The organism is Neomoorella sulfitireducens (assembly GCF_024733845.1).
In the GTDB taxonomy this organism is placed as follows: domain Bacteria; phylum Bacillota; class DSM-521; order Neomoorellales; family Neomoorellaceae; genus Neomoorella; species Neomoorella sulfitireducens.
Genome location: NZ_JANRHG010000002.1, coordinates 170,904 through 286,246 on the forward strand (window position 1 = coordinate 170,904; position 115,343 = coordinate 286,246).

115 protein-coding genes, 2 pseudogenes and 2 riboswitches (2 of these 119 cut by a window edge) are annotated in these 115,343 nt (G+C 52.8%); of the genes and pseudogenes, 14 read left to right on the forward strand and 103 right to left on the reverse strand.

The features are described from left to right. Window positions 1-155, reverse strand: the 5' portion of a protein-coding gene (locus NWF31_RS03705) for an aminotransferase class V-fold PLP-dependent enzyme (RefSeq protein ID WP_258359161.1). It extends 994 nt beyond the left edge of the window; only the first 155 of its 1,149 coding nucleotides appear in the window; its start codon is at window positions 153-155; the stop codon falls past the left edge of the window. A gap of 247 nt (window positions 156-402) precedes the next feature. On the opposite strand from NWF31_RS03705, the gene NWF31_RS03710 reads away from it, so the two are divergent. The 3 genes from NWF31_RS03710 to NWF31_RS03720 all read left to right on the forward strand — a co-directional run bounded on the left by NWF31_RS03710 (window position 403) and on the right by NWF31_RS03720 (window position 4,518). Beyond that, entirely contained in the window at window positions 403-933 is a 531-nt protein-coding gene (locus NWF31_RS03710) for an NADH-quinone oxidoreductase subunit NuoE family protein (protein WP_258359162.1), read from the forward strand. Continuing rightward, window positions 875-2,587 (forward strand): NADH-quinone oxidoreductase subunit NuoF, encoded by a 1,713-nt coding sequence (gene nuoF, locus NWF31_RS03715; protein WP_277998780.1) that lies wholly within the window; start codon window positions 875-877, stop codon window positions 2,585-2,587. Before NWF31_RS03710 ends, nuoF begins: the two co-directional genes overlap by 59 nt. A gap of 83 nt (window positions 2,588-2,670) precedes the next feature. Next, window positions 2,671-4,518 (forward strand): NADH-dependent [FeFe] hydrogenase, group A6, encoded by a 1,848-nt coding sequence (locus NWF31_RS03720; protein ID WP_258359163.1) that lies wholly within the window; start codon window positions 2,671-2,673, stop codon window positions 4,516-4,518. Window positions 4,519-4,667: 149 nt separating this feature from the next. Here the strand turns inward: NWF31_RS03720 and NWF31_RS03725 are convergent, their stop codons facing one another. After that, window positions 4,668-5,501: a copper amine oxidase N-terminal domain-containing protein gene (locus tag NWF31_RS03725; RefSeq protein WP_258359164.1), complete on the reverse strand. Its 834-nt coding sequence runs from the start codon at window positions 5,499-5,501 to the stop codon at window positions 4,668-4,670. Window positions 5,502-5,585: 84 nt separating this feature from the next. Continuing rightward, a riboswitch (cyclic di-GMP riboswitch) is annotated at window positions 5,586-5,673 on the reverse strand. Between the two features lie 251 nt (window positions 5,674-5,924). Here NWF31_RS03725 and NWF31_RS03730 point away from each other — a divergent pair. Further along, window positions 5,925-6,623, forward strand: coding sequence for a GGDEF domain-containing protein (locus tag NWF31_RS03730; protein WP_258359165.1), 699 nt, complete (start codon window positions 5,925-5,927; stop codon window positions 6,621-6,623). A gap of 189 nt (window positions 6,624-6,812) precedes the next feature. Here NWF31_RS03730 and NWF31_RS03735 read toward each other — a convergent pair whose 3' ends face one another. The 8 genes from NWF31_RS03735 to NWF31_RS03770 form a co-directional block, all read right to left on the reverse strand. Next, window positions 6,813-7,817: an ABC transporter permease gene (locus tag NWF31_RS03735; RefSeq protein WP_258359166.1), complete on the reverse strand. Its 1,005-nt coding sequence runs from the start codon at window positions 7,815-7,817 to the stop codon at window positions 6,813-6,815. Continuing rightward, complete coding sequence (locus NWF31_RS03740) at window positions 7,798-8,802, reverse strand: ABC transporter ATP-binding protein (RefSeq protein ID WP_258359167.1); 1,005 nt, start codon at window positions 8,800-8,802, stop codon at window positions 7,798-7,800. Before NWF31_RS03740 ends, NWF31_RS03735 begins: the two co-directional genes overlap by 20 nt. Continuing rightward, on the reverse strand, window positions 8,772-9,941 hold the full coding sequence (locus NWF31_RS03745) for a COG1470 family protein (RefSeq protein WP_258359168.1): 1,170 nt from the start codon (window positions 9,939-9,941) through the stop codon (window positions 8,772-8,774). Before NWF31_RS03745 ends, NWF31_RS03740 begins: the two co-directional genes overlap by 31 nt. Before the next feature lie 92 nt (window positions 9,942-10,033). Further along, window positions 10,034-10,645 (reverse strand): hypothetical protein, encoded by a 612-nt coding sequence (locus NWF31_RS03750; RefSeq protein WP_258359169.1) that lies wholly within the window; start codon window positions 10,643-10,645, stop codon window positions 10,034-10,036. Beyond that, window positions 10,638-11,195 (reverse strand): sigma-70 family RNA polymerase sigma factor, encoded by a 558-nt coding sequence (locus NWF31_RS03755; RefSeq protein WP_258359170.1) that lies wholly within the window; start codon window positions 11,193-11,195, stop codon window positions 10,638-10,640. Before NWF31_RS03755 ends, NWF31_RS03750 begins: the two co-directional genes overlap by 8 nt. Window positions 11,196-11,316: 121 nt before the next feature. Further along, window positions 11,317-11,760, reverse strand: coding sequence for an OsmC family protein (locus tag NWF31_RS03760; protein ID WP_258359171.1), 444 nt, complete (start codon window positions 11,758-11,760; stop codon window positions 11,317-11,319). A gap of 82 nt (window positions 11,761-11,842) precedes the next feature. After that, complete coding sequence (locus NWF31_RS03765; protein WP_258359172.1) at window positions 11,843-12,709, reverse strand: SWIM zinc finger family protein; 867 nt, start codon at window positions 12,707-12,709, stop codon at window positions 11,843-11,845. Window positions 12,710-12,847: 138 nt separating this feature from the next. Continuing rightward, window positions 12,848-16,126 (reverse strand): DEAD/DEAH box helicase, encoded by a 3,279-nt coding sequence (locus NWF31_RS03770; protein WP_258359173.1) that lies wholly within the window; start codon window positions 16,124-16,126, stop codon window positions 12,848-12,850. A 140-nt stretch (window positions 16,127-16,266) separates the two neighbouring features. On the opposite strand from NWF31_RS03770, the gene NWF31_RS03775 reads away from it, so the two are divergent. Both NWF31_RS03775 and NWF31_RS03780 read left to right on the forward strand, forming a co-directional pair. Further along, a complete protein-coding gene (locus NWF31_RS03775; protein WP_258359174.1) occupies window positions 16,267-16,830 on the forward strand; it encodes a Chromate resistance protein ChrB in 564 nt (187 codons plus the stop codon). A 3-nt stretch (window positions 16,831-16,833) separates the two neighbouring features. Further along, complete coding sequence (locus NWF31_RS03780) at window positions 16,834-19,395, forward strand: cation-translocating P-type ATPase (protein ID WP_258359175.1); 2,562 nt, start codon at window positions 16,834-16,836, stop codon at window positions 19,393-19,395. Window positions 19,396-19,438: 43 nt separating this feature from the next. Here NWF31_RS03780 and NWF31_RS03785 read toward each other — a convergent pair whose 3' ends face one another. Continuing rightward, window positions 19,439-20,629, reverse strand: coding sequence for a pyridoxal phosphate-dependent aminotransferase (locus tag NWF31_RS03785; RefSeq protein WP_258359176.1), 1,191 nt, complete (start codon window positions 20,627-20,629; stop codon window positions 19,439-19,441). Window positions 20,630-20,786: 157 nt separating this feature from the next. After that, entirely contained in the window at window positions 20,787-21,560 is a 774-nt protein-coding gene (locus NWF31_RS03790; RefSeq protein ID WP_258359177.1) for a fumarylacetoacetate hydrolase family protein, read from the reverse strand. Between the two features lie 174 nt (window positions 21,561-21,734). On the opposite strand from NWF31_RS03790, the gene NWF31_RS03795 reads away from it, so the two are divergent. Further along, a complete protein-coding gene (locus tag NWF31_RS03795) occupies window positions 21,735-21,944 on the forward strand; it encodes a dodecin family protein (protein WP_106004782.1) in 210 nt (69 codons plus the stop codon). Between the two features lie 36 nt (window positions 21,945-21,980). Here NWF31_RS03795 and hepT read toward each other — a convergent pair whose 3' ends face one another. The 7 genes from hepT to NWF31_RS03830 form a co-directional block, all read right to left on the reverse strand. After that, window positions 21,981-22,403 carry a type VII toxin-antitoxin system HepT family RNase toxin gene (gene hepT, locus NWF31_RS03800; protein ID WP_258359178.1) on the reverse strand — a complete coding sequence of 141 codons (423 nt, stop codon included), beginning with the start codon at window positions 22,401-22,403 and terminating at the stop codon, window positions 21,981-21,983. Then, on the reverse strand, window positions 22,396-22,842 hold the full coding sequence (mntA, locus tag NWF31_RS03805) for a type VII toxin-antitoxin system MntA family adenylyltransferase antitoxin (protein WP_258359179.1): 447 nt from the start codon (window positions 22,840-22,842) through the stop codon (window positions 22,396-22,398). The genes hepT and mntA overlap by 8 nt, the downstream gene beginning before the upstream one ends. Window positions 22,843-22,929: 87 nt before the next feature. Next, on the reverse strand, window positions 22,930-23,325 hold the full coding sequence (locus NWF31_RS03810; RefSeq protein ID WP_258359180.1) for a secondary thiamine-phosphate synthase enzyme YjbQ: 396 nt from the start codon (window positions 23,323-23,325) through the stop codon (window positions 22,930-22,932). Between the two features lie 104 nt (window positions 23,326-23,429). After that, a complete protein-coding gene (locus NWF31_RS03815; protein WP_258359181.1) occupies window positions 23,430-24,110 on the reverse strand; it encodes a helix-turn-helix transcriptional regulator in 681 nt (226 codons plus the stop codon). A gap of 112 nt (window positions 24,111-24,222) precedes the next feature. Then, window positions 24,223-25,437 (reverse strand): dicarboxylate/amino acid:cation symporter, encoded by a 1,215-nt coding sequence (locus NWF31_RS03820; protein WP_258359182.1) that lies wholly within the window; start codon window positions 25,435-25,437, stop codon window positions 24,223-24,225. 138 nt (window positions 25,438-25,575) lie between these two features. Further along, the gene (locus NWF31_RS03825) at window positions 25,576-26,775 is read right to left on the reverse strand and encodes a threonine synthase (protein WP_258359183.1); all 1,200 of its coding nucleotides are present in this window, start codon (window positions 26,773-26,775) and stop codon (window positions 25,576-25,578) included. A gap of 23 nt (window positions 26,776-26,798) precedes the next feature. Continuing rightward, entirely contained in the window at window positions 26,799-27,194 is a 396-nt protein-coding gene (locus NWF31_RS03830; RefSeq protein ID WP_258359184.1) for a RidA family protein, read from the reverse strand. Window positions 27,195-27,442: 248 nt separating this feature from the next. On the opposite strand from NWF31_RS03830, the gene NWF31_RS03835 reads away from it, so the two are divergent. Together NWF31_RS03835 and NWF31_RS03840 are read left to right on the forward strand one after the other, a co-directional pair. Further along, window positions 27,443-27,721, forward strand: coding sequence for a UxaA family hydrolase (locus NWF31_RS03835; protein WP_258359185.1), 279 nt, complete (start codon window positions 27,443-27,445; stop codon window positions 27,719-27,721). 2 nt (window positions 27,722-27,723) lie between these two features. Then, window positions 27,724-28,884, forward strand: coding sequence for a UxaA family hydrolase (locus NWF31_RS03840; RefSeq protein WP_258359186.1), 1,161 nt, complete (start codon window positions 27,724-27,726; stop codon window positions 28,882-28,884). Between the two features lie 175 nt (window positions 28,885-29,059). Here NWF31_RS03840 and sigF read toward each other — a convergent pair whose 3' ends face one another. From sigF to NWF31_RS03925, 17 genes are all read right to left on the reverse strand, one after another. Next, the gene (sigF, locus tag NWF31_RS03845; RefSeq protein WP_277998807.1) at window positions 29,060-29,851 is read right to left on the reverse strand and encodes an RNA polymerase sporulation sigma factor SigF; all 792 of its coding nucleotides are present in this window, start codon (window positions 29,849-29,851) and stop codon (window positions 29,060-29,062) included. Between the two features lie 33 nt (window positions 29,852-29,884). Beyond that, window positions 29,885-30,331: an anti-sigma F factor gene (spoIIAB, locus tag NWF31_RS03850; RefSeq protein WP_258359188.1), complete on the reverse strand. Its 447-nt coding sequence runs from the start codon at window positions 30,329-30,331 to the stop codon at window positions 29,885-29,887. Then, window positions 30,315-30,668, reverse strand: coding sequence for an STAS domain-containing protein (locus tag NWF31_RS03855; RefSeq protein ID WP_258359189.1), 354 nt, complete (start codon window positions 30,666-30,668; stop codon window positions 30,315-30,317). The genes spoIIAB and NWF31_RS03855 overlap by 17 nt, the downstream gene beginning before the upstream one ends. Window positions 30,669-30,748: 80 nt before the next feature. Continuing rightward, window positions 30,749-31,972: a D-alanyl-D-alanine carboxypeptidase family protein gene (locus tag NWF31_RS03860; protein WP_258359190.1), complete on the reverse strand. Its 1,224-nt coding sequence runs from the start codon at window positions 31,970-31,972 to the stop codon at window positions 30,749-30,751. A 69-nt stretch (window positions 31,973-32,041) separates the two neighbouring features. After that, entirely contained in the window at window positions 32,042-33,211 is a 1,170-nt protein-coding gene (locus NWF31_RS03865; RefSeq protein ID WP_258359191.1) for a phosphopentomutase, read from the reverse strand. A gap of 25 nt (window positions 33,212-33,236) precedes the next feature. Next, entirely contained in the window at window positions 33,237-34,124 is an 888-nt protein-coding gene (gene xerD / locus NWF31_RS03870) for a site-specific tyrosine recombinase XerD (protein ID WP_258359192.1), read from the reverse strand. A 134-nt stretch (window positions 34,125-34,258) separates the two neighbouring features. Then, window positions 34,259-34,498: a hypothetical protein gene (locus tag NWF31_RS03875; RefSeq protein ID WP_258359193.1), complete on the reverse strand. Its 240-nt coding sequence runs from the start codon at window positions 34,496-34,498 to the stop codon at window positions 34,259-34,261. Between the two features lie 17 nt (window positions 34,499-34,515). Then, window positions 34,516-35,130, reverse strand: a complete 615-nt coding sequence (spoIIM, locus tag NWF31_RS03880; RefSeq protein WP_258359194.1) for a stage II sporulation protein M — start codon at window positions 35,128-35,130, stop codon at window positions 34,516-34,518. Between the two features lie 66 nt (window positions 35,131-35,196). Continuing rightward, entirely contained in the window at window positions 35,197-35,733 is a 537-nt protein-coding gene (locus tag NWF31_RS03885) for an NUDIX domain-containing protein (protein WP_258359195.1), read from the reverse strand. A gap of 63 nt (window positions 35,734-35,796) precedes the next feature. Continuing rightward, window positions 35,797-36,570: a sporulation transcription factor Spo0A gene (spo0A, locus tag NWF31_RS03890; protein WP_258359196.1), complete on the reverse strand. Its 774-nt coding sequence runs from the start codon at window positions 36,568-36,570 to the stop codon at window positions 35,797-35,799. A 127-nt stretch (window positions 36,571-36,697) separates the two neighbouring features. Continuing rightward, on the reverse strand, window positions 36,698-37,990 hold the full coding sequence (gene spoIVB, locus NWF31_RS03895) for a SpoIVB peptidase (RefSeq protein ID WP_258359197.1): 1,293 nt from the start codon (window positions 37,988-37,990) through the stop codon (window positions 36,698-36,700). 168 nt (window positions 37,991-38,158) lie between these two features. Next, the gene (gene recN / locus NWF31_RS03900) at window positions 38,159-39,835 is read right to left on the reverse strand and encodes a DNA repair protein RecN (protein ID WP_258359198.1); all 1,677 of its coding nucleotides are present in this window, start codon (window positions 39,833-39,835) and stop codon (window positions 38,159-38,161) included. A gap of 4 nt (window positions 39,836-39,839) precedes the next feature. Further along, window positions 39,840-40,298: an arginine repressor gene (gene argR, locus NWF31_RS03905; protein WP_258359199.1), complete on the reverse strand. Its 459-nt coding sequence runs from the start codon at window positions 40,296-40,298 to the stop codon at window positions 39,840-39,842. After that, window positions 40,195-41,154 (reverse strand): NAD(+)/NADH kinase, encoded by a 960-nt coding sequence (locus tag NWF31_RS03910; protein ID WP_258359200.1) that lies wholly within the window; start codon window positions 41,152-41,154, stop codon window positions 40,195-40,197. Before NWF31_RS03910 ends, argR begins: the two co-directional genes overlap by 104 nt. Window positions 41,155-41,174: 20 nt before the next feature. After that, window positions 41,175-41,984, reverse strand: coding sequence for a TlyA family RNA methyltransferase (locus NWF31_RS03915; protein ID WP_258359201.1), 810 nt, complete (start codon window positions 41,982-41,984; stop codon window positions 41,175-41,177). Continuing rightward, window positions 41,977-43,899 carry a 1-deoxy-D-xylulose-5-phosphate synthase gene (gene dxs / locus NWF31_RS03920; protein ID WP_258359202.1) on the reverse strand — a complete coding sequence of 641 codons (1,923 nt, stop codon included), beginning with the start codon at window positions 43,897-43,899 and terminating at the stop codon, window positions 41,977-41,979. The genes NWF31_RS03915 and dxs overlap by 8 nt, the downstream gene beginning before the upstream one ends. Then, window positions 43,896-44,483, reverse strand: a complete 588-nt coding sequence (locus NWF31_RS03925) for a hypothetical protein (protein ID WP_258359203.1) — start codon at window positions 44,481-44,483, stop codon at window positions 43,896-43,898. The genes dxs and NWF31_RS03925 overlap by 4 nt, the downstream gene beginning before the upstream one ends. On the opposite strand from NWF31_RS03925, the gene NWF31_RS03930 reads away from it, so the two are divergent. Beyond that, entirely contained in the window at window positions 44,471-44,671 is a 201-nt protein-coding gene (locus tag NWF31_RS03930; RefSeq protein WP_258359204.1) for a hypothetical protein, read from the forward strand. The genes NWF31_RS03925 and NWF31_RS03930 overlap by 13 nt on opposite strands. 624 nt (window positions 44,672-45,295) lie before the next feature. Here the strand turns inward: NWF31_RS03930 and NWF31_RS03935 are convergent. From NWF31_RS03935 to NWF31_RS03960, 6 genes are all read right to left on the reverse strand, one after another. Continuing rightward, window positions 45,296-46,189, reverse strand: coding sequence for a polyprenyl synthetase family protein (locus NWF31_RS03935; RefSeq protein WP_258359205.1), 894 nt, complete (start codon window positions 46,187-46,189; stop codon window positions 45,296-45,298). Continuing rightward, window positions 46,170-46,421 carry an exodeoxyribonuclease VII small subunit gene (xseB, locus tag NWF31_RS03940; protein WP_258359206.1) on the reverse strand — a complete coding sequence of 84 codons (252 nt, stop codon included), beginning with the start codon at window positions 46,419-46,421 and terminating at the stop codon, window positions 46,170-46,172. Before xseB ends, NWF31_RS03935 begins: the two co-directional genes overlap by 20 nt. Window positions 46,422-46,446: 25 nt before the next feature. After that, window positions 46,447-47,655 carry an exodeoxyribonuclease VII large subunit gene (gene xseA / locus NWF31_RS03945; protein ID WP_258359207.1) on the reverse strand — a complete coding sequence of 403 codons (1,209 nt, stop codon included), beginning with the start codon at window positions 47,653-47,655 and terminating at the stop codon, window positions 46,447-46,449. Then, the gene (gene folD / locus NWF31_RS03950) at window positions 47,655-48,497 is read right to left on the reverse strand and encodes a bifunctional methylenetetrahydrofolate dehydrogenase/methenyltetrahydrofolate cyclohydrolase FolD (protein WP_258359208.1); all 843 of its coding nucleotides are present in this window, start codon (window positions 48,495-48,497) and stop codon (window positions 47,655-47,657) included. Before folD ends, xseA begins: the two co-directional genes overlap by 1 nt. A gap of 152 nt (window positions 48,498-48,649) precedes the next feature. Further along, window positions 48,650-50,041, reverse strand: a complete 1,392-nt coding sequence (gene gltA / locus NWF31_RS03955) for an NADPH-dependent glutamate synthase (protein WP_258359209.1) — start codon at window positions 50,039-50,041, stop codon at window positions 48,650-48,652. Then, a complete protein-coding gene (locus NWF31_RS03960; protein ID WP_258359210.1) occupies window positions 50,032-50,871 on the reverse strand; it encodes a sulfide/dihydroorotate dehydrogenase-like FAD/NAD-binding protein in 840 nt (279 codons plus the stop codon). The genes gltA and NWF31_RS03960 overlap by 10 nt, the downstream gene beginning before the upstream one ends. 150 nt (window positions 50,872-51,021) lie before the next feature. On the opposite strand from NWF31_RS03960, the gene NWF31_RS03965 reads away from it, so the two are divergent. Continuing rightward, window positions 51,022-52,197: an MFS transporter gene (locus NWF31_RS03965; protein WP_258359211.1), complete on the forward strand. Its 1,176-nt coding sequence runs from the start codon at window positions 51,022-51,024 to the stop codon at window positions 52,195-52,197. Here the strand turns inward: NWF31_RS03965 and NWF31_RS03970 are convergent. The 8 genes from NWF31_RS03970 to NWF31_RS04005 all read right to left on the reverse strand — a co-directional run bounded on the left by NWF31_RS03970 (window position 52,194) and on the right by NWF31_RS04005 (window position 59,312). Continuing rightward, a complete protein-coding gene (locus NWF31_RS03970) occupies window positions 52,194-53,147 on the reverse strand; it encodes a Kae1-like domain-containing protein (RefSeq protein WP_258359212.1) in 954 nt (317 codons plus the stop codon). The genes NWF31_RS03965 and NWF31_RS03970 overlap by 4 nt on opposite strands. Window positions 53,148-53,150: 3 nt before the next feature. Continuing rightward, the gene (nusB, locus tag NWF31_RS03975) at window positions 53,151-53,555 is read right to left on the reverse strand and encodes a transcription antitermination factor NusB (RefSeq protein WP_258359213.1); all 405 of its coding nucleotides are present in this window, start codon (window positions 53,553-53,555) and stop codon (window positions 53,151-53,153) included. 15 nt (window positions 53,556-53,570) lie between these two features. Further along, window positions 53,571-53,798: a DUF2273 domain-containing protein gene (locus NWF31_RS03980; RefSeq protein ID WP_258359214.1), complete on the reverse strand. Its 228-nt coding sequence runs from the start codon at window positions 53,796-53,798 to the stop codon at window positions 53,571-53,573. 13 nt (window positions 53,799-53,811) lie between these two features. Next, complete coding sequence (gene amaP / locus NWF31_RS03985; RefSeq protein ID WP_258359300.1) at window positions 53,812-54,348, reverse strand: alkaline shock response membrane anchor protein AmaP; 537 nt, start codon at window positions 54,346-54,348, stop codon at window positions 53,812-53,814. 18 nt (window positions 54,349-54,366) lie between these two features. After that, a complete protein-coding gene (locus NWF31_RS03990) occupies window positions 54,367-54,765 on the reverse strand; it encodes an Asp23/Gls24 family envelope stress response protein (RefSeq protein WP_258359215.1) in 399 nt (132 codons plus the stop codon). Window positions 54,766-54,827: 62 nt separating this feature from the next. Next, the gene (accC, locus tag NWF31_RS03995; protein WP_258359216.1) at window positions 54,828-56,174 is read right to left on the reverse strand and encodes an acetyl-CoA carboxylase biotin carboxylase subunit; all 1,347 of its coding nucleotides are present in this window, start codon (window positions 56,172-56,174) and stop codon (window positions 54,828-54,830) included. A gap of 59 nt (window positions 56,175-56,233) precedes the next feature. Next, window positions 56,234-58,081 (reverse strand): acetyl-CoA carboxylase biotin carboxyl carrier protein, encoded by a 1,848-nt coding sequence (accB, locus tag NWF31_RS04000; protein ID WP_258359217.1) that lies wholly within the window; start codon window positions 58,079-58,081, stop codon window positions 56,234-56,236. A gap of 307 nt (window positions 58,082-58,388) precedes the next feature. Beyond that, window positions 58,389-59,312, reverse strand: a complete 924-nt coding sequence (locus NWF31_RS04005) for a C40 family peptidase (protein ID WP_258359218.1) — start codon at window positions 59,310-59,312, stop codon at window positions 58,389-58,391. Between the two features lie 188 nt (window positions 59,313-59,500). On the opposite strand from NWF31_RS04005, the gene NWF31_RS04010 reads away from it, so the two are divergent. Next, window positions 59,501-59,878 carry a cyclophilin-like fold protein gene (locus tag NWF31_RS04010; protein ID WP_258359219.1) on the forward strand — a complete coding sequence of 126 codons (378 nt, stop codon included), beginning with the start codon at window positions 59,501-59,503 and terminating at the stop codon, window positions 59,876-59,878. Window positions 59,879-59,929: 51 nt separating this feature from the next. Here the strand turns inward: NWF31_RS04010 and NWF31_RS04015 are convergent, their stop codons facing one another. From NWF31_RS04015 to NWF31_RS04085, 15 genes are all read right to left on the reverse strand, one after another. Continuing rightward, window positions 59,930-60,334, reverse strand: coding sequence for a HEPN domain-containing protein (locus tag NWF31_RS04015; protein ID WP_258359220.1), 405 nt, complete (start codon window positions 60,332-60,334; stop codon window positions 59,930-59,932). Beyond that, entirely contained in the window at window positions 60,331-60,816 is a 486-nt protein-coding gene (locus tag NWF31_RS04020; protein WP_258359221.1) for a nucleotidyltransferase family protein, read from the reverse strand. The genes NWF31_RS04015 and NWF31_RS04020 overlap by 4 nt, the downstream gene beginning before the upstream one ends. Before the next feature lie 229 nt (window positions 60,817-61,045). After that, window positions 61,046-62,560 carry a UxaA family hydrolase gene (locus NWF31_RS04025; RefSeq protein ID WP_258359222.1) on the reverse strand — a complete coding sequence of 505 codons (1,515 nt, stop codon included), beginning with the start codon at window positions 62,558-62,560 and terminating at the stop codon, window positions 61,046-61,048. Then, on the reverse strand, window positions 62,557-64,095 hold the full coding sequence (locus tag NWF31_RS04030) for a tagaturonate reductase (protein ID WP_258359223.1): 1,539 nt from the start codon (window positions 64,093-64,095) through the stop codon (window positions 62,557-62,559). Before NWF31_RS04030 ends, NWF31_RS04025 begins: the two co-directional genes overlap by 4 nt. A gap of 119 nt (window positions 64,096-64,214) precedes the next feature. Then, window positions 64,215-65,030, reverse strand: coding sequence for a sugar phosphate isomerase/epimerase family protein (locus NWF31_RS04035; RefSeq protein ID WP_258359224.1), 816 nt, complete (start codon window positions 65,028-65,030; stop codon window positions 64,215-64,217). 73 nt (window positions 65,031-65,103) lie between these two features. Then, window positions 65,104-66,117, reverse strand: coding sequence for an inositol 2-dehydrogenase (gene iolG, locus NWF31_RS04040; protein ID WP_258359225.1), 1,014 nt, complete (start codon window positions 66,115-66,117; stop codon window positions 65,104-65,106). Between the two features lie 168 nt (window positions 66,118-66,285). Then, a complete protein-coding gene (iolN, locus tag NWF31_RS04045) occupies window positions 66,286-67,407 on the reverse strand; it encodes a 3-dehydro-scyllo-inosose hydrolase (protein ID WP_258359226.1) in 1,122 nt (373 codons plus the stop codon). A gap of 60 nt (window positions 67,408-67,467) precedes the next feature. Continuing rightward, entirely contained in the window at window positions 67,468-68,685 is a 1,218-nt protein-coding gene (gene iolM, locus NWF31_RS04050) for a scyllo-inosose 3-dehydrogenase (protein WP_258359227.1), read from the reverse strand. A gap of 100 nt (window positions 68,686-68,785) precedes the next feature. Then, window positions 68,786-70,393: a Na/Pi cotransporter family protein gene (locus NWF31_RS04055; RefSeq protein WP_258359228.1), complete on the reverse strand. Its 1,608-nt coding sequence runs from the start codon at window positions 70,391-70,393 to the stop codon at window positions 68,786-68,788. Window positions 70,394-70,431: 38 nt separating this feature from the next. After that, window positions 70,432-71,700, reverse strand: coding sequence for a PHP domain-containing protein (locus tag NWF31_RS04060; protein WP_258359229.1), 1,269 nt, complete (start codon window positions 71,698-71,700; stop codon window positions 70,432-70,434). Window positions 71,701-71,972: 272 nt separating this feature from the next. Further along, the gene (locus NWF31_RS04065) at window positions 71,973-73,223 is read right to left on the reverse strand and encodes a 6-phosphofructokinase (protein WP_258359230.1); all 1,251 of its coding nucleotides are present in this window, start codon (window positions 73,221-73,223) and stop codon (window positions 71,973-71,975) included. 64 nt (window positions 73,224-73,287) lie between these two features. Continuing rightward, a complete protein-coding gene (locus tag NWF31_RS04070; protein WP_258359231.1) occupies window positions 73,288-74,355 on the reverse strand; it encodes a ComEC/Rec2 family competence protein in 1,068 nt (355 codons plus the stop codon). 3 nt (window positions 74,356-74,358) lie between these two features. Continuing rightward, window positions 74,359-75,447 carry an ABC transporter ATP-binding protein gene (locus NWF31_RS04075; RefSeq protein WP_258359232.1) on the reverse strand — a complete coding sequence of 363 codons (1,089 nt, stop codon included), beginning with the start codon at window positions 75,445-75,447 and terminating at the stop codon, window positions 74,359-74,361. 17 nt (window positions 75,448-75,464) lie between these two features. After that, window positions 75,465-77,108, reverse strand: coding sequence for an ABC transporter permease (locus tag NWF31_RS04080; protein ID WP_258359233.1), 1,644 nt, complete (start codon window positions 77,106-77,108; stop codon window positions 75,465-75,467). Between the two features lie 115 nt (window positions 77,109-77,223). Further along, a complete protein-coding gene (locus tag NWF31_RS04085; protein ID WP_258359234.1) occupies window positions 77,224-78,306 on the reverse strand; it encodes an ABC transporter substrate-binding protein in 1,083 nt (360 codons plus the stop codon). Window positions 78,307-78,968: 662 nt separating this feature from the next. Here NWF31_RS04085 and NWF31_RS04090 point away from each other — a divergent pair. After that, window positions 78,969-80,213 (forward strand): annotated as a pseudogene (locus NWF31_RS04090) (IS4 family transposase). 177 nt (window positions 80,214-80,390) lie between these two features. Here NWF31_RS04090 and NWF31_RS04095 read toward each other — a convergent pair. The 36 genes from NWF31_RS04095 to NWF31_RS04270 all read right to left on the reverse strand — a co-directional run bounded on the left by NWF31_RS04095 (window position 80,391) and on the right by NWF31_RS04270 (window position 112,805). Then, window positions 80,391-81,086 (reverse strand): GntR family transcriptional regulator, encoded by a 696-nt coding sequence (locus tag NWF31_RS04095; RefSeq protein ID WP_258359235.1) that lies wholly within the window; start codon window positions 81,084-81,086, stop codon window positions 80,391-80,393. A gap of 101 nt (window positions 81,087-81,187) precedes the next feature. After that, entirely contained in the window at window positions 81,188-82,018 is an 831-nt protein-coding gene (locus NWF31_RS04100; RefSeq protein WP_258359236.1) for a sugar phosphate isomerase/epimerase family protein, read from the reverse strand. 596 nt (window positions 82,019-82,614) lie between these two features. Beyond that, window positions 82,615-83,226, reverse strand: coding sequence for a SpoIIIAH-like family protein (locus NWF31_RS04105; RefSeq protein WP_258359237.1), 612 nt, complete (start codon window positions 83,224-83,226; stop codon window positions 82,615-82,617). Between the two features lie 52 nt (window positions 83,227-83,278). Continuing rightward, window positions 83,279-83,902 (reverse strand): hypothetical protein, encoded by a 624-nt coding sequence (locus NWF31_RS04110; RefSeq protein WP_258359238.1) that lies wholly within the window; start codon window positions 83,900-83,902, stop codon window positions 83,279-83,281. 95 nt (window positions 83,903-83,997) lie between these two features. Next, on the reverse strand, window positions 83,998-84,726 hold the full coding sequence (locus NWF31_RS04115; RefSeq protein WP_258359239.1) for a stage III sporulation protein AF: 729 nt from the start codon (window positions 84,724-84,726) through the stop codon (window positions 83,998-84,000). Between the two features lie 6 nt (window positions 84,727-84,732). Continuing rightward, window positions 84,733-85,974, reverse strand: coding sequence for a stage III sporulation protein AE (spoIIIAE, locus tag NWF31_RS04120; protein ID WP_258359240.1), 1,242 nt, complete (start codon window positions 85,972-85,974; stop codon window positions 84,733-84,735). Between the two features lie 41 nt (window positions 85,975-86,015). Beyond that, on the reverse strand, window positions 86,016-86,405 hold the full coding sequence (gene spoIIIAD / locus NWF31_RS04125) for a stage III sporulation protein AD (RefSeq protein WP_258359241.1): 390 nt from the start codon (window positions 86,403-86,405) through the stop codon (window positions 86,016-86,018). Window positions 86,406-86,421: 16 nt separating this feature from the next. Then, entirely contained in the window at window positions 86,422-86,628 is a 207-nt protein-coding gene (spoIIIAC, locus tag NWF31_RS04130; RefSeq protein WP_258359242.1) for a stage III sporulation protein AC, read from the reverse strand. A gap of 21 nt (window positions 86,629-86,649) precedes the next feature. Next, on the reverse strand, window positions 86,650-87,168 hold the full coding sequence (locus NWF31_RS04135; RefSeq protein ID WP_258359243.1) for a hypothetical protein: 519 nt from the start codon (window positions 87,166-87,168) through the stop codon (window positions 86,650-86,652). Next, entirely contained in the window at window positions 87,162-88,214 is a 1,053-nt protein-coding gene (gene spoIIIAA, locus NWF31_RS04140; RefSeq protein ID WP_258359244.1) for a stage III sporulation protein AA, read from the reverse strand. The genes NWF31_RS04135 and spoIIIAA overlap by 7 nt, the downstream gene beginning before the upstream one ends. A gap of 109 nt (window positions 88,215-88,323) precedes the next feature. After that, a complete protein-coding gene (locus tag NWF31_RS04145) occupies window positions 88,324-88,815 on the reverse strand; it encodes a CD1247 N-terminal domain-containing protein (RefSeq protein WP_258359245.1) in 492 nt (163 codons plus the stop codon). A 58-nt stretch (window positions 88,816-88,873) separates the two neighbouring features. Beyond that, window positions 88,874-89,431: an elongation factor P gene (gene efp, locus NWF31_RS04150; RefSeq protein WP_258359246.1), complete on the reverse strand. Its 558-nt coding sequence runs from the start codon at window positions 89,429-89,431 to the stop codon at window positions 88,874-88,876. 65 nt (window positions 89,432-89,496) lie between these two features. Further along, complete coding sequence (locus tag NWF31_RS04155) at window positions 89,497-90,576, reverse strand: M24 family metallopeptidase (RefSeq protein WP_258359247.1); 1,080 nt, start codon at window positions 90,574-90,576, stop codon at window positions 89,497-89,499. A gap of 14 nt (window positions 90,577-90,590) precedes the next feature. Next, window positions 90,591-91,049 carry a type II 3-dehydroquinate dehydratase gene (gene aroQ, locus NWF31_RS04160; protein ID WP_258359248.1) on the reverse strand — a complete coding sequence of 153 codons (459 nt, stop codon included), beginning with the start codon at window positions 91,047-91,049 and terminating at the stop codon, window positions 90,591-90,593. A 44-nt stretch (window positions 91,050-91,093) separates the two neighbouring features. Beyond that, on the reverse strand, window positions 91,094-92,446 hold the full coding sequence (locus NWF31_RS04165; RefSeq protein WP_258359249.1) for a TldD/PmbA family protein: 1,353 nt from the start codon (window positions 92,444-92,446) through the stop codon (window positions 91,094-91,096). Further along, window positions 92,446-93,849 carry a TldD/PmbA family protein gene (locus tag NWF31_RS04170; RefSeq protein WP_258359250.1) on the reverse strand — a complete coding sequence of 468 codons (1,404 nt, stop codon included), beginning with the start codon at window positions 93,847-93,849 and terminating at the stop codon, window positions 92,446-92,448. The genes NWF31_RS04165 and NWF31_RS04170 overlap by 1 nt, the downstream gene beginning before the upstream one ends. Before the next feature lie 62 nt (window positions 93,850-93,911). Beyond that, entirely contained in the window at window positions 93,912-95,228 is a 1,317-nt protein-coding gene (locus NWF31_RS04175; protein WP_258359251.1) for an NPCBM/NEW2 domain-containing protein, read from the reverse strand. Window positions 95,229-95,257: 29 nt separating this feature from the next. After that, entirely contained in the window at window positions 95,258-95,860 is a 603-nt protein-coding gene (locus tag NWF31_RS04180) for a PilN domain-containing protein (protein WP_258359252.1), read from the reverse strand. Window positions 95,861-95,867: 7 nt separating this feature from the next. Next, window positions 95,868-96,770 (reverse strand): type IV pilus biogenesis protein PilM, encoded by a 903-nt coding sequence (pilM, locus tag NWF31_RS04185; RefSeq protein WP_258359253.1) that lies wholly within the window; start codon window positions 96,768-96,770, stop codon window positions 95,868-95,870. 54 nt (window positions 96,771-96,824) lie between these two features. Beyond that, a complete protein-coding gene (locus NWF31_RS04190) occupies window positions 96,825-98,144 on the reverse strand; it encodes a hypothetical protein (RefSeq protein ID WP_258359254.1) in 1,320 nt (439 codons plus the stop codon). A gap of 17 nt (window positions 98,145-98,161) precedes the next feature. Next, window positions 98,162-98,668, reverse strand: coding sequence for a hypothetical protein (locus tag NWF31_RS04195; protein WP_258359255.1), 507 nt, complete (start codon window positions 98,666-98,668; stop codon window positions 98,162-98,164). Then, entirely contained in the window at window positions 98,665-99,063 is a 399-nt protein-coding gene (locus NWF31_RS04200; RefSeq protein ID WP_258359256.1) for a type IV pilus modification PilV family protein, read from the reverse strand. Before NWF31_RS04200 ends, NWF31_RS04195 begins: the two co-directional genes overlap by 4 nt. Continuing rightward, window positions 99,060-99,569: a type II secretion system protein gene (locus tag NWF31_RS04205; protein WP_258359257.1), complete on the reverse strand. Its 510-nt coding sequence runs from the start codon at window positions 99,567-99,569 to the stop codon at window positions 99,060-99,062. The genes NWF31_RS04200 and NWF31_RS04205 overlap by 4 nt, the downstream gene beginning before the upstream one ends. Window positions 99,570-99,585: 16 nt before the next feature. Beyond that, window positions 99,586-100,329: a prepilin peptidase gene (locus NWF31_RS04210; protein WP_258359258.1), complete on the reverse strand. Its 744-nt coding sequence runs from the start codon at window positions 100,327-100,329 to the stop codon at window positions 99,586-99,588. A 129-nt stretch (window positions 100,330-100,458) separates the two neighbouring features. Next, window positions 100,459-101,070, reverse strand: coding sequence for a type II secretion system protein (locus tag NWF31_RS04215; RefSeq protein ID WP_258359259.1), 612 nt, complete (start codon window positions 101,068-101,070; stop codon window positions 100,459-100,461). Window positions 101,071-101,228: 158 nt separating this feature from the next. After that, the gene (locus NWF31_RS04220) at window positions 101,229-102,437 is read right to left on the reverse strand and encodes a type II secretion system F family protein (RefSeq protein WP_258359260.1); all 1,209 of its coding nucleotides are present in this window, start codon (window positions 102,435-102,437) and stop codon (window positions 101,229-101,231) included. Window positions 102,438-102,496: 59 nt separating this feature from the next. After that, window positions 102,497-102,579, reverse strand: a riboswitch (cyclic di-GMP riboswitch). 56 nt (window positions 102,580-102,635) lie between these two features. Next, the gene (locus NWF31_RS04225) at window positions 102,636-103,655 is read right to left on the reverse strand and encodes a type IV pilus twitching motility protein PilT (RefSeq protein ID WP_258359261.1); all 1,020 of its coding nucleotides are present in this window, start codon (window positions 103,653-103,655) and stop codon (window positions 102,636-102,638) included. 66 nt (window positions 103,656-103,721) lie between these two features. After that, complete coding sequence (locus NWF31_RS04230; RefSeq protein WP_258359262.1) at window positions 103,722-105,377, reverse strand: GspE/PulE family protein; 1,656 nt, start codon at window positions 105,375-105,377, stop codon at window positions 103,722-103,724. A 62-nt stretch (window positions 105,378-105,439) separates the two neighbouring features. After that, window positions 105,440-106,513, reverse strand: coding sequence for a 3-dehydroquinate synthase (gene aroB, locus NWF31_RS04235; RefSeq protein ID WP_258359263.1), 1,074 nt, complete (start codon window positions 106,511-106,513; stop codon window positions 105,440-105,442). Beyond that, window positions 106,492-107,013, reverse strand: a complete 522-nt coding sequence (locus NWF31_RS04240; protein WP_258359264.1) for a shikimate kinase — start codon at window positions 107,011-107,013, stop codon at window positions 106,492-106,494. The genes aroB and NWF31_RS04240 overlap by 22 nt, the downstream gene beginning before the upstream one ends. A 4-nt stretch (window positions 107,014-107,017) precedes the next feature. Beyond that, entirely contained in the window at window positions 107,018-108,220 is a 1,203-nt protein-coding gene (gene aroC / locus NWF31_RS04245; RefSeq protein WP_258359265.1) for a chorismate synthase, read from the reverse strand. Between the two features lie 54 nt (window positions 108,221-108,274). Then, on the reverse strand, window positions 108,275-109,138 hold the full coding sequence (locus NWF31_RS04250; protein ID WP_258359266.1) for a shikimate dehydrogenase: 864 nt from the start codon (window positions 109,136-109,138) through the stop codon (window positions 108,275-108,277). Window positions 109,139-109,191: 53 nt separating this feature from the next. After that, window positions 109,192-109,701, reverse strand: coding sequence for a YqeG family HAD IIIA-type phosphatase (locus NWF31_RS04255; protein ID WP_258359267.1), 510 nt, complete (start codon window positions 109,699-109,701; stop codon window positions 109,192-109,194). Between the two features lie 191 nt (window positions 109,702-109,892). Then, complete coding sequence (locus NWF31_RS04260) at window positions 109,893-111,074, reverse strand: class I SAM-dependent rRNA methyltransferase (RefSeq protein WP_258359268.1); 1,182 nt, start codon at window positions 111,072-111,074, stop codon at window positions 109,893-109,895. A gap of 171 nt (window positions 111,075-111,245) precedes the next feature. Then, window positions 111,246-111,953, reverse strand: a complete 708-nt coding sequence (gene sigK, locus NWF31_RS04265) for an RNA polymerase sporulation sigma factor SigK (RefSeq protein WP_258359269.1) — start codon at window positions 111,951-111,953, stop codon at window positions 111,246-111,248. An 81-nt stretch (window positions 111,954-112,034) separates the two neighbouring features. Then, window positions 112,035-112,805, reverse strand: a complete 771-nt coding sequence (locus NWF31_RS04270) for an IclR family transcriptional regulator (RefSeq protein ID WP_258359270.1) — start codon at window positions 112,803-112,805, stop codon at window positions 112,035-112,037. A 181-nt stretch (window positions 112,806-112,986) separates the two neighbouring features. Here NWF31_RS04270 and NWF31_RS04275 point away from each other — a divergent pair, with 181 nt between their 5' ends. Continuing rightward, window positions 112,987-113,430 carry a hypothetical protein gene (locus NWF31_RS04275; protein ID WP_258359271.1) on the forward strand — a complete coding sequence of 148 codons (444 nt, stop codon included), beginning with the start codon at window positions 112,987-112,989 and terminating at the stop codon, window positions 113,428-113,430. A 132-nt stretch (window positions 113,431-113,562) separates the two neighbouring features. Here NWF31_RS04275 and uxuA read toward each other — a convergent pair. Continuing rightward, window positions 113,563-114,330: pseudogene (uxuA, locus tag NWF31_RS04280) on the reverse strand (mannonate dehydratase); the annotation flags it as partial. Between the two features lie 82 nt (window positions 114,331-114,412). Beyond that, window positions 114,413-115,343, reverse strand: the 3' portion of a protein-coding gene (locus tag NWF31_RS04285; RefSeq protein ID WP_258359272.1) for an oxidoreductase. Its footprint extends 419 nt past the window's final position; the window shows 931 of its 1,350 coding nt (coding positions 420-1,350); its start codon lies beyond the right edge, outside the window — the gene reads right to left on this strand; it ends in the stop codon at window positions 114,413-114,415.

Below are 115,343 nucleotides of genomic sequence, written 5' to 3' on the forward strand. Positions count from 1 at the left end.
TCCCTGGTTTCCAGGACGGCCATGGCGGCATCAAGGGACCCTCTATTGATCCCGCGGTTAACGCTGCCCACCAGCTGGCGCAAAGAGGTGTCAGCCTTCTGATAGACGCCCTCCGGCTTGGGCCAGGAAGTGGCGGCATTGTTCAGGTAAATCATAAGCTATTTTTGACGCTCCTCCTCCCGGCCGTAAAGGCCGGGTTATTTCCGGCTATACTACCTGCTGTCATATAATAATATTCTTTTTTTCCCGCGGATACCCTGTATACATAATATAACTTTTTCTTATAAGTTTTTTTCAGTAAGGCGGCTCGGAGATAATCCCGGGGGATGGCTCACTTCAAGACGGGTAGGGACTGGTATAAAAAAACTCTCTTGCTTCAAACTAAGCCCGGGGGTAAATTACATGCTGGACAAATACGGCCGTCTTGAAAAGGTCATTAAAGTTTACAGCCGCCAGCCCGGGCAGCTTATCCGCATTCTCCAACAAGCCCAGGAGATCTTTGGTTATATCTCGTCCGAAGTCCAGGCCTACCTGGCAGCCAGGCTTAATATTCCCCTGGCGGAGATTGCCGGCGTAGTATCCTTTTATTCCCTCTTTAACTCCGAACCCAAGGGTAAGTACACCATCAGCATCTGCCTTGGTACGGCCTGCTATGTCAAGGGCTCCCAGGAAATTTTCCAGGCCTTTAAAAACGAACTGGAACTTGACGACGACGATACCACCCCGGACGGGTTATTCACCCTGCGGTCCACCCGTTGCATGGGAGCCTGTGGCCTGGCGCCGGTGGTGGCCGTCAATGATGACATCTATGGCCAGGTTAAAACCGGCGATGTAACCGGCGTTATATCTCGCTACCGGGAAAAGGAGCCAGCAGATGATTACGAGCGCCAGCGACCTTTTGCACATCCGGCAACAGCACCTTCCCCTCATTGAGGCCCGCCTGGGCAGGGAAGAAGCTGCCGGGGAGCATCAAATACTGGTCTGCGCCGGTACCGGCTGCAGCTCTTCCGGAAGCCACGGCCTGCGCGAGGAGTTAAAAAAGCAGGTGGAGGCCCACCAGCTCCAAGAAAAAGTAAAAATTATCAAGACCGGCTGCTTTGGTTTTTGCAAACTGGGCCCCATTGCCGTAGTCTACCCGGAAGGCATCTTTTACTGCCGGGTCCGGAAGGAGGACGCCGCCGACCTGGTCAAGGGTTTGGCTTCCGGCCAGGTAATTACTCGCCTCCTTTATCGTGACCCGGCCACCGGGCAACATGCCCGGCGCATGAAGGAAATCCATTTCTTCCAGGCCCAGCACCGCATCGCCTTACGCAACTGCGGCCTCATCAACCCGGAGGATATAAACGAGTACATTGCCCGCGACGGTTACCAGGCCCTGGCTGAAGCCCTGTCGCGCCAGCCAGAAGAGATCATCGCCGCCATCAGCGCCTCGGGTTTACGGGGGCGCGGCGGGGCCGGGTTTCCTACGGGTCGCAAGTGGGAGCTGACGGCCGCGGCCCCGGCCCGGCCCAGGTATGTGGTCTGCAACGCCGACGAGGGGGATCCCGGTGCTTTCATGGACCGCAGCATCCTGGAGGGCGATCCCCACAGTGTCCTGGAAGGGATGGCTATCGCCGGCTACGCTACCGGTGCCCGGCAGGGCTATGTCTATGTCCGGGCCGAGTATCCTATCGCCGTCGACCGCCTGGAAAGGGCCATCCGCCAGGCGCGCCGCGCCGGCCTCCTGGGGGATAACATTCTCGGTACAGGGTTTTCTTTTAACATTGAGATCCGCCTGGGAGCCGGGGCCTTCGTGTGTGGCGAAGAAACGGCACTCCTTCGCTCCATCGAGGGTCGCCGGGGTGAACCGCGGCCACGGCCGCCCTACCCGGCCCAGGCCGGCCTCTGGGGCAAGCCTACCGTGGTCAATAACGTCGAAACCCTGGCCAACGTACCGGTGATTATCCGTAAAGGTGCGGAATGGCACGCCTCCTTCGGCACCAAAGGCAGCAAAGGCACCAAGGTCTTCTCCCTGGCCGGCAGTATCAACAACACCGGCCTCATCGAAGTGCCCATGGGCACCACCCTGCGGGAGATAATTTTTGGCATCGGCGGTGGTATTCCTGGCGGGAAAAAGTTTAAAGCCGTGCAGACGGGCGGTCCTTCCGGGGGTTGCCTCCCGGAGGAGATGCTGGATACACCTGTTGACTATGAAGCCCTAACTGCTGCCGGCTCTATTATGGGCTCCGGCGGGCTTATCATCATGGATGAAAGCGACTGCATGGTAGATATTGCCCGCTTTTACCTGGAGTTTTCCCAGGACGAGTCCTGCGGCCGCTGCACTCCCTGCCGCGTGGGAACTAAACGCCTCCTGGAGATCTTAAAGCGCATTACTTCCGGAGAGGGCACCATGGATGATCTCAAACTACTGGAAGACTTGAGCCACGACGTTAAAGAGGCCTCCCTCTGCGGCCTGGGCCAGACGGCGCCCAACCCCATCCTTTCTACCCTGCGGTATTTCCGCCACGAGTACGAGGCCCACGTCCGGGATAAATACTGCCCGGCCGGGGTGTGCCGCAATTTAACGCGTCGACCAGTTCTTCACTAAACCCGTGCCCGAGAGTAAGCCCCAGATCGCTTCGTGAGGATTTTGTGCGAGCGCAAACCAAGCCATGGTAAAGGAGCAATCTTATGCCTGCTGACAAATTCACCTTCGAACCAGTTTCCCCCGTTGGCCGGGAGGAAGACGCCACCCGCCCCGTCGCAAGGAAAAAGGTACGCTTCTGGATTGACGGCCGGGAAGTCGTGGCTGAGGAAGGTATTTCTGTCCTGGAGGCCGCCCACCGGGTGGGGATTGAGATTCCCAGCCTCTGTTACCTGAAAAACATCAATGAGATCGGCGCCTGCCGGGTGTGCATGGTGGAAATAGAGGGTTCCAAAAACCTCCAGGCGGCCTGCGTGTACCCTGTCTCTGCCGGCCTCAAAGTCCGTACCAGCACGCCCCGGGTCCTCCGGGCCCGCCGCACCGTGGTGGAACTCCTGCTCTCCGACCACCACCGGGAGTGCACTAACTGCATCCGCAACCTCAACTGCGAGTTGCAGCACCTTGCCGATACCCTGGGCATCCGCAACATTCGCTTTACCGGCGAAATCTCCAACTATCCAATTTTCAATAAGAACCCTTTTATCGTCCGCGATTATAATAAATGTATTAAATGCCGGCGCTGTGAGGCCATCTGCAGCAAGGTCCAGGAAGTTCATGTCTATTCGGCCCAGAACCGGGGATTTAACACCGTCATTGCCCCATCCTTTATGAAAGACCTTGCCGAAGTCGCCTGTATCACCTGCGGCCAGTGCGTTATCGCCTGCCCCACGGCTTCCCTGGTGGAAAAGGAGTGCATTGATGAAGTCTGGCAGGCCCTGGCAGACCCGGACAAATATGTGGTCGTCCAGACTGCTCCTTCCATCCAGGTTACCCTGGGAGAAGTATTTGGCCTGCCGGTGGGCACTGTAGTTACGGGTAAACTGGTAGCCAGCTTACGACGGCTGGGCTTTGACCGGGTTTTTGCCACCGATTTTACGGCTGATCTGACCATTATGGAAGAGGCCCATGAACTCCTGGAACGGCTGGAAGGCCGCGGCGGGCCCCTCCCTCTCCTCTCCTCCTGCAGCCCGGGGTGGATTAAGTTCTGTGAGCATTTCTACCCGGAATTCATCCCCAACCTGTCTACCTGCAAGTCACCCCATGAAATGTTTGGGGCCATTACCAAGACATATTTCGCTCAGAAAGAAGGCCTGGACCCGAAAAAAATTGTGGTTGTAGCCGTCATGCCCTGCACGGCCAAAAAGTTTGAAGCCAGCCGCCCGGAAATGGGCAGCGGTGAATGGAAGGATGTCGACTTTGTACTGACTACCAGGGAGCTGGCGCGGATGATCCGCCAGGCCGGCCTCAACTTCCGCCAGCTACCGGATGAAGAATACGACACGCCCTTAGGGATAGCCAGCGGCGCCGGCACCATTTTTGGCGCCACCGGCGGCGTTGTTGAAGCAGCCGTCAGGACGGCCTATGCCCTCACCCATGGCCGCGAAATGGGGGTAATCGACTTTGAAGAATTCCGGGGTATCAGCGGCGTCAAAGAAGCCTGGGTGGAATTAAAGAATAGAAAGATCAAGGTGGCCATCGCCCACGGCACCGGCAACGCCCGCAAAATCCTCGATCGCATGAAGGCCGGTGAGCAGTTCGATTACGTCGAAATCATGGCCTGTCCGGGCGGCTGTGTCGGCGGCGGCGGGCAGCCCATCTTTGGCAGCCGGGACCACAAGGAGATCTCCCTGGACTACCGCCACAACCGTGCCGATGCCCTCTACCGCATTGATTACTCCCGCCGCATCCGCCTGTCCCATGAAAACCCAGCGGTGCAGAAAATATACGCCGAGTTTCTGGGCGCGCCCTTGAGCGAGACTGCGAATAAGCTTTTGCATACCCACTACACACCGCGGGGGCCTTTGCCGGGGTATGCGGTAAATCCAGTCCAGTAAATTACGCAATCAGGCAAAGATGCCACGAGCCGGCAAAAAGCCCTGCCACAAAGGCAGGGCTTTTTGCTGCCGCCCCAGGCGGCAGGTACAGAGGAGGTCGTAGTTGCTGGCGCCAGGATGGAAGGAAGAACTGTCGCCCCGGTGTTACTTTATGTAGTCGCCGGGGTAGAGCTGGTACCGGTACTTGTGCCGGCAGGGGCTTCTGGCGTTGTCGGCGTGGTGCTGACCGGCGTTTCAGGTGTTGTGGTGCTGTTACTTTCTTCAATTTCGATGTCGCCACTGCCTTCATCATAATTTACTTCATCTTTAAAGACCTCGCCCAGGAACCTCAAGGGCACAAAAGTACGGTTGCTAATTAATAGAGCCGGAACATCTAAATTTATTTTTGTGCCATTAACGGTTACTTCCGTGCTGCCAGGGATTAGTACTACGGTAATTCCATTTTTGGTTATAGTCACGGCATTTGCCGCCTCATCCCAGTTAACAGCTGCGCCCAGGCCTTCCGTAACCGCCCTGACAGGGATAAGGGTCCGGCCGTCTTTAATCACCGGCGGTACATCAAACTTAATCTCCTTCTTCTTAACCCGGATGCGGCCCTGGAATTTTTCCAATCCGGCGTTTTGGACTTCTTCCCTTACCTGGATTTCTTCCCTTTGCCGCACTTCTTTTTCCAGTTGTTGCTCAGACTGTTGAGAATCATTTTCCTGGGATTCTCCCTGGGCTTCCCGTTCCTGTTCGTTTAACTCATTTTCTTCTTCAATTTTTGCTTCTTCTTGTTCTTCCCTTTCCTGTTCCTGATCTTTCAACTCATCTTCTAGTTTACTATCTTCTTCATGATCATTCCCCGTTCCCAACGCCATCATATACTTATACTTACCGGCCCCATGGTCACTGTTACCATTGCCCGGGCGGGCATAAGCTATCCCGGCTGGCAGGAGTAGGCTGGCTATGGCCAGCATACTGATTAATTTTTTGTACTTCATCCTGCATACCCCCCTATAAAATTTTAGGACAACCCGCAAAAACCGGAGTTGCCCCTGATCGCCAGCAACTTTCCAATTGGCCTATCCGGCAACCCGGCTGCCATGGCCTGTTAAGGCTTTAGGCCCGTGGCTTTGCGCCCCCGCCTTTCGGTCGGGTTCGCCTTTTGCGGTTCTCTAAAATATTCATCGGTACCTTTATTAATTTTTTGACTGTCAGTTGGCAGATTAATTGTAAATAAGCCAGCAAGGTCAACGGTTAACATATTATAACTTACCTAAAATTAATTATAAAACTCCATGGGCAAATCTAGTAAAAAGGGGTATAATTATAATATGTGTTTTGGGGAAGGAAGAGATATCTTTATTTGACACTCCAGGAAACGTCCCGCTCGCCGGAACCACAGCGTAAAGCCGACATCACCTATGACCCGCAAAGTAATTACTGTACCGCCAACAGCCTGCCTCACAGAAGCGCAAAAATTAATGGCAAAATATAAAATTGAGCGTCTGGTGGTTACCAGGGAAAGTAATATTATTGGCATCGTTACCTACGCCCAAATTATGTCTGAATTGGCTAAATATACCGATAGCCTTACCGGGTTAAATAAAGCCGAAATCTTTTACGAAAAGGCCCTGGAGGTATTAAAAGAAGGCCGGGAGATTGCGGTAATCTTCCTGGACTTAGATAACTTCGGCTTCATTAATAAAGAGTACGGCCATATTTACGGCGACAATGTCCTGCGCCAGACTGCTTTAATCTTAAATGGCTTAATCGACAGTAATAAGGAAACTTTATGTCGCTATACCGGGGACGAATTTGCCGCTGTTACTACCAGGCCCCTGGCCGAAGCCGAAAAACTTGCCCGGCAAATGGTCCTGACCCTTGCCAATGAAAACTGGCCCGGGAAAATAAAGGTCGCTATTTCTGCCGGCGTAGCCGGCGGCAGCTGTTCAGAACTACACAGTTCTGCTGAAGACAGTAGTTACATCGTCAAATACCTGGTCAATACGGCCAGCCTAGCTTCAGCCAGAGCCAAAAAACTGAAAAAACCGGTAGTAGCCGTGAAAGCAATTGAGCCAGCTGCCAGACCCGCGCATCTGGGAACTGCGAGCCGGGGGTAAAGGCCTTTAATAAGCCCCAACCGGGCAAAAATTTTACCCGGACTGTCATTTTTCCTTAACCCGGCCCGGGAAGGAGTTTGACCACGTGACGGCTTACCTGGCGCTCCTGGGCTTACAGGTCGACCACCTCGGGTAGTGAAAAGAAAAAACCGGTGAAGATTTATCACCGGCAGAAAAAGATATTTTAGCCTAGCCGGCCCGTATTTCCTGGCGCATAAAGAAGTAATAGGCCAGGGCAAAAATCAGCATGGTGGCAGCGATAAGTCCTACCAGGTGCGGCCAGATGAGGAGCAGGCTCTGGCCCAGGGGCAAGCTTCCCGCTACAGCTCCCTCCAGCTGTTCCACCAATACAGGCCCTAGGGTCCTCACGTCCGGATTAAGGAGAGTTATTGTAGCTTCATCGTAAAGAGTTGTCGTTGAAAGGCGGCCGAGATTTTGTTTTAAGGCAGCGTTGTGCAGGATCCTGGCCGGCGGGGCTTCCTCACTTACCGGGAAGAGGCCGTCGGCAATGAGCCCTGCCAGCATCCCGGCAAAGAGGGCGAAAAAGAGCCATACGGCAATGCCCGCCAGGGCCGAGGTAGCCGTCTGGCGGAACAATAAAGAAAAGAGGAGGGAGACGCTCAACCAGAAGGCAACATAAATAATGGTGATCAGGAGGTAGACAAACAGCCGCCCGATTTCTTCACCGGTGGGAGGAACGCCTAATAACAGCAGTCCCAGCCCGGCAACTAAGAATCCCAGGGCCACTATTACCATAGCGAGGACAGCCAGGCCGGCCAGGAATTTACCGTTGATCACGTCGTCGCGGTAAATTGGCTGGGCAAGGAGACGGCTCAGGGTACGTTTATTATGCTCACCGTTGATGGCATCAAAGCCAAGGGCTAGCCCCAGCAGGGGTCCCAAAAAAGATATAAAAGTAATAAAGGGCGGCAGGGACCCGCCGCTGGTGGTAAAAAGGCGCAGGAAGACAAATTGGGGATCTGCCTCGCCTGCCACCTGGCGGATGTTCTGGGCGGCAACATAAAATGCGCCTATACCGGCCACGGCCACCAGGGATACCAGGATGGTAAACCGGGTACTGCTCAGGTTGTCTGCCAGCTCCTTCTGGAAGACGGTTTTCAGGCCACCGCTGGACCATTGCTGCTGGCGGAACCATGCCAACCAGTCTTTTATACTAGCCTGCCAGCGTTTCATGATATCCCTCCCCCTGGAAGTACTGGCGGTAAATATCATCCAAATCATATCCCCGGGCTCTTAAATACAGGAGGTTATATCCTTTACTTGCAAGGTCGGACGTGAGTTGCGGGCGGATGTCGCAGCCCGCAGCGCAGCATACCCGGATAAATGCACCGCGGCGCTCGGCGGCAGTAACACCCGGGAGGGATCGGAGAACGGAAATCAACTGCTCATTATCTGGCTCAACCTGGAGTTCAATCTCCATGGGCTTGCCGGCCATAACCTGCTGCCCTAGGAGAGCCACAGGCCCTACCGCCAGGAGGCGGCCGCCGACAAAAATCCCCACCCGGTCGCAGATTTGCTGTACCTGGTGCAGGAGATGGGAGGAAAGGAGGACTGTTTTCCCGCCTTCCCTGGCCAGCCTGACAATGAGGGCCAGCAGTTCCCGGACACCCTCGGGATCGATACCCAGGGTAGGCTCATCGAGGATAATAATTGCCGGGTCCTTGACCATGACATCGGCTATGCCCAGCCGCTGGCGCATCCCGCGTGAAAACTCTTTTACTTTACGGCCGGCGTGGCTGCTTAAACCCACATGTTCCAGGCTTAAGATTACGCGCTTCTCAGCTTCTACCGGCGGTATACGGTTAAGCCGAGCAGTATAGAGGAGGTTTTCCCGCGCCGTAAGGTCGTCGTAGAACCCGACATTATCAGGTAAATAGCCAACTACCCGCTTAACCTCAAGGGGTTGGCGGGTGGCGTCAAGCCCCTTCACCAGGGCCTGACCGGACGTCGGCTCGGTCAATCCCAGGAGCATTAATATCGTTGTCGTCTTACCGGCACCATTAGGCCCCAGGAGTCCGAAAATCTCTCCCTCCCTGATTTCCAGGTTGAGGTCCTGGACGGCAGTAATGGAGCCATAGAGCTTGGTAAGGTTGCGGGTGATTATAACTGCTTCCTGTCCTGCCATGGCTATCGCCGCCCGTACTTCCGGAAAGTCCACGCCACAGCACCAACAACGATGAGGACCAGGATTACCCCCACTGCACCCCAAAGGGTCGAGGTTCGCACGCTGACCCGGAAATCGGCATTGGCGCTGGTTTCCTGGGAATCGGCCGAAATGCTCACCACATAATCCCCGGCAATGGCCTTCGAGGACGGTTTGATAAAGGCCGTTACCTGCTGGCTGGAACCTGCAGGCAGCAGGTCGATTTTTTCCGGTTTAAAGGTGACCGCCCAACCGCTGGCTGCAGCGGCAGCAAAGGTGATATTGGCCATATCGGCGCTGCCCGTATTTTTGACTACCAGGGTTACCGGGCTCTCCCTCCCGGCAACAGCGTCGGCGTTCAGGCGCCCCGTGGGAGTTGTCAGTTCCAGGGTGTAGGTGCCGGTGATATTAACCTTGAGGACAACGCCGGCTTTACTGTTCCCCGCCGAGGCCTGGATAGGAATATCGTAAGTGCCGGCCTTGACGTTCTGGGGTGGCTTTACGGTTACATCCAGGCCCTGGCTGTTGCCGGGCTTTAGCGTCAAACTGGCTATCTGCTTGCTGTCATAGGCCGGGCTGAAGGTTACCTGCCAGCCTGGAGGCGCCTGGGCGTCCAGGCTGTAAGAGCGCTCCTGGGCACCGTTGTTGGTCAGATCAACGCGGAACCTGAAGGTGGTGCTGCTGGTCCCGCTTAAAACCGGGTAGTCGGTGGTCATCTTATCACTTCCGGAAGCCACTTCTTTAATGACCACCTGCAACTCAAGGCGGGAGGAGGCGCTGGGCCCGCTGGCCTGGACTACTAAACTGTAGTTCCCGGGTTGAACATCGGCCGGTACTTCGACCTGGAAATCAATGTTGGCCGGTGTATCAGTTCTGGCAAAAGCCTGGCTGACAATCATGCCGCCGCCTTTAAAAAGGGCCTGCCACCCTTTGGGGGCGGAAACAACCTTCAAATCAACTTTCTGGGGTACGCCACTATTGCGTAACTCCAGGGGAAAGATGATGGTTTCTCCCGGTTGGGTTTCAATGCCCGGGAAGGCTGTGGCTAAAAGCAGTCCGTTATCCGCCCCGGCAGAACCTGTAAAGGGGCTAAAGGCCAGGGCAAAGAAAAATAAAAGGGTCGTCAGGACTACATACTGGCGCTGGCGAAACAAAATAATTCCCTCCATCACCGATATTTAATTTATATCTATCATATAGACGAGCGGCCGGGCCGGGAGGTTACAACCAAAAAAATCAGGGCTTCCTAGCGCCCTGCTCCTGTAAATTTATATTGTTCACGATATGGTATTACCCTGTCGCCGTCGAATTCCAGGATTAAATAGCGGTATTCCGGCCCCCTTTGGTCCCTATAGGTAATCAGTATTAAGGCACTCCTGCTGGTATCCGAACTTATTACCTGAACCGGTAAGACCAGATATGCGTCAAGGGGTTGCGTGTAGATAAGCTGCCAGCCGGCAGGCTGCCGCCGCTTGCTAATGGAAGCCATGAGTTGATCGGAACCTTCCACCTGGCCTATGCTCACCAGGGCTTCGGGTTCCGGCCCGTTTAAGCTAACCACGCGGTACTGAAGGGGTGTAACTTTAAACCCTACCGGCAGCCCGTGGTTTTTGGCCGGCCCCTGCCGCCAGGCCAGGAAGATAAAAAGCAACGCCAGGGCCACAGCACCGGCCAGGGGCCATTTCCGCCGCCGCTCCAGGGAAGGTATCTCAGGTACTTCTCCCGGCGATAAAAGGGCCACCCTCTTCCGGACCATTTGCCGCATGGCAGCTGTAAAATGCCAGCCGGCCAGGGATGGCGGGACTTTCCCCGGTAATCCGGCCAGCAACTCATCAAGGCGGTTCCGGTGTTCAGGCATTACCATCACCCACCTTTAAAACTTGCTGCAGGTGCTGGCGGGCACGGTAAAGACGGATTTTTACAGCCGGCAGGGAAATACCAAGGATTTTAGCGATATCCTTCAGGCCCAGTTGTTCGTAATAATAAAACCATATTACTTCCCGGTAAATCAACGGCAAGTTTAAAACGGCACGCCATAATTCCTGTTGTTGCAATTTTTCCAGAACCCGGTCCTCAACCCCGGTAATGGCTTGCTCTTGATAATTTACAGGTTCCTGTTCACGGCGGCGGCTCAGTGCCCGCAACTGGTCGCGACAGAGGTTGACGGTTATATGGTAAATCCAGGTATAAATGGAGCTGCGCCCCTCGAATTTATCCAGATGGGTGTACACCCTGATGAAAACCTCCTGGGCAACATCTTCGGCCCAATAACGGTCATGGAGGTAGGAGTAGGCCAGGTAAAGGACTTTATCGCCGAAGCGCCGCATCAAGTATTCCAGGTGTTGCTGGCGATTATCCAGATCTGGTGAAGCCATTTCCGGCTGGAGAAAGGGCTCAGATATGCCCAAATCCGTTTCCCTCCCCGGGAAGCTGCCTGAAAAATATTTTAGCATTTATTCATTTAAAAGGCCAGGGGTACTCCCTGGCCGTGTTTGTTACCGGCAGCACTCGCCATAAAACATCTTTGCCCTAAGGGGCGGGTGTTACCGGGCTGCGATTACCGTTGATCTCATAACAGTAACTGATGGGCATGGCTTTCTTCAGCGTATTGACCATGCCACAGTATTTGCTTAAAGATAACTCGATGGCGTGCTTGACCTGGTCTTCAGGGAGGTCGGGTCCGGCAAGGCGGTAAACCAGGGTAGCAGCGGTAAAGACTTTAGGATGCTCTGGAGCCCGTTCAGCCTCGACGTCAATGGCAAAGGAAGTCAGGGACAGGCGTTTTTTCTTAAGGATGCTCAGGACATCCAGGGCCGTGCACCCGGCCATACCCATGAGCAGGACCTCTGAAGGCCTGGCTCCCAGGTTCTGGCCGCCGTGCTCGGGGGCGGCGTCCATGGTTACCGGCTGGCCGGAGGGCCCCAGGCCCTTTAAACACATGTGTTCCCCTTCCCAGGTTACGGTTACTTTCATCCTTTTCCCTCCTGGTGCTATTTTTTGCTATTATACACCAGGGGCGAAGCAGAAGCAATTTAGGGAAACCTGTCACACCTGCCTAACGGCCATTAGCATAACTGGAATTGGCTGCGTCGCCATCTCCTGCATCATAGGCCAGCTCATAAGCCCGGCGGGAGATTTCCCGGTAATAGCTATTTAAAAGCTGGTAAAAATCCCGGGCATAGCGTCCTAAAGGAGGAGGACCCAGGCGCTTTAAAACCCCCTGGGGCACAGCAGGTGGGTGCATCTTAACCTGAAAGGCAGTCAACCCCTCCCCTGCCTGCCAGAACTCAACCGGGTTGACCGGCAACTCTGGTGGGAACCTGTTTTCTTCTGCAACCGGCTCCTTCTTTTCTGCTTCTTTAACCGGCAGGGATGGGCCACCGCCGGCAAGGGCTGCGCGCTTCTCCCTAAGACCCCTAATTATTGCTTCTTTTTCCCGCCCGCGCAAGAGGAAAAGTAAGAAAGGGTCGCTATCAAACTTCTCCCCCAGCAAGTAATAGACGGCGGCGATATGCTTGCAGGGGTTGGCCCAGTCGGGACAGGAGCAGCTGGTGACGATATCCCCGGCAGCGCGGGGGAAGAGGGACAGGCTCACCCCGGTAAAGGCCGTCTCAATATCCTCCGGCATCTCGCCGGCCAGCAAGCGGGCAGCAAAAGCTGCCTGGCTGGCCAGGGCCTCGATTACCCGGTTCCATTCCCCGTCTGACAGGGGCTTAATTTTAATTTTAACGCTGTAGGGCCCGGGCCTGGTCCCCTGGACTTTAGCATTGACCACCCCCGGGGCGAGATCAATACTTAAGACGTTGCCCTGCCGGGCATAAGTCCGGCCCCGCTGCAGGCGGCTGGCCCAGCCAAAGGACTCCAGCACATCCAGCCAGCGCCTGGCCCACCAGTTGCTGCCGAAGTTGCGTCGTGAAGCCATTCTTTAACCTCCAAAAAAGCCTGCCTTTAGTGGCTTTTTTTTCGTTCCCACCAAAGCCTTCGCGAAGTGGCCTGAGGCTCAACCGTGAGGCTTAAGGTGAGGTTCCGCCCGGCGCAGGCAAAGGCCCGGTCACTACGCTTAAAGATCTATCCCTTTTTCCTTTAACGCCAGCAGTTCCCGCAACTCTCCTATTGACAATTCCGTAAGCCAGCCTTCGCCGGTACCAATAATTTGCTGTGCCAGGGCGCGTTTTTCCTCGATCAGGGCATCAATTCTTTCTTCCAGGGTCCCGGCACAGATAAATTTATAAACCTGGACATTTTTCTTCTGGCCAATGCGGAAGGCGCGATCGGTGGCCTGGTCTTCTACAGCCGGGTTCCACCAGCGGTCAAAGTGAAACACATGGTTGGCACGGGTGAGGTTCAGTCCCACCCCGCCGGCCTTGAGGGAAAGGATGAAGAGGGGCGGTCCATTGTTTTCTTCCTCCTGGAAACGCCGGATTAGCTCCTCCCGCCTGGCCCTGGCCAGGCCCCCGTGCAGGAAAAGGACTTCCCAGCCAAAGGTGGCCGCTAAATATTCCTGGAGCATTTGACCCATGACGGCAAACTGGGTAAAGATGAGGGCCCGTTCCCCTGCAGCCAGGACCTCTTCCAGCATCTCCTGGAGCCGGGTCAGTTTCCCAGACCGGCCGTCCAGGAGGCTGCCGTCACCCAGGAACTGGGCCGGGTGGTTGCAGATTTGTTTTAGTTTTGCCAGGGTAGCCAGGACCAGGCCTTTGCGTTCGATGCCGGTGGCGGCTTCTATCTTTTGCAGCATGTCCTGGACCACAGCTTCGTAGAGAGTAGCCTGCTCCCGGGTCAAGTGGCAAAAGACCTTGATCTCCTGCTTTTCCGGCAGGTCCTGGATGATCGACGGGTCAGTCTTGACCCGGCGCAGGATAAAAGGTTGGACCAGGCGCTGCAACCTGCCCGCCCGTTCCCGGTCCCGGTAACGTTCGATGGGGATTATAAAACGGCTGCGAAAATCGGCCTGGCTGCCCAGGTAACCTGGGTTTAAAAATTCCATGATGGACCAGAGTTCTCCCAGGTGGTTTTCCACCGGTGTACCGGTAAGGGCGATCCTGAAGCCGGCCCTTAAGCGGCGTATGCTCCGGGTTTGCTTAGCTTCTGCATTTTTAATATTCTGGGCCTCGTCCAGCACCACCCCATCCCAGTCCACGGCCACCAGGTCCCTTTCATCCCGGTGAACCAGGGTATAGGTGCTGATTACCAGGTCCTGCCAGGCCACTTCCCGGGTAAAAGCGTCACCGGCGAGGCGTTCACTGCCGTGGTGGAGGAGGACCCGCAAGGAGGGGGCAAAACGTGCTACTTCCCGCTGCCAGTTACCGGCCACTGAGGTGGGACAGATAAGGAGAACCGGGCCGGTTGCCATTCCCTGTTCCTTGCGGTGGAGCAGTAAAGCCAGGAGCTGGATAGTCTTGCCCAGGCCCATATCGTCGGCCAGGCAGGCCCCCAGGCCCAGTTCCGTAATAAACTTAAGCCAGGAAAAACCCCGCACCTGGTAAGGGCGGAGGCTACCGCGGAACCCGGATGGCTGGGGCAGGAGGGCAATTTTCAGGTTGTCGTGTACCTTTTCTAGAAGGGAAGCAAGGTAACCCTCGGCTTCAATACCCAGTAGCGGGAGACTGGCTGGGGCTATTTCGCCATCAGGTATCCCCTCACCTTGCTCTAGAGTTACCCCGCCCAGCAGGCTAACACGTAAAGCCTCGCCCAGGCTCATGGTCCCCGGGCCCGGTTGCTTTTTCCAGAACCTGTCCAGGGCCGCCAGTTCCTCTGGCCGGAGCTCCACCCACTGGCCCCGCACCTGGACCAGGGGGACCTTTAAAGCAGCCAGCCTGGCAAATTCCTTCCTGTCGATCACGGTATCCCCCAGGGCCACTTCCCAGTCATAATCAACCAGGGCTGCAGAGCCCAGCCTCCCGGGTGCAGCCGGCCTGGTCGTCCGGGAAGCGTTTTTGCCCCGCTCGCTGGCCTTCAGCTTTAAGCGCAGCCCCAGGCGGGATTTATGCTGCCCCCACCAGGAAGGTACCAGTACGCCAAAGCCGCTTTCGGCCAGGAGGCCAGCCGCTTCCCGCAAGAAAGTATAAGCTTCTGCCACAGTCAAGAGACAGCTTTCCGGGGATGGGTCTTTCAGGCTTCTTTCCAGGGGCGGGAATAACCGTGCCGCCCGGCCCAGGTCGGCCAGGAGCCTTTCCTGGGGATTGGCGAAGCGCCGGTTCAGGAACTCCAGCACGCTGCCCCTTTCGCGCCAGACCTCCCCGGCGGGCACCAGGAGGCTGGGATCATCGCTGGCCTGGAGTAAAAATTGCAGCTGCCAGGAAGGCGGGCCTTCTTCTCCCATCCTTTCCGGGGGTTCCAGGCGGAAGCAGGTGCGAAAGGCTACGGTCCCCGGCTGGCTGAACAGGGTCTTCGTCCAGCTATGGATTTGCTCTTTCAGGTCTTTCATTTCCAGCAACGGCCCGCTAAAGGTGGCTTTTTCTGCCGCCAGGGCCGCAGCCCACCTGACCGGGGTATTATCGTCGCCGAGCCCCTTGGTCCTCCCCTCCAGGGGCGAAGTCATTAACCAGTACCGGGCCATGGCATCGACGGCGCGGTGCAGGAAATCTTCCACCAGGAGGCGAGGATGCGGGAGCGGGGTACTCGCCTGGGCCCGGCAGGCGGGCGGCATGCCGGCCGCCAGCAAGTCTACCCGGCGGGCATCTTCTGGCTGGTCTAACAGGGCCCGCCAGGCTGCCCTTAATTCCTGCCTCAGCGGAGTTTTAGCCCCGGCCCTCTTCCCCGCCGGCGCTTTTACCTCCTCCAGCACCGCCGGGACGATGCGTTCCCGGACCAGGAGTTCCAGGGCCAGCTTGGCTGCCAGGCTCCAGAACAGGAAATCGGGGGCTAAAATATTACCTTTAATTTGCCCGGGACTTCCTTCCCCCAGCCGGGTCAGGACATTGATAACCCATACCGGTGATACTGCCAGGCCTTTGACCTCCCAGGGGGTTAAGGCCGGGGAGCTTTCCCGTAAAGATTGACCCCTCCGGGCAATCTCGCCGCTACCGGGCAGGTACCTTAGTTGCGGCGAAGGCAGGGGTCCAAGATTGGTTGAGGGGAGTAACAACTGGATTTTATCCAGGCCCGGCGGAATAAGGGGTATGCTTTTATAAAGGCCCGCGCTTAAATTTAGCAGGACGGTGATAAGTTCCTGGTCGGAAGCCTGAAAAGGATGAAGGGGCACTTTATTCTTAGCCGGCCTGGGCAGGTAGAGTTCCTTCTGCTGCCGGGCGGCGGCCAGGGATTCCCCCCAGACAAAAAAGCGGCCATTTACTTCTTTAATGCTATCTTTAACCCAGGTCCCATGGACGACAATCATTGCCAGTATGCTCCTGCTGAAATATATCCTGCAATTATTCGCTGCGAGGATTAATTTTTCCTGCCGTTCCCCCCTTTAACCTTGACTTTCAATGCAACATCTGTTACATTGTAACCAATGTTACATCATGGGTGAGAATAATGAACCAGGACATTACCAGCCCCGGCAACAAATGGCACCTGTTCATCTATAAAGTACCCGGCGAACCCTCGAGCAAGCGCATTTACCTCTGGCGGGAACTCAACAGGCTGGGAGCCCTCTACCTGCAGCAAGCCGCCTGCCTGCTCCCGGCACGCCCCGGACTGCTGGAAAAACTGGAACAACTAAAGACACGGGTAGAAGAATTCGCAGGCACTGCCTATCTCTTCCGCAATATCAACCTTGATCCCGGGCAAGAAGCACAGGTAATAGAGCAGTTCAGGGAAATGCGCAATAAAGAATACCAGGAAATAATTAAAGAGATTAACAAATACCTGGCGGAACTGGAAAAGGAAGTGCGTATCCAGAACTTTTCTCCAGCGGAAATAGAAGAGGAGGAAGCCGAACTGGAAAAAATCGAACGCTGGTACCAGCGGGCCCGGGAGCGCGACTGGTATAATGCCCCCCTGGCTGAACAGGTCGCCTCCCTTATAGACGAAGCCCGGGTAGCCCTGACGAGGTTTACCACTCTTACCTATGGAGCCTTAAAAGAAAGGGAGGGTTAATTGATGCCGGCCCCTTGCCCCTGGAGCCAGGCGCCGGAAGATGTTCTGGCCTGGCAGCAGGTAGACCCGGAGCAGGGTCTAAGTACCGCTGAAGCCCAGAGGCGCCTGAAAATTTACGGTCCCAACCGCACGCTGGTCCGTCCCGTCCTATCCTTCTGGAATATCTTTGCCGAAGAAATCCGCGAGCCCATGATCCTTTTACTCCTGGCGGTGGCTGCCGCCTATTTCCTCCTGGGCGAACTGGGGGAAGCCCTGGCCGTAACGGCCATTATCCTGGGTATCGTCTTCATTGAGGTAGGCACCGAGTTTCGCGCCAAGAAGGCCATTGCCGCCCTCCAGGACCTGAACGCCCCCACTACCCCGGTCCTGCGCCAGGGCAAAGTAGAGGCCGTCAATACTGAAGACGTTGTCCCCGGCGATATCCTGGTGCTCCAGCCCGGTAACCGCGTGCCGGCCGACGCCCGCCTCCTGGTGAGCGCCGGACTGGCCGTCGATGAGTCCCCCCTTACCGGTGAATCCCTGCCGGTGGAAAAACACACCCGGCCCCTGGACCCGGCGACCCCCCTGCCCGACCGTCACAATATGGTTTATCAGGGTACGGTAATATCCCGGGGTGAAGGCCTGGCCTGCGTGGTAGCCACAGGTCTGGAGACCGAACTGGGGCGGATTGTTGGCCTTACGCGCCGGGCCCGTGAGCCCCGCACCCCCCTGCAGCAGTTCATGCGGGAACTGAGCCGGGTCCTGGCGCTAGTTGCCCTGGCTTTTGCCGTGCTTATCCCTTTCCTCCAGTTCCTGGTGGCCAGGGAACCCTGGCCCCGGGCGGTCCTCACTGGCCTGAGCCTGGCCTTTGCCACCATACCCGAAGAACTCCCCATCCTGGTGACCATGGTCCTGGGCCTGGGGTCTCTAAAGCTCGCCCGGGAAAAGGCCCTGGTCCGGCGCCTGCGAGCCGCTGAAACCCTGGGGCACATCACCACCGTGGTCACCGACAAGACGGGTACCCTGACGGCCAACCGCCTCACCCTGGAAGCCCTCTGGCTGCCGGGGGAAGGAGAACTCCTGTCCCCTGCCCTGGCCCGGCAGGATAACGCGGCCGGGGAATTACTCCTGGCCGCCCTCCTGACCCAGAGCCCGGTTACTGCCGTTGAAGCCCATAACCCCCTGGAAAAGGCCCTGGCCGAAGGGGGAGGGCACCTGGACCTGCCCCGGGAAGAGTTGCTGGCCTTTTACCCTTTAAACCAGGATCAACGCTGGGTAGGGGCCCTGCGCGCTAACCAGGCCGGGGCTACACTATACGTCAAGGGAGCGGCGGAAGAAGTGCTGGCCATGTGTACCGATCCCTCTACCCGGGAGGCTGCCGCCGCCACCCTGGCGCAACTTGCCGGCGAAGGCAAGCGGGTCCTGGCAGTAGCCAGGCGCTTTTTCTCCAGCCAGGACCTGCCGGCAGAGGCTGCTACAGCCGGCCAGGACCTCACTTTCCTGGGATTTTTAATCTTTGCCGACTCCTTACGCCCTGAGGCTGCCGCGGCAGTGGCCGCCGTGCAGCGGGCCGGGATCAAGGTCTACCTGGCCACCGGCGACCACCCCGAGGCAGCCCGCAGTATTGCCCGCCAGGTAGGTATCCCGGCAGAGAAATTGCTGGCCGGCACCGAACTGGAGCAATTAAACCCGGAGGATTGGGATCCCTTTCTCCAGGAAACCTGTGTCCTGGCGCGCATAACGCCGGAGCAGAAACTCCAGTTAGTCCAGGCCCTGCAGGCTAAAGGGGAAATAGTCGCCATGATCGGCGATGGTATTAATGATGCCCCGGCCCTGGCCGTGGCCCACGTGGGCCTGGCCATGGGCCGCCAGGGAACCGATGTCGCCCGGGAGGCCGCCGGCGTGGTTTTAAGCGACGACTGCTTTTCTACCCTGGCCACGGCCATCCGCCAGGGGCGGGGCCTCCTGGCCAACCTGCAAAAGTCGGTGCGCTATTACCTGGCAGTGAAGGTAGCCCTCATCGCCACCATGCTGGTACCTGCCGCCCTGGGGCAACCGGCTCCCTTTTCGCCCCTGATGATTATTCTCCTGGAACTGTTCATGGACCTGGCGGCCTCAACTGCCTTTGTCATCGAGCCCCCGGAGGAGCCTCTCATGGAGCGCCCCCCGCGCCGGCCCAGCCGGCCCTTCCTGGACCGGCCCATGGTCCAGGTGATCTTTGCCGGAGGCCTGCTCCTGGCCCTGGCAGTAGGGCTGGCCTACCAGGGCCTCGAACTCTGGTGGGGACCGGCCCCTGTACCTATAAGGCAAACTGCCGCCTTTGCCACCTGGATGCTGGGGCATGTTCTCCTTGCCTATTCCCTGCGGACCCAGAGCCTGCCCCCTTACCGCCAGGGGTTCTTTGCCAACGGTGTCCTTAACCTCTGGGCCCTGGGAGCGGCAGCAGTAACCCTGATGGCCGTCTACCTGACGCCCCTGCAGGCTATCCTGGGTACCGGCACCCTGCCCACAGGGGCGTGGGGGCTGGTGGCCGGGGCCGCCCTGCTGCCCGGCCTGGTGATGCTGCTCTACCGTCCCGACCATTAAAAGTTTAAGCCCGGGATTAACCCCGGGCTTAAGAGTGGCTGTTTTATTGCAATTCCCCGACAAAGGCTTTGAACCGCTCCAGGCCCGCTTCGATCTGGGCCATGGAGGTGGCATAGGAGAGGCGCAGGTATGGGTCGGCGCCAAAGGCGATGCCAGGGACCACGGCTACCTGGTATTCATTGAGGAGGACCGTGGCCACGTCGGTAGAACTGGCCAGCACCTGGCCGCGGAAGCGGCGGCCAAATAGCTTGCCGATGTACGGGAAAACATAGAAGGCACCGCCGGGCTGGTTGCACATCACACCCGGCAGTTCCCTTAATCCTGCCAAGATGCGGTTGCGGCGCTGTTCAAACTCGCAGCGCATTGCTTCCACCGGTTCCTGGCTGCCGGTCAGGGCGGCCGCAGCCGCCTTCTGGGCTATAGAAGTAGGATTGGAAGTCGAGTGGCTCTGGAGGTCAGTCATGGCCGTAGCAATGGACCGGGGAGAGGCGGCGTAGCCGATACGCCAGCCGGTCATGGCATAGGTCTTGGACACGCCGTCGATGACGATGGTCCGCTCTTTTATTTCCGGCCCCAGGGCGGCGATGCTGGTATGGGTGAGGCCGTCGTAAAGCAGGGCGGCGTATATCTCATCGGAAATAACCATTAAGTCATGGGACAGGACCACTTCCGCCAGGGCTTCTAATTCACTCCGGCTATATACCACCCCGGTGGGATTGCAGGGCGAATTGAGGATTAAAAGTTTGGTCCGGGGAGTAATGGCTGCCTTCAGGGCCTCCGGGGTTAACTTGAAATCCGTAGTAGCATCGGTATTTACTACTACCGGCACCCCGCCGGCCAGTTTAACCTGCTCGTAATAACTTACCCAGTAGGGCGCGCTGAGGATTACTTCATCCCCTTCGTTAAGTATGATCTGCATGGCGTTGTAAAGAGAGTGTTTGGCGCCGCACGAAACAACTATGTCGGCAGGCTCGTAGCTTAAACCCCGGGCCTTGAGACTGTCGCAGACCGCCTGGCGCAGTTCCGGGATCCCGGCCACAGGCGTATAGCGGGTAAAGCCGGCCTTTAAGGCGTCAATGGCTGCTTGCTTGATATGTTCGGGGGTGTCGAAATCAGGCTCACCGGCACTGAAATTGATTACCTGAATACCTTTAGCCTTCATGGCTTTGGCCTGGGCATCTATAGCCAGGGTGGGAGATGGGCTGATGCCGGCAGCCCGCCGGGCAAGTTCCACTATTAATCCCTCCAGCTTTGATGATGTTTTTATTATTTATCTTGCTATTAACTTTGTAAAGGCTTTTTTCCATAAAGATCGTTAATTTACCTTGTCGAGGAACTTGTTTCCTGGTGCAAGGACGATATCTTTACCTGCACGAAACAGCATAAAATCGTCAAGCCGGTTTAACGATCCTGTTAACCAAACTCCCCAGTTTTTCCACCCTTATTTCAATAATATCACCCACCTGCATAGGACCAACCCCTTCCGGCGTGCCGGTTAAAATTACATCCCCGGGTAATAAGGTCATTACCCGGGAGATAAAACTCACCAGAAAAGGCACGGAAAAGATGAGCTGGGAAGTACGGCCGTCCTGCTTCAGTTCACCGTTTAAATAAGACTGGACGCGGAGGTCCGAGACGTCTATCCCCCGCACAATAAAAGGCCCCAGGGGTAAAAAAGTGTCGAAGCTCTTGGCCCTTGTCCACTGGCCGTCTTTCAGCTGGAGGTCCCGGGCCGTAACGTCATTGCCAACGGTATAACCGAAGATGTACTCCTCAGCCTCTTCTTCTTCAACATTACGGGCTTCGCGGCCGATAACCACGGCCAGCTCGGCTTCGTAATCTAGGCGTTTGACCATGGGCCAGTAAATTATATTTTCATTCGGGCCAATGACACAGGTTGACGGCTTGATAAAGATGACCGGGTCTTCCGGCACTTTCTCGGCCATTTCTTTTATATGATTGCTATAATTCAGCCCTACACATACAGCCTTGCTGGGCCGGCAGGGAGCCAAAAGCCGTACTTCGTTTAAACTGAAGCGCCGGCCGTTTTCGCGGTACGCCCCGAAAATATCGCCTTCCATGGCGATAATCTTCTCTCCATCCAGGCGGCCGCAAAAGGTTTCTTCTCCGGTGGTAAAGCGTACAAATTTCTCTACTTTCACCATAACTTTTGCCTCCTTTGATCATTAAAATTATTTATTTCAAAATCCGAAGGTAAAATCCTCCCGAATAAAAAAATATTATCTTTTAAAACTCCCGAATCATATCCCTTCAGGTAAAGGGATTTATTTCATCTGACGGGGGAATAATAAAATAAAACAAAGAAAGGGGGTTTTTCTTTGCACGTCAAAGTAGTGGAGCTGGTGGGCGAATCGCCCCATAATTGGAAGGATGCTGTCCAGCAGGCAGTGGCTGAAGCCAGCCGGGAGGTAAAAAACATCTCCGGTGTCGAGGTTTATAACCTGACTGCCAATGTCAAAGACGGCAAGTTAACCGAATTCAAGGCCAATGTGAAAATCGCTTATGCCGATCACAGCGCTGATCTATAAATGTAAGCCCCGGTAATTGCCGGGGCTTAATATCAACTAAAAACTCCAACCGAGGTAATTAACAATGTAGCGGGTAAATTGACGAAAATCATCAAGGTGGTAGTTCATGACATCGGCCACTTTTTCCAGATCTACCGTGCCATATTCATGGACCAGAATATTTCTAAAGCCTGCCATCCCGGATATATCCCGGGCGAACTTTTCGGGTAAAACCCCTAGTCCGGCAAGTTCATCAAAAATATTGCTGTATTCATCTACTATAATCCCTTCCTCAGCCAGGATATGGGTACCTATATCCAGTACAACCTGGATGCTGAGTTGCAAACCGTGTTCTACGATCCAGGCTAATTCTATATTTTTTTCGAGGTCAGGAGCCTTAATATGTTTATACTTCTCAAGTTGAGTTAGATAACTTTCCAGCTGTTGCAATTTTCGATTGATAACGGCCGCATCAACCATCCCTTGCACCCCCAAAGCGTCCTTCGGCCAATCTCTTACGCAGGTACTGCTCCTGAATTTTCTGCACGGGCCGGAAATCAAGATAATCCCGCATGGTTTTTTCGTGGAAAGTTATCCGAACCCGGGTATCGCGGCATAATAGGAGTTTTCCATCCCGCAGGACACGAAAACGCAGGGGTAAAGGTGCTTCATTAAGGATAACAAAATCCAGCGGTTCCCGCAGCTCCTGCCTCATAAAAACAAGCAGCTCACTTTTATAGCCATAATGACCTACCGGCGGTAAACGGCGTTCATCCAGAAAAACGGCCACGTCTACATCGCTAAGTTTATGTGCCGTTCCCCGGGCATGGGAGCCGAAGAGATAAGCAAACATTATTTCTTTTCTCGTTAGCAGGGCCTTCCGCAAGCGTTCTTCCAGCAAAAGGTTAGTTTTTTCCATTTAGTTCACCACTGTGTCTCTGTTATTATCTTGCGTTGCAGGTATATTATACCATCGGCTTGCTATAATGTCGAGCAGTCTTCATCCCTATTCCTGGTATACCTTGATATGCACCTTACGCCGGCGGGGGCCGTCGAATTCACAGAAATATATACCTTGCCAGGTACCAAGTACCAGTTTGCCCTCGTGGATAATCACCGTCTGGTTGCTGCCCATAAGCGAGGCTTTGATATGGGCCAGCGAATTGCCTTCCCCGTGGCGGTAACCTCCCGCCGGGACCATCCTGGCCAGGGCCGCCAGGATGTCGGCCACCACATCCGGGTCGGCATTTTCATTTATGGTTACGCCGGCCGTAGTATGGGGAACGTAGACCAGGCAGAGGCCTTCCTTTACACCCGCCTCCTGTACTGCCCTGGCTGCCAGGTGAGTTATATCGAGCATAGCTTCTTTACCTGGCGTATGGAGATCGAAAGTAAAAAACATTCTCTCCTGCCTCCGGAAAATTACCTCTGAAAAACTTGCAGATTATTATTCTTGCGGGCCTTATTTCCAGTTGCCGGCATTATAACTAGCCCGGTTTCTCTCCTTTATAGTACGGCCCGCCGGTTACCTTTAAGGGCCCGCGCTTCTTCCAAGTAGTTATAAACAGTGTACTTGGAAACTGCCAGGGCCTGGGCTACCACATCCACTGCTCCCTTGACCAGGAAAATCCCCCGGTCATCGAGCATTTCCACGGCCTTAACCTTTTCTTCCTTGGTCATGACAGGCACCGGTTTGCCCAGTTCCTGCAACACGCTTTCCACTACATTGTCAACCACTTCGTTGATGTCCCGGGCAAATTGCTCCTGGGTACGTTCAAAACCTGCTTCCGCCAGGTCCTTCAGCTGGCAGAAGTCTTCTAAAATATTTTTCGCCACCTGGAACTCGGTAAGATCAAAGTTGATGCAGAGGCAACCAATAATCTTGCCGCCGTCGTCGCGGATAAAGATAGTCGAGGATTTCAAAACTTTGCCGTCCTTGGTACGGTTAAGATAGCCGATTAAATCTTCGGTAGTGTCACCGTAACGCTGTAAGGCTTCCAGCACCAGGTTGGTAACCGGGGCGCCGATTTCTCTATTAGTAACCGAACCCGCTTTGAAGATAAGGGACCTGGAGGGCTCGCTGAGATCATGGAGAACTACTTCGCAATTCTTGCCAAAGGTTGCCGCTATGCCTCGAGCTAGAGGTTTCATCGCCTCCAGGGCCGGGTGGATTTTGGCATCTCTCATGGTTAACCCCCTTGTTAGTGTTAAGGTTATTAACCCTTTGTTTAGTATTATACAAAAAGAGAAAAAGAAAGGCCAGCTGAGCCGGCCCCAGAATTAATATTAAATATTATTTCTAGACTGCCATATCTGTTTCCGATTTTACTAGTTCTCCTTCAGATTTAGCTACTACCAAGGCACCGGTTGCATCCCCTAAAATATTCAATGGTGTCCTGGCCATATCTAAAATGCGATCAACTCCTGCTACGAGGGCAATACCCTCTATAGGCAGGCCTACAGCTTGAAAGACCATGGTCATGACAATCAGAGCAGCGCCCGGCACTCCTACGGAACCAATCGATGCTAAGATGGCCATGAGAATTATAGTCAACTGCTGGTTCAGGCCAAGTGGCATACCAAACACTTCAGAAATAAAGACGGCAGCAATCCCTAGATAAATAGCCGCTCCATCCATATTAATGGTATTTCCGAGGGGGATAGTAAAACTGCTGATTGACTTGGGCACACCCAATCTTTCTACCGAACGCATATTTAGAGGTAAAGCAGCAGCACTTGAGCAGGTTGTAAACGCCACAAGGAGTGGTTCAGCTACAACTCTAAAGAAAGTCCCCGGCCACATTTTGCCGGCTAACGTAATAAATGGAGTATACACAATTAAAATATGGAGCAAAGCGACTACATACATTACGATTATCAATTTAATCAGTGGTAATAAGACCCCTATTCCGTATACACCAACCGTAACAGTAATCAAAGCAAAAATACCAAAAGGAGCATATTCCATTACATAACCTGTAACTTTAATCATGACATTCATAACAATTTCAAAGAACTTTAAGACCGGTTGCCCGGCCTCACCGAGTGAACTTAAAGCGAAGCCAAATATTATAGCAAAGAAGATCATTGGCAGCAGATCGCCTTTGGCCATAGACTCTACGGGATTTATAGGAACAATATTGAGTAATGTTTGAACCATTGAAGGAGGCGTTACGTTTTGGGCCTTTAATCCGGTTGTACTTAGGTTAACGCCAAGGCCCGGGTGGACAATATTTGCTACGATTAAACCCAGGGTTACAGCAACTGCGGTAGTAAAAAAGTAATAAACAAGAATTTTAACTGCAACTCGTCCGAACTTAGTAGCGTCGCTCATACCGGCCGCGCCTGCAATCAAGGAAGATACTACTAACGGAACTACGACCATCCGGATTAAACGGATAAAGAGATCACCAAAAGGCTGCAATACTTTGGCATTCCACCCGGCAAACTGAAAAATTAATCCAGCAACAATACCAAGGATAAAGCCAATAGCCAGCTTTTGCGGTAGTTTCACGCTTCTCACCTCTCATTTTAATTTTTAATTTAGATTTTAAGGGTTTAGATTGGGAAAACAATCACTAAATGAGGTTCATCGCCCCCTCCTTCTATCTCCCCCTATTATCCCTCCCTTTTTATGATCGATTTTTTTACTTTAAATCTCCGCTTCCTTCTCCAGTACCGGCAGGTCCAGTTCCACCAGCTCCGGATACTTCAAGCCGCTGCCGGTATTTAAAATAACCACCTTTTCTTCAGGTTTCAGGAAACCGCCGGCCAGGAGTTTTTGGGCGGCGGCCACGGCGGCAGCGCCCTCGGGGCAGATTAACATGCCTTCGGTTCTGGCGACCACTTTTACCGCCTCGAGGATCTCCTCATCGCTAACACTTACTGCCGTTCCACCACTTTCATAAACCGCCTCTAACACCAAGAAATCCCCCAATGCCTTGGGTACGCGAATCCCGCCGGCTATAGTTTGCGCCCCATGGAAAAACTCCGATTCTTTTTTGCCTTCTCGGAAAGCCTTAACAATAGGAGAACAACCCTCCGCCTGCACCGCTATCATTTTGGGCATCGGTCCCTTAATCCAGCCGATTGCCTGGAGTTCTTGCAGGGCCTTCCAGATACCTATAATTCCCACCCCGCCGCCGGTAGGATAGAGAACGGCATCAGGCAGTTCCCAGTTAAATTGCTCGGCAATTTCCAATCCCATGGTCTTCTTGCCTTCGATGCGGTATGGTTCTTTTAAAGTCGACGCCTCAAACCAGCCGTATTTTTTCACCCCCTGGGCGATAATCTTTCCGGCATCGGAGATTAAACCTTTCACCAGATAAGTGCGGGCGCCGGTCGCAACACACTCTTTTTTAGCCAGATCGGGGGCATCAACTGGCATGGCGATAATCATTTCCATCCCTGCTTTGGCGCCATAGGACGACCAGGCGCCCCCGGCGTTGCCAGCGGTGGGCATGGCAATGGTTTTAATTCCTAGTTCCTTGGCTTTAGAAACGCCGACAGCCGCGCCGCGGGCTTTAAAGGTACCCGTGGGATTTAATCCTTCATCTTTGATATAAAGATGCTTAAACCCCAGTTCGCGTCCTAAGTTGTCAGTATTAAAGATAGGGGTAAAGCCTTCTCCCAGGGATACGATGTTTTCTTCATGTTCCAGAGGCAAAAACTCCCAGTAACGCCAGAGATCGGCCCGCCGGCCTTTTAAGTCTTCCTTTTTTACGGACCGGCCCAATCGTTCCAGATCATAACGCACCAGGAGAGGAGAACCGCACTGGCAGAGATTATGGACCTCAGTTGCTTTATAGGTGCTGTGGCATTTCGGGCATTCCAATTTACGAACAAAACTCATTACGTTTACCCTCCCCTTAGTCTCTAATTACCATCGTTGACAACAGCGACGGCTTCTATCTCCACAAGTACATCTTTGGGTAGCCGCGCCACTTCCACGCAGGAACGCGCCGGTGGTTCTTTGGTGAAGTAACGGCCGTATATTTCATTAATAGTACTGAAATCATTCATGTCCTTAATATACAGGGTTGTTTTTACAACGTCATCCAGGCCGGCTCCGGCGGCAGCCAGCACGGCCTGCAAATTGGCCATGACCCTGGCCACTTGAGCGGCCAGCCCGCCTTCTACAACCTGCCCGCTTACCGGATCGATGGGGATCTGCCCGGAGGTAAAAATAATATTGCCAAATTTAATGGCCTGGGAATAGGGTCCGATAGCTGCCGGTGCATCTTCGGTTGCGATTACATTTTTGAACGCCAACTAACCATCATCCTTTCAACTTTGGCTCTTCAACTTGTTAATTATTATTCTACATAGCCGCAAATATTCCTGCTGTTATATTAAAATATTTTTGTAGCATTTACTATTTATTTGTAAGTCAAGTTACTATTAAATTTTACCTTGACACTTTTAATGGTAAATCGTACAATAGAAGTGGTCCTACCACCGACCTCATACTTTATATTAAATTAAGGCTTATTTACATTTCCAGAGAGGGGGAACCTGCAGTGGAAAAATTCTTTGTCCATGACAAGCGGGATACCGTTGGCGTGGCCGTTACCGACATCATGGCCGGCGAGACGGTAACCGGGTGGGTGATGGAAGACAACTCTATCATTACCGTAAAAGCCCTGAGCGACATCAAGCTGGGCCACAAAATCGCCCTCAAGGACATCGACAAAGGCGAAACAATAATCAAGTATGGCGAACCTATCGGTAAAACTGTATCACCCATAGCTAAAGGTGAACACGTGCACGTCCATAATTTAAAGACTGCGAGGTGGTAAAAATGACCAGCACCAAATTTATGGGATATCGCCGGGAAAACGGCACCGTTGGTGTACGCAACCGGGTAGTTATTCTTCCTTTAGATGACCTTTCCAATGCTGCCGCCGAAGGTGTAGCCAAGCTTATCGACGGCACTATTGCCTTACCCCACCCCTACGGCCGTCTCCAATTCGGCGAAGACCTGGAACTATTCTTCCGCACCTTAATCGGTACCGGTTCCAATCCCAACGTGGCGGCCTGCATTGTCATTGGCATTGAACCTAACTGGACCAATCGCGTGGTAGAAGGTATCGCCAAAACGGGAAAGCCGGTGGCCGGTTTTGCCATTGAGCGTTACGGGGACCTGAAGGTCATCGAAATGGCCTCCCGTAAAGCCATCGAATTTGTCCAGTACGCTACCGAGTTGCAAAAAGAGGAATGCGATATCTCCGAACTGGTCGTCAGCATTAAATGCGGTGAGTCCGACACCACCTCCGGCCTGGCTTCCAATCCATCCATAGGTAACGCCGTCGATCGCCTTGTCGATCTGGGCGCCACCGTGCTCTTTGGCGAGACTTCCGAGTTAACCGGTGGCGAACACCTGGTAGCAGCCCGCTGCGCCACTCCGGAGATCCGGGAACAGTTCTTGCAGAGCTTTAAATCCTATAATGACTTTATTATTTCCCAGGGCGTCGACCTCTGCGGCTCACAGCCTACAGAAGGCAATATTGCCGGCGGCCTAACCACCATCGAAGAAAAGGCCCTCGGCAACATCCAGAAAATCGGCAAGCGGGCCCTGATCCAGGGCGTCCTCCAACCGGCCGAAGCCCCTAAAGGCAAGGGTTTATGGTATATGGAAACTTCTTCTGCCGGCGCTGAAGCCATTACCCTTTTCGCCGCCGGTGGTTCGGTCCTGCATTTCTTCACCACCGGCCAGGGCAACATTGTCGGCAATCCTATCATCCCGGTAATCAAAATCTCGGCCAACCCGGTAACGGTCAGCACCATGAGCGAGCACATTGACGTCGACCTGACCGGCCTGCTACGCCGGGAAATGGATTTAGATGGTGCCGGTACCGCCATCCTGGATATGTTCCTCCGCACCTTGAACGGCCGTTATACCTGTGCCGAAGCCCTGAGCCACAAGGAATTTATCCTTACCAAACTTTACCGTAGCGCTTAATAATAATCTTACTACCCAATGGCCTGGCCGGGGCATCAGTATCAAAATAAAAAGTGGAAGACAAAAAGGGATTAACATGAGCCCCTGTCTTCCACTTTTTTATGTCTACTTTTAGGCCGGGTACATAGGCCATTCTAGGAGTTGTTTTCCCCGTTACCGGGATGCTTTTCTGCTTTCACCCATTTTCTTTTTCTGCTGCATGCACCCCTTTCTCCCCTTCCGCCTGTAATAGTTCCCTGATTTTCTGCAGGGCCTGGCGCTCGATACGGGAAATCTGTACCTGGGATAATCCCATCCGGGCCGCCACTTCAGCCTGGGTTTTGTCCTGGAAAAAGCGCATGACCAGGACCCGCCGGTGTTTTTCGGGTATCTTTCGCAGTACTTCTTTTATGGCAATTTTATCTAGCCAGGCCGGCTCTTCCCCTTCCTCTGCGGCCAGCTGATCCAGAACATAGATAGGGTCACCGTCATCCTGGTAAATGGTATCATGGATGGACCCCGGCATCTGTACGGCTTCCAGGGCGGCCACAATTTCGTCCCGGGAAAGATTTAAGGTTTCGGCTATTTCGCTGATGGAGGGTTCACGGCCCAGTTTTTTGGCCATCTCCTCGCGGGTACGGTTGACCTTGAAAGCTGTCTCCTTTAAAGACCGGCTCACCTTAACTGTACTATCGTCCCGTAAAAAACGCCTGATTTCTCCCAAAATCATGGGTACGGCATAGGTGGAAAACCGTACCTGGTAGCTCAGGTCAAATTTGTCTATGGCTTTAATCAGGCCAATGGTACCGATCTGGAACAGGTCCTCCAGCTCGTAGTTGCGATTTTCAAAACGCTGGACCAGGTTGAAAACCAGCTTGAGGTTGCAGTTAATCAATCGCTCCCGGGCTTCTTTATCCCCCGCTTTTGCCCGGCGCAAGAGCTCCTCCGTTTCAGCCTCGGACAGGAGGGGAAAGCGGGGGAGATTCATTTCCGACAAGCGCACTTTAAATCGCCACCCCGGTTACTTTCCAGCCTCTCCTTTGAAGGCTTTGAACATCTTCACCCGCGTCCCCCGGTCGACCTCCGAAGTAACTTCCAGGTTATCCATAAAGGACTGCATAAAGGCAAAGCCCAGGCCCATCCGCTCGGGGTCAGTAGAGTAGGCCGGCTGCATGGCCATGGCAACATCAGGAATACCACAGCCTCTATCTTCCACGGTGATCACCAGCCCCGCTGAAGTACGCTCTACGGTAACCCGGACTATACCACGGGGTTCGCCCCTGTAACCGTGAATAATGGCGTTGGATACTGCTTCGGAAACAGCAACTTTTATTTCTTCCAGTTCACTCAAGGTCATATCTACCTGGGCAGCAAAGGTTGCTACTGCTACCCTGGCCAGACCTACGTTTTCCGGCAAGCTCAAAAACTCCAGGGCCATGCTGTTTTCCACTTTAACTTCGCCGGCCATCGGTAACCCCTCCCGCAGTTTCCGGCCCTTCGGGATGGATGGTCATAATTTTACTGAGGCCGGATATCTCCAGCAGCCGCCTTACCTGGGGCTGGGGACGGCAAATCACCACCCGGCCTCCCTGCTTTTTTAAACGCCGGTAGCGGCCCAGAATTACCCCCAGCCCGGAGCTATCCATAAAAGTTACTCCCTCCAGGTCCAGCAGCAATACTTCCGGGCGGGCGTGATCCAGGCTGGCTTCCAGTTCGCGGCGTAAAAGGTCGGCGCTTTCCAGGTCGACCTCCCCCTTGACCCGCGCCCAGAGTTCTTTGCCTTCCATACTAAAAAATACCTGCAATAATAAAACCCCCTCGCCACATTCTACGAAGGGGTTTATTCGCCCTCAACCGGCCTACTTCCTGCTAAATAATGGCAAAATTATTGTCGAATAGTGAACACTGCCCGGATTACTTTTATAATCTCCTCGACCAGGGAAGCCCTGGCAACGCTTTCCCCGGCTACCACATCAATGTGAGCTATCTCTTTGTCATCCCTGAAAACGGCAACCCGGCCAATCACCTGGCCTTCCTTTACGGGCGCATTTAATATTTGTGGTAAATCTAACCTGGCAGTTACCTTTTCGCTTTTGCCCCGGATACGGCTAATTCGTGCCCCAACTTTATCCGCAGTGACGGCTTTGACCTGCTCCACCCGGCCCTTGCCTACCGGCACGGCAGCTACCGCCTGGCCGGGGCCATAGAGCTGCTGGAAGCCCCATTGTTTATAGGCCCAGTTATAAAGTTTCATGGAATCGGTGAAATGACCGTTGGGAGTCTCCACCCCCATAACTACGGCGATTAACCGCAGGCCGTCCCTTTCAACAGTCGATACCAGGTTCAAGCCTGCGGCATCGGTAAAGCCGGTTTTAAAACCATCGGTTCCGGGGTACCAGTAGAGCATTTTGTTGGTATTATCAAGTATGGATAGGGGGTCCTGGCGGAAGGTATAACGTTTGATGGAGGTCCATTCGCGAATTTTGGGGTATTTCAAAGCATAACGGGCAATAACGGCCATATCATAGGCGGAAGTATAGTTTTGCTCATCGTGGAGGCCGTGACAGTTGGTAAAATGGGTGTTTTGCAAGCCCATCTCCTTTACCTTCTCATTCATCATGGTCACAAAAGCTTCTTCCGAACCGGCCAGGTGTTCCGCTATCGCCACTGCTGCGTCGTTAGCCGAAGCTACGGCAATGGCAATAAGCATCTGCTCGAGGGGGAAAGTTTCCCCGGCAGCCAGAAAGACTTCCGAACCGCCAAAGCTTTCGGCGCGCTCGCTGGTCTGAACCGGTTCATCCAGCCGTGCCTGGCCATTAGCCACCATGTCCATGGCTACTACCATGGTCATCAGCTTGGTCATGCTGGCGGGATAGTAGCGGCCGTGGGCATTCTTCTCCCAGAGAATCTCCCCCGTCTGGGGGTCCATGAGAATGGCCCCTTTGGCGTCAAGGTTCAAACTTGCTGCAGAATCGGCCTGGGCCGGTTGTGCCTCTCCCGGCAGGTCCCCGGCCGCGTCTGTTGTCCCCTGATTTGCCGCCAGCAGAACCCCTGGAAGAAAAGAAAATCCAAGGATGACCACCAGTAGAATAATTCCTGTTTTGTGCACCCCACCGCCCCCCTCGCCGGGCTTGTTCTCCTTACACTTATATTAGCTAAAGGGGTAAAATATGAACATTTATTTCAGCAAGATAGAAGCAAAGCTTTCCCCATCCAGGTTATAAGAGACATAAAAAAGTTCGGCAACAGTAGCCCCCAGATCGGCAAAGGTCGGGCGCACACCAAGATTTACCGGCCGGATATGTTTCCCGCATACCAGGAGGGGGACATACTCCCGGGAGTGATCGGTACTGGGGGTGGTGGGATCACAGCCGTGGTCAGCTGTAAGTACCAGGACGTCTTTTTCGTTTAATGCTTCCAGTAATTCCGGCAGGCGCCGGTCGAAGGCTTCCAGGGCGGCAGCATAACCGGCCACGTCGTTGCGGTGGCCGTAGCGCATATCAAAGTCCACCAGGTTGGTGAAGATTAGGCCGCGGCCGCCTTCCCGCATCAAGTTACACGTCTGATCAACGCCGTCCATATTATCATGGGTGTGAATCCAGCGGCTTATCCCACGGCCGGCAAAGATATCTTTTATTTTCCCTACCGCCATTACCTGGTAACCGGCACTTTTAACGGCATCAAGGAGCGTGGGCCGGGGCGGCTCCAGGGAAAAATCCTGGCGCCGGTCGGTACGGATAAAATGCCCCGGTTCTCCCACAAAGGGGCGGGCAATTACCCTGCCTACTGCATGTTCACCTGCCAGCAACTGCCGGGCAATCTTACAATAACGATAAAGTTCCTGGACGGGGATTACATCTTCATGAGCTGCTATCTGGAATACGCTGTCCGCCGAAGTATAAACGATAGGGTAACCGGTGCGCATATGTTCCGGACCCAGTTCCTCTATTATCACCGTACCGGAGGCCGGTTTGTTACCCAGGACCTTGCGGCCGATGGCCTTTTCAAAGGGCTCAATAATTTCCGGTGGGAAACCGTGGGGATAAAGGGGAAAAGGTCGATCTAAAACCACGCCGGCCAGCTCCCAGTGGCCGCTGGTGGTATCCTTGCCTGCTGCCCGGGATGCCATTTTACCATAGGCAGCTGCCGGGGCACCAACGGGAGCAATCCCCTTGAGGGGAATAATATTGCCCAATCCGAGCCGGCCCATATTTGGCAGGCGCAGGTCTACCCTGGCGGCAATATGCCCCAGGGTATTGCTACCCTCATCACCGTATTTGGCAGCGTCGGGAAGTTCACCTACACCAACGCTGTCGAGAACGATAATTATAACGCGGTCAATGACCATGATGCCTTTAGCCTCCCAAATAATATCACGCCCGCGGATGGGTCCGGTCATAAATCTCGCGGATCTTTTTTCTGGTTAGATGGGTATAAATCTGGGTCGTGCCGATATCGGCATGACCTAAAAGCTCCTGGACCGAACGCAGGTCGGCGCCATTTTCCAGGAGATGAGTGGCGAAAGAATGACGCAAGGTATGGGGTGTGATTTCCTTTTTTAAATTAGCCGCCTTTGCATATCCTTTAAGAATTTTCCAGCACCCCTGGCGAGAAAGACGCCGGCCGTGCTGGTTAACAAATAAAGCCGTTTCTGTCTTCCTTTTTATTAGTTTCCCCCGCCCGTTCTCAAGGTATGTCCGCACATGGAAACAGGCTACCTGACCCATGGGAACTACCCTTTCCCGGGACCCTTTACCCAGGCAGCGGACAAATTCACCCTCCAGGTTTACCTGATCTACATTGAGGGCCACCAGTTCCGAGACGCGCAATCCTGTGGCGTAAAGCAATTCCAACATTGCTTTATCGCGCAAACCTGCCGGGGTGTCGGGTCGCGGCTGGCTCAGCAGCCTTTCAATCTCTTCAACAGTCAAAACCCGGGGTAATTTTTTGACCTGCCGTGGAGATTCCAAATTAACTGTCGGATCACTCTCGACCAGGCGTTCCCTTAATAAAAAGTGGTAAAATGATTTCAAGGCCGCAAGATGCTGGGAAATAGTCGCCGGTGACCGGCCTTCCCTCTGCATTTTCATCAGGTAGGCTACCAGCAAACCGTGATTGACCTCGCGTACTGATTTTACCCTGCTGTTTTCCAGGTATTGTAAAAACTGCTGCAGGTCGCTGTTATAAGAAGCGAGGGTATTTTCCGCCAGACCTCTTTCTACTACCAGGTAATAAAGGAATTCATCCACAAGCTCACGCACAGGGCACCACCATTCCCCTTGAGTTTACCAAATTATTTCCACATATAAAGATAAATCTCCTCTATGGGAACCAAAAAAAGCCATAAAAAACCGCCTGCTGGAGGCGGGGTTATAAATCTATTCACCTATAAACTCTATTCACCCCGGTAAAAACTCTTTAATCTTTCTATTAAACCACCCAGGCCGGCGGTTTCACCGGGAGCCTGGGCTGCAGCCGGCTGTTCCTGCTGCCAGGTAGCCGGGGTACTACTTTGACCTGCCAGGCCGGAACGGTCACTACCTGCCATCTGACTCAGCAAGATAGTAGCCACCAGAACAGCAGCCAGCAGCCAGACAAGTTTTTGCCGCCATTTACTAATAGTAACCACGATCATCTCTTATACCCCCCACTTTAAAAATAATTGAGTACTACCCTGGCAAAAGCCGGTGCAAGATAAGCCTCCACCAGGCCCCCGCCCGCTACCAGTAGCGTGACCAGGATCATACAAATTGAATAGCTAAAAAAGCGCGGTAAAAGACCCTTTTCACCAACGCCCCGGCCGCGCATTAAACTTATAGAAAAGGAAATTGCCAGCATAGCTGCCATAAATAAGGCCGGGATCTGGATAAAGTTGGGGGGCATAACGGCCATTAGTGACAGGGCCACTCCATAAAGGGCTTTCTGTTGCACCAGGAAGCCGACTGTAAAACCAAGGATAAACCCCTTAAAAAAGACAACCAGAATAATTAACGGTATGCCTATTACCGTTAAACCGAGAAACCATACCAGGCCGATTTCTTTAAGGGCATCGATCATAGCATCATATAAAACTTTATAGCCTTTTATGTCGCTGCTATTAATTTGTTGTAAGAGATTATCCAGGTGGGCGGCCAGCCGGGTCACCTGCTGGCTTTCTAAAAAATAAAGGGCAAGGGTTCCGACAATTATTCCTCCCAGGAATGAAAAAATGATGACGAGATATAGGCCAAGGTTGTCCCTGATATGCCTGGCAAGGACCTTCTCCACCCATTCCCCCTCCCCGGCAGTTCCGTTAAATATCTTCCCCTAGATAGTTATGCCACTCCGGGATATTTATGCCTCTAACAGGTGCGCGGCGATAAGGAGGCCGGCAATACTTTTGGCATCCTGGATTGTACCTGAAAATATTTCTGCCACGGCAGTTGCCAGGGGCAAACGTACCACTTCCAGGAATTCGTCGGCATCGGCTTCTTCCCGGTGACATTCGAGGCCGGTGGCGAGAAATAGATACATAATTTCATCGCAAAAGCCAGGGGTGGTGTAAAAGGTTAATAGCTGCTGCCATGCGGCAGCTTTAAGACCAACTTCTTCCGCCAGCTCCCGCCGGGCACAGCTTAAAGGTTCTTCCCCGGCATCAAGTTTACCGGCAGGGATCTCCAGGGTTACCCGGTCAACAGGGTAGCGGTACTGGCGGACAAGATAAACGTTTTTTTCTTTATCCAGGGCAATGATTGCTACGGCGCCAGGGTGTTCAACGACTTCGCGGCTGGTTTCCTTACCATCAGGTAATCGCACCAGGTCCCGGCGTAAACTTAAAATACGGCCTTCGTAAATGCGTTCAGTCTTCACTACCTTTTCGGTAAGATCCATGGCTTATATTCCTCCCAAAATAAGTTAAGAAACTGGCTAAATGCCAGTTCCTTTCATGCTCATTTAATTTATCTTGGCCCCTATCCTGAGTTTATCGGCTATCATGGCTATAAATTCTGAATTTGTCGGTTTGCCCCGTTCTACATTGATAGTATAGCCAAAAAACTTATTCATCAACTCTACATTGCCCCGGTCCCAGGCAAGCTCGATGGCATGGCGGATGGCGCGTTCTACCCGGCTGGGCGTGGTCATAAATTTACGCGCCACCAGGGGATAAAGCTCTTTAGTTACTGCACCTAAAAGGCTCACGTCGTCGATTACCATCAGGATGGCTTCGCGTAAATATTGATAACCTTTGATGTGAGCAGGTACTCCCATTTGATGGATTATCCTGGTCACTTCAACATCCATATTGCGGCCGTTGCGATTTATTTGGGCCGGAGCTGCCGGAAGGCTGTAACCACTGGCCAGTTGCCGCAGGCGGTTGCCCAAAACTTCCAGGTCAAAGGGTTTAAGTATGTAATAATCAGCACCCAGCTCCATGGAACGCACGGTCATGTTTTCCTGGCCCAAAGCCGTTAGAATAACTATCTTCGGCCGCGGTTCGAAATTCAAGTCATTGAGGCGTTCCAAAACACCGATACCGTCGAGGTGGGGCATTATAATATCTAAAATCACTACATCCGGCTCCTGTTCCTGGATAAGCTGGAGGGTTTCATGGCCATTATGGGCTATCCCCGATAAAATAAAATCCTGTTGTCCATTAAAAAACTCCTCAAGTACTTCACAAAATTCCCGATTATCATCGGCAATTAATACTTTGATAGGCTCTTTCATGTATTGCCTCCCGCCTCCTGTACCCCGTGTCATTTTTTTAGACGAGATAGTTTTCGACGCCGGAAGGGGAAATCCTTCCATTCGCATAAAAAGGCAAAACTTTTGGTTATCCAACATCAACTTACCATTATATGTATGCTACCAGGGGATTCGACGGCAGTCCCCTGGCTGATGCGACTAGTTCTGTCTCCTGGAGCATCCATTCGGCCAGCACCCCGTATCCCCTAGCAGGATCGTTGATAAATACATGGGTTACAGCCCCTACCAGTTGCCCTTCCTGGATAATAGGACTGCCGCTCATACCCTGGATAATTCCCCCTGTTAAAGCCAGCAACCGGGGATCGGTAATCCGGATGATAAGCCCTCTCCCGCTGGCCCGCTGGTTAAGCATTACCCGTTCAATTTCGACTTGAAACCTTTCTACCTTCTCTCCCTCAACTACTGTTAAGATCTCGGCCGGGCCCGGGCGTACCGTCTCCGCCAGGGCAACAGGCAAGGGTGAGGTAAAATAACCTGGAATGTCACCGGTTATCGTCCCAAATATCCCAACTGTTGTATTCTTCTGGATAATGCCGCTGAACTTGCTATTTTCCAGGAAGACACCTATTTTTTCTCCGGGCTGGCCCCGTCTTCCCTGGTGAATCCCCTGGATTGCGGCCGCGACAATCCGGCCGCCGCTGAGGTTTATTTTTTCCTGGCCGTCACCGCTGACCATATGCCCTAACGCGCCAAAAATATTCTTGTCCCTGTCATAAAAAGTTAACGTGCCGACACCGGCGGTGCTGTCCCGGATAAACACGCCGATCCGGTACCGTCCCGTCTCCTGGCAGTATACGGGCTGGATATCAATGCTTAGCAGGCGCTCGCCCCTTCTAACAGTTAACCTAAGAGGACGGTTGCCCCGGCCGGCAGCATCGATCAAAGAAGCCACTTCCTGATCGCTACTGACTTCCTGGCCATCAATAGCTAAAATTGTATCGCCCGTTTCCAGCCCTGCCTTTTGCGCCGGGTAAAACTTGTTGCCCCGGGCGTCTATTACAGCTGCCTGCCCTACCACCATAACCCCTTCTGTTTTTAGCAGCACCCCAATAGACTGGCCGCCGGGAAAAACACTAACCGGCTGGACCATTTGCACAGTAATATTTTTCAGGGGAATGACACCAAATAATTTCAACTGGAGCTGCCACCAGCCCGGCTGCTCCTGGCCATCAGTACTGGCTTTATCCAGGCTGGCGGCCTGTATTTCTACCTGCCGTGCCAGTCCCGGCGGCAGTTCCCAGCTCAGGTTAAAAGGCGACGTTGTTGACTGGCGCAACATCCATGGAAGACTAAAAAAGCCGCGCACCGGCGGGAGCATTCCTCCGTACAATAATAATGCCGCCAGCACCAGGCCGAAAACCCGGTGCCCCAGGCGTTTCAAGGACATCACCTCCATTAAATTCAAGGATTTTATTTTTACATTCTAAACATAAAATAACCTCAGGCCGTTGCTTTTATGCTGTTAAAAACGTCCTGAGGAGGAGTTACAGACAGCATTAGGAAGTATAAAAGAGATAATTTAAGATTTTTAAAGTCAATGACATAAATTTCATTTTTTGGACCGGGTCTGTTCTAAAAGGGCGGCCGCATGCTTCCTGGCGATGGGACTGGTTTCCCCCGATAACAACCTGGCCAGTTCTTCCACCCGGGCCTCACCCGCTAATTTTTCGATGCTGGTAAAGGTACGGCCGTCCCGTACAATCTTACTCACACGGTAATGCTGCCCGGCAACACCGGCCAGTTGCGCCGAATGGGTAACACAGAGAACCTGGTGGCGGCGGCCAATGGCCGCCAGGGTATTGGCCACGGCACGGGCAGCGGCGCCGCCGATGCCGGCATCAATTTCATCAAATATTAAAGTAGGGACTGCGTCAACTTCCGCTAAAATACTCTTGCAGGCCAGCATTACCCGGGCCATCTCCCCTCCGGATGCAATTTGGGCCAGGGGACGGCTCCCTTCCCCGGGATTGGGCTGGAAAAGAAATGTTATCGTATCCATTCCGCCAGGGCCTGGCCGGGGTGATTCTGTACAGTCTATCATTAGCCGTGCTGCCGGCATGGCCATTTCACGGAGTACAGCGGTTATTTCCGCCGCGATTTTCCGGGCGGCTTCCAGGCGCTGCCGGCGCAAATGCAGGGCTGCTTCCCTGTACCTGGCTTCAGCAGCTGTCATATCTTTTTCCAGGTTAACCACCATCGCCGCCCTGCGATCCAGTTCCTCTAAAGCTGCCGCCGTTTGCTCCTGGTATTGTAAAATTGCTCTAATATCGGGACCATATTTTCGTTTTAAATTTTTAATTAATTCCAGCCTGTCTTCGATCTCTTTTAATCTATTGGGATCGTACTCTAACTTTTCTTCATAGCGGCGTATCCCGCGGGCCACCTCTTCTACCTGGGCGGCTGCAGCCGCAAGCAAATCCTGCCATGGCTTTAGACCGGTGTCAATGGCAGCCATGGTAGCCAAAATTGCCTCCGCTTGGCCGATGCGGTCGTAAGCCGACCTGCCATCTTCTCCAAAAAGGGCAGCGTAAACTGCCGCAGCTCCTTCGGCCAGTTTGGACGCATTATTCAGGATCTCCAGTTCCCGGAGTAATGCTTCATCTTCACCCGGGCTTAAATTGGCAGCAGCTATTTCCTTTAACTGGTAGGTCAGCAGGTCCCGTTGCCGTTCCCTTGCCGCTTCGTCACCGCCAAGTTCCTCTAGTTCATTTTGTAAATTTTGCCACGTTATGTAGAGTCCTTTGACCTGCGCCCTCAATGCCATTAAACCGGCTACTCCATCCAGGAGATCCATTTGCGAAGCAGGCCTCAAGATGGACTGGTAGGCGTGCTGGCCGTGAATATCGACCAGCATCTGGCCAATCCTCTGGTACATACTTAAAGTGAGACTCCGCCCGTTAACCCGGCAGCTGTGGCGACCGCTGCGGCTGATTTCCCGGCTGAGCAAAAGGCTGCCGTCGGCCTCAAGGGGAATGCCGAATTCGTTCAGGATTTCTTCCAATCCGGGTATGCCGGCAACCTGAAAGAGGCCACTAACCAGGGCTCGTTCGGCGCCGGTTCGGATATACTCCGCTGATGCCCGCGCCCCTACCAGAAGCCCCACGGCATCAACTATTATGGATTTGCCGGCACCGGTTTCTCCTGTAAGGACCGTTAGCCCGGGTTCCAGGTCCAGGTGCAGGGATTCGATCAGGGCAAAATTTTCAATTTGTAGTTCCTGGAGCATGGCTTCACCCTTCCCTTAGCTCGGTAAAACGCCTCAAGACCTCAGCCACAGCTTCTTTTGGTTTTACAATGACCAGGATGGTATCATCCCCGGCTACCGTCCCTATGATCTCCGGCCAGGCCACATTATCAAGGCAGGAGGCAACGGCATGGGCCGTCCCCGGCAGGGTGCGGATTAAAATCAAGTTTTCACTATCGTCTATCTTAATCACAGAATCTTCAAAGAGGCGCTGCAAACGGCCATAGACATTCACCGGGGGTTGCCCCGGGGGGGCAGCGTAACGATATAAATTCTCTCCTGCCGGCACTTTCACCAGGCCCAGTTCTTTAATATCCCTGGAAACGGTAGCCTGGGTAACCTTAAGCCCGTGCTTGATGAGTTCCCGGGCCAGCTGTTCCTGGGTAGTTACTGGAGTCCTGGTTATTATTTCCAGAATCAGCTGCTGGCGCCTGGCTTTCGTCATAAGACCGGCTTCCCCCTTCCCTTAATTTTTCTCGCACCAGGCTGTAAAAGGTGCTATTTTTTAAACGTATCAAACGTGTAGGTGTTTCTGCTTTGGTCACGGTAACGACGTCGGCGTTTCCCAGGCGCCACCCCTGCTGGCCGTCAACTGTAAGCATAACTTCCGCTCCGGTGGCATGCACATGGACCCTGATTTGTTGTTCCGCAGGGACCACCAGGGGACGGCTGTAAAGGGTATGGGGACAGATGGGTGTCAAAATAATTACCTGGAGTTCTGGTGACACCAGGGGCCCGCCTGCCGACAGGGAATAAGCAGTAGACCCGGTAGGTGAGGAGATAATGAGACCATCGGCCGGGTAAGTATCCAGATAAGCAGTGCCGATATAAACTTCCAGGCGAAGCATCCGGGAAAAGGCGCCCTTGGTAATTACCACGTCATTTAAGGCCTGGCAGGAGATCACCTGGTCCGGACGCCTGACGGCTCCACGGAGCATCATTCGCTCTTCCAGGCGGTAATCACCGGCCAGGAGTTTATCCAGGGCGGGATAAAGTTCGGCCAGCTCTACTTCGGTTAAAAAACCAAGGTGACCCAGGTTAACGCCGAGGATGGGTGTAGCGGCACCGGCAACTATCCGCGCCGCCCGCAGGAGGGTACCATCACCACCTAACGCCAGGAGGCAGCCGGCAGTTGCCAGCTCTTTTTCCGGCACGCCTTTTTCCGGGCAACCCAGGGCGATAGCCTTGCTGGTTGATACCAGTACCCGCACACCGCGGCTTTCCAGGTAAGCAATGATTTCCACGGCTACTTCCCTGGCCTTCGGCTTATCCAGGTTGGCCACCATACCTATCTGCTGCAATTGTCTCCCCCGCTTTGAAATTAACGCACTTCCCTGTGGGCTGCGGTTACTACCTGCTCAATAACTTGCTGCCAGTCTCCTGCTGCTAGGCCCCGGTCTTTTAATCCCAGCCAGAGGAGAAATTCCAGGTTACCCTCCGGGCCGCTAATGGGCGACCAGGTTAAACCATATATTTTTAAACCCAAGGCTGCTGACGCCGTCATTACTTCTTGTAAAACTTGCCGGTGTACAGCCGGGTCACGTACAACCCCCTTTTTGCCGACCCGGCCCGGGCCGGCTTCAAACTGGGGTTTAACCAGGGCAATAATCTCTCCTTCGGGTTTGAGGCAGCGGAGGACTGCCGGTAGTATTTTGGCCAGGGATATAAAGGCCACGTCAATGGTGGCCAGGTCAACAGCCTCTCCCAGGGTATTCCTTTCCAGGTAACGGGCGTTGGTCCTTTCCAGGACAATCACCCGCGGATCCCGGCGCAGCGACCAGGCAAGCTGCCCGTAACCAACGTCAACAGCATAAACCCGGGAGGCGCCGTGTTTTAAGGCACAGTCGGTAAACCCCCCGGTGGACGCGCCTACGTCCAGGATTATTTTATGGTGCAAATCAATATTAAAAACCTTTAAAGCCTTCTCCAGCTTTAAACCGCCGCGGCTGACATAGGGCAGGGGCTGGCCGGTGAGGCGTATCTCCGCATCAACCGGGACCTTCTCCCCGGGCTTGTCTGCCGGTACATTGTTGACCAGCACCTCGCCGGCCATTACGGCAGCCTGTGCCTGCTGCCGGCTGCCAAATAATCCTCGCTGTACCAGCAACACGTCCAGTCTTTGCCTAGCCACCGTAAATCTCCCTGGTACCAAATTTACGCTTGTCTAGTACTGGCTCCTCTTCAATTACCTGCTGGACGGCCTTGACGATCCCCTCCGGTGTCAAACCTAAGTATTCCCGCAATTCAGCTGGTTTACCATGGCTGACAAATTGATCTCTAATCCCCAGGCATTGCACCCTTACCCTTTTCATCCCACCGGCCGCCAGCAATTCCAGGACCGCGCTGCCAAACCCCCCGGCCAGGAGGTGCTCCTCAACCGTAACCAGGCAACCGGTTTTACCGGCCCAGGTGAGGATTAAATCGGCGTCCAGGGGCTTAACAAAGCGCGGGTTAATGACTGCCGCTTCGATACCCCGGGCGGCCAGTTCTTCTGCTGCAGTAAGGGCCGTATAAACCATGGGACCTAGGGCAATGATGGCAACATCCTTGCCCTGGCGCAGGATCTCCCCTTTGCCTACAGGCAAGGGCTGGGCCGTGCCGGTTAACGGTACACCAACGCCGGCACCCCGGGGGTAACGCAGGGCTGCTGGTCCTGGATGCTGGATGGCTGTAACCAGCATATGCCGTAATTCCTGCTCGTCTTTGGGGGCCATGATTACCACGCCGGGGATACTGCGCAGGAGAGCCAGATCAAAGAGGCCCTGGTGAGTTTCTCCATCCTCACCCACCAGGCCGGCCCGGTCAATGGCCAGGACTACGGGGAGTTCCATCAAAGCAATATCATGTATGACCTGGTCTATGGCCCGTTGCAAGAAGGTAGAATAAATAGCCACGACAGGTTTTAAACCTGCGGCTGCCAGACCGGCGGCCATGGTCATGGCGTGCTGCTCGGCAATGCCGACGTCAAAAAAGCGTCCGGGGAAGCGCCGGGCAAAGGGGATAAGTCCCGTTCCGTCGGGCATGGCCGCCGTAATAGCTACCAGGCGGTTGTTTTTCTCCCCCTGGCGTACCAGTTCGGCACCAAAGACAGAAGTAAAAGACGGCGGTCCTCCTGCCGTTACAGGTTCGCCGTTTTCCGGATCAAAGGGGCCGACGCCATGATAGCGGCCGGGATTGGTTTCGGCAGGATGATAGCCTTTGCCTTTAGTTGTAATTACATGCACCAGGACCGGACCACGGGTTCCACGGGCACGCTGCAGCACTTCTTTGAGCCGGGGTATATTATGTCCTTCGATGGGCCCGAGGTAGGTAAAGCCCAGTTCTTCAAAAAGCATACCCGGAACGACAAGATATTTAAAACTGTCCTTTATACGATCGATAATCTTTAATACCCGGGGACCCACCCGGGGCAGGCGGTTGAGTAAATTTTCCAGCTCCTCCTTGCCCCTGGAATACATGGGATCCGTCCGCAGGCGGGAGAGATAGGAAGCCATACCACCGACCGAGCCGGAAATGGACATTTCATTGTCATTCAACACTACAATCATATTCGTCTTCAGATGACCGGCATGATTCATTGCCTCAAAGGCCATGCCGCCGGTCAGGGCCCCATCCCCTATGACTGCTACCACCTGGTAGTTTTCACCCTTTAAATCCCTGGCCAGGGCAAGGCCAAGGGCGGCAGAAATAGAGGTGCTGCTATGCCCGGTATCAAAGGCATCATAGGGGCTTTCGGATCTTTTTGGGAAGCCGCTTAAACCACCAAACTGGCGTAAAGTGCTGAACTGGGAGCGCCGTCCGGTAAGCATCTTGTGCACATAACACTGGTGGCCTACGTCCCAGATAATTTTATCCCGGGGCAAATCAAAAACGCTGTGCAGGGCCAGGGTTAATTCTACTACTCCCAGGTTGGGCGCCAGGTGGCCGCCGGTACGGGCTACCGTCCTGACCAGCTCCCGGCGTATTTCCGCCGCCAGCTTGTCGAGTTCCGCATTATTCAATTTTTTTACGTCAGCCGGTTCCCTGATTTTGTCAAGCAGGTTCATGGCCGCCGTCCTTTCTGGGAGGTATAGTTAAAGGGGCGCCACCCGGTCATTTTTTCTATACCATATAATAACTTGCCCACAAAAAATATTATATCATTAGCCTGGCGCAGGGCAAATCCCTTGCCCAGGGCCTTACCCCCTACTGTTACAGCCGAGATGATGGCCGTCATGATGGTACTGACCATCAAATCTTCCGCTCCATGCTGTCCCGCCAGGCGTAAAATAATTACCGCACCAACAGCACCACTCAAGGTACTGCAGACGTCCCCCACCACATCGGTGGAAAAAGTGGCAACCCGTTCGGCATTGCGTAATAAGCCAAGGGCCTGGCGGGCACCGGGAACTTTTTTGGCCGCCCGGGCATGCAGGGGTACTTCACTGGCAGCCGCCGTGGCCACCCCTATAATATCAAAAGCAATACCTGCTACAATGATTATCAGCAACAGGGAAAAGGTTAAAATTATTGAAGTTATTTTACCCAGGAACACCTGGGAACCATAGCCTACGGCCATGGCTATAAAAAAAGTTCCTCCGCCCATAGTCAGGGCATTTTTCCAGGAGGAACGACCTTGTGTTCTGGCCAAATGTGTTTTCTGCCTCCATATATGATAAGGATTATGTAATTTTGGTGGGTGGCAACTGCCCGGGTAAATGTTATGGCTTAGGTCCAGTAGGTTTTCCCGGCACCCTACCACGCGTCGCCGCCCGTGGCGGTTTCCCTTTAAAGGGTACCCTGCACCGTCGCCGGGAGCAGGACTGGATTGCCACTTAGCGCATACTTTAATCCCCGGCCAGCCTTACGGGCGGTAAACAGTCTAGGAGTTTTCCTCAACAAGGCCGGCCATCTTTTAGCCTCTTTTGCAGTAGTGGTTTCCGCTATAGCCAGTAGATCTTGGCTAAGACCTTTAAAGGTGTTTAACACCCGCATCCACCACTACCGCTCAAGGCAGGCTACGCTGCAGCCAGCACCCTTTGTACCGACTGCAGGTTTCTACCCCAGGCCATAGTAATCATTCCTGCCGCAGGAACTTTCCCACGCACCTGGGTCTCCACGGAGGAAGGGTCCACGCCTACATGCCATTGTAGATCGCCCCCCCTCCTTAACTCCCAGTACCAACCCTCGACTGGGCGTCGACAGCCAGCACCAGGAACTTCATCGGTGTGCCCTTAACGGATTTTTAGGCCCGTCTTCAAAGATGGTGGCCCTGACTAGAATACTGCGCCACCCACCATATTAACTTTTCTGGTAGGAATTATTATATGACATTCGTCCCTAAAGGGCAAGCACCGCCTTTAAAAGCCCCTCCTGGCTTTAAGCCTTCTATGGTGCTTACCTGCAGGCAGCGCCGGTATGCCTTTTCTCCCTGCCCCGGGCACCTTTATCCTGGGATTTTGTCTATCCCTGCCTTGCAAGAACGTAGCCGGCAAGAAGGTATAAAGGTTCGGCCGCCGGCCCCAGCGAGCGGGCTAACTCCTGCGCTTCGGCACAGAGTTCGCCGGCTATCTCTTTTGCCTTCTCCAGCCCCAGGCATGCCGGATAGGTTGCCTTACCCCGGGCCGCATCCATGCCACCTTTTTTCCCCATTTGGGTAAAATCGCCTTCAACATCGAGAATATCATCGGTTATCTGGAAGGCCAGGCCCAGGTTTTCGCCGTAACGCGTTAAAATGGCCAGAGGTTCCTCGCCGGCGCCGCTTAAGATACCGCCCAGGCGCAGGCAGGCGCGGATAAGGCTGCCGGTCTTGTGGGTATGGATATAATTAATTGTTTCCAGGGTAACCGTCCGGCCCTCGGCCTCCATATCCACTACCTGGCCGCCGATCATCCCCTGGCTGCCGGCGGCGGCGGCCAGCTCGCCGATGGCCTGGAGAACTTTCGCCGCCGGGATACCACCCTCTACCCGGCTCAAAACGGCAAAGGCCTGGGTGAGAAGGGCATCCCCGGCCAGCAGGGCTACGGCTTCACCGAAAACCTTATGGCAGGTAGGCCGGCCGCGGCGAAAGTCGTCATTATCCATGGCCGGCAGGTCATCATGAATAAGGGAATAGGTATGAATTAATTCCACCGCACAGGCGGCCGGCAGCAAAGGTTCAGGGGCGCCGCCCACAGCTTCACCCGCCGCCAGGACCAGAATGGGTCGCAACCTCTTCCCCCCGGCAAAAAGGCTGTAACGCATGGCTCGATGAACGGCCGGCGGATAACTATCCGCCGGCGGCAGGCTTTTTTCCAGTGCTTCCTGAACCAGTTGCTGGCGGGATGCCAGATAGCTTTCAATCTCCGTTACCGCCACCCCCGGATAAAGATATTTCTTTAAACATAACTTCGCCTTCCTGGACCAGAAGGGCCTGGAGCTTGCCCTCGACTTCCTGGAGGCGCTGCCGGCACAGGCGTACCAACCTGATCCCTTCCTGGTAATACGCCAAAGAATCCTCCAGGGTTAAGCCTTCTCCTTCCAGGGCCCGGACAATACCCTCAAGTTTCTGCAAAGCCTCTTCGAATTTCAGCTCTGTGCCTTCAGGCATTGCTTAGTTCCTCCCAAACGATACATTAGCACTCCTCCACATCCATAACCTCACACTGGAGTCGGCCCTGGCTTAAGACTACTTCCACCCTCTCACCGGGGACAACCTCCTGGCTCCGCCGGAGGGAGGGACCGCCGGGACGCCGGCAAACGGCATAGCCGCGGCTCAAGATGGCCAGGGGGCTGGCTGCCTCCAGGCGGGCCGTTAACAGTTGCAGGGCCTGTTCCCTGGCTCCGGCCTGGCGCTGCCAGGAGGCCAGGAGGCGCTGTTCCAGCCCGTCCAGGTATTGCTGGCGATAATACAGTTCTTGTTGGGGCCGAGCCATACCACGGCTTTTAACCAGGCGTTCAAGCCTGGCATGGGCCATCTGCAGGCGGTGTTCCATGCCCCGCCGGGCACGGGTAGCCAGGATGTCCAGGCGTTCTTCCAGCTCTTTTTTTACCGGGACGGCCATCTCGGCGGCTGCCGATGGGGTGGGAGCCCTCCGGTCTGCCACCCGGTCGGCTAAAGTAAGGTCCGTTTCATGTCCCACGGCGGCGATAACCGGGACCGGGCAGGCATAAATGGCCCGGGCGACGATTTCGGTATTGAAGGCATTCAGATCCTCGGCCGAGCCGCCGCCGCGCCCGATGATAATGACGTCTACCCCGCCCAGTTTACCTAGAAGTTCCAGGGCCCGGGCCAGTTCAAAGGGCGCGGTATCTCCCTGGACGGTAGCCGGGGCCAGCACCAGGTCAATACCGGGGAAACGCCGCCGGCTAACGGTAACCATATCCCTGAGGGCGGCACCGCTGGGTGAGGTTACCAGGCCCACCCGGCGCGGCATGAAGGGCAGGGGGCGCTTGCGTTCGGCAGCAAAAAGGCCTTCCCGTTCCAAACGGGCCGCCAGCTCCTGCAGGGCAAGGCTGGCCATTCCCAAACCGGCCGGGAACATTTCGTCCACATAAAGCTGGTAGACACCGTCCCGCGGATAAATGGCAACATGACCCCTGGCGATGACCTCCAGGCCGTCCTGGAGGGATAAATTTAAGCCTCGGCTACGGCCCTGGAACATCACACAGCGCAGGGCAGCTGCCTGGTCCTTCAAGGTAAAGTAGAGGTGACCCGACACCGGGCGGCGCAGGTTTGATATTTCTCCCCTTACCCAGACGTTGGCCAGGCGGCCGTCGTTGCTTATCAGGCGCTGCAAATAGGCGGTGAGTTCCCTCACCGCCAGTACCCGTTGCCCGGACACTAGCGCCGGGCCGCCTCGACTGTATTTTTAAGTAGCATGGCAATGGTCATGGGGCCGACTCCGCCGGGGACAGGGGTAATCCAGCCTGCTTTCTGGACGGCACTTTCAAAGTGGACATCCCCCACCAGCTTTTTCTCACCCACGCGGTTGATGCCAACGTCTATAACTACCGCACCTTCTTTAATCATGTCGCCGGTGATCATCTCCGGCTTCCCCACGGCAGCAACCAGGATATCGGCCTGGCGGCACTCCTCGGCCAAATTGGCAGTACGGGAATGGCAGATGGTTACCGTGGCGTGGCGGGCCAAAAGCATCATGGCCATGGGCTTGCCGACGATATTGCTGCGGCCAACAACAACTGCCTTTTTACCCCTGGGATCAATACCGGTCTTATCCAGGAGGACCATGCAGCCGTGGGGCGTGCAGGGATAAAAACACTTGTCGCCAATAACCAGGTTGCCGACGTTGGCCGGGCTGAAACCGTCGACATCCTTTTCCAGGGCGATGGTATCGATGACGGTTTTTTCATCAATATGAGGAGGAAGGGGTAGCTGGACTAGGATGCCGTGAATCTGGGAATCGTTATTAAGCTGCTTGATCAAGTCCAGTAGTTCGGCCTGGGTGGTTTCTCCCGGCAGGCGGTGGACCACCGAGTATATGCCGACTTCTTCGCAGGCGCGGTGCTTGTTGCGTACATACACCTGGGAAGCCGGATCGTCACCGACCAGGACGACGGCCAATCCGGGGGTAATCCCCTGTTCTTTTAACCTGGCTACTTCCTGCTTGACTTCTTCCCGCACTGCGGCGGCAATTTGCTTACCGTCTAGAATCTGGGCTGGCATGGCTTAGACCTCCTTCAAGATGTGAATAGGATACTGCATGGCAGGGGTATGGTCCTTCGTGGCTCAGAGGCCTCTTGCCTTATGGGCTGCGGACATATCCCTGCTTTTTGCTTTCACCCGTACTTCTAAACTCACAAATACTACTGCAAATACTATTTCTCCCGCAGATACCTGTCTATGGCCCGCGCTGCGGCTTTGCCCGCTCCCATGGCCAGGATTACCGTTGCCGCCCCGGTGACGATGTCGCCGCCGGCAAAGACGCCCTTCCTGGAAGTGGCACCGGTAGCCTCGTCGGCGGCAATGGTCCCTTTACGGGTAAGCTCCAGGCCCGGGGTGGTCCTTAAAACCAGGGGATTGGGCCCCTGGCCTATGGCTATAACTACCGTATCTACTTCCATATCATATTCGGAGCCCGGTACGGGTACCGGCCGCCGGCGGCCGGAGGCATCCGGTTCACCCAGTTCAAAGCGCTGGCAGGTCATTCCCTTCACCATGCCCCGGTCGTCGCCGTAGATTTTTACCGGGCTGGTAAGGAGGTGGAACCGGACCCCTTCTTCTTCAGCGTGCTCTACTTCTTCTTTCCTCGCAGGCATCTCGGCTGCCGAGCGGCGGTATACAATATAAGATTCTTCTGCTCCCAGGCGCAGGGCCGTGCGGGCCGCATCCATAGCTACATTACCGGCACCGATAACGGCCACCCGCCTGCCCACTTTAATGGGGGTGGCATAGCGGGGGAAGAGGTAAGCCTTCATCAGGTTGGTGCGGGTGAGGAATTCATTGGCCGAGTAAACTCCCAGGAGGTTTTCTCCGGGTATTCCCATGAAGTGGGGTAGCCCTGCACCGGTGCCAATAAAGACGGCATCGTATCCGCCGGCCAGGAGCTCGTTCACAGTCGTGACCTTGCCGACAACGGCATTGGTACGAATCTCGACTCCTAACCGGCGAATGGAATCAATTTCTTGCTGGACAATCTTTTTCGGTAACCGGAATTCAGGAATACCGTACATCAACACGCCTCCGGGCACGTGCAGGGCTTCAAAAACTGTCACCTGATGCCCCATCCGCGCCAGATCGGCAGCAGCCGTCAAACCGGCGGGCCCGGAACCTATCACCGCCACTTTAAAACCGGTAGCCGCCGCCTTGGTCATCGCAACGTCTTCACCCTTTGCCATCTGGTAATCGGCGACAAAGCGCTCAAGGCGGCCGATGGCTACCGGCTCATGCTTCTTGCCCACGGTGCAGTATTTTTCGCACTGGTTTTCCTGGGGACAAACCCGACCGCAAATGGCTGGCAGGTTATTTTTTTCTTTTATCTTGGCAATAGCCCCGTCAAAATCCCGTTCTTTTATCAAAGTGATAAAAGCAGGGATGTCTACCTCCACAGGACAACCCTGGCGGCAGGGGGCCTTTTTACACTGGAGGCAACGCTCGGCTTCTGCCAGGGCCATCTCCTCGGTATAGCCCAGGGCCACTTCATTGAAGTTGTGAATCCGCTCCTTCGAATCCTGGGATGGCATGGGTGTTTTGTTAGGAATTAGTGGCATTTGCAACCACCCCCCTCATGGTACGCAAGGATTCTCTCTTCTTCATCTTTGTACATGTTCATCCGCCGCAGGGCCAGCTGCCAGTCCACCTGATGGCCGTCAAATTCGGGCCCGTCGACGCAAGCAAATTTAGTTTCCCCGCCGACGCTGACCCGGCAGGCGCCGCACATCCCGGTACCGTCCACCATAATGGGATTCATGCTGACAATAGTGGGCACACCAAAGGGTCTGGTAGTCTCCGCAACGGCTCGCATCATGATTACCGGGCCGATACCCCAGACCCGGGATATATTGCCCCGTTCTTCCAGTACCTGTTTCAAGAGATCCGTTACAAAGCCGTGGTGACCGTAGCTGCCGTCATCGGTAGCCACCAGCAACTCGCTGGAGACGGCCCGCATTTCGTCTTCCCAGATAAGCAGTTCCTTTGTCCGGGCGCCAATTATAGATATTACCTCGTTGCCGGCTTCCTTCAAGGCACGGGCTATGGGATAAACAGGGGCCACGCCGACGCCGCCCCCCACACATACGACCCGGCCGTAATTTTCAATTTCCGAGGGTTGTCCCAGGGGACCGACAAAATCGGCCAGGGTATCTCCCGCCTCCATAGCCCCCAGGCGCCGGGTAGTGTATCCAACCTCCTGGAAAATCGTTGTAATGGTGCCCCGGTCAGGGTTAAAGTCGGCAATTGTCAGGGGTATGCGTTCCCCCTCTTCGTCGATCCGGAGAATAATAAACTGACCAGCCCGGGCTTTAGCAGCCACCTCGGGAGCTTCAATCTCCATTAGCTTGATCACCGGTGACATGACCTCTTTACGTACAATCCGGTACACGAGCCTCTCTACCCCTTTACACGTTAAGCTATTTCTTAATTAAATTTAACCTTGATAATATTCGCTGTTAAAACCCATATTCCTGCTAATAATCCTTGACCGCTTCACCTGCAGGATTTAATATATGATAAGACTGGAGGAATTGAAGAAATGCAGAAACATATTCTTTACCTGCTGAGTTTGGGACACATGGTTACCGATATCAACCAGGGACTGCTACCTATTTTCCTGTCGGTATATAAACAACAGGCCGGCCTGACTTTTACAGCCGCAAGTTTCATTGCTGCTCTTTCTAACATTAGTTCTTCTGTAATCCAGCCCCTTTTCGGCTACCTTTCAGATAAGTACCAGCTGCGCTGGTTATTGCCAGCCGGCTGCCTCTTAGCCGGTCTGGGTATGGCCGCTTTCGGACTGGTACGCGGTTATTATTTACTTGTAGCACTCGTTTTCGTTAGCGGCCTGGGAGTAGCCGCCTATCACCCGGAAGCTTCCAAATCGGCCCATTATATCAGCGGTCCCCTGCAGGCAGGCTCCATGGCTATCTTTTCCGTAGGGGGCAACCTGGGCTTTGGTCTGGGACCGATAATCGCTTCCCTTATCCTCACCCACGGTGGTTTAAAATCTTCCTGGCTGGTTATTTTGCCTACAATACTTACCGTGGCCCTGCTGGTCCATTCCATGCCGGCTATCGGCCGCGCCATGGGTACCGATACTGTAGCGGCTGCTGCCCCACAAAAGGTGAAAACAAATTACAGCAGGGCCTCCCTTACAGCCGTTACCCTGCTCGTCCTTGTTGTTATCCTGCGTTCTTGGCTCCATACCGGTTTAACCTATTATATCCCCTTTTACTACCAGCATTACCTTCACGGTGACGCCGCCTTTGCCAGCACCATGCTCTCTATTTTCCTTATTGCCGGGGCGGTAGGCACCCTTGTAGGCGGGCGTATCGCCGATTACTGGGGGGCTAAAAGGATGATCCTCGCCTCCATGCTGGTGCTTATTCCCCTGGTCCTGGCTTTTCCATACGTAAAAGGGGCCTGGGTAGCTATATTGCTGGCCTTGAGCGGCTTTTTTGTAGTATCTACCTTTGCCCCGGCCATTGTCCTGGCCCAGTCCTTGATGCCCCGCCATATAGGAATGGCTTCCGGTCTGATGATGGGGTTTGCCATCGGTACCGGCGGCCTGGGCCTCCTCCTGCTGGGCGGTGTTGCCGACGCCAGGGGCGTTCCCTTTGTAATTCATCTCCTGGCTATTGTTCCGGCCCTGGCTGCCGTCCTGACCCTTCCCCTGCCGGATATCCGCCGGCAGATGGCCAGGGACCATTAAATTACCTCCCGCCCGAGCAGGGCCACGCCGATGGCATTGTCGGCGCTATGTTCCGGTGCGGCAAAGTAGAGTTTGGCACCTATAGCACGGTGTTCCAGGCGGTGGCGCAAACGCCTGCGCAGGTAGTCATTGGCCGCCACCCCGCCGACGATTAAAATATCTTTTATCCCGGTAGCAACTATGGCTGCCCGCAGGACCCGCTCCAGTGTATTGGCTATACATTGCTCCACTGCCCTGGCTACAGCTGCCCTGTCGGCTCCTGCCGCCAGCAGGCGTTCTGCCTGGCTGGCAGGCCCGGAGAAGCTAAAATTATACCCCCTCACGGCCGAAGTTAGCCGTACTTTTTTTTCTCCTTCTTCATGGGCCTGCCGAGCCAGCAGTTCCAGTTGCGGCCCCGCGGGAAACTCGAGACCCATGAGCACACCAACCCGGTCGATCAGTTGCCCGGCATGTAGGTCCAGGGTTCCTCCCAGTTTTTTGATATTAAAACCGCCGCTCTTCCGGCTCACCACTAGAATTTCTGAGGTCCCTCCTGAAAGGTGAACGGCCATGAAAGGGTCGCAAGGGTGCCATCCCGCCGACCAGAGGCCGGCGGCAATATGACCTTCCTGGTGGGTTGTAGCCAGGAAGGGTACCTGCAAAGCCGCTGCCAGGATACGGCCCTGCCCGGCCGCCACGGTAAAAACCGGCATATAGGAGCCTGCCACCGGCCGGGGTCTTGTAGCTGCAGCTACCCCCTTGAGACGGGTTGCCGGTATGCTGTCAAAGGTCAGCGTGAGAATCTCCGGTAATATCTGCACATGATGAAAAACCGCCGTTCCCTGCTGCAGTCCCCTTTCTCCCCGGGGTACCGGCAACAGGCGGCGGTGAGCGGTAAGGACCTGGCCATCGTCGCTAACGATGGCTACTGAACAGGTATAAGCACTGGTATCAATACCGAGAATGGCCATCAGCTATCTTCCTAACTCTTTGCGGGCGCTGTCCAGCAGGCCGTTGACAAATTTACCCGCTTCTTCGTTATTAAAGGTTTTAGCCAGTTCAATAGCTTCGTTAATGATAATATTTACCGGTGTATCCGGGTAAAATTTCATTTCAAACAAAGCCATCCTGAGGATATTGCGGTCAATAGCCGCAAGGCGCTCCAGGCGCCAGCCGACGGCGTACTTGCTAATAATAGCGTCAAGTTCCTGCCGGGCGGTGATAGTCCCCATTACCAGTTCGCGGGCAAAGGCAGCTGCCTGGGGTGAGAGCTGTTCTTCGGCTAAAAGTTCTTCAATTGCCCTTTCCGGGGCCATGCGGCCCAGATCAACGGCAAAGAGAGCCTGGAGGGCTTTTATCCTGGCTGCCTTTCTGCTCAAAGCGCTAATTCCCCCTTACCAGCGATTACCAAAGAAACGTCTCCATAGGTCTTCCCACCCACGACCCTGGTCAAGACGACGACCGATAATGTAACCTACGGCAACACAAAAACCAATAAAAAGGGCCTTGCCAAAACCCCAGATGGCAGTCAAAAGGCCGAAAATAACGCCCAGGGTAACGCCTATAAACTTGCCGCGGTGTTCCCGCCAGAGGTAATCGAGAAAACCGGTATTGTTTTCCATGCCTTCATCTCCCCTATTCTGCCCGGCGCACGCCTTCCTGATAAATCCCGTTGACCCGCACCTGGACCTCCGGCACCTCCAGGCCTGCTGTAGCAACAATATATTCATGGACCTGTTGCTGGAGTGCCGCAGCTAACTCCGGCAAATTACGGTCGGGACTAACGGTAATATTAAGCTTTACTGATAGTCCCTCCGGAAGGACATGGAGCCTTGTACGTACCTCTCGCACCCCTTTCACCTGGCGGGCAGCACGGATGACCAGGTTTTCCAGGGCCGGCAGGGAAATGCTGGCCGTGCCAAGCTCGGCAGCTTTTATAACCGCCTGCTCTTCCCTTGCTGCCGCCGGGCGCACACTGGCTACCAAAAAACGCAAGGCCAGCAGGAATAATACGGTAGCTACCAGACCTGCTATGATGCGATAGTCCGGCCGCCGGAGGCTTAGTTCAAAAAGGTCCAGGGGTACTGCCCATCCGGCGACAACTACCAGGGTACCCAGGGAAAGAACCGCTACCAGTAAAGCAAAAAGGGCCAGCAAGGCCCGGTCCAGCACTGACAATTCAATGCCCTCCTAACGGACGCGGGTGCTTTCTTCATCTTTCTCTTCCTGGGGAAATACTACGCCCTGGATATGTACATTAACTTCTACCACCCGCAAGCCCGTCATTGATTCGATAGCCTTTTTAACACTCTCCTGTACCCGGATGGCAACATCGGGGATGCGTACGCCGAAATTTACGACAATATACAGATCAACCGCGGCTTCTTTTTCCCCTACTTCCACCTTAACGCCCTTGCTTAGATTTTTCCTCCCCAGTAGCTCGGCAATACCCCCGGCAATGCCGCCGCTCATACCGGCAACTCCTTCGATTTCCATAGCGGCTAGCCCGGCGATGATTGCTACAACCTCGTTGGTGATTTTTATCGTGCCAAGTTCATTCCGTGCCTGTTGTTCTAAAGAATTATCCATATAAATCACCTCCGCTTGTTTCTATATTATACCAGAGGACGGCAGCCATCACAACTGCAACTTCATCCTGCCAGCAAGCGGCGCTGGATAAAATTGGTGTAGACCTCCCCCCGCCGGAAAAAGGCATTCGCCAATATTTGCTGGTGAAAAGGTATAGTCGTCGGTACCCCTTCAATTACCATCTCTTTCAGAGCCCCGGCCATACGGTTGATGGCTTTTTCCCGATCCGGCGCCCATGCTATGACCTTGGCAATTAGAGAATCATAATAAGGGGGAATTAAGTAACCGCTGTAAACAGCGCTGTCCACCCTGATACCAAAGCCTCCCGGTACATGGTAACGCTCAATACGTCCCGGTGCCGGCCGGAAATTATGGCCGGGATCTTCGGCATTAATCCGGCACTCGATGGCATGCCCCCGGATCTGGACTTCTTCTTGACGGATACTTAAAGGTTCTCCTGCAGCTATCCTGATCTGCTCCTGAACCAGGTCGATACCGGTAACCGCCTCGGTAACGGGATGTTCCACCTGGATGCGGGTATTCATCTCAATAAAATAATAGCGGCCATATTTATCAAGAAGGAATTCTACCGTCCCCGTGCTGTAATAACCAACGGCCCTGGCGGCCTTTAAGGCTACTTCCCCCATTTCTCGCCGCAGCTCCGGTGTCAGGGCTACCGAAGGGGCTTCTTCCAGGATCTTCTGGTTGCGCCGCTGCAGGGAACAGTCGCGCTCGCCCAGGTGAATGATGTTGCCCTCGATATCTCCTAGTATCTGGAACTCAATATGGCGGGGTTCTTCAATATATTTCTCCAGGTAGACCTGGGGATCGCCGAAGGCTGCCTCCGCCTCCCGCTGGGCAGTCTGGATGGCCTGGCGCAGTTCCCGGGGACCCTGGGCTACCCGCATACCGCGGCCGCCGCCTCCAGCCGACGCCTTTATTAAAACGGGGTACCCGATTTCTTTGGCTATAGCCATGGCGGTGTCGAGATCCTTGACAACTCCTTCGGAACCCGGTACCACCGGCACCCCGTTGGCAATCATGGTAGCCCGCGCCGTAGCCTTGGCGCCCATGAGCTGCATGGCCCTTGGTGAAGGGCCGATAAAGGTTATCCCTGCCGTGGCACACATCTCGGCAAAGTACGGGTTTTCGGATAGAAAACCATAACCGGGGTGAATGGCATCGGCACCGCTCATCTGGGCCACAGCGATTATACTGGGAATATGCAGGTAACTGCGATTGGCCTGCGCCGGCCCGATGCAAACGGCTTTGTCGGCCAGCCGGGTGTGCAGGGCCCCGCGGTCGGCCTCGGAATACACGGCTACAGTTTCAATATCCATTTCCCGGCAGGCACGGATAATCCGCACGGCAATTTCGCCGCGGTTGGCAATGAGAACTCGCTTGAACATCTCTTTTATCCCCCGTAAACCTTACTTCGATCCTGTACCCTTCTACCGGCGAAACTTTGCTACTCTTTCTTAATCTGGAACAGCACCTGGCCGTATTCCACCGGCTGGCCGTTTTCCGCCAGGATGGCGACAACCTGGCCCGCTGTTTCGGCGGCAAGCTCATTCATAAGCTTCATAGCTTCTATTATACACAATGTTTGTCCCGGTTTAACCCTGGTGCCCACTTCTACGAAAGGAGGCGCATCAGGAGCAGGTGCCCGGTAAAAAGTCCCTACCATGGGGGCCCTGACTTCGATAATATCTTGATCGGCTTGTGGCGTATCCCCTGGAGTACAAACCTCCTCGGCCTTGTCTGCCCGGGATGCGGAGAACATGCCTGTATATCCTTCCCGGTCGCTGCCGCGCCTGATTACGATCTTGACCCCTTCACTTTCCAGGTTGAGTTCGGTAATACCCGTCTCCTCCAGGACTTTAATGAGCTGGGTTATATCCTTGAGGTCCACTTTCTTAATGCCTCCTGTCTCTGCCTTTTCCCCGGTCTGGGATTTTACGGTACGCCTACCCGGTCGCAACCTCCCGTCACGGCGGTCCTCAAAAAATTTCCGTGCCACCTGGGGAAACAACACATAACTGATAACATCCTCTTCATTCCGTGCCAGTTCGCCGATTTCTTGTCTGGCTTCTTCCAGACGCGGCGGCAGAACATCAGCCGGCCGCCCCTGTATGGGCTCTTCATCCCCGATGATCATCCGGCGAATTTCTTCCCTTACAGGTACCGGCGGGCGCCCGTAAAGGCCGCGGACGTAGTTTTTGACTTCCCCGGGTACGATCTTGTACCGCTGGCCTGTCAGGACGTTGAGCACCGCCTGAGTGCCGACAATCTGGCTGGTAGGTGTAACCAGGGGCGGGTAACCCAGGTCGGCCCGTACCCGCGGTATCTCTGCGAGGACTTCATTGATGCGGCCGGCTGCCTTTTGCTCCTTTAACTGGCTAACCAGGTTAGATATCATGCCTCCGGGAACCTGGTGCTGGAAAACCCACATATCGGTAATGCGGGTCACACCGCGCTCATAGCCCAGCTCCCGGCGCAGGTCGTCAAAATAACGGGCGATCTCAAAGAGGAGGTTCAAATCCAGGCCGGTATCGTAGGGCGTCCCGGCCAGGGCCCGCACCACCGTCTCTACCGGCGGCTGGGATGCACCGAAGGCCAGGGGAACCGAGGCCGTATCAACTACATCCACTCCCGCCCGGGCGGCCTCAAGGTAGGCACCAACGGCCAGGCCGCCGATATAGTGGCTGTGGAGCTGGACGGGTATACGGAGCTTTTCTTTAAAAAGCTTTACCAGTTCATAGGCTTCAAAGGGGGCCAGGAGGCCGGCCATATCTTTGATGCATATTGAGTCCACGCCCATGCTCTCCAGTTCCAGGGCCGTCTGCAAATAATGCTCGGTAGTATGGACCGGGCTGATGGTGTAGACCACCGTCCCCTGGACATGGGCGCCTTCCTTTTTGGCGGCTTCAATGGGAACTTCCATGTTGCGCAGATCATTCAGGGCATCGAAAATACGGATAATATCAATACCGTTGGCCACCGCCCTGGCAATAAAGGCCCGCACCACATCGTCGGGGTACAGCTGGTAACCTACAAGGGACTGGGCCCTGAGGAGCATCTGCAAGGGGGTTTTCCGGGCATATCTTTTCAGGGTTCGCAGGCGTTCCCACGGGTCTTCGTCCAGGAAGCGCATGCAGACATCAAAGGTGGCGCCGCCCCATACTTCAAGGGAATGGTAGCCGACGCTATCAATTTTTTCAATGATAGGCAGCATATCGGCCGTAGCCATACGTGTAGCCCAGAGGCTCTGGTGCCCATCACGCAGGGTGGTGTCGGTAATCTTTAGCTGGCCCAAAACGGTTCTCCTCCATAAAGGGAAGCAAAGCTTCCTAACATTTTTTGACTACCGGTCTTTAACTGTCCCTGTGTTCCTTATAACCGTTAAAATTTATAGAAAAGCCCTGGTTTTAATAACCAGAGCGGTGCTTGTTCCTTCTTTCAACCGCCTTGCCTTATTATATAAACACATACCAGGCGGTGCAATATCTATTTAACAAGTATACAATATATTTGGCGTTGTCATTCCGGAAGCCAATGATTGTTAGCTTCCTTGAGGAAACAACACGGGTTTTCCCGCCGGGATTTATCGCCAATGCCAGTCCTTACGGCAGGTAACGTCGTGCTCCCAGGTATCCGCGAGCGAATAACGGCTCATCAAGGCGGCTGGTTATTACGCCATGGCCGGAACGGGAATTAATAAACTCCCCGTTACCGCTATAAATACCGACATGGGTGGGCAGGCTCCCAGTTCCTTCCGTGTTGAAAAAGACCAGGTCCCCGGGCTGCAACTCTTCCCTGGCTACCTGCCTGCCTACCTGGAACTGCATGTCAGCATCCCTGGGCAAACGTACTCCGTTTAAATAGTAAGCAACATAGGCCAGTCCGGAACAGTCTATGCCGTACAGGCTCACCCCGCCCCAGAGATAAGACACACCCCGCAGGCGTTCAGCTGTTTTAATGACATCCTCCCCGCCGCGTTTTCCTTGCACCTTCCCCGCGGGCCAGACCTCAACCTCATTTCCCCTCAACCAGGCCGTTCCCCCACCCGGGAGCCAGACTTCCATCCAGCCTTCTTTCTGCTGCAGCAGGGGCAAGTCGGTAGCCATTAAGGCTTCGCCGGTGGCGTCATTATCTCCTGGCTGCCGGAACAACAGGGCACGGGGGACGATTACAGCTACCAGTGACTCCACCTGTGGTGAGATATCAATAACTACATCAACTGTTTTTAACCATCCGATATAGCCATCAGGCACCTGCCCCTGCAGCCAATCACCTTCCTCCTTCAGCACCTTCACCTCATCCCCCATGAGGGCCTGGGTAACCCGCTCCGCTTCCCCGTCAGGCTCTGCCCGGACGTCGGCTACAGGAACCCTTACATAATAAGCCCTTTGCCGGTCGGGTTTCAGCCCGGGATGCTCATCAACAGGCGGCGCTAACCGGTAGGCGTTTTGAAACATAAGTACTCCCCCCGCAATTAACACTACCATTAATAACAAAACAAATTGCAGCCGTATCTTTGGCAACAACAATCATCCTCCCGGGCTATTGCTTTTAGCGTCCACAGTTACCGGCCGACCACTGCGTCGACTGTATGCCTTCAGCATTAAAAGCCGACCATACTTTTTATTATACCCGCGAGGAAGAGGTATTTGTTGAGGCTTATCATTATATATGTTAAAATATGCCTGGAAATTCATTGCCGGGGGTAATTTATATGCAAATTGCCATTAACTTTGGTAAGCTGACCGTAATAGCCGAGCTAAACGACAGCGACACCGCCCGCAAGATCCAGGCCGCCCTGCCCATAACCGGCCGGGCCAATACCTGGGGTGATGAAATTTACTTCTCGATCCCCGTTAAGGCCGGGTTGGAAGAAGGAGCCACGGCGGATATGGAAGTAGGCGACATCGCTTACTGGCCGCCGGGACACGCCTTCTGCCTGTTCTTCGGGCCTACGCCCGCCAGCACCGGTGCCAAACCCCGCGCCGCCAGCCCGGTAAATAAAATCGGCCGCATTTTAAGCGATCCCGGGGTGTTAAAGAAGGTTCCCGACGGTGCCAGGGTAGAAATCCATGCTGCTAATGAAAGGTAAAAGAAAAAAAGTGCCCTGCAGGATACAACCGGCAGGGCTTTTTATAACAAATCATATCACTTTAGAAGCCATTTTTACTACCAGCCCGGCACCATTTATGGCCTTCCTGGCGTCTGCAATTGTGTATTCTTCTGTAGGTATAAAATCTATGTCCCCATAAAAGGCAAATTCCCTTTCTTTCCGCAACCATTTTGATATGCCGGCAATTCTTTCCACTTCCCCCTGGACTTCTTCGGGAAAACGATCCTTAAACTCCACTAATAAATAACCGACATCATGCTGTTTAGGGGGCTCAATACCGATAGCCCGGAGCATACCTTTTAGAGCCAGTTCTACAATCTCCTGGGCTTCCCTTATCACGTCAGAGTATGCTTGTTCGTCAAGCAAAACCGGCAATATTTTCATTCGTTTGGTAGCCTTCTCCAGATAGCTCCGCGCCAGGGTGATATTGGTCATATCTCAAACACCTCGCCCGGCGTGTAATCTCTCTTTAATACCCAGTACCAGGCCCCGCCGTGGTAGACCCTGCGCGCTCCCAACTGCTCTAGTTTTTCCCTTAATCCATTCAAGTACAGCGCCAGGAAGTTTTCCCGGTCGTAAAAAATCTTTGCATCCTCAACCAGATCTAGAAATAGTAAACTTCCTGCAAGTATCTCCTGCCTTGATTTTATTACCGGCGAAAGATCCGGCCGGATATGTTGAAAAGCTGCGGTGTGGCGTTGGACAATTTCCTCTACGTGGTTAAACTCTGCCATTCTTTTTAAACGGCCTTGCGGGAGATTATCGGCGACAACTAAAAGATCAATATCGGAATCCGGGCGAGGCGTACCGCGGGCTACTGAACCAAAAACAGCCAGGGAAACCAAACGGTTCCCATAGACTTCCTGAACAGCCGCACTAACAATCTCTAATGCCCTGTAAAATTCCTGAAGATACATACCCCTGTCCCCCGTCATATCCTATCCCTATTAACAGTTTACATCAAAAAACAGGACGTCACAAGGCTCAAAGGAAGTGAGAGGCTCTTTTGTTTTATTTCAGTTAAATATAGCTTAACCAGCTAACCCGTACCATCCCCTACCCTCGCCGTACCCTCTACGTTTTACGGACGTTTGAATCATAAAGTAAAATTTAACTCAAGAGTAATGGGTTCCTTGCAAAGGGGTTTTAAAGGGTGACCCCTGACTTAAATATGGCAATCTCCCTGGAGCCCAGGGTTTCCGCTTTTGTCAGTTCTCCGGAGGCTACCCGCAAAACCTGTTCCAGTAATTTCTCTGCCAGTTCCACCATACTCTCTCCCTCCAGTATCCTGCCGGCATTGAAGTCGAACCAATGCGGCTTTTTAGTGTAAATTGCGCTGTTGCTGGCTATCTTTAACGTAGGCACACAGGTCCCCAGGGGTGTCCCCCGGCCGGTGGTAAAAAGGATGAGCTGGCAGCCGGCCGCTGCCAGGGCCGTGGAGGATACCAGGTCGTTGCCGGGCGCGCTTAAAAGGTTGAGCCCTTGCTTCTGGCACCTCTCGCCGTAATCCAGGACGTCTACCACTGCTGCCGTGCCGCCCTTCTGCACGCAGCCGAGGGACTTTTCTTCCAGGGTAGTAATACCGCCCTCTTTATTACCAGGTGAAGGGTTCTCATAAACCGGCTGGCCGTGGGCCAGATAGTATTGCTTCCAGGTATTAATCAACTTTACTATCTTTTGAAACACCCCTTCATCCACAACCCGGTCCATAAGGATGGTTTCGGCGCCGAACATTTCCGGTACTTCAGTGAGGACCGCCGTGCCGCCCTCTACTACTACCCGGTCGGCTACCAGGCCTGCCAGGGGATTGGCGGTTATGCCGGAAAAGGCGTCGGAACCGCCGCACTTGAGCCCTATTTTTAGTTCGGATATTGAGCAGGGCTCCCGTTTAGAGGTGATGGCATATTCCGCTAGTTCTTTAAGGAGCTTTAAACCCACGGTCATTTCGTCTTCTACTTCCTGGGCCACCAGGAATTTAACCTGCCTGGGGTCTACCTCTCCCAGCACCTGGCGGAAAGTTGGGATATTATTGTTTTCGCAGCCCAGGCCCAGAACCAGTACCCCGCCAGCATTGGGATGGTGGCATAGTGAGGCCAGGAGCTTTTGGGTGTTATGGTGGTCGTCGCCGAGTTGCGAGCAGCCATAGGGGTGTTTGAAAATATAAATGCCTTCAATGTTCCCCGGATCGACTTCGGCTTCCGTTCCTATACCCAGTTCCCGGGCGGCGGCCTGGACCAGGTTTTCCGCGAGCTGGTTGACGCAGCCTACCGTGGGGATAATCCAGATCTCGTTTCTTACTCCTACCTGGCCGTCGGGTCGCCGGTAACCGCGGAAGATTGTGTTTACTGCTTTATGGTTATCTGGCGTTATGGGGAGGGGGCTATAGATGTATTCTTCTAGCTTCCCCAGCCTGCTGTGCAAATTGTGGCTGTGCACCCACTGCCCGGCTTTCACCGGCTGGGTAGTTATTCCGATTGAATAGCCGTATTTCCTTACTTCCCGGCCAGCGGGCAAATCTACCAGGGTAAACTTGTGGCCGGCTTTGATGTCTTCCTGCAGGTGTATTTCACGTCCAGCTATTAGAACGGCTTCACCCGCTTTTAGATCCACCAGGGCAACGCCTACGTTATCCCGGGCATGCAACTGGATTGCTTTTTTCATGTCCCTTCTCCTTCCGCCAGCACCTTCTCCAGGGCTGCCACCATGCCGCCGGTTACAATCTCCTGCAGGTAAACCCCCATTTTCTCCGCCAGGCCGGGAACGGTATTTAAGTCCTGGCCCCATATGGCGCTGTTATCCAGGATATATTTTGCTGTTTCCCGAGCGCTATCTGGTGTGCCTTTGTATTGCTGCCATGCCGTCTGCCAGAAGACCAGGGCACCGGGGTCGTCTTCAACGATGAAATCCCCTTGCGGCCGACGTCCCTCAAAATGCCGGCCGTTGGTCTTGCCGTCTTTAAATAAACTAGCCATGGCGGCCAGGGAAAAGGTGAGCTTTGTCGGTACTTTTTTCTCCCTGGCTACGTAGTCCAACAGCGATGGTAGTACCCTTGTCTTGTATTTAGAAGTGGTGTTGAGCAAGATGCTCTGCCAGCAGTGGATAATATAGGGGTTGCGGAAGCGCTCTAGCACTTCCCCGGCAAACTCGGTTAGCATTCTTTTATCCAGGTCGGTGGCGGGTATGACTTCGTTATATATTAATTCTTTCATAAAGCGGCCGAGGCGAGGATGTTCTACAGCCTCCCTTACCGTATCGATGCCGCTTAGGAAGGCTACGGCCGATGTACTGGTGTGGGTGCCGTTTAAGATGCGGACCTTGCGGGTGCGGTACGGCGTCATGTCGTCCGTCCAGATGACGTTGAGGCCGGCTACATGGAAGGGGAGCTTTTCTTTAAGGTGCGTAGGGCCTTCGATCACCCAGAGGTGGAACAGCTCGCCGGTGTCCAGCAGGTCGTCTTTATAGCCTAGCTCTCTGGCCAGTTGCTCTGCTTCTTCGCGGGGGTAACCCGGAACCACCCGGTCTACCAGGGTGTTTAAGAACAGGTTGGCTTCTTGCAGCCACTGCCGGAACTCTTCCGGCAGGCCCCACTCTTCGGCCAGCCTTAAGGTTATGGCTTTGAGGTTGTCGCCGTTTCTATCGATAAGCTCACAGGGTATGATGAGCATCCTTTTATCCGGGTCGCCCTGGAAGTGGCGGAAACGGTGGTAGAGGTAGGCTGTGAGCTTGCCGGGGAAGGACCGCGGCGGGGCGGCCGTTAAGCTGTCACCGGGGTCGTAAGCGATGCCGGCTTCGGTAGTGTTGGATATAACTATATCTATCATCGGATCCTCGGCGCAGCGCAGGACTGCCTGCCAGTCTTCGTAAGGGTTAATACCACGGCTGATGGAGGTGATAATCTCCCTTTTTTCTACCATCTGGCCGTCCTGGTACCCGCGCAGGATTAAGGTATACAGGCCGTCCTGCTGATTTAATTTGTCGACCAGGCCCTGGGCCAGGGGTTGCACTACCACCACCCGGCCCTGGAACAGTCCCTTTTTGTTCAGTTCATGGAACATCCAATCGACAAAGGCGCGCAGGAAATTACCTTCCCCAAACTGGAGGACACGCTCTGGTAAGTTATCCGGGTAGGGGCCTGCCTCCAGATTGGGGGGTAAGCTGAAATCTCCGGTGAGCAGGGCTTTATTTAGTGCAAGCATTTTCTTTTGCTCCTTCCCGAGCACTAATTTCAGTAATTTTTCCCCGAACAAAATTCGCCGTTTCTTTAAAGACACGTCATCTTTCCTGGCAATTAACCCTGATAACTAAATCTTTTTGCTCAATTCTCCTCAAGCAAGCTTTTTAGATACTTTATAGCTCCCGCTGCCGCCTCCTCAGGAGCAGGATAGGGGAGGCATTCGAGGGCGATATAACCTTTATAACCAATATTTTTTAAGGTTGCTATTATCTTTTTAAAATCAAGATGTCCCTGTCCCGGATAAAACCTGTTGCTATCGGCAAAATGAATATGGCCCAGGGCCCTTCCGGTGCTTTTTATAGCTCCGGCCAAATCTACTTCCTCGATGTTCATGTGAAAGGTATCCAGATGAATCTTGAGGTAAGGGCTATTGAAGCGGGTTATAAAATTCAATGTGTCGGCCGCAGTATTGAGAAAATTGGTTTCATAGCGATTAATGGCTTCTAAGAAAAGTACCACGCCGCATTTTTGCGCTTTCTGCAGGCAAACAGCCAGGCCTTCACCAGCGTAATTCTCATATTCTTTAAATCGGCCGGTATCAGGTATTACTCCTCGCATCGAGCCAACTATAACTCCTGCCCCAAGGTATGAGGCAACTTCAATATGGTCTAAAATACGCTTAGCAGCTTTCTCTCTTATTTGAGCGTTAGGATGGGTCAGGCTTAATTTATCCTCAACATATCCCAGGCCCGTCCCTAGGGTAGAAACAGTTATTCTCTCCTTCTGGCAAACTTTTAAAATCTGCTCCACCTCAAGTTCACGCGGGTCACGCACGTGGATCTCTACAGCATCATACCCCAGTTCAGCAGCCTTCTTAATATTATCAAGATAAGGCCCCCTGAGGATAAAGGGGGCGCTTGCGGGTACATTTTGAGCGATGGAGATACTCAATTTCATAAACGGATACCTCCGCCGAATCGCTCCGGACCTGATCCCGGAGAGAAAATATTCCAACTGTAGATAACTTGTCTTACAGATACTTTAAAGGTACAGTCCTGCCTTCAGCCAGAGAACGTTGCGCCGCCAGGCCGATTAAGACAGGCTGCAAGCCATCATTGCCGGTAACAGGCGGTTGCTGGTCTTTCAGAACGCAGTTTACAAAAGCCTTTATTTCTTCGATATAAGCTTGTTGGTATCTTTCGATGAAGAAATTCTGCAGTTTATCAGCCAGGATGCCTTCTTCAGTGCCTAAAACAGTCGGGGTTAAAGGAGGATTGCCTACCATGGCACAGCCTTTAGAACCCAGGATTTCTACCCTCTGGTCGTATCCGTAGGCACTCTGGCGGCAGTTGTCTATAACTCCGATGGCACCGCAGGCGAATTTTAAAGTTACAATGGCGGTATCTATATCTCCCGCTTCTCCAATAGCTTTATCAACCATCACCCCGCCCACAGCATGAACTTCTATGACCTCACTCCGCGATAAGTACCTGGCCATATCGAAGTCATGAATGGTCATATCCAGGAAAAGGCCGCCGGAAACTTTTATATATTCAATGGGAGGCGGTGCGGGATCACGGGAGGTTATTTTTATAACCCGTATATCGCCAATCTTCCCCTGCCCTATCAAGTTATAGGCCTTCTTAAAACCGGGATCGAAGCGGCGCTGGAAGCCAATCTGCAGCTTAACCCCGGCTTTTTCCACTTCATTAAGTGCTTCCCGGATCTTATTCAAATCAAAATCAATAGGTTTCTCACAGAAGACATGCTTGCCGGCACGGGCAGCCTGGATTATTAAAGGCGCGTGGGTATCAGTGGAAGAACAAATTAAGACTGCTTTTATCCTTTCATCTTCTATGATCTTTTGCGGGTCATCGAATACATGTTTGATGCCCAGGTTATACGCCCAATCTTTGACCTTATCGCTATAAAGATCGGCTACGGCAACTATTTCAGCTCCCGGGACATGAAAGCGTATATTTTCCCCGTGAACCCTGCCGATCCGCCCGGCCCCTATCAGCCCTATATTTAACTTTTCCGGCATATCATGCAGCCCCCTGTTAATAAACTTTTGGAGTTCTCCCGGCCCTTGGCAACGGCGGGCTACAAAACAATCCCTTTTCAGCGCCCGCCGTAGCTTTTGGCCGGAGCTACCTCAGCCAATTTTTAAATTGACACCCGTATATTTTTCCTGTTATCTCAGTCTATATAGTTAGAGCTTATGGAACGCCCCGAGGTAAGGTAATTCATATACAGACTTCCAACCTTCACTCAGGGGTTCCTTAAGGAAAGGCCGCATTTCTTCTTCCGTCCTTAAGGTTACCTTCTCAACCGGCGGTACAGTGCCGGGTGGGAAGGTATCTAGAATATGGTCATGCAGCAGGGTAAGATACTTCAAAATGGCGGCAATAGGACGTTTCGCCTTCCGGGCGGTAGCTAAACTGGGTCTACCCACAACGCCCTGGGGAGTGGCAGCCCGTTCAATGGCTGCATGGCCTTCACCCTCAGACCAGCGGTGGGGGCGCCTTAAAGGATCGACGGCAGTATCAAAGTGCCCGGCCGGTAAGAAGCCTTCCGGTTCGGAATCTTCCACCACGCTCATATCGATCATCCCGGGGAAAAGCAGGAGAGCTACCGAGGTTTCGGCTTCATCGGCGTGGACGAAATGCGTTTCCAGGCTATCTTCTCTTACGGCGGGGAAGAAGAACTCCCTGACGGCCCGGTGCCAGTCGATGACCTGGAATACGCCAGGCAACTGAAAGCGTTTCATGAATTCCTGAATGGCGGATTCCAGCATCCACAGGTGACCATGATTGTTGACCAGGATAATCTTCCGGAAGCCATCGTTCCATAAGCCCAGCATCGTATAAATTAAAGTTTCCTCTACGACTTCTTTGGGCATAATTATTGTTCCTGGCATACCCAGGTGGTGGTAGGGATGGCCGCCGTAATTCAGGGGCGGAAATGCCAGGCTTACTTCGCGCCCCTGTTTGGCCGTATAGCGGCGGACCCCCTCTAAAATCTGGGTGACCATAAAAGTGTCCAGGCCGCTGTTGGCATGGAGGCCGTGGTTTTCCGTGCAGCCGATAGGCACAAACACTATGTCGTTTTTCTTGCGCTTCTCGATTACTTTGGCCCGGGGGGTATTCTGGATATAAGTACCCGGTTTGCCCAGTTCGGGTTCTGAAGGAATCTCGTATTCTTTCAGGATAGCGTCGATTTCCTCTTCGGACGCTTCCCAGACCTGTTTCTTCAGGCGGCCGACTTCGTTATCTTCAAAAATAATGGCCGGGTGATCGGTTAATAGCCATCCCTTGCAGATCTTCTGGTTCATCTTGCAGGCTCCTTTACTTTTTAAGTTTCATAGATTGAACCTTGCCCCGGTTCCAGGAACTTATTCGCGGTCAAGGCGAACGGTAATTTTGCATTCTTTACGATCGGTTCTTAAGGTCACCAGGTTTTCCGGTACTTCATCGAGGGAGATTTGCTTGGTGATCATGGGCAGCATATTCATCCCGGCGGCCATGCTCTCAATGACCCGCGGGAAGGTGCCATGGCCGGAATGCCCCTGGGCGCCGATTATCTGCGCCCGGCGCACCTGCAAGACTTCGCCGGTTACCGGCATTTTGGCATCCGCGCGGGCAACCACCATGACCCTGGCATTCAAAGTTTTTTGCTCCCAGATTGTTCTTTCAATCTGCGGATAAACTACCGTCGGCAATCCGGTTGCTTCCAGGTACAGGGCCGCCCCGTAACCGCGGGTGATTTCCAGGACCCTTTCAGTAAAGTCTTCCTGCAGGGGATTAACAATATAATCGGCCCCCATCTTGCGCCCCAGTTCCGCCCGGGAAGGTTCGGGTTCGGATAGAATTACTTTGGCCGCCCCCTGGCGTTTTAAAACGGCGCAGGCTGCAATGCCAATCGGCCCGCCACCGCAGATTACCACATTATCGCCGGGGCGGATACCCCCCAGGATACCCCAGCCGCTGCGTTCGATAACAGCGTTATAAGCTACCGAAGTCGGCTCTACCAGGCTGCCCAGTAAAAATACTTCTTCTTCGGAATAGCGTTCGCGTAAAGGTTCCAGGCTCCATACGACACGTGCCGGGACCTTAATGTACTTGGCCATAGCGCCGTCGACGTTAAAGCCAATCTCATCCAGCCGTTCGCAGTGGTTGGGCCAGCCGTCAGCGCAGGGCTGGCAGGCGCCGCACCAGAGCATTTCCTCGGCACAAACCGCCTCCCCGCCTTTGAAAGGCTTGTTGGTGCGTTTGTCAAAGGCGCCCGGGCCGGCCTCAACGATTACACCGGAAAACTCATGACCCAGTACGGCCGGAAAACCTGTCAGGCCAGGATAATAAATGTATCCCTGGTCATCGGGCTGGGCCATATGAACGTCGCTCCCGCATATACCGCAGGCTTTAACTTCGATTACCACTTCACCTGGACCGGCCTGAGGCACCTCCCTTTCCTCGATAGCTACCCGGGGATGACGCCACACCTTGCTCCCCAGGTATGTCTGCCGGCCTTCGATGTCCTTGGGACCCAGCTTGAATTCCGGTTTGGGGTCCCAGTCGGCATGGAGTACTACGGCACGCATGGTAGTAGGCATAAGTATAAACCTCCCAAAATATTTTTAGAAATATTGACTCCTTAAGCTACACCTCAAAAGACCGCATCATATCAACCCGAATATTTACATCACCTCCCTTCTAAATAATCCCTACCACCGCCTGGGCAATACTCACACAGTGAATATTGAGGCGCAAAAAGTGATTGATCAGCTCCATATGGATCGAACTCGTTTCGAGGCTTAAGCGATTTTCTTGTTGTAAGCGCTGGAAATGAGAACATCGTAAGTCTTTCTCCAAACGTAAAATCTCAGGATGATTGTGGATAATCTTGTAGGCCGCAACTTCATTAGTGGTGGCAAAAGCCTCAATAACGGCATTAAAATTGTCCTGTACTTTTTTAAACATTTCCTGTAGTTCTACCTGGCCTTCAGGTGAAAATTCCATCCCACTGGCTTCAATCTTTTGCCACTGGTGTGCCATCTCAACTAAAACATCACCTATATGTTCCAGGTCATTAGCAATATATAACAATTTAATTTTTTGTAGCAATTTTTCTTCAGCTAAATTATCTTCGGGAATTCTTGCCAGGTAATTTACTATTGCCCGGTAAAGATAATCTAAAACATTATCCAATCGCTTAAGTTTCTCCAGTAAATCAACTTCTCGTTCGGCAAGGGGCCGCATCACCCTGGGGAACATTTCTTGCTGGATAATCCGGGACATGCGCAAAAGTTCACGATTAATATTATTTAAAGCGACTTCCGGTACATTTAAAACTGAAGTATCCAGGTATTTGGCTACTTTTTCTTCTTCCTGCACCTCAGGTAATATTTTTACTGTAAGTTGCCCCACCCATGGAGTAAAAGGCAGGAAAAACATCATATTGATAACATTGAAAAGGGTATGTCCATTAGCAATTTGGCGCACTATGTCCCTAGAGGTTATTTGCGCTAACCAGGTATAAGGTTTAATTAACAAAAGAAAGATTATTACCCCACCAAGTTTAAACAAAAAATGGGCCAGTGCTACTCTTTTAGCTTCCCGCGAATGGGCCAGGCTGGAAATGAGTGCAGTAGCGGTAGTACCCAAATTAGCTCCAAGAACCATAGCCAGTGATGCTTGTAAGGTTAAAGCACCCTGTGCCGCCAGGGTCATTGCCAGAACCACCGTAGCCGCACTGACCTGAACGAAAGCTGTAAAAAGGGTGGCCACCATGGTCATCAGCAAGGGATGAGAGGCAAGGCGATCTAAAAGATTAATATAACCTGCTAGTGAGCGCAAAGGTATGGCAGCATCACCCATAACTGCTGCTCCGTAAAATATTAGGCCAAATCCTAAAACGGCTTCTCCTAAATGGCGCCAGCGTAGGCGTCCTGCAAAAAGATACAATACAAGACCTGCCGCTACCGCCCATAGAGCATAATCGCTAAGATGAAAGGCCATGAGTTGAGGGGTCAAGGTAGAACCTATGGCTGCGCCCAGAATAACTCCTAGTGCTTGACCCAAACTCATAAGACCAGCACTAACAAACCCGACTAATAAGACGGTAGTAACAGCACTGGTTTGTAGAAAAATAGTAGCTACTAACCCTGCCAGCATCCCGTAAAAACGGTTTTGGGTAACTTTGCCGAGAAAAGTCTGTACCTGTCTGCCCGCCGCCTTCTGCAAACCATTGCTGATTAAATGCATTCCGAAAAGGAATAATGCCAGACCTCCTGTTAAATTGGTAATCGCAGCAAATAACATCCTCGCCCTCCCTTACAAATTACCTAGTTTATATATTTTTACACCATTTTTCCGCGGTTTTTTAGAAAATCTTGGAGGTCGGCAAGAGACAGGGTGTTAATTATATCCCCCTCTTCCAGTTGAGCCTTTAAAGCAATTGCACGCCCTGTTCTGCTGAAAATTAACTGTTCCCTGGCGTGAGCATCAGTATTAATTGCCATTTTTAGGCCATATCTTTTTGCTCTTATAACCAGATCTGCCGAGAGGTCATTGCGATCTGGAAAACTATTAATCTCCATTACAGTTCCTACTGATGACGCTGCTTTAAAGACGCGTTCCATATCTAAATGCAAGTTATTGGTATTGCTGAATACAGTTTGATGGGTGGGATGAGCAAGAACATCAACCATGCCCGTCTCTAAGGCTTTTATTATTCTCTCAGTTAATTCATGGCAATTTTGCCCATAAAGGTAATGCACGGAAGCAATTACTATATCAAGCTCTTTTAATAAATTTTCTTCATAGGCCAAACCGCCGCTTTCTGTAATATCCACCTCGGAACCAGCCAAGAGAGTAATTCCCGGTAATCTATCGTTAAGTTTCCGTATAGCCTCGATCTGTTCCTTAAGACGCTTGGGACTTAACCCTCCTGCAGAAGCATGTATCCATGAGTGATCGCAAATTGCTAGATATTCATACCCTATTTCCTTGGCTGCCAAGGCCATTTCCTCAAGAGAATGTACTCCTTCGCTCCAATCTGTATGAGTATGGAGGTCACCTTTAAGGCTGTATAAATCCCATGGCAGCACTAGTGGTTTTCTTAATTGTTCTGGTCCTGGAGGGCAAAAATGAATATCTATCGGGAAATTCCGGTAATGTAAAAATATGGCGCGCCCCGGTTCTCTCCGTATAATCCCCGAAATTTGCGGTAGATGGGTAATGACATTGATAATATTTTCAACTTTCTCGTCACAGGATATCAAAAGGTCAATATCGCTATGCCATACTTCACCCTTACCCAAACTACCTGTTACTTCAATATTTAATATTTGAGGAAGGTCTTTTAATTGAAAAATCAATTGTTCGGCATAAAAACTCGCTGCATGGAAGGCCAGGAAACCGTCAATAGGTTCTATCAAGCGGAGCAATCGTTTTATTTGACCTTGGCCGGATTTACCACCTCCTTTCGGAATATATTGCCATATGCCTTTTTTAATCAAGCTTCTAAAATCCTTTTCACTTTCTATACCATAGTTCTGTCGTAATTGTGGCCATAATTGAGGGTCAAGACCCGTAAGATGGAAGATATCATTTATCCACTGTTCCAATGCTAACACCTATATTATTTAAATTTAACGAAAGCCTCATTATGGAAATTCAAATAGAGTGCTATATGTATTCTATTGGTATACCTTTTGTATAATAAAATATTCGCCATGGTATATAGAATTCCTTCTACGTTTTAAAAAATTTATTTTTAATTCTAGTTCAAGAACTCCCTGCAAATGAACATAGACAATACCTCTGGAGGTAAATTTACTACCCGGCTATTTTTTATAATTCACTTGGAAAGGGAATATTCTTCAACCTAAATATAGAATTACCGTTCTTTGACTATTATTTTTTTTAATCTGGAATAATTCGGCAAACCATCCTTCATAGGAATGGATACATCCCCTTGAATAAGCGGCATGCAATAGTCAACAAATGCCGGAGTAGTCCAAATGCCATCTTCAGATATGAATTCCTTCGGTACATACCGGTCTACATTAGCAACCCTATCAAGTTCAATAATTCCAGGGGTGCATTTATAGGTTGTTCCCGGTTCCCTCACAAGTGTAACCATAAACCCGCTTTTCCCCTCTACCGCGAACCTTACCGCAGCTCTGCCTACCATTTCAGCCTCCATGACATCCGTCTTTGCTGCCATGTGCATAGCTGCTTGCTGGCATATATCTGGCTTTATCCACCTTGTTTTTAGTTTCAGATTCTCTTCTATGAGTTGTTTTAACGTTTCTGCTATACCGCCTAGTACAGGGTGTCCAAATGCATCAATGTTCATATCACCCGTAGCAGCATGGATATAATTGCCTTCCTTATCACGTAATCCTTCACCTGTCACAATGAATACTCCGCCATATTTCTTGTATTCCCTCTCTACATCTGCAAGAAATTTTTCCTTTTCAAAAGGAATTTCTGGAAAACAAATGATATGGGGTGCGTCCCCTTCTCTCTTTCTGGCCAGTGTACTAGCTGCCGCAATCCACCCAGCATTCCTTCCCACCGTTACGAGTATAGTAACAGGCTCAGAAGTGTACATGCTTTCTGTATGTATACCAGCCTCCATCACGCAGGTGATAATATACTTGGCACAACTCCCATATCCTGGACAGTGGTCAGTTCCTTCTAAGTCATTGTCTATGGTCTTAGGTATACCTATTACGTGCAGATCATACCCTATCTTTCTTGCAGCATTATATATCTTGAGTGCCGTGTCCATGGAGTCATTGCCACCATTATAAAAAAAGTAACGAATACCATATTTCCTAAATACCTCAAATACCCTTTTGATATCTCTATCTTTAGGATCATCAGATTTGATCATGTAACGGCATCCTCCCAATGCCGCACCTGGGGTTTTCTTTAACCCCTCAATAGTCTCTCTATCTTCTGCTGAAAGGTCTACCAGTTCTTCTTTAAGAACACCTTCGATGCCATAAATAGCTCCATAAAGGTTTCGTATTGCGCTATGCTTTTTCGCTTCCTGAATCACTCCATAGAGGCTACTGTTTATGACGGCTGTGGGTCCTCCCGATTGACCAACAATTGCATTACCTTTTAATGCTTTCATAACCCATCATCTCCTCTTATTTCCTCTTTATCATATTTTGGGCTGCGGCTGCAGCTTAATGTAGTCAACTTTCCCTCGTACCCATATATTCTTGATTATAATCCAGTAATAAGCTAATCGAACTGCTATTTTTTTCTCCATGTGAGAATGGTGGTAAACAAACGATATCTGTAAAGTGTATTTCCACATCAATGCCGGATAAGGAACAAATACTTTTAATCATATCCATGGCAGAAGCTGCCGGGCAATTGTCTACCCTGTCATTGGACACCGGGACAATTACACATCTGGGTGTCACCTTCTCTATCAGCCGGTCTGAAATAGCATCTTCGTGTCCATGATGGGGGAATTTGAATATATGTGAATGAAGTGATACATCCCTCTTGAGTAATTCCTCCCAGAAATCGGCATATACATCACCTGGGAGTAGTATCTTATTTGCGCCAAATTCTAGTTTTAATACAATGCTTGTATTGTTAATAAACTTATGGATATCCAAGAGAATCTCTTCCGCTGCTTCTCCTTCCATAGTTTGATAAACTTTTTCAACGTAGTCGTGCAATTTTTGTGAGGCGGTTCCTGGAGGACCTAAAATCTCAACGCTTGTATGTTTTGTGAAATGTATAATGTCAAGCGGGTAACGTATTATTTCTATTGGCACTTTTCTCGCTTGAAGTGTTTGATATATCTCATTATAAATATTGAGGGCGGTTACCATATTATAGGCGTCCTGGCTGTAGCTATTCCCCTGCTCCAGTCGTTTCCCCAGAAATTCATCTTTTAGTGCACAATTGCACCACATTTTTTTGATACCACATGTTTTTACCACATCTAATAATCCACCAACGTGGTCTTCATGAAAATGTGTAATAACCAACAGATCTATCTCCGCAATTCCCTTTTGTTTTAGGAATTCCGCAGTCCTGATCCGGGTTGGATATTTATTATATTCAAATTCATATGAGCTTCCTCCATCGATCAGCATATTATAGCGTGAATTATTTTCCCAGATCTCTATATATATTGAGTCTCCGTACCCGACGTTAATAAAATCGATTTTCATCCTGCAGCTCCCGGGATTGGGTATCAGATTACTTTTTTTCCCCATATTTACCTGGGATTTTTCAATCATTTACTACCCTTCTCCTTCCAAAATGTGCACCTTATTACCGTCAAAACTGATATTTACCTTTCCACTCATGCAACCGTGACGACTGGGGTTGAAATCATCAACAATAAACTCTTGCTCCCGGCATTTCACCCAATAACGAATCATATGGCCCAAAAAACTGCTTTTCTTTATCTCGCCGAAGAGCTGGTTTGCTCCGCTAACACCATCATTATTCTCACTGATGCTAATACACTCAGGCCTTACGGCGAGGATAACCCTTTGGCCCGGACTTACGGAATAGCCTTCTCGTCGAATACTTATTTCTCCGCCTGCATAACTTGCAATGATGTTGCTGCCTGCTATTTCTTTTATCTTCGCTTGAATAAAATTTACCGTACCAACGAAATTGGCAACAAATTTATTTCTAGGCTTAAAATATATTTCCCAAGGCGAGCCAATTTGCCTGATTATACCGTTATCCATCACCGCAATGACATCAGACATAGACAATGCTTCATCCTGGTCATGTGTTACGTAAACTGTAGTAATCCCTAACCTTTGCTGCAACTCCCTCAACTCGCCCCTAACTTCCACCCTTAACTTTGCATCCAAATTGCTAAGCGGTTCATCAAGAAGAAGTATGGATTGGCCCATGACCAAAGCCCTTGCAAGGGCAACCCGTTGCTGCTGGCCACCGCTCAATTGCCGCGGAAACCTGTTTTCCATACCTTGCAGGCTGAACATTTGAAGCATTTCATCAACCTTTTCCTTTATTTCTGTCTTAGACAAACCCTTAAGTTTTAATCCGTAAGATATGTTTTCAAAAATCGTCATATGCGGGAATAAGGCATATTCCTGAAATACTAACGGAGTATTTCTTTTATACGGGGGAACACCATTAACCCTTTTGCAATCAATATAAATATCTCCGCCATCCGCCTCGTAAAAGCCTGCAATTAGCCGCATTAACGTTGTCTTACCGCATCCACTGGGGCCTAGAAGCGTGGTGAAGCTGCCACGGGGCACATTCAAAGAAACATTGTCTACTGCTTTAATCGAGCCAAACCACTTTGTAACGTTTTGAATTCTAATGATTGCATCGTTTGGATTCAAACTCATTATACCCCTTTCTATATATCAAGAGATTTCCCGGTTTTTTTCATAATAAGCTGTGCAATTCCTAGAACTACAAAAGCAATGGTTATAAGCGTCACAGTAAAAGCTGCAGCACTTCCCCATACACCATTCTGAACCAGGCCAAGGATTGATATGGTACCCACTACTGTCCTGGGTGATACCAAAAAAATAACCACGCTTAAATTCGTAATCGCCCTTAAAAATGACACAGCGAAACCTGATAAAAAAGGTACCTGCAGCAATGGCAAAATAATGTCTTTAAAACTCCTGAAATTATTCGCCCCAAGGTTTAGAGCAGCTTCCTCAACTGAGTTTCCTATCTGCTGTAAGCCTGCCAACGATGAGCTATAACACGTAGGGATGTTCCAAAAAGCAAGCCCAAGCACTATGATAAGCCCAGTACCTGTTAAAGCGAGAGGTTTTTCATTAAAAGCCATAATAAAGCCTATTCCTAAAAATAATCCCGGTATGGCTCCAGGCAGGATGCCTAAGAAATCTAAAAACCTGTTTATTCCAATCTGTTTTTTCTGTACGATATAAGCTAAAACCATCGAAAATGATGCTGCCAGTAGAGATGATAAAAATGCAAATTTCAAACTGTTATAGATCTCCACGAACCGCGCCAACATATATCTGAAATTCTTCAGGGTCAGCGCCCAGTTATAGCCCCATGCCTGGCTGAACGCGCCGATTACCAAGACACCATATACCAAAATAACTACAGTCGTTACCGCCAGGCATACGGAGAACAGTAACCATTTCACCAATGAAGGCGTTTTGGAAAAAGCCAAATCGATCTCTTTTCCTGTTATAGTGACATATGATCGCCGGCCCACCCAGTATCTCTGGAGAAAAAATATAGTTACTGCGGGTAACAAGAGCGCTGTTGCCAGCACCGATGCAGTCGGCAGGTTATACCAGCCGGCAATCTGCATATATGCTTCTGTGGGGAGCGTGTAGAAATTCCCGGCTATCAGGAGCGGGTTCCCGAAATCGGCAAGTACGTTAATTGCCACCACCAAAGCTCCCCCTGCCACCCCGGGCCTACAAAGTGGGAATATCACATCCCTAAAAACCTGCCATGGCGATGCTCCGAGATTGAACGCGGCATACTCGAGGTTGGTTGAAATAGCCCTCAGTACCCCATAAATCACCGCATAAGCGTATGGAAAAAAGGTGATAGTTTGTACAAGCCATAACCCTTGCCATCCATATATATCTACTTTGATATTAAGGAGATGCTTCGTGATAATCCCCTGTCCACCGAATAGGAGTATATACGATAGGGCAATAATAAAAGGTGGAGAGACAATCGGGAGAACCGTGATAAATCGGAACAATCTTTTAAAGGGAACATCTAACCTCACTATGGTATAAGCAAAGATAAAAGCGATAATGGTACATGAGATAGTTGAGATAAAAGTCATGTATAAGCTGTGTAGCCCCGCGTAATACCACCTTTGGACCCTAAAGAAATTCATATAATCGTCTATCGTGGGAAAAGTAACTACCTTGATTAGTGGCCACAGGACAAAGGTAAACGTTGCAAGGACGATGCATAGGATGGTGAGCATCAGTAATGGTTCATTCTTTACCCTTTTAAAATCTGAGATCGCCTCTCTTATAGCTGTCGTCAAACTATCACTTCCCTTCAGGTATTGGCACCGGGAGGCGCTACCTGATGTCTCCCGGTGCCATTATGACAGAAAACCTTTTTCCTTCTGCCCACATAACAGTAGTTTTTATCTAAAATTATTTTTGCCCGATCATTTCACTGAATTTCTTTATTACCTCCGCTTTGTTCTTCATTGCAGCTTCTCTGTCATACTGGACGAGCTTTAATTCTTCCAGTTTGGGCATTCCCTCGGGCGGGGCCACATCTTTACGGACGGAATACCTGTTGGAGAGTTTAGTGTTCATTTCACCGACCGGTTTCGTCAGCAGCCAGTCTACAAACACTTTAGCATTTTCGGTATTGGGTCCTCCCTTTATGATAGAAACGCCGCCGATTTCAAAAGCTGTCTGCTCAGGAATGATGACGCTAATAGGATATCCCTGCTTTGCTGTTTTAAGGATATCATGTGCCCATGACATACCGGCGACAAATTCGCCTGTCGCCACAAGGCTTATAGGATCAACTGCACCAGGGGTATAGTGATGTACGTTGGCATGCAGCTTCTTAAGATATTCCCAACCCTTTTCCTCCCCTAACCTGAAAAGCTGGTTTGATACAAATATATAGGCACCGCCTGCAGTAGCAGGATTAGATGTCACGAATAAGCCTTTATAAGCAGGATTTAGCAAGTCATCCCATGTTTTTGGCATGCTGACCCCTTTAGGTTCCAATTCCTTCTTGAACCTATCGTTGTTGATGACTATCCCGAGGACCCCCATATACCATCCCTGCCAGTATCCGTTGGGGTCAGAGAATACCTTGTCTATATCTTTAGCGTTCGGTGAGGTATACTTTTCAAGTATTCCTTCTTTTGCTAACGGATCATGGAATTCCACGGATCCCCCCACGAATATGTCTGCTTTCGGTGAGGCTTTTTCAGCAAGCAACCTTGCGCTTGCTTCTCCTGCCCCGAAGCGGAGGAATTCAATGTCAATCCCTTTATCCTCTTTAAACTTCTTTTGGATCTGAACAATATCATCCTCATTCAATGCTGCATAGACCACCAATTTTTTGGAAGCTGGTTTTGTCTGCTCTTGATTGGCAGCTGGAGCAGTATTTGCCGACCGCTCTTGTGAATTGCCGCATCCCGTAAGCATTGCCGTAATCGCCAGCATTAAAATGATCCCTAAAGACAATACTTTCCTTCTAAAATTCAACATTAAAGATTCCCCCTTCATTAAGATTTTTATTTATAGCATTCTGCTCTTCCAATTTTAATAAAAAGTGGCTCTTTATAACCCTTGTACATCATCCCTTCATAACTTTTTAATTTTTGATAGCATAATTAGAATGGGGTCCGCTAGATAACGTTTACCTTAAATCATTACAGGAATATTCATAGCATCACCTCTGGGTTATAGACTTAATTCCGACTATTTAAGTACTTTACTTCTGTCATTTTTATCTTTTTGAATTAAATTATTGTAATATAACCTCTGTTTTTGTTTGGTTGATAGAATTGTTTTATTTAACTATTTCCCTGTAAAAAGTACTATATAGCCATAAAGTAAGGCAGAAATGTATAACTATTTACAACTCCAACATGACCCTTCCCTGTGGTTGCCTGTTTTTACAGGGGTGAAAAGGAGAAGAAATCCGCCTATTTGGTATAAAAATTTTTCCATCAAAACGGTATCCGGAAGCCAATTACAGTATTATTTTACTTCACTAGCGTTGCATAAAAAAATTATAAACATGTCAAGAGCGATTGCGCCCTAAAATCAGCCAAATTCCTAAAATAACCTGGCCTTGCAAGAAAAAACTCCTTATACTAGAGATTAAGGGTAGTCCTTGCCCCAACCTCTAACATAAGGAGGCCAAAATGCAAGGCAAGGATACCACATTATCCTCATTTCATCAACTGTTTGTTCTGCTTTCTAACGACTATTTTTGGCAATTAACCGCCGGTATGGGGGTCGATAAGTACGCTAAGAAGCTAAATTCCCTTCAACTCGTTGAAATAATAGCTTTCGCCCAGCTGGAACAACTTAAAGGGCTACGGGATATCAGCAACAGTTTCAATGACCCGCAATTCAGCCGGGCCCTCAACCTGGACAGCATTAGCTTTTCCCAGATATCTCGCCGATTAAGGGATTTATCCCCAGAATTCATCCGGCTGTTATTCAGTTATCTCACCACTAAAGTGGGCCAAGAGATTGGCTTTGAAAACTTAAGAAATGCCGTAGGCCGTATTTACCTTATTGATTCCACTACCATCAGCCTCTGTTTGAGCCAGTATCGCTGGGCCGAGTTCCGAAAGACTAAAGGCGGGATAAAACTCCACCTGCGCTTAAGGTTTTTTGAAGAAGAAGTTCTGCCGGATAAAGCAGTCATCACCCCAGCCCGGCCGGCCGATAAAACCCAGATGGATGCCCTCATAGTCGAGGCAAAAGATGCCTTAAACGTCTTTGACCGTGCTACGTCGACTACAAGAAGTTTGACAGGTACTGTGAAGAAGGCATCCGCTTTGCCAGCCGCTTAAAGGGCAATGCCCTGGTGACAGTGGTCGCCGACTTGCCGGTAAACCCTGATAGCAAGGTTAAAAAGGATCAGATCGTTTACCTGGGCAAAGACGGCGTTACCAAAATGGAGCATCCCTTAAGGCTAATAACGACCAAAGATACCCAAGGGCAACCGGTAGTGATTGTCACCAATGATTTTCAACTAAAGGCGGAAGAATTAAGCGAGATTTACCGTAACGCTGGCAGATAAAACTCTTCTTCAAATGGATCAAGCAACACCTCCAGGTAAAACACTTTACGGCTTAAGCGCCAGAGCTGTAGAAAACCAGCTCTTTATAGCACTAATAACCTACTGTTTGATGGTCATGCTCCAGTTAAAAGCCGGTTACCGGGGACCACTGCTAACCATTAAACGTTTAATCCATACCTGCCTCTACGAACCCTTTACATTTTTCGTCCAAGCCCTGCATCGTAAGCCTCAACATAGCACCCGGGGTCGACGAAGGGTAGATTACGAAAGAATCTACCAGGAAACCGTAAGGCGGGTTTTGGCGGGCGAAGCAGGCTATCTTCACGACGTAACTTATGACCCTTTAGTTCTCTAGCATATTTGATACTGGTAATATGTGGATAAGGACTACCCCTGATACCCTAAGTCCTTTGAGCGGGGAAAGGGAAAAGACTATGGTTGTATACACCATTATTGTTGTTATATTACATTTAATCAACTACCACATATTACCTTGCAATGGGTTAAAGGTTTTTATGCAACGCTAGTGATTTTACTTAGATAATAGGTTTTCCTTAAACCCAAACCAATCAAAGTAATATTCTTTTATGCTTTGCATATGCTGGCGCATGCTTTCTTCACCAGCTACCGGATCCCTTTGTTTTAAGGCTTGAAGGATTTTTATATGCTGAGGTAAAGATATTTCAATTCTAGTCTTGTTATCTTGTGTTAAGAAGGTAATTCGCCTGATTTGATCTCTCAAGAGGTTTAAAATATAGGCCAGGCGCTTGTTGCCGGCAATTTCTACTATATATTCATGGAAGGCTATATCCTTCTTGCTTAAACTTTGAAAGTTGATTTGGTGTCCAGAATTAATTTCCTCTTCCCATGTTGCAATCATTTCCTCGAGATATTTTATATCCAGAGGCTGAATTCTCTCTGCAGCCAGCTTAACCGCCAGGCATTCTAAAGGTTCGCGGACCTGCATGATTTCACGAATATCTTCAATGGTAATTTTGGTTACCATCGCCCCTTTCCCAGGTATTAATTCAATTAAACCCTCAGAATTCAATCTTCTTAAAGCCTCACGCACCGGGGTGCGGCTAACGCCCAACTTTTCAGCAATTACTCTTTCCTGCAGCATTACTCCTGGTTTAATGGTATTGTTTATGATTGCTTCTTTTATTTCTTCATAAACTTTTTGTCCCATTACAGGCTGGATAACATCTACGCCCCTTAAGCTCTCCATAAAATTATATCACCCTGACTTTACTGGATTCATCTGGTATACTTGTTGTATTATCATATTCGACATTTTTTCTTGGAATCCTGCTCACTGTGATTTCAATCCTAAAGAGAAAAATACTTTTTTATTATGGCTTCAGTTTTTTCTTTTGCTATTTTTATTATCTTTTCTGGTTCCCAATCCCAGTATTCAGGTCTAAATAATTCAATTGATGCCATTTTTTGGTATCCTATCTCTTTTAATGTCTGTAAGATTTTATCTAGATTAATAACACCTTCTCCAGGCAACAATCTATTGTTATCTCTCAAGGCCCCCACAGGGAGATCTTCGGCATCATCAATATGGAAAATAAAAATCTTATTGGGATCTGCGCTTTTAAGATCTTCAATCTTAGAATTCATGGAATAAAAGTGGAAGCAGTCTAAAACCATTCCTACATTGGTTCTATTAACTGTTTTTATAATATCATAAGCCTGTGCAAATGTATTTACAGTACAATCTGGGTATCCAACAAATTCAAATGCCAAATTAACATCATATTTTTCAGCTATAACAGCTAGATCATTCAAAACCCTAGCAGTTTCTTCTTTGATCTGTGTTTTTGTATAGCCAACTCCAAAAGAAGGAACTACAACAATTTTTTTGCAGTCAATTCGTGTTCCTACTTCACAAATAAATTGTAAATCATCTTTGAGTTTTTTATATGCATTTGTATCTCTAAAAGTTATAAACTCCAGGGCATTAAAAGCATACGGTTTAATTTTATTATTATTAAAGAATGTAACAAGCTCATTGATTGAATGCTTTTGCAGGTAATCATTAAGCTTATCTATTCGTATTTCAATAAAATCATACCCGTATTTACTACATAATTCCAGGTCAAGCTCTAAGGTTGATTTTTTCATTGTGGTTGCTTCATTAAAACAGATCTTCATGTTTATTCACCTCATTAAAAATCTTAATTCCTTCCGTATTTTGTCTTCTTATAGCCCCACGCAATAAATCCCTTGACGTTCTTTTTGTATTCCTTTGGTATACTTTCCGTATTAAAGTATTCGACATTCCATCAATAATTCCTGCTAATGATAAAAATTTTTCATCACCAGCCGTGTCCTCTTTATTATATCCCGAGAATATTATATCCCAAGAATTAGCGTGGTAAGTTCCGTGCTTTCTTTTCCCAAGCGATGTTCCGCAATCTGCTCGCATTCGCAGATTAACGAAGATTCCCCGTGCTGTCACGCTTGCAAAAGACTTTCACTACCTGGTTAAAACCATATCGGCCGCACTAAAAAGACCTTCCTCTTTGGAAGGGGAAGGTCTTTGTAAAATCTCTTAACTAAAATTTAAACCCGATTAACGGAAACGGCCGCCATATATACTAGCCGCCCAATTGGCTTTGAGTTCAACATGGCATATCCAAAGTATATCAGTATCTAAAAGGTGAATGAGGGAGAGGAAGCACTGCAATGGTTGTGTTCATTGGCCGGTTTAAAAAGCGCCCCTAAAGGAGCTGCATATTTTTACATGACTACTTCTTATGTATCATACTCACCTGCTCCCTGGGCCGGCCGGTAGAGCGGGTGACCAGGTCGCCGATCTTGTTGGCGTCATCGTCGCCGAAGTTGTCGGCCATGACAATGACGTTCACGGCATTGGGCTGGATGAAAACCGCCGCATCCTTATAACCTTTGGCAACTATTAGTTTTTCCAGCTGCATCTCCAGGTCCATTTGCTGGGTAAGTTCCACCAGACGCTTCTGGGCTTCCTGCTTGCCCTCGCCACCGGCGTTGGGATTGTCGATAATCTGCTTGAGCAGGGCGATCTGCTGGCTGCGCTGGCGATCTCTTTCAAGGCGGTATTCGATGAAGAAAGCAGAACCGCCATCAGCCTTTGAACTTGCCTCATTAAGGATATCCTCTGCCCCGGGGCCGGCAACGGCTTCCCGGTCACCGGCCGGTGCTGCTACCTTAGTAGCCCCGCCGGTATCAATTTGTCCGGCTGACTGGACCGGACGCTCCAGGGGGATATCTACACCAGCCTGTTTAATTCCTTCCTGATCCCCCTGGATCAGGTAGGCCAGGACGCCAAAGGTCAGCACCAGGGCAATGATCACCCGCCCTTTCTCACCTATCTTAATCATCTCTTTCACCCTCCCCATTTTTGGTGAAATGATATTAATAATACATCCCCAGTCAATTACTGTTTTCCCCGGCTTCCATAGGCAGTACCTGCACCTGGTGGGGGGCCAAGCCCAGGAGGGTTTGTACTGCCTGAATTAATCGCGCCCGCACCTGGGGATCATTGGCACCATCGGTTACCACTAAAACCCCCAGGACCTCCGGCTGGGTTTCGCGGGCCACTACCGGCGCTTCCCCGCCATTCAGCTGGCCGTTCCTGGCCATGACCAGCTGCGCATCTTCACTGCTGTCAGTAGTTACCCTGGCCACGCCGCTTTGATCTTTTTCTTCTACGCTGTGCATGCTGGTCCGGGTATTGGTGGCATACTCTTTTAAGGGACTCGTCTTTAAAGATACCCGCACGGCCACCCTGCCGGTACCTGCAATTTGCTCTAATATTCCCTGCAACTGGATTTCCATCTCCCTGGCTGTGGCCATTAGTTCCGTCTGCTGCCGGTCCTGCACCGGTTGATTCGCGGCCTGCCCTGTAATTTGCGTCCCATAGCGCTGGGTAGAGCTGTTAAGATTGCCAATGCTGATAAAGACGGTCCCCAAGACAAGAGCACCGACGGCCAACCAGAGGTACCAGGGCGGTTTCTGTGGGAGAAAACGCCATTCCGGCCGCATTTTTTTATCCAACGGGCAACACCTCCATACGTAAAGGTACGAGAACTGAGATATGAGAGGTGAGAGGTAGAATGTATATTTTAACGTAAAAGGTGAAAGGCAATGTCTTATCTAATCTCCTCTCCCACTTCCGACCTCCCCCCTCTAACCTCCAATATCCGTACATCTACCTGTTCAGATGCCAGTCCATAAAAGTGGGTGATCATAGTGACAATACGGGATTGTATCTCCTCGACTTCAGCAGGGGTAATTTGGGGTGCAATTGCCGGTTGTCCTTTCTCTTGTTCCGTAATCTGTTCCGGCCTTCCAGGAAATTGAGTTTCAGGTGTTACGGCCCCTTGAGTGCCAGGCAGGTTGCCGGGAGGTACTGGTGATGCATCCGGGCTTCCTTTTACCGGTTCCTCGCTTTCCAGGGTGGCCGTGACTACCACCCGGCGAATGGCCCCCGGCCGTTCCTTATCGCCGGACAAATCAACCAGTACTTCGGCCTGCTTTACACCAGGTACCAGGGTAACCAGGGCCCTGATCTGCCCGGCCAGGCGTTCGCGGTAAATTTCCAGGGCTGCTTCTTCATTGGCCCGGGCCAGATCCCGGCCCTGCTGTACGGGGGTGGCGGCCGCAGGATCCAGGCGCAGGTCCCAGGCGGCTAACTCAAGTTCCGGCCCGAAACGCAGTCCTTCCGCCAGGGGCGTCAAAATAGCGACTACCACAAAGAGCCCTAAAACTAGCCGGACGTAACGGGTAATTTTTTTATCCGGCAGGAGCATTTCCAGGAAGGCCGCCAGCAAGGCGATTAATGCTACCTGGCGGACAATTTCACCTATTTTGGCCAGCAATTCCGGTTACCCCCTCAAGGCTACCGTGATGTTACCCAGGACAACAATAACGGCAATTGCCAGGAAAAAAATCAATCCCGTTACTGCCACGCAGGCAAAAACCAGGGTTAAAGCGCCGCCGATACCGTCCAGGGCTTCGGCCAGCTGCTCTTCACCGAAGGGCTGGACTACTGCAGCTGCCACCTTGTAAACCACTACCAGGGAAAGAATCTTTAACATCGGAAAGGCGGCCAGGAAAAAAATAATAATTACTCCCGCCAGGCTGACGGCACTTTTTAAAAGCAGGGTTGTACCGGCAATAGTTTTCACGGCATCAGATAACATCCCGCCTACCACAGGTAAAAAATTATCGGTAGCAAACTCAATTACCCGCAGGCCCACCCCGTCGGCAACCGAACCGGCAATGCCGTAAATTGACAAAACGCCGGTGAAAACGGTCATCATCAGCCCCAGGGCGACCATGGCGGCCTGTTTAAGGAGCCCGGCCAGCTTTGACACCTGGAAGCGATCGGCGATACGTCCTACTACCGTGAGGCAGGCCGTTAAATACAAAAGGGGAAAAAGAACGTTGTGCATGAGGGTTCCGGTAATGGTAACGGTGTATATCAGGACTGGTTGCAGCAAGGTAGAAGCGGTAATCCCCCCGGTTGCCGCCAGCAGGGTGATCAGGGCCGGTAGCAGGGATTGGAAAAAAGTCACCATCCGGTCTACGGCTTCCCCGCCGGTGCGGACGGCCAGGGTAAAAGAAGTAAGGGCCAGGGTAACCAGGGCCAGGAACGCCACGCCCCGGGCTAAAGTGCCGATGCTTCCCTCGCTGAAGGCTGCCTGTAAATTCTGCAGCACGGCACAGGCCACGGCAAGGATTAACAGCTGCCCCAGGAGGGCGCCGCTGGCCAGCAGTTCATGGAAGAGGTACTGCAGCAACCCTTTACCGGCTTCCAGCGGATCCAGGGGTAACCTGCCCTGGCGCAGATTGGCCAGCATATCTTGAAATCCCAGGGAGGGCAGGTACCGGCCTGCTTCCCTGTCCAGCTGGTTTAGAAAAGCATCAATCCCTTCCAGGTCAAGCCTGGACAGCTGGCGCTCCAGTTGCTCGTCCAGGTTCATGGCAGCCGCCGGTTCTGCTCCTGAAGCCGGGGGCGGGTAATAAGCCAGGGCTGCGGGAGCTATAAACCAGGCACACAAACCGAAAAAAATAGTGTTAAATATAATTACCAGTAATTTCCTCGCCCGCATCGCTGAACCCATGACATCACAACCTTGCTGTCCTGCTATAATTCTTTCCCGCCTTACTGCAAGAGGCGGATAATGCTTTCCAGGATCGCCACTATAATGGGAATGGCCAGGACCATAATCAGCACCTTGGCGGCCAGTTCCACTTTGCCGGCAATGGCGTTTTCGCCGGCGTCACGGCAAACCTGGCTGCCGAATTCGGCCACATAGGCGATGCCGATGATCTTTAAAATGGTATCCAGGTAAAACTGGTTGATGCCGGCCCTTGTCGAGATGTCGGCCAGGATCTTGACCACCGTGCCGATACGGTCCAGGAGGAGGAGAAAAATTATTGCTCCTGCCACCAGGCTGATAAAGAGGGCTGTATCGGCACCCTGGACCCGGCGCACCATGACAATTACCAGGGTGGCCGTCAGGGCCAGGCCGACAATCTGGAAAATTTCCATACTGGGGCCACTCCTTTTAATACAGCTGGAAGACAGACCTTACAGCCCTGAAAAGATCCATGATCAAGGGAATGACCCACAGTAAAGCGATAGCCAGGCCGGCCAGCAAAGTCATATAGGCATATTCATCCCGCCCGGCCTGTTTGAGAAAGGTGTAAAAAATAGTGATAATAATAGCCAGGGTCGCCAGTCGAAAAATCAGGCTCACGTCAACGCCCAGCATCTCCTTCACCCTCCGGTTGCTTTAATATAACAGCAGCACCAGGGTTATCCCCAGGAGGAAACCCAGGGTACGCCACATTTTGCCCTGGCGATTATTCTCCTCTTGAGCCGCCAATTGCTGCTGCTCCAGGAGCCGGCGGGTCAGTTCCAGGTTTTTAACCTGGTCGCCGGCACCGGAGTTACCTAGCAAAGGACCCAGGGACCGGAGTGCTTCCAGGTCCCCCGCTTGCAGGGAGCCTATGCGTTCCAGTTCTTCCAGGCCTGCGTGCCAGGCAGCCAGGGCACCGGCGGCAGCATTTTCTTGCAGCGATCTGGCGATGGCCTGGAAAAAGGAAGCCACCGGGCCGCCCAGCTGGCCTCCAATCCTGGAAAAAGCAAGGGGCAAAGGAGTGGCCCCGTAGATTATTTCCGTTTCCAGCATCTTCAGGCCGGCATTCAGAAGGCGCAATTGCTCAATCCGGCAGCTAAAACGCCGGGCCTTTTCCAGGCCCATAAACCCGCAGGTCAGGATTATCAACCCGCCTCCCACCATTTTTAACATGCCTCTACCTCCCTTCGCCAGGGACCGCGGCGCAAGACCCGGCCGTCCCCGCTGGTAAGTAGTTCTACGGTACCCGGTCCCAGGGTGCGTCCCATGATGACCAGGCGCTGCCAGAAACCGCGCTCCAGGAGGGGGCGCCAACCCGGCCGGTGTTTTAACTCATCCAGGCTGCGGGCATGGACGCTGGCCACTGTAGCCACGCCGGCATTTAATATATCCTGCAAAGCCACCAGTTCCTCCTGGCGGCCTATCTCATCGGTGGCTATCACTTCCGGCCCCATGGATCGCAGGAGCATCAACATCCCGGCGGCCTTGGGGCAACGATCCAGGACATCCGTCCGGGGCCCTACATCCAACTGGGGAACACCCAGCCAGCAACCGGCAATTTCGGAACGCTCGTCCACCACGCCGACGTTGACACCGGTAAAATCTAGTTCCTCTATCCCGGTGCTGAAAAGGCGAATAATATCGCGCAGTAAAGTAGTCTTGCCGCAACGGGGCGGGGAAAGAATTAGGGTATTGAGAGGACGCCCCTTTTCCAGGAGGTACGGTATTAACTCCCGGGCACAACCGGGGATACTCCTGGCCAGGCGCAAATTAAGACCGGCAAAATTCTTCAGAGTCTGCACCTCTCCCTGGCGCACCACTGCTTCTCCCACCAGGCCTACCCGGTGGCCTCCCCGCACGGTTATATACCCGGAGCGCAGTTCTTCTTCCAGGGCGTACAGGGAACTGCTGGTGAGGGCCTGGATGGTCTGGCTGATATCACTTTCACTGACGATATAAGCCCTGTCGGCTACAGCCGTCAGGGTACCGCCCGGCTGCACCCAGCCTTCCCCGGCACCCCATCGTACCTGCAGGGGCCGTTCCCGCCGCATGCGGATTTCTTCCATGGCCGCCTGCACCCCTGCCGGCAGGGCCCCAAGGGAAGCGGCGACGGTCGCCGGCAGGAAGGCCAGCAAGGCGGCGAGCCCCTTTACCCCGTCTTTGCCGGCCTGTCCTAAAGACAGTTTCCCGTTTCCCTTTACCAACAGCACGCTGCCCATCTTTCTCCTCCTGCCATTATGCTTATTATGGTCCTGGCAATTTTATGCAAGGGAAAATTACGGGCAAAAAAATAAGACCCCGTTTGCGGGGTCCGATTGGTCCGGGAATTTAAATATCGTCGGTATCAGGAGAGTTTTTCTTTTCTTCCTTACTTTTTGCCGTGGTGCCGCCGTCTCCTTCGTCATTGATAAAGACGACCGTCTCACAGTTGGGACAGGTTACTTCTACAACGTCCTCGTCATCCAGGACATCGGCATCAAAGCAGACTATCTCGTGACATTTCGGACACTCTACTTCAATATAATCGCCTTCGTCCTCATCGTCTTCATCTTCCTCGTCATCATACTCGTCATCGTCTTCGTCTTCTTCGTCATCGTCGTCATAGACCTCATCTTCCAGGTCATAAAGGTCCTCATCAATACTTTCCAGGTACTCTTCCAGTTCTTCGTAGTCTTCATGCAGTTCATGGAGGGCTTCGGCCATTTGCTCCAGCACTTCAACTATTTCTTTAAGGAGGCGGGTTTCCTTGTTTTCGGGGTTCAAATCCATGCCGTCCACTAAACCCTTCAGGTAGGCCACCTTCTTGCGGACGTCACTCATTTACGCCACTCCTTTCCCTTTCCACCTTTTATTATTACCGGCTCCGGCCGGACTTAAACTAGGCCCGTTCAATATAGGCACCGGTACGGGTATCAATGCGGACGACATCCCCCACCTCGATGAAGAGAGGAACCTGGATTACAGCCCCGGTTTCCAGGACGGCGTTCTTGGAACCGCCGGTGGCTGTATCGCCTTTAATGCCCGGCTCGGTTTCTACTACTTTCAGCTCTACAAAGTTCGGCAGCTCGATGCCGATGGTTTCTCCCTGGTAAAGGAGGATATATATGCTCATATTGTCCTTTAAATACTTTACCGCCTCATCAAGCTGGTCCTTGCGCAGGGATAACTGCTCGTAAGTTTCCATATCCATAAAATAGTAATTTTCGCCGTCATTATATAAATACTGCATCTCCCGCCGCTCGATATGGGCGCGGTTGACCTTTTCCCCGGCCCGGAAAGTCCGCTCTACTACCGCTCCCGTACGCCTGTTTTTCAGCTTGGTACGGACGAAGGCCGAACCCTTGCCCGGTTTGACATGCATGAATTCAATCACCTGGTAAACTTCACCGTCAACCTCAATGGTAAGACCGGTACGGAAATCATTGGTCGATATCAAGGGGAATACCTCCTATACCTGGTTTCGTCTCTCCAGCATGCCAGGGAGTAATTGCTCCGGTACATCTACAGCTCTATAAATTCCCGGGGAGCACGGGATAAGACCCTGGCGCCGCCCTCCTCTACCAGGACGATATCCTCAATACGGATACCGCCTCGCCCGGGCAGGTAAATTCCCGGCTCTACCGTAACCACCATACCCGCAGCCAGCTTCACCTCGCCCCGGCTGGAAAGGACGGGGTCTTCATGAACTGCCAGTCCCACACCGTGACCCAGGCCATGGCTGAAATAAGGCCCGTACCCGGCAGCGGCAATATGCTCCCTGGCTACCGCATCCGCCTCGCGGCCCGTCAAACCGGGACGGATGGCGGCGATGGCCTTCTCCCGGGCTTCCAGGACTATATTATAAATTCGTCGCCATTCCGGGTCCACCGGCGCCAGGGCTACCGTACGGGTAAGATCGGAGTGGTAGCCTTCATAAACGGCGCCGAAATCCATAACCACCAGATCGCCCGGCTGCAATACCCGGCCGGATGCTACCCCGTGGGGCAGGGCCGCGCGCGGCCCTCCGGCAATTATGGTAGTAAAGGAAGGCCCGCTCGAACCCTGTTTACCCAGGAAATATTCCAGCTCCAGGGCTATGTCCCTCTCCCTGATTCCTGGACGTAGGATTCGGAGCAGGTGATGAAAACCGGCATCGGCCAGGTCAATGGCCTTTTGCAGCAGCCGGATTTCACCCTCATCTTTGACCTGCCGCAGCTGTTCTACAAGGCCCTTAACCGGCTTCAGATCGACCGGGCGCGGCCAGTCCCTGGCCTGCTTTAAAAATTCTTCATAGGCAGCATAGCTCAAGTGTTCGGCTTCAAAGTACAATTCCGTTACGCCGGCGGCAAACAGGGCGCCGGCCAGCTGTTCCCGGGGCCTGTTGCCCAGGTCTACCACTTCAAAGCCCGGCGCTTCCAACCGGGCCTGTTCGGTAAACCGGCCGTCGGTTAAAATATACTGCGACGTTGTCGTTATAAGTAGCTGGCCGCTGTCCCCGGTAAAACCGCTCAGGTAACGCCGGTTTTCGTCCTGGCGCACCCACAGGGCGGTAATACCTCTAGACGCCATCAGGAGGCGCAGGTTGTCTAATCTGTTTTTCAAATAAAAGCCATCCTTCATTTTCCGGGTTTACATTGACGCCGCGAGCGTACCAGTTCGATGGCAGCCTTAAGCCCCAAATGGTAACTTAAAGGCCCGAAACCGCTGATCTGGCCGGTAACCGCTGCTGCCGTCACCGTATGGCGGCGAAATTCTTCACGGCGGTATATGTTGGAGAGGTGGACTTCTACCACCGGGCAATCCAGGACCGCCAGGGCATCCCTGAGAGCGATGCTGTAATGCCCCAGGGCGCCGGGATTGATGACCACGGCGTCTACCCGCCCCCGGGCTTCATGAAGGCGGTCAATGAGGGCACCTTCATGGTTGGACTGGAAAAACTCAACCTCCACCCCGGCGCCGTCAGCCTGCTCTTTTAACCCGGCCTGGATCTCGTCAAGGGTGGTACGGCCGTAGATTTCTGGCTCCCGGCTGCCCAGAAGGTTTAAATTGGGCCCGTTTAACACTAAAATCTTCATGGCTGCTATTTTACCATAATATTGCTCGCTTGGGTAGAGTGTACTTAACCGCTGATGGTCATGCCGGTAATACGTACCGTGGGCGCACCGGTAGCACCGAAAAAGGTGAGGTCGTTACCCACGGCGTCAATCCCTTCCAGGAGACCGATGATGTTACCGGCTATGGCCACGCCCCGGACCGGCCTGGCCAGCTCGCCGTTCTCTATCCAGAGGCCGCTGGCGCCGACGGAAAAATCGCCGGAGATGGGGTTGGCCGTGTGCATGCCCATGACCTCGGTTACGTAAAGGCCTCTCGGTATCTCTTTAATTATATCTTCCGGGGTACGGGTGCCAGCCTCGATATAAAAATTGGTCGTTCCCACTTCCGGGGTGGTCTTGAAAGAACCCCGGGCACCGTTACCGGTTGATTTTACCCCGTCCCGGGCGGCCGTATAGGTATTGTGCAGGTAGCATTTAAGGATGCCCTTTTCCACCAGCACCGTATGCTGGGTGGGTACCCCCTCGCCGTCAAAGGGGCTGGAGGCAATACCGTCCGGCCGGCAACCGTCATCAATAATATTTACGACCGGGGCCGCCACCTGCTGGCCTACCCGACCCCGGAAAAGGGACTTGCCCTTCTGGACGGCATCGGCGGCCAGGGCCGGGGCAATGACCCCCAGGAAGCTGGTAGCTACATAGGGATCGAACACAACGGCCGCCCGCTGGGTGTTTACCCTTTTAGCGCCGAGCATGCGCACGGCCCGGGAGGCTCCTTCCCGGCCGATCCTTGCCGGGTCGATATTTTTATAGCGTAACCCGTAGGCCAGGCCGAAACCCGTCTGGCTCTCCTCGTTTTCCACCGCTACCACAAAGGTGCTGGCACCGCAGTAGGCAGCCTGGCTGGCGACCGCTATGCCCCGGGAGTTTACCAGGACAACCAGGTAGCGGGAATCGTTATAGGAGCAGCTTTCCGTAATCTTCACCCGCGGGTCGTAAGCCCTGGCCTGGCGTTCGATCTCGCGCACCAGTTCAATCTTTTGCTCCACGGGGGTGTTGGTTATCTCGGGATCAAAAAGGTCCAGCTGGGGGTAGCCGGGATAGCGGGCCGGCAGGCAGTTATACTCATCAGGAGTGGCCATCCGGGCGTTGGCCAGGGCCTGTTCCACACAAAGCTCAAGGGCACCGGGGCTGAAATCGGTAGTGTAGGCAAATCCCACCCGCTGGCCGGCAATTACCCTTAAACCCAGGCCCCGGTCCCGGGCCGTTGTCAGGGCCTCCACTTCCTGGTTGCGAACCTCAATATTTAAACTCTCACCGGCGTTTATGTAGGCCTCGGCGACGGCCCCCTTGCCGGCGGCCATCTCTACCACCCTGGCCGCCAGGTCGAGGTACTGGTTTTGTAATGCCTGGTAATCCATCAATCTTGATCCCCCTCATCCAGGATGCCGCCGACCACCATCTCCGGGATACGCATCGTGGGTTGCGCGTCCCCGACCGGCACTCCCTGGCCGTCTTTACCGCAGGTACCCAGGGAGAAGCCCAGGTCGTTGCCCACGCGGTCAATAATTTTCAACACTTCGGGACCATTGCCGGTGAGGGTGGCACCCCTGACGGCCGGCCCTATCTTGCCATTCTGGATGAGATACCCTTCGGCCACGTCAAAAACAAAGTCGCCGTTGATGGTATTAACCTGGCCGCCGCCCATGCGCTTGACCAGGAGGCCGTGTTTGGTTTCCCGCAGAATAGCCCCGGGGTCGTCTTTCCCGGGTGCAATATAGGTGTTGGTCATCCGGGGTATGGGCCGGTCCTGGTAGGATTCCCGGCGGCCGTTTCCGGTAGAACGGCGGTTCTCTTTCCGGGCTGCCAGGTAGTCGTACATATACTCCTTCAGGACGCCGTTCTCAATGAGCACCGTTTCCTGTCCCGGCGTGCCTTCGTCATCATAACGGTAGGAGCCGTACTTGCCGGGGATGGTGGGGTCGTCGATGACGGTTATCAATTCGGAAGCCACTTTCTGCCCCTTTTTGCCGGCATAAACGGAGAGCTGTTTCTGGACCAGGTCGGCTTCCAGGCCGTGACCGCAGGCCTCGTGAATCATGGTGCCCCCGGCCTCGCCGGCCATAACCACCGGCATTTTACCTGCCGGCGCCGGCCTGGCTTCCAGCATCATGACGGCCCGCCGGGCAGCCTGGCGCGCTTTCTCTTCGGGATCGACGCTTGCAAAAATTTCCCATCCCTGGTGCCCGCCGGCTGATTCAAACCCCGTCTGGATAACTTTACCGTCGGTGGCAACGGCGTTGACAACAAAGCGGCAGCGTACCCGCTCGTCTTCAACTAAAACACCGTCGCTGTTGGCAATGGTAACTTCCTGGATGACGTCCCCGTAGCCCACCGTCACCTGGGTAATGCGCTTGTCCACGGCCCGGGCGGCCGCGTTGGCTTTTTGCACCAGAGCGACTTTTTCGGTTACCGGCACCTGGTCGGGCCGCTTCTGGATGGTAAATTCCACCTGGGCCCGGGGCCGGTTAAAGCTAATCTCCTTGGGCCGGGGCCGCCCCGGCAGGGCTTTGCCGACCAGGGTCGCCGTCTGGATCAGGCTCTCCCGGTCCAGGTCGTTGCTGTAACCATAGGCGGTATTTTCTCCGGTGATTACCCTGATGCCAGCTCCTTGATCCAGGCCGGAAACGACTCGTTCTATCTTGTTGTCCTCGCAGCTGATGCTGGTAGTCCGGCGCCGTTCCAGGAATATTTCAGCAAAATCGCCGCCCCCGGCCAGGGCGGCCTCCAGGATGGCCTTGAGATCGCCTTCAGTTAAAAGCATCTGCCCACCCTTTCTCTATAACTTCTTATAAGTATAATTCAAGGGGCGGGAAAATATTCCTGCTAGTCCTTGCGATAAAAACGGAGACTGGCCAGGGTGGCCAGCAATTGATCATATTCCCCGATACCACCAGCCTGCCATTCCAGCCTGAAGGTCAATTGCCGGACGACAGTAAAAGATAGATCCAGGAACTGGGGATAATCCCCCGGCCTGATCTCTCCCTGGTAAAGCTGCCGGTCGTCGGCAAAAATGTCGACCTTTACTACCCCGCTACTGTTGGCAAAGCTATCGTCGATGCCTATAAATCCCCGCAGGCGAATAAATTGTTTCTGGAGATCGACCTTTAACTCGGCTTGTTTCTGCTCCTTGCTTAAATATACACCGGAGCTGCGAGCGAGGTGCATACCTGCCAGGGCCGCCGGCCGGTCCAGGAGGAAGAAAGGTCCTACATTGCGCAACACCCGCAATTCCTCAAGCCATACTACCCCGGCACCATCCGGGGGATCCTGGTAGGGCGGCCCGGGTACCAGGCCATCCTTTACCAGGCGAGGTAAGGTATATTGAGGTGGTTCGCCGGCGTTTAGCGGGGTTGTTCCAGGGTTGCCCGCTGATAACGGGGGAGACGGAGGGGCAGAAGGTAAATTTTGAGGCACCGGCCCTGAAGTAGCGGTTTTCGAGGAACTGGCCGGACTGCTCCCGGCAGCCTCTCCCCGGCCGGTAGAAACTCCTGCACCTTCGGCTCCCTCCCCCGCAGCAACAACTACCGCCGGGGGCGCGAAACCGTCGTCCCGTCCGGCCGGAAAAAGGGCGATTAGCCCGGGGACTAAATTCCCTTCTCCCAGATCGTACAGGTCTATAACAAAACTCCCTTCGACCGTCCCGGTCTTCTCCTCGCGTGCAAGAATCTTTAAATTGCGAATGTACGTTAGGGCCGGCAGGGATTCTAACTGGCTTATATAATCATGCAACGCCGGGTAAGGGCCGCTAATGGTAACTTCATAGGGATAGACCCGGAAGGGGTCTTTCTTTTCTACCGGCAGGGGGCGGAAGGCCAATACCTGGAGGGACCGGTCCCGGGGCTGGGCCGCTTCTAGGAAGGGTGCTGTACCCCCCAGGGTGAAACCCAGGTGTAGTCTGGTAGCATCCCATTCCTCCCGGGCTTGTTCGGCTTTTTGTACCAGCCCGGCAGCAGAAGCTGCAAGCTGCTCGGCGGTCGCCAGTCGTTCCCGGCCTGTCTTGAGCCTCCCCTGCAGTTCCCTATAAACCGGCAACTGCATGCCTAAAACAACTTTATTGAAAAATATAATTCCCATAACAACGGCCAGTAAAACCAGTAGTATTTTTTCCCGGCGGTTGAACTGGTAGTTTTTTAGTTTCATTTACTGTTGCCATCCTTGCCTGCGGTTTCTTAACCCGGGGACTTTTCTGCCATCCGGTCGGGCACCGGATCAGAACCTGCAGCCCCTGTTTTGTCCGTATCCCCGCGCGCGTCTTTAAAAACTGCCCGTATGGTAAAATTTAGGATGTCACCATTCCCTTTAACTTCCTGGAGATTGACGGCCTGCCAGATATCGCTATCTTGCAGGTTATTTATAAAAATGGCAATCGCCCGGAGGGAATTGCTGCGCCCGGCCAGTATTAGTTCTCCTTTAGCCCCGTCTTCTTCCATGCGTACCAGCCAGATCTCCTGCGGCAGGGCATCATTAATTGCGGTAAGTACCGGTTGCCAGCGACGCCTTTCCTTTACCAAACGCTCCAGTTCTCTTTCCTTCTGCTGCCATTCGTTAATTTCATTACCGGCGGCAGCTGCCTGCTGGGCCCGGGGTTCATAGAGAGCCAGTTGTTCCTCTAGCCGGGCAACCCTCCTGGAGGTAATTCCTAATTGAATAAGGAATAAAACATAGAGTGTTAAGAGTAATCCACCTGAAGTAAAGGCAATGATAGCTCCCCTGCTCAACGACAGCCGCTGCGGCCGGTACTCGGGGGGTAATAAATTAATAGCCGTATTCATCTTTACATTACCCCTCCCGTAAAGCCAGTCCCACGGCTACGGCCAGGGCCGGGTCCAATGGACCGCCCGGGCCAGCCCACGGCCTGCCCATTGTCACAGCAACTCCAAGTTCCCCGGAACAATAGTCTGCCAGCCTGTTGACCTGCGCGCCACCGCCGGTCAGGATTAAATGTTCCGGGTTAAAAGTTATCCCGGACTGGGAACGGTAAAACTCTAGGGAACGCCGGATTTCCTGGACAATTTCGCCCATACGGCTGCTACCGCTAATGCCGGGCCGGCCCAGCTCTTCCCCGCCAATAGCAACTACCCGGCTGAAGAGGGGGCGTCCTTCCTGGACCAGGACCAGATTGCTCCAGCGCCCGCCGATGTCAATTATCACCGAACTGCCGCCGGCTTTTCCGGCCAGGGCACGGCACAGGGCTATGGGTACCAGATCAATGGCAACCAGTTCCAGGCCGGCAGCATGGAAAAGCTGGTACAAGCTTGTCACCTGTTCCCTCGGGGCTGCAGCAAGAATAACCGTCATCTGGCTGCCGGCTGCTTCCCTGCCGTCATCCAGGATGGCCCAGTCCACTACCATGTCCCGGGCGCCGGTGGGCAGGTGGTTTTCAATTTCATAGGCCATACCGCTTTTCAGTTCCTCAAGGGTCATCCGCGGCAATTTCAGATAGCGGACAACCACCCTTTCCCCGCTCACGGCCGTAACTGCCCGGCGTCCGTGCCATCCGGTCCGGGAGACTGCCTCGGCAACGGCTGCTACCAGGGCCTGGGTGTCGGCCATGCCGCCCGGGGGAACCGGCACGCTGGCCGCCAGCCACTGCCGGCCCTGGTAAACGGCCGCCTTGACGGCGGTAGTACCCAGATCGATGCCAAGGTGCTTGGGGCGCCTCCATAGTCTCGGCCAGCGCATCCGGAAGTCAACTCCTATTTTTAATCATACTTTATTCAACAAGGTTATGTTCATTCAGTACAGGGAAGCCCCCCGCCAGGATAGAACCTGCCAACCGGTTGCAGCCAGGACAGGGCTTAAAACCTGGATCCTGTTATCCTGGGCGTTAATTGTTAAGGGGCCTTTAATATTGCCACGGCTGTTGTCTTTGGAACTCTTATTGTCACCGCCGTCATCTTCATCTACCTCGGTCAAACCGCCTGTTACCAGGCTGCCATTAATGGTACTGGCAGCGCCCTGTTTATAAAAATAGCCGTTGCTCATGAGAACGGCATCAACGGTTACGCCGCCATCAAGGAGGATATCATTGCCTGCTACAAAGGCCCAGGCATCGCTACCGGTAGTTACCCTTATATCCTTGCCTAGGGTAATATCCCCGGCCGCAGCTATAATGGCCTTGCCGGTATAAAAATCAGGATCATTGCCTTTACCTTTGCCACTCTCAATAATTAAATCGCCAGGGCAATACAGGATCTTTATATCGTTATCTCCCGCCGGGGCGCTATCGACTAATTCCTGGAGCATGGCCAGGGTGTATTCCCCTGCCGGGAGAGGTTCCCCGCCGGTGTAAGGGGCTGCCAGGTCGCCGGGCCAGTTAGGAAAAGAAAAGGATAGCCCCTTGATTACCTGCCCGTTAACCCGGCCGTAATAATTGGGATCGTTGCCGTATTTGTCGGTAGTCTGGCCCACGGTGGCATCACCGCGGATGGTGCCGTAATTGTACAGGTAGCGACCGGTAACCACACTGCCCTGGACGGTGGTGTTATTTTGAATGGTTAAATCCACCCCGGCAGCAACGTTGCCGCTGGCCCCCTTTTGCAGGTAAATGCTGCCTGTAGCAAATAGATCGCCGTTAATAGTCAAAGGGTTTTTGATGGTTATGTCCCCGGCGCTGGCCAGGGCATAGCTGAAAAAGGGGCGGGCCAGGTCTACCTCTATCGCTCGCCTGACCCCGTCTATTTCCCCCTCGGAACGCAGGCGATAACTTGCAGCCTGCGGTACCACACTTACGCTGGTGATCCGTCCCTTTGCCGGGGTTAGATAAATTTCTCCTAGCCCTTCCCGCCAGCCGGGATCACGGCGTAGTCTTGCCAGGGCCAGGTTGATGCCGGCTTCGGCCAGGTAGGTGGCCTGGGTAATCTTAACTTCATTCGCCGCGCCCTGGCGCTCCACCAAGGAGAGGGAAAGGAACCCGGCCCCCAGGAGGGAAAGGACCAGGATGGCCAGCAAAACCGCCGGCAGGGCGCTGCCGCGCTGCTGCCAGCACTGCCATGCCATCCCTGTCCGGACTGTTATTCTCTTGCTTGCAGCTCTATGCAGCCAGAACTCGACCACGAAAGCTCACCTGAATTCTAACCGCCGGGATTCAGCAGCTTTAATCTCAGGGCCGCCGCGGTAGTCACTTCAAAATCCCGTCCACTATCACCGCGGGTAACCAGGTGGATGGTTACAATCTTGCTTTGTTCAGGCGCCTGGGGATGATCATAAAAAAATTCCAGGGTTTTTACCCCGTAGGCCAGGAGATTATAACCGCTGAAGCTTGAAGAACCTTTATTCTTAACGGCCCGCTGGAGGTTCTCACCCGACAACAGGTATTTATATTGATTGCCTGCCGCGTCGGCAATAATTAGCGTACCGGTACCGGAACCGCTTACTATTTCCTTGGCGGCCTGGATTTCCCTGGTCATTTGCATCAGGGCCACACGGGCATTCTGCTGGGCATCCATGCGGTCCCAGCCACGCTGCCACCATTTCAAACCCGCCTCCAGGGTACTCAAACTGGCCATAAGGACGAGGACCACCAGGGTGGCGGAAATTACAGTTTCTATTAAAGTAAGACCGGCCCGCTGCCAATTCACGGCCACCTGGCAACCAGGGTTGCCAGTTCCACCTCCCCTGCCGTGCCATGTGCCGGGCGCACCCTTACCACCACTTCCTTCACCTGGAGGAAGGGTTCATAATCCGTTGTAATTATCTGGTACTCATATCCCGGCCGGCCGGGGTAAGCCTGCCAGGTTTCGCCGGCTCCGGGCAGGCCAGCCAGGCCGTTATAACCGGCCGCCAGGCAGGTTTCCATGCGTTCCCGGGCCAGGTTTAAAACTACGGTTTCCTGTCCGCCCCTGGTATAGCCCCGGGCAGCGGTAGTAAACATACCCAGCATGGGTACCAGTACCGCCGCCAGGATGGCAGTGGCTACCAGTACTTCAACCAGGGTCAACCCGCGGTTATTAACAGGCAGGCAGTCTCTTTTCATGTCGTGCTCCCGGCTTTAACCCGTCCCGTTACCGGCAGGACAGTAATATAGTAAAAGCGCCCGTAGCGATCCTTTAAGACAATGTCGCCGCTGGCCGAGGGTACACCCTGCAGGTTAAAAGACAACCTGCTGTAGGGAAAGGCCACGCTGGCAAAGGTTACCCCGTCAGGTAGTTTAGTTTCCTTGACGATCACCGCGTCTTTCCTGACCCGGTACAAATTATTTACGGTATCAAAGAGAATAGTGCGGTGATAATTTTCGCCGCTGACGGCCATCTGCTGGACCGCCCGGATGTCGCTTACCAGCTGCCAGGCCGCCGTCTGCACCTGCCACCAGGCCAGGCTTCTGTTCACTACCGGCAGGGTTACCGTCGCCAGGATGCTGGTAATGGCAACTACTGTCACTACTTCTAACAGGGTAAAACCATGCCCTCCCTGTACCGCTTGCCTGGAAACAGGTTTTTCTTTCCCTGCCGTATCGTTCACAGCCGTATAAAGTGCTCGCATCTCGCCCTTCATCGCTTCACATGAACTTAAGCAAATACCAGTGCAAGATTTCTTTCCCAAATAACAGCGCCAGCAACCCTCCTGCCGCTATATAAGGCGCAAAAGGTAGAGGGTCCTGCCGCTTTTTCCGGCCAGAGACTAGCAAGCAAACGCCTGCCAAGCCGCCTGTGATCAGGGAAAGGAAAAGAGCAACAGCGGCCAGGGGCAAACCCAGGTAAAGCCCTACCATCCCGGCAAGCTTGACATCCCCGCCGCCCATGCCACCATTACTTATTACGGCAACGAGCAACAAGAATCCTGCTGCCGCAGCGATTCCCCCCAGGGCAGCCCAGAACCCCACATCCCGCGCCAGCAGGCTTAAAAGAATACCGCCACAGGCACCGGTCACCACCAGGCTGTCGGGGATTAAGTAATGCTCCAGATCGATGAAGCTGGCGGCTACCAGCACGGCGCTTAGAAAGAGGTATTTTGCCAGGATCCACGAGAGGCCGAAATTATAAAAAAGGGTGGTAAACACCACGCCAGTGACAAGCTCGACTATAGGGTATCGAGGGGAAATCGGCAGGCGGCAGTAACGGCACCTTCCCCGTAGAAACAGATAGCTCAATATGGGAATAAGGTCGTACCAGGCCAGCGACCGCCTGCAGGCGGGGCAGTATGACCGCCCCCAGACCACCGTTTCTCCTCGCGGCAGGCGGTATACGACCACATTGAGGAAACTGCCGGTTAAAAGACCTGCAAGGAAGAACAGCGCCGTCATGAGTTTTGGTTCCAAAACATTTATATCGATTATTATCATCATTTCCATAAGTTCTCGGTCGCATATAAAGGTACATGCTGCCGTCGCTGCTATATTGCGGCGGCAGCATATGTTTTTTAACTATTGGCTTTAATCTTTGGAAATTAAAAGGTATATGTCCCCAGTATAGTTATTGCTACTGTCTTTTATTGGAAATACAACACTATTATCTGTTAGATTAATTGACGCTAGATTTTCTCCTTCTAAATTAACTAATAACTTCTCGATTGCGCCGTCCGGCACTTTATCAAGTTTTAAATACCTTCCTAGATCATCTTCATCTACATTTCCGTCACCGTTTATATCTTCAGTATCATTTATATAGTAATATTTTCCGCCCCACGGGTTCTGGCCCGGCCAGGCATCCAGGTAGGGACCGTCCCAGCGGTTTTTCCACTTCTTCATATCACTATCATTACTATTTTCATCATAACCATCATAATTCACTTTAGCAACAAATCCCGGATCTGTGCCGTCATCTTTAGTTGGCGGCCAAACAGCGGTATCGGCATAGGCAATCAGCGCCGCCGATTTTATAGCCCTGTAGTCGGCTTCGGCCTTGGCTACCCTGCTCTTTTCAGTGGCATTTAAGGCGGTGGGGACTATAAATACTGCCAGGATGCCGATTATAGCGATAACCACCAGAAGCTCCACCAGGGTAAAACCGCCCTCATTCCAGGCCCTTTTCATTCTCCGTTTCATATAAAGCAGCCCTCCTTGAGTTTAAAATTCTTACTGAATTGTTCCTGCAGATCGTTTGTCGATGAATTATACAGGTAATAACCCCTCCTTTTCTATCAACATGCCTTATTTGGATATTAACAACCCGGTAGTTTGCCGGGCGGGTTACCAATAAGCTTTTATCTTATGCCGCCCAGCACCTGGAAATAAGGAAGAAATACCGAAATTACGATTACCCCCACAATGCCTCCAAGGACGACAATCAGCATTGGTTCTATGAGGGAAGCCAGGCGGCCTACAATTGCCCCTACCTCCTGCTCGTAAAGAGCCGCCACTCGTTCGAGCATAAAATCCAGGGCGCCCGTTTCTTCCCCCACGGTAATCATCTCTACCACCATGGGCGGGAAAACGCCGCTGGCTTCCAGGGGAGCCGCCAGTCCCTGCCCGTCGCGTACGCTTTCCTCCGCCCGGGCTACGGCTTCTGCTACCACGGCGTTGCCAACCGTCCGCCGCACAATTTCCAGGGCCGTCAGGACGGGGACGCCGCTGTGAAGGAGAGTGGCAAGGGTGCGGCTGAAACGGGATAATACCGTCTTCAGGTTCAGGGGACCTATAACAGGCAGGCGGAGCAGCACCCTGTCAAGCTGGTAGCGGGCTGCCGGCCGCTGCTGCCAGCGGTAAAACCCATAACCGGCGCCGGACAGGATTAAGAACACCAAAAACCACAGGCGCCGCAGCCACTCACTTAGCCCCAAAATCAAGCGCGTCGGCCAGGGCAGGGGCACCTGCAGGCTGTTCAACATGACCCGGAACGAAGGCAGGACATAAGTCAGGAGAATAATAACTACCAGCAGGGCAACCATGCTGACTATCGCCGGGTAGGTCAGGGCCGACTTTACTTTTTCCTCTAATTCATGTTCTTTTTCCAGGTGTCCGGCCAGGCGCCCCAGGGTCTCGTCCATGGCCCCGCTCAGTTCACCGGCCTCTACGGTGTGGATGAAGATGGGCGGGAATACCCGGGGCTGCCGTTCCAGGGCCCGGTAAAAGGCCTCCCCTGCCTCTAGATCACGGAGGAGCAGCGTAACGCTCTCACGCAAGGAAGAATTTTCCGCCTGTTTTTCAATAATCCGTAAGGCCGATATAATGGGCAGGCCGGCACCAAGCATGGTCGCCAGCTGGCGGCAAAAGAGGGCCAGGTCGCGACGGGATACCGGCCGCCGGAAAAGGTGCCGCCAGTTCCGGGCCGGGGGTAAAGCTACCGGCCGGCAGTGAGTAATAAAAATACCCTGGCTGCGCAGTTCCCGGATGGCCAGTTCCTGGCTGTCCGCTTCTATGGTACCCCTGACCGCCTCCCCTTTTGTATCCCGCCCCCGGTAGGCGAAGGTCATGATTTCACCCCATAACCATTAATAAAAGCCACCGGTTGCAGAGAAAGAAATTATACTTCCCCGGCAGCCCGGCGGCCATGACAGCGTCTACAGGCCCGTAGCTTTGCGTCCCTGGCTTTCGCCAGGTTTGCCCTTAACACGGTTAATCATATTATAATTCGCCATAAATTGCCTGAATCCTGCCGGCTCCCTGGTATATTAACCATAATTTAATTCTCTTGCAAAAATTACCCCACTGTTCAGCAGCTGCCGCAAAGCCATGTCCATGGTCTGCATGCCGTAGCGGGCTCCCGTCTGCATGATAGAAACAATCTGGTGGGTTTTACCCTCGCGGATAAGATTTTTAACAGCCGGAGTAGCGATCAGTACTTCCACGGCTGCCACCAGGCCCTTCCTGTCGGCCCGCGGTAGCAGCTGCTGGGTGATAACCCCTTCCAGGGTGTCGGCTAGCTGGATACGGATCTGTCCCTGCTGGTGGGGGGGGAAAACGTCAATAATGCGGTCCACACTCTGAACTGCGCTACTGGTATGTAAAGTTGCCAGGACCAGGTGGCCCGTTTCCGCAGCCGTGATGGCCGTGGCTATAGTTTCCTGGTCGCGCATCTCGCCGACCAGGATAACGTCCGGGTCCTGGCGCAGGGCGGCCCGCAGGGCACTGGCAAAGGATTTGGTATCGGAACCTATTTCCCGCTGGTTGACGATGCTGCGGCGGTGCTGGTGCAGGTACTCGATGGGGTCTTCCAGGGTGATAATATGGCAGCTGCGCTCCCGGTTGATTTTATCCACCATGGCCGCCAGGGTAGTGGACTTGCCGCTGCCCGTAGGTCCTGTCACCAGGATCAGGCCATGGTGCTTTTCAGCCAACTCGGCCACCACCGGCGGTAATCCCAGGGTTTCCAGGCCGGGTATATCCCTGGGAATAAGGCGGATGGCGGCACCAATACTTCCCCGCTGGTGAAAAACGTTGACCCGGAAACGGCTTACGCCGGGCAGGGAATAAGCCAGGTCGATTTCTCCCGTCTTTTGAAAGGCCTCCCATTTTTCGCCTACCATTGGTCGTACCAGGGCGGCCGTCATCGCAGCATCCAGGGGCTCCCACTGGCGCTGGACCCGGAGTTCGCCGTGGACCCGGAAAACCGGTGGTAAACCGGTCGTGAGATGAACATCAGAAGCCCCGGCGGCTGCAGCAGCCTGCAAAATAGCTTCAATCGCAAGCATTTTAACCCTCCCGGATAAAACCAGGGATATTAATGGCAGGGAATTCTAACAACCTGAAGCGAGTAATTATAAACCACCCAGGGAAACCCGCAGGACTTCATTCACCGTTGTTATCCCCTGCCGGACTTTCTCCAGGCCATCCTGCATTAAAGGCACCATCCCGGCAGCTATGGCCGCCTCTTTAAGGGCCATGGCGGGGGCCTTGGCGGTCACCAGGCCGCGAAGTTCTTCATTCATAACCAGTACCTCCTGGATGGCCGTCCGGCCAGCATAACCGGTAAAGTTGCAGCGCTGGCAACCCCTCCCCCGCCAGAGTTCTTCTACCGCAGGCAGCCAGGTCTTTTCCAAAGACCCTTGTTCGGGGCGATAAATCTCCCGGCAGTGGGGGCAGAGACGGCGCACCAGCCGCTGGGCCACTACGCCGATAAGGGAAGAGTTGACCAGGTAAGATTCGACGCCCATATCCAGGAGACGGGTGACGGCCCCGGCGGCGTCATTAGTATGGAGAGTGCTGAATACCAGGTGGCCGGTGGTTGCCGCCCGGACGGCAATGTCAGCCGTTTCCCGATCTCGTATTTCGCCTACCATAATGATATCGGGGTCCTGGCGTAAAATAGATCGCAGACCTGAGGCAAAGGTTAGCCCAGCCTTGGGATTGACCCGCACCTGGTTGATGCCGGGAAGCAGGTATTCTACCGGGTCTTCAATAGTAATAATGTTTTTTTCCGGCGAGCTTAATATATTAAGGGTAGCATAGAGGGTGGTCGTCTTGCCGCTGCCTGTAGGCCCCGTAATAAGAAGCATGCCGTAGGAATTGTGTATTAGGCTTTCAAAACGCTCTTTCAGTCCAGGCAAAAAACCCAAATCGTCCAGGGACAGGAGCATGGTCGACTGGTCCAGCAGGCGCAGGACGATCTTTTCCCCGTAAACCGTGGGCAGGCTGGAAACTCGCAGGTCAACGCTACGTTTACCCAGGGTAAACTGGAAGCGGCCGTCCTGGGGCAGGCGCTTTTCGGCAATATCCATGCCCGCCATGATCTTGATCCTGGAAATCAGGCTGCTTAGAACCCCCAGGGGCAGGTGAGTCAACTCCCGCAGCAGGCCGTCCACCCGCAGGCGTACGCGCACCTCCCCTTCCTGGGGCTCTATATGGATATCGCTGGCCCGCATCTGGATGGCTTGCTGGATAAAGCTATTCACCAGCCGTACGGCCGGTGCCCCTTCGGCGCCTCCGGGGCCGGTAACTTCTAAGGCAGCAGCTGCCGCTACCTCTCCCATGACTGCAGAAGCTGCTTCTTGCCAGAACTGGCTCAAAGCCTCTTCTATTTCTCTTTCGGCCGCTATGGCCGGCATGATCTCTTTGCCCGTAGCCAGGCGCAAGTCGTCCAGGGCGAGCAAGTTTAAAGGATCGGCCATGGCTACCAGGAGGCGGTTACCGTCCAGGCGAATGGGGATTGCCTGGTAGCGCCGTGCCAGTCCCTCCGGCACCAGGCGCACTACCTCGGGATCCAAATGGTAGTCGGCCAGGACGACTTTGGGAATGCCCAGCTGGAATTCCAGGACTTCCAGGATGCTGGCTTCCGTAATGAAACCCAGGCGGACTAAAACCTTGCCAAGGCGTTCCCCGCTGCGTTTTTGTTCCCGCAGGGCCTCTTCCAGCTGGGCCGGAGTGATCATCCCTGCAGCAATTAAAAGATCTCCCAGCCGCCGCCGGTTATCCATCTTGCTCCCCTCCGCAACTTTTCATTCTTTAGCAGGCGAGGGTGACTGCCTCCGGCAATTCCTCAGGAAATAACCGCCATAACCTCCTCTAAACTAACCGGGGTGATCTGCACCCGGCCCAGGCGTTCCGGCAGGACCATCCGCAGACGACCTTGAAGAATTTTCTTATCATGACCCAGGGCCTCGCGAAAGATGGCAGGATCCAGGGCCGGCAATTCGACCGGCAGACCCGCCCGCTGCAGCAACTCCACCAGGCGTCCGGTTTCGCCTTCGCTAAACATCCCCCGCCGGACGGCCACGCGCGCGGCGGCTATCATCCCCATGGCCACCGCTTCGCCGTGGCGGTAAGTGGCAAATCCGGTAGCGGCTTCTACGGCATGTCCGATGGTGTGGCCGAAATTTAGAATAGCCCGCAGGCCCCCTTCCCGCTCGTCCCGGGCAACTATTTCCGCTTTCAGGGCACAGGAGCGTAAAACGATTGTTTCCAGCACCCCTTCATTCCCTTGCAGGACGCCGTCCAGGTGATCTTCCAGGTAGGCAAAGAAGCCGGCATCCATAATCACGCCGTACTTGATGACTTCCGCCAGTCCGGCCCGGACTTCCCGCGGCGGCAGGGTGGCCAGGGTGTCCAGAGCGGCGATAACGGCCGCCGGCTGGTAAAAGGCGCCGATGAGGTTCTTGCCCCGGGGATGGTTGACGGCCACCTTGCCTCCCACGCTGGCGTCGACCTGGGCCAGGAGGGTGGTGGGAATCTGGATAAAAGGAACCCCCCGGAGCCAGGTGGCGGCCGCAAACCCGGCCACATCCCCCACCACACCTCCCCCCAGGGCGATAATGGCTGCCCGGCGCTCGAGGCCTGCCGCCAAGGCAGCATCGTATAGTTCAGCCGCAACTTTAAGGGTTTTGGCCTCTTCCCCATCTGGCACCAGGACGAGATGCGGGTGAAAACCGGCCGCATTGAGGCCTAACTCCAGGGTGGGCCAGTAGTGGCCGGCTACAACGGCATTGCTTACCACCAGGCAGGAAGGGGCAAGGTCCAGTTTTTTAAGGAGGCGACCTGTTTCCTTTAACAACCCCGAACCGCAGTAAATGCTGTAAGAGCGTTCACCCAAATCTACTTTAAGTTCGCCAGCCACGTTTTTAAAGCCTCCTTTATTTCTCCGGCTACGTCTGCTGCTTCTTTGCCATCAGTTGCTACATAAAGGTCGGCGAAGGCATAATAGGGTTCGCGGTAGGCGAGAAGTTTGGCCACCTCTTCCTGCCGCCGGCCCTGGAGGAGGGGGCGGTCCCCCTTTTTCCCGGCGCGCTGCAGGGCCGTTTCCGGCCTTACCTGGAGCCAGACGACTTTGTTGCCCTCCCGCAGGTGCCGGACATTTTCCCTCGAAAGAACAACTCCGCCGCCGGTGGCAATAACCGCCCGTTGGCAGGCGGTCGCCCGGGCAACGGCCGCCTGCTCCAGTTCCCGGAAATAGTGCTCGCCGTAGCAGGCAAAGATCTCTTTGATAGGAAGGCCGCTTTCCTCTTCGATCAGGGCATCGGTATCCAGGAAGGTCCAGCCCAGGCCGGCTGCTAGGAGCTTGCCCACAGTCGTTTTGCCGCTGCCCATAAAACCGACCAAAACAATATTACCCGGCATCGTATCAGCCTTCCCCTTCCTCTTTCCATGGGGAAGGTAAACCTTTGCATTCCCGTAGGCCTTCTTTTAAATACTGACGATAAGCGGCCAATCGCCCCTGAATTTCCGGCAAATGATCGCCGCCGAATTTTTCCAGCACTGCCCCGGCCAGGACCCAGGCAACCGCCGCCCAGGCCACCACCGCTGCCGCCGGCACGGCGCAAACGTCAGAGCGTTCAACCGCCGCCGTGGCGGGCTCTTTGGTCAGGAAATCAACGCTGGGCAAGGGGCGCATCAGGGTGGGGATCGGCTTCATGGCCGCCCGCAGGACAAGGGTTTCGCCATTGGTCATGCCGCCTTCCAGGCCGCCGGCACGGTTGGTGGGGTGGTAAAAGCCGCATTCTTCCCGGTAGGCAATGGCATCGTGGGCCCGGCTTCCAGGAATAGTTGCGAGTTCAAAGCCGGCGCCGATTTCCACTCCCTTAATGGCCGGGATGCTCATTAAAGCCTGGGCCAGGCGGCCGTCCAGGCGCCGGTCCCAGTGAACATGGCTGCCCAGCCCGGCGGGAACCCCGGTTGCCAGGACTTCCACCACGCCGCCCAGGGTGTCACCCTTTTGCCGGGCTTCTTCAATAGCGGCTACCATAGCCCGGCTCCCTTCCGGGTCGGCACAGTAGACGGGCGACTCCCAGGCCTGCCGGGCGGCGATAAAATCTACCGCCCCTTTAACTTCAACCTGCCCAACCCGGACCACGTGGGCCGCCACTTCAATTCCCAGCTCTTTGAGCAAAGCGGCAGCTGTAGCCCCGGCCGCCACCCTGGCCGCGGTTTCCCGGGCACTGGCGCGTTCCAGGATATTGCGCAGGTCCGCCTGGTGATACTTTAAGCCTCCCGCCAGGTCGGCATGTCCCGGCCGCGGCCTGGTGACTATGCGCCCGGGCCGCGCCTCCGGGCCCGGAGCCATAATCTCCTGCCAATTGGCCCAGTCGCGGTTGGCGATAAAAATGGCTACCGGGCTACCCAGGGTATAACCGCCCCTTACCCCGGCCAGGATTTCCGCCCGGTCCCGTTCAATGGCCATGCGCCCGCCGCGGCCGTAACCGCCCTGGCGGCGGGCCAGCCAGGTATTAATATCCTCAGCTCTAAGGGGTATACCGGCCGGCAGGCCCTCTATAATTACACTTAAACCCCGCCCATGGGATTCCCCCGCGGTTAGATAACGAAGCAAATTATCTCCTGCCTCTCCAAATTATCAAACCTACGGCCGTACCTCCAGGTGGTGTTACATTGGTTCACCTGTTGCTTTCAGGAGGACGTTTCTCATAACCTCCACCGGTGCCGTCTTTCCCGTCCACAGGGTGAAAGCCGCAGCCCCCTGGTACAAAAGCATCCCCAAACCCGATATAACCCTGCAACCACGCTGCCGGGCTTGCCGCAAAAATTTCGTTTCCAGGGGGTTATAGACCAGATCATAGACCCATTGCCGGCTGTTGAGCCAGGCGGCCGGCAGGGGTACGGCTTCCACCGCAGGGGCCATGCCGGCACTGGTGGCATTTACCACCAGGTCAGCTCCTTCTATCCTGGGGCGCAGCTCTTCTTCTTGCAGGTTACAGGCCCCAACGGGAACCTTAAGGCCGGTCAGCTCTGCTGCCAGGCAACCGGCCTTCTCCAGGGTGCGGTTGGCAATGGTCAGCGCAGCGCAGCCGGCACCCGCCAGGGCAAAAGCCACCGCCCTGGCCGCCCCCCCGGCCCCGAGGATGACTGCCTGCTTGCCGGCCGGGTCAAAACCGGCCTCCCGGAGGGAGCGCAGAAAGCCGCCGGCGTCAGTATTGTAGCCGGTGAGGCGCCCATCTTTATTAACTATAGTATTCACGGCTCCAATCCGGGCCGCTATGGGTTCAACTGCATCCAAATATTTAATAACTGCTTCTTTATGGGGTACCGTAACATTGGCGCCCATGAACCCCAGGGCTTTAAGCCCGGCCAGGGCAGCCGGCAGGTCGGGAGGAGCAACAGCAAAGGCCAGGTACACCAGGTCCAGCCCGGCGCTGGCAAAGGCTGCGTTCTGCATTAAAGGCGATAAAGAATGTCCTACCGGGTACCCGATAAGGGCTACAAGGCCGGTTGTAGATTTTACTTCAAGCATGGATTAACCTGCCCATTTTTTAAATCCGGCTTTTGCGAAGCCGGATTTTTCTTTTACACGTCTTTCAAATCGCTGATTACCAGGTTTTTCGTTATCAATTTTTCGATTTTACGTATTACCCGGGTACCGATAAACTCGCGTTTATTAATGGGCATCACCAGGATTGTATACAGCCCCAGGCGGTTTCCCCCCAGGACATCGGTAAAAACCTGGTCACCAATAACGGCAGTATTACCAACCACCGTTTCCATAACGGCCATCGCCTGGTAAAAGGCCCGCCGTCTGGGTTTCCCGGCCCTGGATATCCCGGGAATGTCCAAGCAGGAAGCTATTTTTTGCACCCGCACGTCCCGGTTGTTGGACACGAGACAGGCTCTTAAGCCTTGCCTTTTTAATTCCGTAAACCATTGGTGTACTTCCCGGTCCAGGGTCGCCCGTCCCCATGCAGTCACCGTATTATCCAGGTCTATAATCAACCCGCGAATACCCCGCGCCTTTAAAGCTGCCAGGGGTATATCCTGCAGGGTTCGTACATAGAGGTCGGGTTGCAGCAGCTTGAACATATTTCACCCCTGATCAGGCACCTACAGGTTATTATACCATAAATAAACTACCGGTGGATAAAGATATTTTGGTTCTTAGAGAAAAAAGGCCTGGCAGCACTTTACATAAAAGCCACGGTTGCAATTGGCGGGCAGGCGTCCGTAAGGGCATGGGCTGCATTGATTGTAGAACTCTTCCAGGGGAGTTCAAGTTATATAACTTGCAAAAATAAGCATTTAAGGTAACGGGATTCGTCATAACCTAGAAGTACCGGGTGGTCGGGAGCCTGGCCACCCCTGGCCAGCAGGCGCAGGCGGCGCCTGGCATCCAGGGACGCCTCCTGGATAATCTCTATAAAAAGGTCCTCGGGCATGTAGTAAGAACAGGAGCAGGTCACCAGAAATCCGCCGGGAGTTAAAATCCTCATGGCGCGTAAATTTATCTCTTTATAACCGCGGATGGCTCCCTCCAGGGCCTTCCTCGCCTTGACGAACGCCGGTGGGTCCAGGATAACTACATCAAACTTTTCTCCCCGTCGTTCCATCTCCCGCAGGGCGTCAAAAACATTGGCTTCCTTAAAAGAACAGAGATCGCTGTAGCCGTTGAGGGCAGCATTGCGATGGGCCATGGCTATGGCTTCCCCCGAAATATCCAGGCCCAGTACTTCCCGGGCCCCATAATGGGCAGCATGAATGCTAAACCCTCCGGTATGGCAGAAGCAGTCGAGGACCCGGGCATCTTTAACAAAGGGGTGGAGGGCGGCACGGTTTTCCCTCTGGTCCAGGAAATAGCCCGTCTTCTGCCCTGCGACCAGATCTACACAAAATTTAAGGCCGTTTTCCCTTATGACTACCTGCGGGTCAAAGGAACCTTTCAGGAACCCGGACCGCAGTTCCAGGCCCTCCAGCTCCCTTACCGGCGCATCATTGCGTTCATAGATAGCATCCGGTTGGATTATCTCATCCAGGATTTGTACTATCGTGTCTTTATAACGATCAATTCCCAAAGCCAGGGTCTGGATTACCAAACAGGGGCCAAATTTGTCAACTATTAATCCCGGTAGAAAATCGGCTTCCCCAAAGACAAGACGGTAAGCGTCCGCCCCGGTATTCGCCAAAACCTTCCGGCGGTAATCAAGGGCGGCAGCCAGGCGCCGCTGCCAGAAAGCCGTATCGATTTCTTCATCACGGCTGTACGTCAGGAGGCGAACGGTAATCATGGAGGCCGGGTTGATATATCCCCGGCCGATAAACCTGCCGCGGTAATCCTCTACAATAACTATTTCTCCCGGTTGACAGGCACCTTTAATAGTCTCAATTTCCGTTCGGTAAACCCAGGGATGCCCTTTTTTAATGCGCCTTTCTTCGCCCCGCCTCAACTGCACCCTTGCCATAGAAAACATCACCAGCTAAATAGTATATACCCAGGCTCCTGTATCTAAAGGCTGTTCCTGGGCGTTGCCGGCAAAATTATACCACAGGAAATACCCTTTTTACACGTATTCCCACAAAATAAAAAGCAGGCCAAATATAGGCGCCAGGGCAATAGTCAGAAATATTATATTTCACTTGCTGCATCCCTCAGCAGACAGTTCCTTCAAAAGTTTCTGGATAGCCCTTTTCTCGATCCTGGAAACATAGGAACGAGAGATACCCATTTTACGGGCGATATCCCGCTGGGTACGCCGCAAGCCCTGGAATAGCCCGAAACGCATGGCCAGGACTTTTTTTTCCCTCGGGGTTAATACATTTACCTTTTGCATAACTCGCCGGTGTTCATAAGAAGTTTCCACCATCTCGGCAACATCCTGATCTGAACCTAAAACATCAATCAAGGCGATTTCATTCCCTTCTTTATCTGTCCCGATAGGATCATAGAGGGAAACCTCGCCGCGGGTCTTTTTCATGGCGCGCAAGTGCATGAGAATTTCATTTTCAATGCAGCGGGCGGCATAAGTAGCGAGCTTTGTACCTTTATTTATATTATAAGTATTTATGGCTTTGATGAGGCCGACGGTACCGATGGAAATAAGGTCATCATTATCCTCACCGGTATTCTCAAACTTTTTCGTTATGTGGGCCACCAAACGCAGGTTATGCTCAATTAAAATATTGCGTGCCTTAAGATCCCCCTGCTGCCAAAGTTCCAGATACTTTTGTTCCTCTTCCTCGCTCAATGGATGGGGAAAGGCATTATTGGTAATGTAAGAAAGCAGGAGAGTAAGGCCCTTTAAAACAGATACGGCAACCAAAGCAAAAAAGCCGGCTTCCATAAAACCATACCTCCCGGGCAGGATAGCGTTACTCTCTATATATATGGAAGCCCGGCTTAATAGGTGCTTGTCCGGAAATTATTACTGCTTATAGCCTAGGCGACGCGATATCTCCTCGCTGGCATGGCGGGCAAGCTGAGCAAGTTCTGGTAATCGCTCCATGGTGACATGTATGGAAGGGCCGGAAATACTAAGGGCTGCTACTACCTGCCCACGGTAATCAAAAATGGGGGCGCCGACGCAGCGAATCCCTTCTTCATTTTCACCATCATCTACAGCGTAACCGCATTCCCGTACCCGGGCCAGTTCCGCCTGTAAAGCAGCCATGGTACTAATCGTCCGGGCTGTAAATCGTGGCAAACCAGTGCTGGTAATTATCTTTTCTACTTCTTCCGACGGCAGGAAGGCCAGTATGGCCTTGCCTACCGCCGTCGAATGGAGGGCAACCCGGCGGCCAATCTGGGAATACATACGGATGGTACGGTTGCCCTCAACCTTATCAATATATACAGCTTCATTACCATCCCTTACCACCATATGCGCCACTTCCTGACTCCTGGCCGCTAGTTCTTTTAAATACGGGTGGGCAACAGTCCGGACATCAAGCCGTTCCAGGAGGCCACTACTAAGCTCCAGGATTTTCAATCCAAGAATATATTTTCCTGTTGTCGGTTCCTGATCAACATAGCCATAAGCCTTAAGGGTAGTTAACATGCGATAGACGGTACTTTTATTTAGACCCAGCCGGCGGCTGAGGTCGCTCAAGCCTATACCTTCAGTAGTCATTGCCAGTGTCTCTAATATCTTGATGCTCTTCTCCACAGACAGGACGTGAAGTTCCTTTGTTGGCAAAGCCATTCACTCCAGAAACAAAACTTATAATATATTGTAGCACCATTTTGCGTGGGGGAGAATCTATCTTGTTCTGGAAGAAATTTTATCTTATACTTTTCTTAAAAGTGATTGCGACATGGCAAAGCAGTCGCTTATCCCAACACAAAATTCCAGATAATGTGTTCCGGGAGGGGGATAAATGTTGGAAGATCTTCTCAACCAGATTTTATCCGAACTACATAGTTTGAACAATCGCCTTGGAAATTTGGAGCAAGGGCAGGAAGCCTTGCATCATGGCCAGGAACAGATCAATTCGAGGCTAACTGTGCTGGGGAACGGCTTGGAACAAGCTAACTCCAGGTTAACTGCACTGGAGAATGGTTTGGAACAAGCTAACTGCAGGCTAACTGCACTAGAAAACGGTCTAAAACAGGCTAACTCCAGGATTACTGCCCTGGAGAACGGCTTGGAACAGGCTAACTCCAAGTTAACCATACTGGAAAAAGGTATGGACAAGATTGAGAAAACTACCAGGGGTATCAGAAAAGAGTTGCGTTACGGGGTATGGGAAGATATCAAAAAGCTTGAAAAGCGCCTGGCTGGACAGGAAGAAGAAATTGTCATGTTGAAGCGGTTAAAATAAGGCATAAAAAGGGACTGCCCCAATAGTTTGCGGACAGCCCTTTATTTGCTTATTTACTGCAATATCCTGGTAGAGCTTACATTCCACATCCTTTAATGAAGGAAAATAATTTTTGCTGGTCTGCGGAAAAATCTAATCAAAAGAACATCCTTTCATTTTACCAATAGCTTCCCATAACCCGTTCAGGTAGGCGATTCCCAAAGCCCTGTCATACAGGCCGTAACCCGGTCTGCCTACTTCTCCCCAGATCATTCGTCCATGGTCCGGCCTGATATATCCCTGGAAATCAATGTCATGATATGCCTTCATAATCTCAAATATATCCAAAGAACCGTCAGAAGATAAATGGGAAGCCTCGTCAAAGTTGCGGTGTGAATGTACCTTGATATTCCTTACATGTCCGAAATGTATCCTTCCTTTAGCACCGAAATAGCGTATAAGAGCTGGAATATCATTGTCCGGATTTGCTCCAAGACTGCCACTACACAGCGTGATTCCGTTATAAGGGCTGTCCACAAGGTTCATAATCCTCTCCAGGCTTTCTTTGGATTTTACAATCCTGGGCAAGCCAAATATAGACCACGGCGGATCGTCAGGATGAATGGCCATTTTTATATCGACCTCTTCAGCCACAGGAATAATTGCTCTTAAAAAAACCCCCCAGGTTTTCTAAAAGCTTTTCTTCATCCACATTCTTGTATTGTTCAAACAACACCTTTAAAGTTTTAAGCCGTTCAGGCTCCCAGCCAGGCAGTTCAAAGCCGTTGGAGTTGGCTTCCCTATCCTGTCGGGGTCCACCTTCTGTACCTTTTTCTCTTCATAGGACAGGGCAGTGGAACCATCGGGTAGGACCTTTGCTAAATCCGTCCGTGTCCAATCGAATACGGGCATAAAGTTGTAAAAAAGCCCCTCTCGTTGCTATGACGGGAGGAGCTTATTTCCAAGATAATAGAGGATGAACTGGCTAAAAATACAATACGCATTATTGAGCAGTTAAAATCTCTTTATAGATAGGCAAATATACCTCCCCATCCCTAACGACGCAACCGGTCCTGCCGCCGTCGCGCATGATCTGGGTGCAGCGGCTGCAGGCTATGCAGACCTGGCGCTCGTCCAGCTGGCCATTGATGAGCAGGTCCCGAGCGAAATCGGGATAGGCGAAGGCCAGCCTCCCGGCACCGGCCAGGGTTGCTGCGCCGCGGGCGATATTGGCGGCCGCCGCGTGGGCAAAGAACTGCCGCAGCCAGCTGTAGCCGCTGCCGACCACGGCCAGTCCTGGTTCGGCCTCCTGTATTTCCCGGGTAATCTTAAACATCCGGGCGACGCTCTCCAGGGGATGCTCCGCTGGCAGGCCGGCCCCCTTGGGTGGTATATCAAAGGGACGGGTCACTTCCGGGTTGGTATAATAAGGATTGCCGGCCGAAATGCTGACCAGTGATACCCCCTTCTCCTTGAGGAGGCGCACCAGCCGGATGGGTTCGGCGAGGTCGGGACGGGTATAATCTTCCGGATCAACGCCCCACCCGTAGGGATAGGGATGGGCATCATAGGCATTTAATCTTACCGCCAGGATAAAGTCGTTACCTGTTTTGGCCCGCACCTTTTCAATTGTTTCCAGGAGAAAACGGCTGCGGTTTTTAAAATCGCCGCCATACCTGCCTGCGCGGGTATGAGCGGCCAGCAGTTCCGACAAAAGGTAGCGGTGGCAGGACTTGATATCCACCCCGTCAAAACCCGCCTCCTGCGCCAGCAGGGCTGCCTCCACGTATTTATCCTGAAGCTGCTCCAATTCGGTATCGGTAACCGGCTCCTGCTCGGGAGAAACACCGGCCCGGGCGTCTAAATAGGGGTCATGATAGGCGATTACCGGCTGCGGCTTGCCGTAAGGCTTGCTGTAGCGGCCGGAATGGGTT

Excerpts from the sequence above, each read along its gene's own strand:
- NWF31_RS04180 (WP_258359252.1), bottom strand. The coding sequence starts at position 95,860 with ATGAATACGGCTATTAATTTATTACCCCCCGAGTACCGGCCGCAGCGG.
- NWF31_RS04065 (WP_258359230.1), bottom strand. The coding sequence starts at position 73,223 with ATGAAAGCATTAAAAGGTAATGCAATTGTTGGTCAATCGGGAGGACCC.
- nuoF (WP_277998780.1), top strand. The coding sequence starts at position 875 with ATGATTACGAGCGCCAGCGACCTTTTGCACATCCGGCAACAGCACCTT.
- NWF31_RS03825 (WP_258359183.1), bottom strand. The coding sequence starts at position 26,775 with ATGAGTTTTGTTCGTAAATTGGAATGCCCGAAATGCCACAGCACCTAT.
- NWF31_RS03810 (WP_258359180.1), bottom strand. The coding sequence starts at position 23,325 with ATGTTTTTTACTTTCGATCTCCATACGCCAGGTAAAGAAGCTATGCTC.
- dxs (WP_258359202.1), bottom strand. The coding sequence starts at position 43,899 with ATGAACCTGCTTGACAAAATCAGGGAACCGGCTGACGTAAAAAAATTG.
- NWF31_RS03885 (WP_258359195.1), bottom strand. The coding sequence starts at position 35,733 with ATGGATCTTACCGAAAAGGTAGTGAAGACTGAACGCATTTACGAAGGC.
- accC (WP_258359216.1), bottom strand. The coding sequence starts at position 56,174 with ATGTTCAAGCGAGTTCTCATTGCCAACCGCGGCGAAATTGCCGTGCGG.
- NWF31_RS04055 (WP_258359228.1), bottom strand. The coding sequence starts at position 70,393 with ATGTTATTTGCTGCGATTACCAATTTAACAGGAGGTCTGGCATTATTC.
- NWF31_RS04230 (WP_258359262.1), bottom strand. The coding sequence starts at position 105,377 with ATGGATAACCGGCGGCGGCTGGGAGATCTTTTAATTGCTGCAGGGATG.
- NWF31_RS03875 (WP_258359193.1), bottom strand. The coding sequence starts at position 34,498 with ATGATCGTGGTTACTATTAGTAAATGGCGGCAAAAACTTGTCTGGCTG.
- NWF31_RS03970 (WP_258359212.1), bottom strand. The coding sequence starts at position 53,147 with ATGGCCATTCTCGGTATTGATACCAGTGCTTATACCTGTTCAGTAGCC.
- aroQ (WP_258359248.1), bottom strand. The coding sequence starts at position 91,049 with ATGAAGATTTTAGTGTTAAACGGGCCCAATTTAAACCTTCTGGGCAGC.
- NWF31_RS03750 (WP_258359169.1), bottom strand. The coding sequence starts at position 10,645 with ATGCCTGAACACCGGAACCGCCTTGATGAGTTGCTGGCCGGATTACCG.
- iolN (WP_258359226.1), bottom strand. The coding sequence starts at position 67,407 with ATGAACCAGAAGATCTGCAAGGGATGGCTATTAACCGATCACCCGGCC.
- NWF31_RS03840 (WP_258359186.1), top strand. The coding sequence starts at position 27,724 with ATGACCAGCACCAAATTTATGGGATATCGCCGGGAAAACGGCACCGTT.
- recN (WP_258359198.1), bottom strand. The coding sequence starts at position 39,835 with ATGCTCCAGGAACTACAAATTGAAAATTTTGCCCTGATCGAATCCCTG.
- NWF31_RS04100 (WP_258359236.1), bottom strand. The coding sequence starts at position 82,018 with ATGAAGATCTGTTTTAATGAAGCAACCACAATGAAAAAATCAACCTTA.
- NWF31_RS03775 (WP_258359174.1), top strand. The coding sequence starts at position 16,267 with ATGAACCAGGACATTACCAGCCCCGGCAACAAATGGCACCTGTTCATC.
- xseB (WP_258359206.1), bottom strand. The coding sequence starts at position 46,421 with ATGCCTGAAGGCACAGAGCTGAAATTCGAAGAGGCTTTGCAGAAACTT.
- folD (WP_258359208.1), bottom strand. The coding sequence starts at position 48,497 with ATGCCAGCCCAGATTCTAGACGGTAAGCAAATTGCCGCCGCAGTGCGG.
- NWF31_RS03990 (WP_258359215.1), bottom strand. The coding sequence starts at position 54,765 with ATGGATAATTCTTTAGAACAACAGGCACGGAATGAACTTGGCACGATA.
- NWF31_RS03710 (WP_258359162.1), top strand. The coding sequence starts at position 403 with ATGCTGGACAAATACGGCCGTCTTGAAAAGGTCATTAAAGTTTACAGC.
- NWF31_RS03765 (WP_258359172.1), bottom strand. The coding sequence starts at position 12,709 with ATGGCTTCACGACGCAACTTCGGCAGCAACTGGTGGGCCAGGCGCTGG.
- pilM (WP_258359253.1), bottom strand. The coding sequence starts at position 96,770 with ATGCGCTGGCCGAGACTATGGAGGCGCCCCAAGCACCTTGGCATCGAT.
- NWF31_RS03980 (WP_258359214.1), bottom strand. The coding sequence starts at position 53,798 with ATGGAAAACAATACCGGTTTTCTCGATTACCTCTGGCGGGAACACCGC.
- NWF31_RS04025 (WP_258359222.1), bottom strand. The coding sequence starts at position 62,560 with ATGAAAAAAGCAATCCAGTTGCATGCCCGGGATAACGTAGGCGTTGCC.
- NWF31_RS04275 (WP_258359271.1), top strand. The coding sequence starts at position 112,987 with ATGTTGGAAGATCTTCTCAACCAGATTTTATCCGAACTACATAGTTTG.
- NWF31_RS04225 (WP_258359261.1), bottom strand. The coding sequence starts at position 103,655 with ATGCTTGCGATTGAAGCTATTTTGCAGGCTGCTGCAGCCGCCGGGGCT.
- NWF31_RS04210 (WP_258359258.1), bottom strand. The coding sequence starts at position 100,329 with ATGACGGCGCTGTTCTTCCTTGCAGGTCTTTTAACCGGCAGTTTCCTC.
- NWF31_RS04170 (WP_258359250.1), bottom strand. The coding sequence starts at position 93,849 with ATGCTTTTAACTGAAGGCGATCTCAAGGCCATCCTGGAGGCCGCCCTG.
- NWF31_RS04200 (WP_258359256.1), bottom strand. The coding sequence starts at position 99,063 with ATGAAAAGAGACTGCCTGCCTGTTAATAACCGCGGGTTGACCCTGGTT.
- NWF31_RS04260 (WP_258359268.1), bottom strand. The coding sequence starts at position 111,074 with ATGGCAAGGGTGCAGTTGAGGCGGGGCGAAGAAAGGCGCATTAAAAAA.
- gltA (WP_258359209.1), bottom strand. The coding sequence starts at position 50,041 with ATGCCACTAATTCCTAACAAAACACCCATGCCATCCCAGGATTCGAAG.
- NWF31_RS04240 (WP_258359264.1), bottom strand. The coding sequence starts at position 107,013 with ATGCCGGGTAATATTGTTTTGGTCGGTTTTATGGGCAGCGGCAAAACG.
- NWF31_RS03770 (WP_258359173.1), bottom strand. The coding sequence starts at position 16,126 with ATGATTGTCGTCCATGGGACCTGGGTTAAAGATAGCATTAAAGAAGTA.
- NWF31_RS03730 (WP_258359165.1), top strand. The coding sequence starts at position 5,925 with ATGACCCGCAAAGTAATTACTGTACCGCCAACAGCCTGCCTCACAGAA.
- NWF31_RS04135 (WP_258359243.1), bottom strand. The coding sequence starts at position 87,168 with ATGTTAAAAATGGTGGGAGGCGGGTTGATAATCCTGACCTGCGGGTTT.
- NWF31_RS03760 (WP_258359171.1), bottom strand. The coding sequence starts at position 11,760 with ATGAAAGTAACCGTAACCTGGGAAGGGGAACACATGTGTTTAAAGGGC.
- NWF31_RS04020 (WP_258359221.1), bottom strand. The coding sequence starts at position 60,816 with ATGTATCTTCAGGAATTTTACAGGGCATTAGAGATTGTTAGTGCGGCT.
- spoIIIAC (WP_258359242.1), bottom strand. The coding sequence starts at position 86,628 with ATGCTGGGCGTTGACGTGAGCCTGATTTTTCGACTGGCGACCCTGGCT.
- spoIIIAD (WP_258359241.1), bottom strand. The coding sequence starts at position 86,405 with ATGGAAATTTTCCAGATTGTCGGCCTGGCCCTGACGGCCACCCTGGTA.
- argR (WP_258359199.1), bottom strand. The coding sequence starts at position 40,298 with ATGACGAAAGCCAGGCGCCAGCAGCTGATTCTGGAAATAATAACCAGG.
- NWF31_RS03720 (WP_258359163.1), top strand. The coding sequence starts at position 2,671 with ATGCCTGCTGACAAATTCACCTTCGAACCAGTTTCCCCCGTTGGCCGG.
- NWF31_RS04085 (WP_258359234.1), bottom strand. The coding sequence starts at position 78,306 with ATGTTGAATTTTAGAAGGAAAGTATTGTCTTTAGGGATCATTTTAATG.
- spoIIIAE (WP_258359240.1), bottom strand. The coding sequence starts at position 85,974 with ATGGGTTCAGCGATGCGGGCGAGGAAATTACTGGTAATTATATTTAAC.
- spoIIAB (WP_258359188.1), bottom strand. The coding sequence starts at position 30,331 with ATGGCCGGCGAAGTTAAAGTGGAAAACAGCATGGCCCTGGAGTTTTTG.
- NWF31_RS04220 (WP_258359260.1), bottom strand. The coding sequence starts at position 102,437 with ATGACCTTCGCCTACCGGGGGCGGGATACAAAAGGGGAGGCGGTCAGG.
- NWF31_RS04035 (WP_258359224.1), bottom strand. The coding sequence starts at position 65,030 with ATGAAATTGAGTATCTCCATCGCTCAAAATGTACCCGCAAGCGCCCCC.
- NWF31_RS04105 (WP_258359237.1), bottom strand. The coding sequence starts at position 83,226 with ATGATTAAGATAGGTGAGAAAGGGCGGGTGATCATTGCCCTGGTGCTG.
- NWF31_RS03735 (WP_258359166.1), bottom strand. The coding sequence starts at position 7,817 with ATGAAACGCTGGCAGGCTAGTATAAAAGACTGGTTGGCATGGTTCCGC.
- NWF31_RS03965 (WP_258359211.1), top strand. The coding sequence starts at position 51,022 with ATGCAGAAACATATTCTTTACCTGCTGAGTTTGGGACACATGGTTACC.
- NWF31_RS04030 (WP_258359223.1), bottom strand. The coding sequence starts at position 64,095 with ATGCTTGCACTAAATAAAGCCCTGCTCACCGGAGATTTCAGCTTACCC.
- iolG (WP_258359225.1), bottom strand. The coding sequence starts at position 66,117 with ATGCCGGAAAAGTTAAATATAGGGCTGATAGGGGCCGGGCGGATCGGC.
- NWF31_RS03865 (WP_258359191.1), bottom strand. The coding sequence starts at position 33,211 with ATGGTCATTGACCGCGTTATAATTATCGTTCTCGACAGCGTTGGTGTA.
- sigF (WP_277998807.1), bottom strand. The coding sequence starts at position 29,851 with ATGAATCTCCCCCGCTTTCCCCTCCTGTCCGAGGCTGAAACGGAGGAG.
- iolM (WP_258359227.1), bottom strand. The coding sequence starts at position 68,685 with ATGCCTACTACCATGCGTGCCGTAGTACTCCATGCCGACTGGGACCCC.
- spoIIIAA (WP_258359244.1), bottom strand. The coding sequence starts at position 88,214 with ATGGGCAGCGTGCTGTTGGTAAAGGGAAACGGGAAACTGTCTTTAGGA.
- NWF31_RS03780 (WP_258359175.1), top strand. The coding sequence starts at position 16,834 with ATGCCGGCCCCTTGCCCCTGGAGCCAGGCGCCGGAAGATGTTCTGGCC.
- NWF31_RS04255 (WP_258359267.1), bottom strand. The coding sequence starts at position 109,701 with ATGTTCAAGCTGCTGCAACCCGACCTCTATGTACGAACCCTGCAGGAT.
- NWF31_RS03725 (WP_258359164.1), bottom strand. The coding sequence starts at position 5,501 with ATGAAGTACAAAAAATTAATCAGTATGCTGGCCATAGCCAGCCTACTC.
- NWF31_RS04095 (WP_258359235.1), bottom strand. The coding sequence starts at position 81,086 with ATGGAGAGCTTAAGGGGCGTAGATGTTATCCAGCCTGTAATGGGACAA.
- NWF31_RS03790 (WP_258359177.1), bottom strand. The coding sequence starts at position 21,560 with ATGGTGAAAGTAGAGAAATTTGTACGCTTTACCACCGGAGAAGAAACC.
- NWF31_RS04250 (WP_258359266.1), bottom strand. The coding sequence starts at position 109,138 with ATGCTTGAAGTAAAATCTACAACCGGCCTTGTAGCCCTTATCGGGTAC.
- NWF31_RS04175 (WP_258359251.1), bottom strand. The coding sequence starts at position 95,228 with ATGAAACTAAAAAACTACCAGTTCAACCGCCGGGAAAAAATACTACTG.
- spo0A (WP_258359196.1), bottom strand. The coding sequence starts at position 36,570 with ATGAAAGAGCCTATCAAAGTATTAATTGCCGATGATAATCGGGAATTT.
- NWF31_RS04070 (WP_258359231.1), bottom strand. The coding sequence starts at position 74,355 with ATGATTGAAAAATCCCAGGTAAATATGGGGAAAAAAAGTAATCTGATA.
- sigK (WP_258359269.1), bottom strand. The coding sequence starts at position 111,953 with ATGGAAGCCGGCTTTTTTGCTTTGGTTGCCGTATCTGTTTTAAAGGGC.
- NWF31_RS04145 (WP_258359245.1), bottom strand. The coding sequence starts at position 88,815 with ATGAGTGACGTCCGCAAGAAGGTGGCCTACCTGAAGGGTTTAGTGGAC.
- NWF31_RS04165 (WP_258359249.1), bottom strand. The coding sequence starts at position 92,446 with ATGGATTACCAGGCATTACAAAACCAGTACCTCGACCTGGCGGCCAGG.
- hepT (WP_258359178.1), bottom strand. The coding sequence starts at position 22,403 with ATGGTTGATGCGGCCGTTATCAATCGAAAATTGCAACAGCTGGAAAGT.
- mntA (WP_258359179.1), bottom strand. The coding sequence starts at position 22,842 with ATGGAAAAAACTAACCTTTTGCTGGAAGAACGCTTGCGGAAGGCCCTG.
- NWF31_RS04205 (WP_258359257.1), bottom strand. The coding sequence starts at position 99,569 with ATGCGAGCACTTTATACGGCTGTGAACGATACGGCAGGGAAAGAAAAA.
- NWF31_RS03815 (WP_258359181.1), bottom strand. The coding sequence starts at position 24,110 with ATGAGAGATGCCAAAATCCACCCGGCCCTGGAGGCGATGAAACCTCTA.
- NWF31_RS04010 (WP_258359219.1), top strand. The coding sequence starts at position 59,501 with ATGCAAATTGCCATTAACTTTGGTAAGCTGACCGTAATAGCCGAGCTA.
- NWF31_RS04015 (WP_258359220.1), bottom strand. The coding sequence starts at position 60,334 with ATGACCAATATCACCCTGGCGCGGAGCTATCTGGAGAAGGCTACCAAA.
- NWF31_RS04215 (WP_258359259.1), bottom strand. The coding sequence starts at position 101,070 with ATGAAACGGAGAATGAAAAGGGCCTGGAATGAGGGCGGTTTTACCCTG.